Below are 112,070 nucleotides of genomic sequence, written 5' to 3'. Positions count from 1 at the left end.
TCAAGATCCTCAGAGGTGAGCGCACCAGAGTGGACAGGTTCATCTGCAGCACTGTTCAGGCTTGGCAGAAGCTGACCAGCGGCAACTTCATCAAACGGAATCGCTTCAATAGCGTCCTGAGCGGAAGGCAGGGCTGCATACTGGGTTGGCTGAAGGCCTTCACTATCACTGTCGCTGAGATAGTTATAGGTCAGCCGGGCAGCCTCCTTGGCTTTCAATCCAACGATCGTAATGACTGAACTTCCCATCTCACAGGCGTTCGGGTTGCGATCACAAAAGCCACCCAGATCCTGCACTGTAGACTGCGCAGCAAGGTAGACCTGAACGATCCCGATGGAAGGCGCGTCCTCATCACTTCCGGTCCCGATAGGGAGCAGAAGGAGAACAAGTCCAATCCAAAATGTAGTTCTAAGCAAAAAGAACATTGGCTTCGCCCAAAGGTTTCAATCACGCCGAAAAGGCCGGTAACTTTTACATAGTCGCTTAACTTATTGAAACCATAGGGTTTACTCTCAAATATAACATATATTGTTCTCGATAAAATTGAATCAAATTTTATTTAAATTGAGAACCTGCTGAGTTTTATGCGTATTTCTCGTCTACACAGACTTTGGGGAAGCTGAGATATAATTAACAGGCAGTAAATAAAATTTCTCGCTGGGGCAGTTAAGTTCACGCGAAGACAGAGAAACATGTCATTTGAAGTTCAACCTGTGCGGCTAATAAGCGTTTCTTTAAGCAAAACTTGATAGGAACAGAAGGACTGGAAAACCGAAACTCAGCCTAATTTAACCCAAGGTTTTATGATGGTTCTCGGTGGGCAGCGGCCTATTCAAAGTGGACTTGTAAAGAGGAGGGCGATATCTCTAACTCCTCAGGAATACACCAGCTAGAATTGGTAGTTGCTGACAATACTGGTAACACAAAAAAGCGTTGAAAGAGGTAGTGCTTAATGGTGGGGCGAAAGCCAAACGGCAAAAAAGCGAGAAAAGCTGCGGTTCCTGCGGGTGCAGCACAAGCTCAGCCAGATGGTGAGTACCAGATGCACGTGCACTACGATGAAGACGGCGTTTTTTATGAGAATGGTGAAGTTGACCATGCTGCCGTCGCGAATGCTGCCTCCAAAAAGTCGGCAGGCATGAGCAAGCTGTCAACACTCGTCCTTATGGCGTTTGTTGGTATGGCATCACTCATTGCAGTCAATGCCGCCTTCCTACAAGACACCAAGCACCCATCTCCAATCATGGCAACGCGCGTCTCCGAAAGTCAGTTGGACAGTTCAGAGCTCGTCAGAGCGACGCAGAGGTTGAAGCAACAGGAGCTTGTGGCTGAAGTTCAAAAAGAACTCCGCCGTCTCGGCGTATATCCCGGCAGTCTGGATGGTCAGTTCGGTCCGGCGACAGAACGCGCTGTGCGTGCCTACCAAAGACAACGCGCCATGAGCGAAACCGGTCAGGTGACCGAAGCTCTGCTTGCGCGCTTGACCATGGACTTTGATGCCTTCACTCCGTCCCCCAATGCGTCCGCTGCTGAAAGTGCCGAAATCCCTATTCCGCGCGCAAGTCCTGAGCAGATTCAGGCCCTAACGCAAGGTGGCTCTAATCTGACTCAGGTGTCTGGCCAGACCGATGTGATGACAGAGCGCATCAAGAAGCTTCAACAAACTCTGGCTGATTTGGGATACGGCCCGCTCACTATTGACGGTATTCCTGGCGGACAAACGTCTTCCGCAATCGCCGCTTTTCAGCGTGATAATGCGTTGAAAGTGGATGGCCAGATGAGTGAAGCCTTGTTCTCCAAGCTCGCCGCAGTCAGTGGCACGCGGATTTAAGCAGCAGTTTCAAGAAGAAAGACAATCTGATGCGAGTAACCTCTGAGTTCTGGGTCGCAGCCTACACGCGCCGTTGTTTTGCAGAAGGTGCGTTCGCTGGTGTTCGCCGCAAAGGGGCGCAGGAAGCTGGAGCCATCTTCATCATTGTCGATCGCTTGGATTCCACATATGACTTCTACGGTCCTGCGCCGCAGTCTTTCTTTGATGAAGAAAAGCCACTGGATCGGGAATTCGAATGCCTGATGGAAAAGGCATCCCGAGAGGATATTGAATCCAAGCTCACACGCGAAGAACGCATGGATCCTGACTTCTGGGTCGTTGAAGTGGAAGATAAGGAAGCACGCAGCTTCCTGTCACTACCGAAAGAGCCGGGGCCTGAGGATCTGTTCTCAGGCTTTTAGTGTTGCAAGCTCAGCATGATAATGAGAAGGCCGCGTCAAGGATGTGCCTTGCGCTTTAAGCTCGCGAACAACCGTCTCAGTTGCTTCAAAGATGCTGTGATAGCGTGGCTGACCAACCGTTCCACTCCAACTGCTGATGAGCTGTCGCGCAAGCTTTTTGTTCACGCCAATGGCAGCTTTTTGCAGATCTCTCATGCGATCAGTATCAACGAGTGTTCCCCAAAAACGTACAAGCAGCTGATCTAGCATACGGGAAGAAAATCCAAGCCCGACGAGCATAACTATAAATCCGTCAGGGTTCGTATGCGTACAGCACTGGTGCACCTGTTCCGGTGTGAGCCGACAAGTATGCGCAAGCTGGCCAACCATGCTGGTGTGCCCGTACTTCAATCCGCGTTGGCTCAACTCAAAGCACTCTTCTTCAGAGAGCGGCTCAATAACGTCTGTTGAAGCGTCAGGATCTGTCAGGCTCTCTTTCAGATCCGCGAAGGAGGAAATCGGTGCCCTTTCCAGAAAGAGGTCTACCAGATCATCCTGAGCTTCATCTGCAGGTGCTGCAGGGTGCAGAGGAGTAACTTTGCTCTTGGAATTGAGAGCAACGTACTCTCCGATCATCTGGTCATGGTCATTTGCAAGTGCTTTCATCACGGCCTCCGGAGCATGAGAGATCGGGCACAACAGGTGCGCTACCTTCAGTCGACTGGCCGCAGAGACCGATGACAGGTGCTGCAGCGCTAACTCTTCATACATATGAGAGCTTGCATGAGAATGGCCGGTTTGAGCAAAAGCCTCTGTTGCTGCAATTAAGAGTTGAGACCTGTCTTCCATGAGTGAAGGAACCTGTATACGCAAAACAATTGATTCATCGATGTTTTTCGCTTCCGCCAGAAATACGGGGCGGCGCATATGACATCGAACAGAATTACTAGCTAAATTTAGGGGCAAATGCTTTACAGCTCATTAACTGAAACTCCGCTTAACTGGAGGCTGGAAGAACCAAGAGATTGACCGGTAAATGTGCCAGAGGACAAACGATGGGTACACTTCATGATCTAGTCACCGAGCGCTCGCGAAGGCAGCCTTTGCAGATACGCCGCGCTTATGATCGACAGGCTTCATCTGCTCAGATCCATATCTTTCCCGGTGTCTATCAGATGCCGTCCGGACTGACCTGCCGCAAGCGGATGGGTACTATTCGTGTTGTAGAAGAACACTCGGAATACGAGAGGGACTAGCTTCTCACGTTTTTTGCCTGTATCTCCATTGCTGTTGGCAGTGGGAAATGAGTCATGGGCGAAATCGGGAAATCAGAATTGATGGGCAAGGGGGATAACTTTGCATATCTAATTCGTGATGCAGTTCGCTATGCAACACCAATGCGCCCCAAACGTGCCCTAGCGACCACTCTTCTGGTCCTGTCTTCAACCAGCCTGCTGCTGGGCGCATGTGCCAAACCTACGGGCGATTTTGGCCGGGCCAAACCCAATATCCTGCATGATCGTGTTGCTGAAGATCTGGGAATGCTCTACCGCTACTCCCAAAAGCAAGACGTCTCCAACCTCAATCTGACCGATCAGGAAAAAGAGCTGCGGGACCGTGGTTGGACACTTGTGGTACCACCGGCTTCTGAGGACTGGATTGGAGCGAACAAAGCACAGTTGCAGCGGCAGGGGTTTCTGAATGATCCATATGCTGCAGTCAATCCGGCCAACTATTACGTCTACCTGCGCTCAGATAAATACCGTTCCAGCGAGACACGTTATACCCGGTTAATCGATGACATGAAGTCTGATCAAAAGCTCTTGCTGCCGTTCTGCCAGATCGCGCGGCAGGTTCTTGTCAGCGACCATGAACGGCTGGAAGCTCTGAACCGCCAACAGGACGTCAATCCAGAGTTTGCAACGGGCGTAAAGGCGCGGGTACGCGAGAACAAGTCATTCGTGGACTGGGTCCTGCGCGCCACCGGACGACGCCTGCAAGCCTACCAGATCGCCATCAACGCGCTGGAAGTGGAAACCCCGTCAGCTCAGCAGATCTGGGACGCCAGCAAAGGCTACGAGCAGCTCCGCCGTACTTACGAAGAGCTGCCGTCCAAATGCTACGCGGAAGTCAAAGGGAAGCCGGAAAAGGTCGAGCGACCATCCCGCATTTTCTCCGGCTGGGGACTGGAACGAGCCGCACCGCAGAAATAACCTCGCGGTTAAACTCTCGGCAAGTCTGAACAGGTCGCAGAGCGCAATGCCTCTGAGATTTGCGGCAGATACGCATTGGAGGGCACAAACGCGCGGAACAGGGCAAAGCCCTTTAGCTCATTCGTCTCAACCACAATCATCTCCTCAAGATCCTCAGGTGGGTTCTCACGCAGGATAGAGAGCTGCTGCGGTGTCAGCACCAGCATGCGTACAGCCTCGCCCTCAGAGGTCTTGTCGTTGAGGCTGTAAGTCACCTGTCCTTTTTCGTTAAACAGGCCGAGAGACCAGAACGGAGAGGGGGCGTAGGTGCGGATGATCAGTGGGCCATTTTCAAGGGAATAACGGCAGATCGCATGGCGCATAGATGGATCAAGGTCCGGCAGTGGCTCACTGCGCGGCAGGATTGGCGGCAACATCTGGAAGCTGCGATCCGCGCCAAAATCACCAACACGTTCATAAGGGGAATGAGGAACGTAAGCGGGCACGCTCAGAACAATCGCCACATGGATTATCCCCGCAACAAGCAAGCCGCCAAAGCCCCACAAAATCCAGCGTGGGGAGATGTAAAGGTCCTGCAGCTTTTTCAGGAAGTCATTCATTTGCAGCTCACCAGTTCAACAGCAGGCATCACAGGAGCGCTCAAACCGGCACCCGTCGTATAGGGGATATCGTAGAGCCGCATGGCAAACACCAGCCCGTTATTCCCCCCGGTCGGCAACCAGTTGCCCGGACGTGCTTCAGGAGAAACCTGAATAGCAAACGCACCGGTGTGATCCGTCAGGATGCCATGACTGTGCAGGGATGCACGCCCCGCATCTGTCGCAAGCAGCTCCAGAGCATTGTTCAGCGCGGTGATCGTCCAGAGCCGTGTAGCAGGCACTCTGCCGGCAATTCTGTAGTTACACTGGGGGTCTAGCGCTCGTCCGCTGTCATCAAAAGCGGCGTAAAACGCAATGCCTTCACCGCTGCCAAGTGGAACACGGCCCGTCCGCGCAAAGATCGCCGTACTGTAAGGATCGCTGTCCACCGTGCCTGCATGCGGATGAGCAACCCACACGCCACTTTCCAGTGCGCTGAATGGAGAGCCACGGTTTAGAGAGAGATAAGCGCTGCCTATCCCCACAACCAGTGCGATGAGGATCGAGAATAAAAACGGCCCGAACGAGAAGAAGGGCGCTTTGTAAAGCAATGGCGAGATGTGAGGCCAAGGCTTTTGCCAGGAGGTTTCAGCATCATAAATCTGGGTGGTTTCCGGTTCAGGAACCGCCACCAAAGGCATGTGAGGGGTGTGTGTCATCGGGTATAAGTCACATCCGCCTGAGCGCCAGACCCCAGCTGAGCCTGCACGTTTGACTGAGAAATACTATTGAATGGAAGCGAACGCAGTCGTTCACCCAGCGCTTCCAGAACCTGCTGTGAAGTTCTGTTGAGCAGCTCCGGTGGGCCGGTCACTTCCACATCACTAAGACCATTGGCGGCAATAACGTCCTTGCCTTCAGGTGGCTCCACACCGGGCATAGCTTTCAGCTCCAGCCCCTGGTGCGCATACTTCATAAAGTTGCCCCAGGTCATAGCCGGAAGGCTGCCACCGGTCATGCGGCGGGTGGAGGAGAAGTCGTCGTTGCCAAACCAGACAGCGGCGGCCAGATTGCCTGTGTACCCCACAAACCACGCATCGCGGTAAGCCTGTGTGGTGCCGGTCTTGCCCGCAGCCGTAATCCCCTCCAGCTGTGCACGGCGGCCTGTGCCACGTTCCACCACGTTGACCAGCACATCATTCATCATGGCCACCTTCTCAAATGGCAGAATTCTAAGTGAAGGGCCTGCATCGCGGTCGTGATTGTAAAGCAGCTCGCCCTTGGAGTTACGCAGCTCCAGCACCGCGTAAGGGTCAACCTTCTTCCCGCCAGCTCCGAAGGACGCATATGAGCTTGCCATGTCCAGAACCGTCACTTCAGAAACGCCAAGCGGCATCGCACGGGTGATTTTCAGTTCGCTGTTGATGCCCATCATGTAAGCAGTGGTCGCAATTTTATCGCGCCCGATGGCCTGTGCCAGACGAACCGGGATGGTGTTGATGGACTTTGTGAGCGCCGTTTTCAGCGTCACTGGGCCAGCGTAACCGCGGGTATAATTGCGCGGACTCCAGCCGCCAATACTGATCGGACGATCGGGGACAACACTCTCGCTCTCATACCCGTTCAGGAACGCTGCCATGTAAACGAACGGCTTGAATGAAGAGCCCGGCTGGCGCAGCGCATCTGTTGCACGGTTGAACTGGCTTTCATCATAATCACGGCCACCTACCATGGCGCGAACGGCACCTTCAGTGGTGATAGCTGCCAGTGCCGCTTCTTCTACACCGTAACGATCACTGTACTGGCGTAAAATGCTTTCGATCTGGCTGACTGCTTCGCGCTGGAAGCCCGGATCAAGAGTGGTGCGAACGGAAATAACCCTGTCATTACTAAGCTCTGGGTACTGCGCAGCAAGGTCTTTCACTTCTTCAAACGCCCAGTCGAGGAAATGGTCCGGTGCCTGGCTCTTTGTCCGGTCAACGGGTTCTGCCGGGTTGCGGCGAGCGCCAATAACCTGTCCCTCGGTCATGAAGCCAGCCTGCACGATATTCGTCAGAACCTCATTGGCACGGGCACGGGCGGACGGCAGGTTTTTATGCGGAGCGTATTTGGACGGCGCCTTATAAAGCCCTGCAAGCATTGCAGCTTCTGCCAGAGAAATTTCGCGTACGTCCTTGCCGAAGTAAAACTCGGAAGCCGCTGCCACACCAAATGTCCCCGCGCCCATGTAAGCTCGGTCAAGGTACAGCTTGAGGATTTCTCGCTTCGTCAAGTTCATCTCAAGCCACAGGGCGAGATAAGCCTCTTTGATTTTGCGTTGTAATGTGCGTTCGTTTGAAAGGAACAGGTTTTTAGCGAGCTGCTGTGTAATTGACGAACCACCCTGCACAACAGAGCGGGCTTTCACGTTGGCAACCATGGCTCGGAAGGTACCAACGAAGTCAATTCCCAAGTGATCAAAAAACCGCCTGTCCTCGGTAGCAAGGGTGGCCTGGATCACGTGGTCGGGAATTTCGTCCAGCGGAATTTTATCGTTCAGCAAGATGCCGCGTTTGCCGAGTGGGTTTCCGAACCGATCAAAAAAGCTCACGGAGAAATCGGAGGTGGTTCTCCAGTCGGAGCGGTCGGTCGCCTTGAAGGCCGGTTGAGCGAAGGTCAGCACGATGAGGAAACCAAAGGCGCAGTAGGTCAGGCCTTCAGAAGCAAGGCCGGCGATGTATTTGGCTGGTCCGCGCAGCGAAAAGCGGCGCATGAAAGCGGAGTACTCGCGAAAGAAAACACCCAGAAACTGGGAGGTGTGCCACAAAGCAGAATCCAGCCAGGCATCGGTTGCAAGCATGCGCTGGGATAGATCCTGAAGGGTAAAAGAGCGCTCCTTACCCTTTTTTTTCACCTTTTCAGCAGAATTTTCCGTGACATTCTGCTTTTCGCTGTTATCAGAGTTCTCTTCCAAACTGATTACCCGTAGTACCGGTCACACCCCTGAATACGCAAGGGGGACAATGAACCAAACCGAAGAACTAAGCGCAGCGTATTTCCGAAATTTCGGAAAAGAAGACGCTTCAAAATGACCTACTCGCGATATTCCCATCGGAATTTTGCAATGAGAACGACATAAATGGTATCCGTAAACTCTGAGAGTCACCGCCCTTTCTGGCAGACCAAAACCCTTGATGAGATGACCCATGAAGAATGGGAAAGCCTCTGTGATGGATGTGGACGCTGCTGCCTGAACAAGCTGGAAGATTGGGACACTGGCGCAATCTACTGGACAAACGTCGCGTGCACTCTGCTTGATGGAACCACATGTAGGTGCAAAAACTATGAACGGCGCTTCGACACCGTGCCCGACTGCGTTCAGCTTTCGCCGGAAACTGTAAGAACTTTGAAATGGTTACCGCCAACATGCGCGTATCGTCTAATCCGTGAGGGCAGGGACCTGTACTGGTGGCATCCGCTTGTCTCCAAAGATCCGCAGAGCGTGCATGACGCTGGAATCTCCGTAAAAGACAAAACCATCAGCGAAGATGGAATGGAGCCAGAAGAGTTCGAAAATTATCTCGTCGACTGGCCTGATGAGGAATATACCAGAGACTGATCCTGCAAAATACGTTTATTTTCAATTACTTCTCCACAGGGGAGAAGCGGGAATAAGTCGAAATTCAAAAACTGTAAAGCCAGCGCAGGGCCACATTGCTCTGCGCTTTTTTAAGTGTCCCATCAAAGCCTTACAGCTTTCTTTATTCAAAGTTGAACAAATTCGATCCTAACGTGAAACGGGGATAAGTGTCCATGCCTCTTTGGGTGGCTTCTCTTAGGAATATAATCTTGACAGCGCACCGCTGTTTTGATAGGGTTTTGGCATGCTAGAGAAAGTGTGAGTGACGCCGACGAGGCCTCTTACAGCTTTCTGATCGCACGACATTTTAAAGTTCTGACCAGCTGCTCCTTGTTTCAACGGGCGGCTTTTTTTGTGCCTGATTACAGCGTATCGCCGAAAAGTGGATGCCGGTTTTCGGAGAACGATACGCGAGCTGATTTAAAGGAGGGGAGATGGCAGAGGAACAGGAACCTCAAGAGGATGAAGAACAGGCAGCGCGGCTGCGTGTGCCGTTAGAGGTCTGGCAGGTGGTCCGCCGCATGGTGGAAGAGGAGGCGATATCCATCGCTGATATCGCCCGCAAGACTGGCCTGCCAAGCAGCACCATCACCAGCAAGATCAGACGGGAAGGGTGGCTGCGCAAGTGGGAGCTGGCCCAGCAACTGGCCAGCTCCGGAACAGAAGAGCGCAAACGCCTGATTGCTCGTCTTTATACTGCCTTTGAGAAACAGGTGAGCGCGCTGGAGGCCAAGCTGAAAAAGCTCAGCGGAGATCCACAATCGGCAGCGGGTGAGATGGACGCCACCGCAAAGGCAATCACCAGCCTCGCCAAAACGCTGGATATGCTGATTGATTTGCAAGAGGCCCATGGTGCGGACAACACGGAAGAGGTGAGTGATGACCAGATGCGACAACAGCTTTCGCAGCGCATTGCAAGCTTGTGTGGCGCAGGGCAAACTTCATGAGTTCATCGCGTCGCTGAGCCAAGCTGAACTGAGCTTTCTTCAATATAACTGGCAGGTCTTTGCCCATGCCCATCAACGCCCACCAGAAGGCCACTGGGCCACATGGTTGCTCATGGGGGGGCGCGGTGCAGGCAAAACCAGAGCAGGGGTAGAATGGGTGCGAGGTAAGACTGCGGGCGAGCCATGGGCAGGTCCACCAGCTGGCAATATTGCACTTGTGGGACAAACCTATGCGGATGTGCGGGAGGTGATGATCGAAGGAATTTCCGGCCTGCTCGCCGTGCATCCACCCAACCAAAAGCCACAGTGGAACCCATCGCGCCGTCGTCTGGAATGGCCCAACGGTGCAATTGCGAGGGCCTTCTCCTCTGAGGATCCGGAGGCCCTACGCGGCCCACAGTTCGATGCGGCCTGGTGTGATGAAGCGGGCAAGTGGAGCAATGCAACAGAGACGTTCGACATGCTCCAGTTCGGCCTGCGCCTTGGCACGCAGCCGCAGCAGCTGGTGACCACAACGCCAAAATCCACTCCACTGCTGAAAATGCTGCTGCAGGATCAGCGAGTGGTGGTGACAAAAGCGGGCACCAAGTCCAACGCCGCCTTTCTGGCCGAAGCCTTCCTGCAACAAATGGCAGAGCGATACGGCGGTACCCGATTAGGCAGGCAGGAGCTGGATGGTGAGCTGATCGAAGACCGCGAAGACGCCTTGTTCGCCCGCAAATGGTTCGAGATGAACCGCGTCCGCCACGTACCAGAGCTCAAGCGCATCGTCGTTGCCATCGATCCGCCTGCTACATCAGGCAAATCGGCAGATGCCTGTGGCATCATCGCGGCAGGCATAACGGAAGCAGCTGAACTGTTCGTCCTGCGAGACAGAACCGCCCAGGGCCTGCGCCCCGCTGCATGGGCAGATCAGGCCATCCGGCTCTATCATGAGTTGGAAGCAGACTGCCTGCTGGCGGAGGTTAATCAGGGCGGGGAAATGGTACGCGAGGTGATCGAAGGCGTGGATGCCAGTGTGCCCGTCAAATCCGTCCACGCCACTAGAAGCAAACGCCGCAGGGCGGAACCCGTAGCGCTGCTGTATGAGCAGGGCCGCGTGCACCACTGCGGTGTGTTTCCGGAATTGGAAGATGAACTTGCAGATTTCGGTTCTGGTGGTTTGAGCAATGGAAAATCGCCGGACAGGCTCGATGCACTGGTCTGGGCGATCACGGAACTGAACCGCCGCCCCACAGGCAAACCACGCCTGCGCAATCTTTAAAAACATCAATAGCATCAAAGGTTAGCTCGCAAACTTGAATCTGTTTGTGAGGAATAAACCTGCGCGCACTGCTGAAATGCGGGCGCCGGTTTTCGGAACAAAGATCCGCGAGGCCAAAAGCTAAAGCAGTTTCTCAAGACAGGCTGAACAGTCAGCTGCTTATGCGATCTGATTACTTGAATCAAAACATTAAGTTAGAGCAAAAAGGACTCTGATCTCATGGGGTTACGCAGACTTCTTGAATCAGTTTTTTCACCAGCAGCGGAGCAGAAAGCATCACGGGCAAAGTCCGTGGCCTTCATGCGGTTTGGTGAAGGGGCCGTCTGGACCCCGCGCAACTATGAATCACTTATAAATCAAGGATATTTACGAAATACTATCGCCTACAGATGTGTCCGCCTCATTTCAGAAAGTGCAGCGAATATCTCGTTGACTATCAAGGCTGGCGATGAGGAACTGGAAACGCACCCTTTGATGGACCTGCTGAACCAGCCCACCCCCACACAAACACGGCGCTCGTTCCTGGAGGAGCTCTACGGCTTCCTGCTGGTCTCCGGCAATGCTTATGTGGAGGCCGTGTCGCTGGAAGGCGAACCGCGCGAGCTGCACGCCTTGCGGCCTGATCGCATGAAGGTGCTGGTGGATGATGCGGGCTGGGTGGAGGCCTACGAATATCAGGTGGCCGGTCGCAAAGTAGAGCTGCGCAAGGTAGCGGGCGATAAGGTTGAGCCTGTCCTGCACATCAAGCTCTTCAACCCACTTAACGATCACTACGGCTTTGCCCCCATCGAGGCGGCGCAGGTTGCGCTGGATATCCATAATGCCGCCGGTGATTGGAACAAGTCCTTGCTGGACAACGCCGCTTGCCCAACGGGCGCACTAGTCTATGGCGCAGGCGATGCCATGAACATGACCGACGACCAGTTCCACCGCCTCAAGGAAGAACTGGAAAGCTCTTATCAGGGTGCGCGCAATGCGGGCCGACCCATGTTGCTGGAAGGTGGGCTGGATTGGAAGCAGATGGGCATGTCACCAAAGGATATGGACTTCATCGAGCTGAAAAACGTGGCCGCCCGAGAGATCGCGCTGGCCTTCGGCGTGCCGCCCATGCTGCTTGGCATTCCGGGTGACAACACCTACGCCAATTATCAGGAGGCCAATCGTGCTTTCTGGCGGCTGACTGTGGTGCCACTCGCTGCCCGTGTTCTCTCTGAACTCTCCAACTGGCTTTCGGGAGCTTACAGTGAGCAGATCACCTTGGAGTTGGATCTGGATGCTGTCGAAGCATTGGCACAGGAACGCAAAGCACTGTGGGATCGCATCACCACCGCTGACTTCCTCAGCCGCGATGAAAAACGCACGGCCGTGGGCTACGGCGCGGAGGGCGCGGATGAGTGAGTTAATGACAGCACTCGCCGCAAAAGGAGATCTTGCCCATGTGGTGCTTGGTGCCTGGGCAGGCACGTCCACCTCCATGCTTCTATGGGCACTGAAACAGGTCATCCGGTTCAATCGCCGCTTTGAGGAGTTCATGTGCGAACTGGAAAAACTCAACCAACTGCTGCGCATGGATGTCTGAAACATACGCACAGAAAATGTTGAGCTGACATAAATGGTTTGAGGGAAGCTCTTGACTCAAAATGACAAAGCAGCTGCTGCACCGGAGGAGCGAAAGCAACAGCTCACCGAGCGGCGCACAGAACCGCCAGCACAAACCTTTGCCACCTTCACGCAGGCCCTTGCCGGAGCGCTGGCAGAACGTCGTGCGGCGAAGGCAGAAGGCATCAACAGGACTAACAAAAACAACAACTGATAGTTCACTAAAGGAGGCAAGCAATTTGAACACAGATCACCCCATCGCCATTGAGGGTTATGCCAGCCGGTTTGAGCTGAGCGATCAGGGCGGGGATGTTATGCGCAAAGGTGCATTTCACACCACCTTACAAAAACAAAAGCTCTCGGATGTGAAAATGCTCTGGCAGCATGACCCGGCACACCCCATCGGCAAGTGGCTGCATATTCAGGAAGACGGCATCGGCCTCTTTGTCAAAGGGCTGCTCTATCCAGGGATCGCACAGGGGAGACAGGCCATTGCCATGGTGCAGGCAGGTATTTTGGATGGGCTGTCCATTGGCTTCAAAACCCGCCGCGCCCAGCGCAACAGCAAAACCGGCAGACGGGATGTACTGGCAGTCGATCTCTGGGAGATCTCGCTGGTCACGTTCCCTCTGCTTCCATCTGCGCGGCTGACCGTCGTCTCCTGACGATCCTTTTATTCTGAACCGACGAACTGTGGTGTCCGTTTGGCTCCGCAGTTTTTTATTATCTAATTCAAGGAAAATAGTCCTATGAAAAGCACATGCAATCCAGCATTGGAAACCAAAGACTTCGCCAGAGAAGCTGCAGGAAAATCAGCGGAACCCATAATTTCCGGCTCCGCAACAGGGCAGTTTGCTTCTGCTATGGGGCGTTCTGACAGCTTCGATCAGCTCAATCATGCTTATTCTGAGTATACTCAGACAAATGACGTGCGTTTGGCCGAGCTGGAGCAAAAGTCCGGTTCAGACGTCCTGCTGGACGAAAAACTGGCCCGATTGGACGAGATCATCGATGGCCAGCTGCGCCATCTCAACGAACTTCAGCTGAAATCCCAGCGCCTGCCGCGATCTGCGCCGGATGCTGGTAGCAGTCCAACGGCGGAGGTAGAACACAAATCCGCCTTTGAAACCTATATGCGTGAGGGGCAGGAAAGCCGCCTGAAAACGCTGGAACAGAAAGCCATGTCCTCTGGCACAGCCGCTGATGGCGGGTATCTGGTGCCGGAGCAGCTGGAAACAGACATCCTGCGCCGCATCACAGCGCTATCGCCCATCCGCTCAATCGCCTCCAACCGCAAAATCTCCGGCTCCTCCTATCGCCGCCCCATCGTTTCTGCCAATCCAGATGCAGACTGGGAAGGCGAAACCGATGCCCGCAGCACGCCAACAAACGCCATGAAGTTCGAAATGCGGGAAGTGAAGATCTTTGAGCTGTCGACCCTTCCTGCCGTCACCCAGACCTTGCTGGATGATGCCGCCGTCAACATCGGCGAAATTCTGGCAGAAGAAGTGGAAACCGTCTTTGCGGAAAAAGAGTCTGCCGCCTTCATCAACGGCAATGGCACCAGCCAGCCGCAAGGCCTGCTCAAAGGCACCATCCATGGCTCACTGGATGACACCGGCCTTTCCATTGGCTCCATCAAGACCGGTGAGGCAGGTGCGTTTCCCTCCTCTAATGGCGGAGATCTGCTGATCTCGCTGATCTACGGCGTCAAAACCGCCATCCGCCGCAATGCCCGCTTCCTCTTCAACCGCAGAACGCAGGCCGCCATCCGTAAGCTGAAAGACGGGCAGGGTAACTACCTCTGGCAGCCACCAGCATCCGCCGGTGCTGATCCAAGCCTCATGGGCTTTCCGGTCACAGAGGCAGAACACATGCCAGATATGACAGCGGGCTCTGACCCTTATGCCATCGCGTTTGGTGACTTCCACCGCGGTTACATGGTGGTGGACCGTGTCGGCATCTCCGTACTGCGCGACCCATACACCAGCAAGCCGAACGTACTGTTTTACATCACCAAACGTGTCGGCGGCGGCATCATGGATTTTGATGCCTACAAACTGCTGAACTTCAGCGCCTAACCAGCTTCCATCACAATCAAGGAGGGGCCGCCGTGACGGCTATACTCACAGTGCCACCGGCTCTGGAGCCGGTTTCGCTCGCCCAGGCGCATGCGCAGCTCAGGGTGTCTCATACCCACGAGGACGATCTGATCGAACGTCTGATCAAAGCCGCGCGGGAACAGGTGGAGACACTCACACGGCGGGCTCTCATAGAACAGGAATGGCGGCTGCTGTTGGATGACTTGCCGCCAGACCGTCTGATCCGCCTGCCGGTCGCCCCGGTCGCGGAAGTTCTGCAGGTCTACACCTATGATAAGGAAGGCAACCAACATCAGGTGCCTGCCTCAGATTATCAGGTGGACTTGGCTGGAAACCCCGCCCGCCTGCGCTTCAAGGCAGGAGCGGTCGGACCACTTCGTGACCTCAATGGTATCGAGATTGATTTCAAGGCTGGTTACGGATCAACAGCAACGGCGGTTCCCGCGGGCCTGCAAACCGCAATCCTGATGCTGGTCGGCTTCTGGTATGAGCGACGCTCCATGCTGGAAGAAACCCGCCTCACAGGCCTCATGCCCCACGGCTTTGAGGCTGCTCTGTCTCCCTACAAGGTCCTCAGAATATGAGAGCAGCAGGCACACTCAACGAGCCTCTGCTGTTGCTCCGCCCCGAAACCACACATGGCACAGACGGCTCCGTCACCCGAAGTTATCAGCAAGTGGCCATGGTCTGGGGGCAGGTGGAGGCCTCTTCTGGCTCAGAGGCCACTACAGCAGGTCGCCTCGCCAGTTCCTATCCACTTACCATCACCCTCCGCCGCCGCACAGATGTGGCTGAGGGCTGGCGCATTGAGCGGGACGGGCAGAGCCTGAGAGTCAAAGCGATCCGTCCCAACTCAGAGCAAGATGCCTTCATACAAATCCTCTGTGAGCAGGAGGAGGGCGATGATGGGGGAGCTTGAATTCCGCAAAGCCCTGTTTCAGGCCATCCACGCCAAAGCATCGCTCAAACCTTATCTGGGTGATCCTCTACGTTTGTTTGATGGCGTGCCACGAGGTGCAACGTTGCCCTACGCCACGCTGGAAGCCGTCACCACACAGCTGCTGACAGGTCATCTGGATGAGGGCGGCAAGCTCACCGGTTCCATCGGCATCTATTCCCGCCATCCGGACCGTGCCCAGACCTTAGAGATCCTGCAGATCTTCAACGAGCTGCTCGAGGCAGGGATCATACCAGCAACAGGCACTGAAGCCGCAGGCCTGACTATGACCGAAACCAGCTGCCGCCGCCTGAGCGATGGCCGCACATGGTACGGACGCATCAAATTCTCCGTCCTGCTGCAGCAATCTGACTAAAGCCAACACCCGAAAGGAAAACAGATGGTCGCACAGGCCGGAAAAGACCTGCTGTTGAAACTCGACACAGCAGGCACAGGCACTTTTGAAAGCGTGGCGGGCCTGCGCTCGCGGCGTCTCGCCCTCAACGCAAACCCCATCGATATCACCGATGCAGAAAGCACAGGTCGTTGGCGGGAACTACTGGCAGGTGCCTCCACCCGACATGCATCGCTCTCTGGCAGTGGCTTGTTTCGCGACAAAGCTTCAGCAGAAAAAGTCCGCACCGCCTTCTTCGCCGGAGAACTGCGGGACTGGCAGATTGTCCTGCCCGGCTTCGGCACTCTGGAAGGTCCGTTCCACCTCTCTGCTCTGGAATACTCGGGCGACTACCGCTCCGAAGTCACCTTCGAGATCTCGCTGGAATCCGCCGGAGAACTCACCTTCACACCGCTGACCTGAGGTACACAATGCCATTGAAAACCTATAGCCGCGGCGTCAACCGCAGACGTGGCGAAATTCTCGCAGAACTCGGCGGCCAAAAACACATTCTGGTGCTCACTCTCGGCGCACTGGCAGAGCTGGAAGACACACTCAACTGCACCTCCCTGCAACAGCTGACCGAGCGTTTTTCAGAAGGGCACTTGAGCGCTGCCGATATCATCAAAGTGCTGGGAGCAGGTCTACGTGGTGGTGGGCTCATCATTGAGAATGAGGAAGTCGCCGAACTCTCCCATGAAGGCGGCGTAGCAGCCCTTGCCAAACTGGCTGGTGAGTTGCTCGTTGCCACGTTCTCCCCGCAGCAACCGCATGCCCCATCAAAGCCCGGTCAGTCGTGAAACAGGGCCGTATCACCGACACACTGCTGCCCTGGCATGAACTGCTGCACAAAGCCTGCCGTGAGCTGGGCTGGTCGTCACGTACATTCTGGCAGGCGACCCCAAAAGAGCTGCAAATGGCATTGAACCCACCAGGTCATCAGGACCCACACAACCTCTCTCGCACCACGCTGGATAGTCTGCTCCGCCAGTTCCCCGACGAACAGGAACCGCACCATCATGACTGATAGTTTCAACGAACCGCTGAACGTGGAAGATGCCCGCGAGCTGGAAGTGACCATGCAGGAGGTCAATTCACTGGCAAAAGAGTTCTCCTCCGAACTCAGCAAAGGCCTGCAAAGCGCTGTCACCTCAGGCAAGGACTTGCAATCCATCCTCTCGCAAGTCGCGCTGAACCTTTCTAGCTCCGCTCTCAATAATGCGCTCAAACCGCTGGAAGGCTTGCTGTCGGCTGGTATCTCATCTGCAATTGGCAGCGTCACACCGTTCGCAAAAGGTGGTGTCGTGTCCAGCCCCACAATGTTTGCAGCAAACGGCACAGGTCTGGGGGTGATGGGGGAGGCTGGCGCAGAAGCAATCCTGCCTTTGCAGCGCGGCAGTGATGGCCGGCTCGGTGTCGCCATGAACGCAGGCAGCAACCAGCCCAGCGTCACCATAAACGTGGCAACACAGGATGTGCGCAGCTTTGAAAGATCTCAGGGACAGATTGCGATGATAATGGCCCGCGCCACCGGACGGGGGCGACGCGGGCTATGACGTCGGCATTGAAGAGGAGGGACTCAAGGACCGACGTTGTTTTGCTACCGGACGGTGGTAGCAAACTTTTTGGAAAAAACCGTTGCTTTGCAAAGAGGGAGGAGCATGAACAACGGGCCTGCGCAAATCACGCAAACAACTTTCCCATGTCAAACCTATTAGATGCTTCGTTGGGGGGCAGCCTTGAGCCAAGTCAAACAGGAGGGGGAAATGCCACCAAGTTTTGTTGATGAATCATTCCCGCTTGGAATTTCCCTAGGGGCTTCTGTCAGAGTAGAAAAACGCAGTCAGGTCACACGGTTACTCAATGGCGCCGAAACGCGGAACGCCATCTGGAAGGGAACGCGACGGCATTTTGATGTGGGCACCGGCTTGCGAAGCGCAGCAGACCTGCACCGCGTCCTCTCCTTCTTCGAAAAAGTAGGTGGCCGTTTGTGTGGATTCAGATTCCGTGACCCTATGGACCATAAATCCTGTGCATTTGACGGAACACCCTCCGCAACCGACGTCACCCTCGGCACCGGCGATGGCACCACCGCAGCGTTCCAGCTAATCAAACAGGTGGGGGCTCCTGGCGTGGAATGGCAACGCAAGATCACGAAGCCAGTGGCCGGAACCCTCTCAGTCGCAGTGGCTGGCCAACTGAAAACTGTCGGCAGTGATGTCCTGCTCAATCCGCTGACAGGCATTCTTCAGTTTCAAGCCGGTCACATTCCCACCAACCATCAGGTGGTCACCGCAGGTTTCCTGTTCGATACACCCGCTCGATTTGAAAATGATCAGCTGGAAATCAACCTCCTGCACTTTGAGGCAGGGCAGGTGCCATCCATCCCGCTTGTCGAACTCCTCAGCTAACTCAATCTCACGAGTATCCTCATGTTCAACGCTGCTTTGAAAGAACACCTGAATGGTGAACGCACCACTGTGGCCTACTGCTGGCGACTAACAGCGCCTTCCGGCCTCAGCCTCGGCTTCACCACGCATGATCAACCCATCACGCTGCTCGGCAAAACATATGAGCCAGGGTTCGGGCTGGATGGGTCGCAGGCCATGGCCCAGTCAGATTTTCAGGCCGGACAGGAAGAAGCGCTGGGCTTTCTTTCCTCAGAGAGCCTGAGTGAAAAAGATCTACGCGCAGGCCTCTGGGACAATGCGGAGGTCGAGGTCTATCTGGTCAACTGGCAGAACTCGGAGCAACACCAGCTTCTAAGACGAGGCACGCTAGGCGAAGTCACGCGAGATACCAATGTCTTCCGCGCGGAGTTTCGCTCACTGGCCGCCAAGCTCTCAGAGTCCAAAGGTCGACAACTCTCCCACCAATGTCACGCAGATCTGGGAGATTCCAAATGCGGGATTGATCTGAACACTGCCACCTATACGAGGCAAGTGAGTATCATCGGCAAGGACACCGCCAATCGGTTGATCATCGAAGGAAATACCGACATCGCAGTAGGCTGGTGGTCTTTCGGCAAACTCGTGTTCCAAACCGGCGCTTACGCCAATCATCCTTTACGCATAGCCAATCACACCATTGAGCAGAGCAAACACAAGCTGACACTCTGGGCACCGCTGGTGCTAGAGCAAACCTATCCGGTGACGGCAAGCATCTCTGCGGGCTGTGACAAAGGCTGGGGCACGTGTCAGGCAAAGTTCCAAAATGGCGAAAACTTCCGTGGCTTCCCGCACATGCCGGGTAACGACTTCATCCTCAAAGGCCCTGAAACTCAATCCGCCGCCAACAATGGCGAAAAGCTGGTGGGGTGACATGCAGCAAAACCCGCAAGCACTCCTGCGAGAGGCCCACAGCTGGATCGGCACCCCCTACCAACATCAGGCCTCCCGCAAAGGCGCAGGCTGCGACTGCCTCGGCTTCATTCGCGGCCTCTACCGCCTCTTGCACGGCTCTGAACCAGCTGTTCCGGCGGACTATGCCCCGGAATGGGCAGAGCTAAAGGGAGAGGACCTGCTGCTCAAAGCTGCGCATCGATACCTCCATGAGGTGAAAGGCCCGCTACATCAGCCAAAACCCGCAGAGGTTATCGTGTTCCGCTGGGCTCCTCAAAGCCCATGCAAACACCTTGGTCTTATGAGCAGCAAAGACCACTTCCTCCACGCCTATGAAGCGGTCGGTGTGGTTGAAAGCCCTCTGGTGCCCATGTGGCGCAATAAGATCGCAGGGCGTTTTTCATTTTTCCCAATTGATTGATCCGGAAAGGACAAAGCCATGGCAACAATGGTGCTCTCAAATGTTGGTGCAGCCGTTGGCAGCGCACTCGGCGGCCCCATCGGTGCCATCGTGGGGCAGACGCTGGGTGCCGTGGGTGGTGCATGGATTGACCAGCAGATCTTCGGAGAAACGCGAGAGGTCTCCGTCGGCAAACTGGGTGATTTGCAACTGCAAACCGCAGCAGAAGGCGCCTCGCTGCCGTTTGTTTATGGCCGCGTCCGTGTCACCGGAAACATCACCTGGGCAACGCGTCTAGAAGAGGTGGTCTCCGAAGAAAAGCAGGGTGGCAAGTCAACTGGTTCTTCCACCACGGTCACCAGCCACAGCTACTTCGCCAACTTTGCTGTCGCCTTGTGCGAAGGCCCCATCACCTCTGTTCGCCGCGTATGGGCCAATGGCAAGCAGCTGGACACCTCTTCAATCAACATGCGCATCTATCTGGGAGCTGAAGACCAGCAGCCGGATCCGCTCATTGAAGCCAAGCAAGGCTCTGCACCAGCCTATAAAGGAACCGCCTATGTGGTGTTTGAGCGCTTGCCGCTGGCCGAGTTTGGCAATCGCATCCCGCAACTCTCTTTTGAGGTACTCCGCTCCATCGAGCCACTGGAGCAGCAGATCAAAGCCGTCACGCTCATCCCAGGTGCTGGCGAATTTGCCTATCATCCGCAGGAGATCATTGAAGAAATCTCCCCCGGCAACACACGCAGTGTGAACCGTCACGGCAAGGGTGAGGAAACTGACCTGGTCCGCTCGTTAGATGAGCTGCAGGCGCTGTGTCCCAATCTAAAAAGCGTGGCGCTGGTCGTCTCATGGTTCGGTGATGACCTGCGCGCCTCTCATTGCACCATTCAGCCCAAAGTAACCTACCAGACCACCCAGCACCTGCCCGAAAACTGGAGTGTCGCAGGCCTGAGCCGATCTGAAGTACCAGAAGTCTCCCGCATCAACGACAGACCAGCTTACGGTGGCACACCCTCAGACGCTTCTGTCACAGAAGCCATTAAGGAACTGAAGCGTCGGGGCCTCAAGGTCATGTTCTATCCGTTTATCATGATGGACATTCCCGAAGACAATCAACTGCCTGACCCCTATGGTGCAACCAGACAATCCAGCTACCCTTGGCGCGGACGTATTACTTCAGATATAGCAGCAGGCCAGTCTGGAACGCCTCAGGGCACAAGCGCCGTCACATCTCAGATAGACGCTTTCGTAGGCAACGGTAATGATTGGCGCTTTCACCGCTTCATCCTGCACTATGCCAATCTGGTGAAAGCAGCAGGTGGCGTGGAGGCCTTCCTTATCGGCTCAGAATTACGCGGCCTTACTCAATGTTGGGCAGGCGGCGGCTTATTCCCCTTCGTAGACCACTTGCAAGCACTGGCAACTGAAGTCCGGCAGATCATCGGTACCGAAACCAAACTCTCTTATGCTGCAGACTGGAGCGAGTACGCTGGCTACAGCCCCCAATCCGGCGACCTGCGTTTCCCTCTCGATCCTTTGTGGGGACATGCAGACATAGACTTTGTCGGCATCGACTACTACTTGCCACTCACGGATTTACGAAAAGAAGATAGCACTCAGTCCAGCTACGACCTGAGTGAAATGAGAGCAGGAATAGCTTCGGGCGAGTATTACGATTGGTACTACGCAAGCGATGAAGACCGTACTGCTAAAACCCGCAGTCTCATCACGGATGGCGCCCACAACAAGCCGTGGGTGTTCCGCCAGAAAGACCTGAAGAACTGGTGGCAAAACCAGCACTTCGAGCGCGCCGGAAACGCAGAGCAAGCCACGCCAACCCCATGGACACCACAGTCCAAACCGATCTGGTTCACAGAGCTTGGCTTTCCTGCCGTCGACAAAGGCACCAATCAGCCCAATGTTTTTGTTGATCCCAAATCCGCAGAAAGTGCTTTGCCGCATTTCTCCAACGGACAGCAGGATGATCTTGTCCAGCGCCGTGCTCAGGAAGCAAGCCTCAGCTATTGGGGTAATGACCACCCCGACTGGCCTCAGGGCGATAACCCAACCTCGAGCCTCTATGGAGGGAACATGGTAGAGGCCGACAACACCTTCCTCTGGACATGGGATGCTCGCCCGTATCCCGAGTTCCCAACCTATGCCGATATCTGGGCAGATGGTCAAAACTGGCAGCTCGGCCACTGGCTCACAGGTCGACTGGGAGCATTGTCTGCCTCTGGCCTCATCCGCGCCATGCGTGATGACTTCGGCCATACACAAGACCTCACTGAAATCGCAGAACTGGGAGAAACCATCGAAGGTCTGACCGTCTCCGGCCCCACTTCACTGCGATCTGCGCTAACACCCATCCTGCAACTGACTGGCGGCATCGCCGTCGATCGCGGCACCCATCTGGCTGTGCTCCCCAGATACGCGGCAACCGCACAAAACGGCAAACTGGGTCTTGGCGATCTTTTGGAGGCTGACGAAGGAGAAGAGGGCTACATCTCCATAAACCGCAACGATGGCAGCGATTTGCCCGCAGAACTGCGCTTGCGGGGGATGGATCCCAACAACGACTTCGAAGCTCTAGTGGTGACATCCCGCCGACTGGAAGGCATGGACCGCCGCACCTCAACCCTTCAGCTCCCCATCACCATGTCCTTGCCAGTGGCCCGAAAACTCGTCGAAAAGATGCACCAATTGCTCTGGCTGGATCGCGAAACCTTCCAGTTCAAACTCGCCTTAAACAACATGGACCTGAAACCGGGTGACATTATCGAGTTGCCCGTTGAGCTGTTGAAGGAAGACAACGCGGCAATCCAATGCCGCATCACCGAGATCTCCTCAGGCGCTCATATGGATGTGCAAGCCATTCGGCTCCTCGGGGAACCAACAGTCACCATCTCTTCCAGCCCAGACAACACCACACAGCCATCCTTTAACGACACCACCTCAGGCCCGCCGATTGTCCGCATATTGGACCTGCCGCGGTTCCATAGCGAAGGCCCCGATGACGGCAGCCCTGTCATTGCCATTTACAACGGCAACTGGCCCAGTGCTTATCAGGTCTACGCCTCCAGTTCAGGAGAAGAGTTCACGCCCCTGATGCAAGTCTCAGAGCCCGCCGTCATGGGCACATTGCAGGCATCTCTTGAAAGCGGCCCACTCTGGCGTTGGGATACCACCTCAGAAATCATCGTGAAACTCTATGGCGGGCAGATGCAGAGCCGCAAACTGCTGGATGTGCTGGCAGGAGCAAATGCCTGCGCGGTTCGCAAAGGTGATCAATGGGAGGTGATACAGTTCTGTAATGCAGAGCTGATCGCGCCCATGACCTACAAACTCAGCAAGCTGCTCAGAGGCCAGCTAGGCACTGAGCATCTTGTCGGGATAATAGCCCCCACCAATGCCGAGTTCATCCTGCTCAATCAATCCCTGCTCAAATTGCCATGGACCAGCGATAAGGCAGGTGTGGCGTTTTCATATCGTGTGGTTCCTGCTGGAAAGCCATTGGGCTTCAAATGGGCGGTGAAACTGAGTCACGAAGGCAGTCAAACCGCGCTGATGCCCTTCGCGCCAGTCCACCTCAAGGCGACCGTTCAGGAGAACGGCGATCTTGCTCTCAACTGGATTCGCAGAACAAGGTGGGAGGGGGACAGCTGGGCCACACCAGATATTCCGGTGCAAGAAGATAAACTGGCGTTTTCCCTTAAGATCTCGCACAAACCCGCAGGTGAAACGGATCTTGTTCTTTTGCAAACCTACGAAACCTCAACAGATCAGCTCGTTATTCCGAAAGCAGATCTGTTGCAGATGCTGGGGACTGGAACGCATGCTTTGACCTGCGAAGTTGCTCAAAAATCGACTAAATTCGGATTGGGGACAACTGCAGATTGCTTGGCAAGCGTAACACTTTAACAAGTGCTTTTACCGGATTATTTGCAAAGCAAGCCAAGAAACATCACAGACCCCAGAGAATCTGCTAGGTCTTTGTTTTGAAATAAATAACACCTCGTTCATGTGAGGTTCAGCCAGTGCCGGTTAGAAGACGCCTTATGAGACACCAACTCCACAACCTCTTATCTCGCTCATTGATGGCATTGGCTTTGGCGACAACGGTCTTCACCTGGTCTGCACCTGCGCAGGCAGCGTGTTTGTCCTCCAGCCAGACCCGGCAAGCCGTCGCCAGCGGTCAGGCGCGTCCGCTCGGCTCCTTGCGGGTCAACGGGCAGATCCTTTCAGCCAAGCTGTGTGAGCGAGGCGGTGGGTTGGTCTATGTGCTCTCCGTGCTCAACAACGGCAATGTCTCGCAAGTGACATTGGATGCACGAACAGGGCGCCGGTTGTAACTGCGCCGCGAAGAACTCTGGATAGAGATTTTTCTGCCCGAATTTGAACGAATTTAAACGGCGATATAGGCCTGAATGCTGGTGCGGGGTACCTCTTATGCGAATGTTGATCGTTGAAGATGATCGCGATTTGAACAGACAGCTATGCGAAGCACTGGAAGATGCTGGCTACGTTGTCGACAAAGCATATGACGGCGAGGAAGGTCATTTCCTCGGCGATACCGAACCTTATGACGCTGTCATTCTGGATCTTGGCCTGCCGCAGATGGATGGTCTCAGCGTACTGGAACGCTGGCGCAGGGACGGTCACTCCATGCCGGTCCTCATCCTCACAGCCCGTGATCGCTGGAGTGATAAGGTCGCTGGCATTGATGCAGGCGCTGATGATTACGTCGCCAAACCGTTCCATATGGAAGAAGTGCTGGCGCGGGTAAGGGCACTGGTCCGCCGCGCTGCTGGCCTCGCTTCCAACGAGATCTCAATCGGTGACATTGTTCTGGACACCAAAGCAGGCAAGGTGACGAAAAACGGCATGTCCGTGAAGCTCACCTCTCACGAGTTCCGCCTGCTCTCCTACCTCATGCACCACAAAGGTAGAGTGATCTCCAGAACCGAGTTGGTCGAGCATCTCTATGATCAGGACTTTGATCGCGACTCCAACACAATTGAAGTGTTTGTAGGCCGCCTGCGCAAGAAGTTTGGCAGCTCCTTGATCGAGACCGTGCGTGGTCTGGGCTACAGGTTACAGGAAGAAGATGCCTGATAAGCCCAGCCCAGACAGCAACCAGTCGCAAGCTTCCTTAAGTTGGAATGTGATCGGTTACATCCGCAAGAAACAGCAGGCGTCATTGGCATGGCGTCTGATTTTTGTTGCTGGCCTGTGGGCGCTGGTCAGTCTGGTTGTTGCCGGTGCCATCCTCGTTGCCTTGTTCCGTGAAGCTGGTGAAAAGGCGCTCGATGAACGCCTTGAAGTGCATATGACAGCAATCGTCAGTGCGCTTGCTGCCGACGAAGCACAGAAGTACTCCGCCCTGCGCCGCATTGGTGACCCACGCTTCTCTATGCCGCTCTCCGGTTGGTACTGGACGGTCCAGCGCAATGGCAAAGTTCTCTATGAGAGCGACTCGCTCTTTGGTGATACGCTCAGCTTAAAGCCCATGAACGGTGAGCTGGCGTTGACACGTAACATTATTGGCCCTGCTGGCCGAGAGCTGCGTGTACTGCAAAAACGCATCCAGTTTGGCGGACTTCAACCCGTCACAATCGCAGTGGCAGGCAGCACGAAAGAACTGGGTGAGAGCACTGCGTCCTTTGCTTGGCAGGCTGCGATCACCCTTGGCGTTCTGGGGCTTGGTCTTGTTGCAGCCATCTTCCTGCAGGTCCGCTTCGGTCTGCGTCCTTTGACCGAACTTCAGGAAAGTCTTGGCCGAGTGCGTCAGGGAAAAGAAGAGGAAGTTCAGGAAGATCTGCCAAAAGAGCTGAAACCGCTTGCCGTTGAACTTAATGCTTTGATCCATTCCAACCGGGAAGTCGTGGAACATTCCAGAACTCAGGTTGGAAATCTTGCTCATGCCCTGAAAACGCCTCTGTCTGTCATTACCAACGAAGCCCGAAGCTCAGATGAACCACTCGCTCTGAAGGTTTCCGAGCAGGCAGATATAATGAGGGGCCAAGTTCAGCACTATCTGGAAAAGGCACGTATGGCGGCACAGCGCCGTGTGATTGGTGTGTCCTGTGAAGCCGCTCCTGTGGTGACACGCATGGCACGGGCGATGGAGAAAATCCATCGTGACAAACAGCCAGAAATCACGGTCGATATGGATGAGACTCTGTTGTTCCGCGGTGAGCAGCAAGATCTGGAAGAAATCCTTGGGAATTTGTTGGATAACGCCTGCAAGTGGTGTGATAAAAAAGTGTCAGTGACGCTGAAAAACAACAATTCCTCTGCGTCACTTATCAGTCTGATCGTAGAAGATGATGGGCCGGGACTGGGTGCTGAAGAGAAAAAACGTGCGCTGCGCAGAGGTCAAAGACTGGATGAGACCGTACCGGGAACAGGTTTGGGTTTGTCCATAATTGTTGACATTGCAGGGATTTACGGTGGTTCGTTTGAACTGGGCGATAGTGATTTAGGCGGCTTGAAAGCAACGGTGATCTTGCCGTCTCTCACAATCTGAACTGATTTGGGGCAGGGGTTGCATCTGTTTCAAACAGTACTGATAGTAAGTGTAACTGTGTTTTAAGGGGTTGCTCCAAGGAAGTGTTTTCAAGCTAATGGCGCTGCTTTGGTTTGAGGCCTCTGCTGAGAGACCTTGGAAAGGACAAAAGTTCCTTTCTGCAAAACTGATAAGTCGCAGAAGCGACAATGAGGATGCATGTTGGTGCGAAACTGGAAAAAACTGATGGTCTTGCCTGTAGTCGTTAGCGGTTTAGCTGGCTGCGCTACATCTGACCATGTCACCAGCGCGAGTGCCGATGATTCCTCCTCATCCATCTTCGGCTTCTGGTCGTCTGATAGCGAGCAGAACGCAGCGGCCCATGCTGCAATTGACAGTGCCACGGAAGGTCAGCTGAAACAGCTACTCAGAAGTGGTGATCTGGACACCGTTTACAAAGCACAAAGCAAAGCCCTCAACGCATCCGATGCAGGCAACAAGGTAGTCTGGCGCAACCGATTCTCTGGCGCGCAGGGCACTGTGAAGTCCGGTCCAGTATATTACGTCAACGATCGTCGCTGCCGCGATTTCCAGCACACCATCGCTTACGATGAAAAAACGCAGGTAATCAAAGGCGCTGCGTGTAAAGATGGCGAACGCTGGGCTGCGCTCAACTAATCCAACTTCCCAAACCACATGTTTTAGCTGAAGGAAACGCATCTTTCGCATGCGGAAAGTCGCGCTTATCAAGATTTGATTAAGCAATTCCGCCGATAGTTTTGATCAACTAATACAATTTTAGCGGTTGTTGTCTGCTAGAGCGCGTTTCCGAAAAGCAAGTTCGTTTTGGAAGAAGAGGCGCTCAAACAAGAAACCAGAGCTCGTTAAGCGGATCTAGTGAGCTTTGAGGGATTGAGAGCCGGGCGTGTGTTTGTCCGGTCAGAGTAAAGCTGAGTACCAGAGAGATTTGGATGCACGAGGTCAACCATAAAGCATTGCAAATGGAGAAGGTGTTGAGCGCCTTGTCTCAGCCTGCTCTGCGAATGTTGGAACGGTCTGTCGAAGACTCGCTTCAATGCGGTAAATCTGTTCCCAACTCAGACCTCATGTTGCTCACCATTCGCCGATTGCTGGGTGAGGCCTCTTACATTCCCGAGCAAAAGCTGTCTCTTGATACGCCGCTAAAGCGCGCAATCCTAAGCCCGTTGCAACCGTTCCTGATCGTAACACCGCTCACCACGCCTCAACCGGGTCGCATCGATGCCTCTGTGATGGATACGCTCTGGGCTTACATGAGGCAGGAGTTGCTCTCCAGTGAGTTCAATGAAGCCGTCGCCGCTCTGGAAGAGCTGTGCCAGCATCAGGATCTGCCAGCCACGCACGAGACCATCCAAAAGGCAATCTCCACCTGCGCAGAAGGTTTGCGCTTAAGGCTGGTAGCAGCAGCTAAGAAAGAGCTGGAAACAGCGGATCAGGACATCCAGATCAAAACCAAGCTGCGCCGTAAGGTCGGCGGCCACGTCAACTTTGACTTCTTCCGTGATGCGCTGGTGATCCTTGAACGTGCACCTGCCTGGGAAAAGGTGATGGTCCGCACGCCGCCATTTGCTGAAGATATCCTGACCATGTCTTCGGGAAGTGATCTGAAGAACATGCGCGCCCATATCGAAGAGAACCGCAGCGAGGTGAACTACCTTGCCGCATTGGCGTTCCTTCGTCTCGATGAAGCCCCTGTAGAGCTGATGAAGCTTGCGCAGGCACTGGCCGCAGTACCAACACTGCGAGATGTCACGGGCACGCCCTACGCTGCCTTTGTTGAGTTTGCATTGTCATCACTGGAGCTGAGCGTGTCAGTTGTCGAGGGCTGGCGTTTGGAAGAGGAGGCCATCGTTGGCCTGCCTGAGGCCGCCAATGCCTGTCTACTGCACTTTGAAGAGCTGGAAGAACTGAAAGGCTTCGATGCTTGCGATCAGTGGCAACAGCGTGCGGTTCAGCTAAAGAATCGTTTATGCCGATTACTGCGTGATGAAATTCGCAACTTGCCATCTCTTTTGGAAGAAGCAATCGCCTCAGAAACCAAGCCTGATCTGGCCGATTTGCAAGGCGGTTTCCGTTTTGAGCAGATTCAGCGCTCCTATCACAAATGTTTGAGGGGATTAAAACTCGCCAAGTTAGCCTCACAATATGCAGGTGTGCTTGGGTTGAACGAGTTGCAGAGCTCAACCAGAGATCATGTCGAGCGCTTCATTGATCGCAATTCTGAGAAGCTATTGGCAGCTCCTAAAGAAGAGCAAAACGAGACCGAAAACCCTCCGAATTATGGCGAAATTTCGAGAAAATTGAGCCGTTTGATATCGATGAGCGAGATCTCATTGGAGCCGGAAGACACTGCGAACCTCATTCGCAGGCAGCGGACATACATGAAAGATGCGGCCTAACCCCTTAGTAGCGCCTGCGTCTTTTAGAAAATAAGTGCAACTTCATAGGTATTTTGTGGGTATATGGCTTGTGCGACTGCCCGTCGCAGGGGGGGAACTGTTGCCTTTCACATTTAGAACCTGTCTATTTAAGCCACTATGACATTCTGGTTAGTTCTCGCAATTTTGACGGCGGCGGTCGCATTGACCGTACTCGTTCCATTGGCTCGCTCTCCTAAGGTTCATCCTGATGAGCGCAATGATGAAGCTGTGTTTCGCGCCCAGCTCGAAGAAATACAAAAAGATCTCGAGCGCGGTGTCATCGCGCCGGACATGGCCGAAGCCGCCAAAATTGAAGTGTCGCGTCGCCTGTTGGCCGCACACAAGCAAAACGAGGGTGACGACCAGGAGGCTCCCTCCAAAATGCGCTTGCGCGCTGTGCAGCTGACAGCGGTTGTTCTGCTGCCGCTGGCCGCGCTAGGTATGTATTTACAATACGGTTCTCCGGAAATCCCTGATCAGCCACGGGCTGAGCGCCTAGCCGCGACAACCGGCGAGGCAGACCTTGAAGTTCTGATCGCAAGAACAGAAGATCACCTCAAAGAAAATCCTACAGACGGACAGGGCTGGGCGGTTATCGCGCCTGTTTACATGCGCACCAGCCAGTTTGACAAAGCACGTCGCGCTTATGCGCAGGCGCTGAGTCAGTTTCCTGAGAACCTCGACCTGATGGTAGGTTGGGCTGAAGCAAGCATCTTTGCAAATGAAGGTCAGGTTTCCGAAGAAGTTGAAAAGGTTTTGCGCCGGATCAATCTCGCCAAGCCTGAAATGTTGCAACCCTACTACTATCTGGCAATGGCTATGGGCCAGAAGGGTCAGATAAACGAAGCGCTGGCCGCCTGGAATGCACTACTGAAGACAGCAGATTCAAATGCTCCTTGGGTGGATGCTGCAAAGGCACAGCGTGACGAACTGATCGCAAGAGGCGCCGTAGTATCTGGTGAAGCAGAAACGATCCCGGCACTTGAGCAGCCAGCAGGACCTTCTGCTGAAGAAGTTGAAGCGGCTGCGCAGATGAGTGCAGAAGATCGCAATGAGATGATCAGCCAGATGGTTATACAGCTGGACGAACGCCTGAACGAAGAGGGCGGTTCTGTCTCCGAATGGGGACGACTGATACAGGCCCGCATTATTCTGGGTGAACAGGCAGAAGCTACAAAAGCGGTAGCTCGTGCCAAAGAGAACCTTAAGGATGATGCGAAAGCTCTGGAACAGATCGACCAGTTGGCCGCGAGTCTGAACTTGAGCCCTGCCGAATAAGGCAGGCAGCTACAGCATATCGCCGAAAAGCGGCTACCGGTTTTTGGAAAATGATATGCTAAACAAATAGTCAGCGCATCGAAAGATGCTCTGACGAGCTGCAAAACATGAACTGCCGAAAGGCACTACAGCGTATTCCCGAAAAGTGGGAACCGGTTTTCGGAAAAGAATACGTATCGTTGGCAACGTATCTACGGAACTGCGAGTATGACACGTAAACAGAAAAGACTCGGGCTTATTGGTCTTGCAGGATTGGTGCTGGGGTCGGCAGTCGGCTTGGTCCTTTATGGACTTTCCAGCAGCGTGACCTATTTCCAGAGTCCAAGTGACATCGCTGAACAGCAAGTTGCAGTTGGGCAGCGCATCCGTCTTGGTGGTCTGGTGGAAGATGACTCCGTTGACAAGAGCCGGGGTTCAGTCGTCCATTTCCGCGTAACTGACCAGGCCGAAGCTATTCCGGTTGCTTACAAAGGCATTCTGCCAGACTTGTTCCGCGAAGGGCAGGGCATCATCGCAGAAGGCTACATGGACGAGAAGGGTGTCTTTATTGCTGATACCGTTCTGGCCAAGCACGATGAAAGCTACATGCCGAAAGAGGTCTACGAGACCCTGAAGGAAGACGGCCACTGGATGGAAGAAGAGCAGGCTGCGGCTGAGCAGACTTCCAAAGTAAACTAAAAAACTACGAGAAACCGGCTCTGCCGAAAGAGCCGGTTATCCAGCGCCAAATGGATACTAGGATAACCTAATGATAATTGAACTTGGCCACTATGCGCTCATCCTGGCATTGGTCGTCGCGGCTGTTCAGTCGGTCTTTCCGGTGTGGGGTGCAGTTAAATCAGACCACCGTCTGATGGGTATGGCACCCGGCCTAGCCGTAATTATGTTCCTTTTGACTTGCGTTTCCTTTGGCGCATTGACTTGGGCGTACCTGACCTCCGACTTCTCGCTTCTGAACACCTATCAGAACTCCCACAGCGATAAGCCACTGATCTATAAGATCTCTGGCGTATGGGGCAACCACGAAGGTTCCATCCTTCTCTGGGTGCTTATTCTGGTGCTGTTCGGCGCATTGGTTGCAGTGTTCTCTAGCAACATCCCGCAGCGCCTGCGAGCAGCAACGCTCGGCGCGCAGGGCTGGGTATCCTTCGCATTCCTGCTATTCGTTATCGTCGCCTCCAACCCGTTCCAGCGCATCAGCCCGGCCCCGATGCAGGGCTCCGGCCTGAACCCAATGCTGCAGGACGTTGGTCTGGCGATCCACCCGCCAATCCTGTACGTGGGGTATGTGGGCTTCTCCATTGTCTTTGCGTTCGCAGCAGCTGCCCTTATCCTTGGCAAGCTTGATGCCGCTTGGGCGCGCTGGGTTCGTCCTTGGATCCTTGTAAGCTGGATCTTCCTGACCCTCGGCATCGCCATGGGCTCCTACTGGGCTTACTACGAACTCGGCTGGGGTGGCTGGTGGTTCTGGGATCCGGTCGAAAACGCATCCTTCATGCCATGGCTCACCGGCACCGCACTTTTGCACTCCGCAATCGTGATGGAACGTCGTGACGCACTGAAGGTCTGGACTGTGTTCCTTGCACTGTTGACATTCTCTTTGTCGCTGCTTGGCACCTTCCTCGTTCGTTCCGGTGTTCTGACCTCTGTACACGCATTCGCAGTTGATCCGGCCCGTGGTCTGTTCATCCTCGCGATCCTGCTGATCTTTGTGGGTGGGTCTCTCACTCTGTTCGCATGGCGCGCACCACTGCTGCGTCAGGGCGGCCTGTTTGCACCAATCAGCCGTGAGGGTTCTCTGGTCCTGAACAACCTGTTCCTCACCACAGCATGTGCGGCAGTCTTTGTGGGGACACTCTACCCACTCGTTCTGGAAGCGTTCTCCGGCGATAAGATCTCCGTAGGTGCGCCATTCTTCAACCTGACATTCGGCCCAATCATGATCCCGGTCCTGATCCTGATGCCTTTCGGTCAGCTTCTGGCTTGGAAGCGCGGTGATGCATGGGGGGTATCTCAGCGCCTGACCACCGCGTTTGTATTGTCCATACTTGCGACTGTCGGTCTGGTCTGGTTCATGGGTGCCAGCACAACAAGCATCATGACAGCCTTTGGCTTCGGTCTTGCGTTCTGGGCAATCTTCGGCTCGCTCTGGGAAATCGTTGACCGTTCGCAGCTGTTCAAAATCGGCCTTGGTCGTGCCATGTCCCGTATCAAGGGCTTCACGCCAACCGTCTGGTCTACAGTTCTGGGTCATGCTGGTCTTGGCGTTACTGTCCTTGGTATCGTCACAACATTGGCCTTTGAATCTGAGCACGTAGAAGTGATGCATCCAGGTGAAACGCTGGAGCAAAATGGCTACCATATCACCTATGAAAAGAGCTGGACCCAGGACGGACCAAACTATCAGGAACTCGTGTCCCGCTACACGCTCCGTAATGGTGATACCGTTGTCGGCGTGATGGAACCATCCAAGCGCGCTTATGTTGCCAGCGGTATGCCAATGAGTGAAACCTCTATCGCAACCTTCGGCTTCTCTCAGGTTTACTTCGCAACAGGTGACTCTGACGAGAACGGTGGTATTGTGACACGTATCTACTTCAAGCCTCTGATCACGCTGATCTGGATCGGCACTCTGATCATGTCGCTTGGTGGCTGTATCGCACTCTTTGATCGTCGCTTGCGTGTTGGTGCTCCGGTATCTGCCCGCAAACGCAAGGGCAAAGCTGGCGGCGTTGCAACAGCTGCAGCACCGGCGGAGTAATGACCATGAAGATGAAGTTCATACTGGTTTTAATCTCGTCCATTCTTTTGGGCACACCGGCTGCGTTCGCCGTAAACCCGGACGAAGTTCTCAAGGATCCCGTTCTGGAAGAACGTGCCCGCGAGATTTCCAAGGAAGTGCGTTGTGTGGTCTGTCAGAACCAGTCCATCGACGACTCCAACGCTCAGCTTGCAAAAGATCTGCGCCTGTTGGTGCGTGAGCGTCTGGTGGAAGGGGATACCAATAAGGAAGTCATGGACTACCTCGTAGCGCGCTACGGTGAGTTCGTGCTCCTCAAGCCACGCTTTGCATTCCACACCATATTCCTGTGGGGTGGTGGACCTCTTGCACTTCTGATTGGCGGCTTCTTCCTGTGGCGTGCAGCCAAAAAGAAAAAGTACGCACCACTCAAAACCGAGACAGCCGGCGTCAAGCCGCTGTCGGACGAAGAGCAGGCAGAGCTTGATAAGCTCATGTCCTCCAAATAAGACATTTCAGGCAAAGCCCCGCAAACCTCGTTTGTGGGGCTCACGCTTAATCACATCTTCTTGCAACCAGTTGAATTGTAAAGACGCGTGTAAGCGCGCACTAGATACCTGTCTTTTAATATATATTCTGAATGTGCCAGCTGCGCAGAAACGACAGGAACAGTTCAAATGGCAAACGATCCCATTAAATTGGAATTTGAAGGCTCTCAAGGAGCGCATCTCGCTGCGCGTCTGGATAAACCAGAGGGAGAGCCCAAGGCGTATGCTCTGTTCGCTCACTGCTTTACGTGTTCCAAAGATCTTTCAGCTGCCCGCCGCATCGCATCTGCTCTGACCAAAGACGGCATCGCTGTCCTGCGCTTCGATTTCACTGGCCTCGGCAACAGTGGTGGTGACTTTGCTTCCACTAACTTCTCGTCGAACCTTCAAGATCTCATCCTCGCAGCCAATTATCTGCGTGATCATTTTGAAGCGCCCAAACTGCTTGTTGGCCACTCTTTGGGTGGTGCGGCAGTGCTTGCCGCTGCCTCTGAAGTTCCTGAGGTCAAAGCTGTTGCGACCATCGGTGCACCAGCCTCTGCAGATCACGTCATTCATAACTTCGGCGCGTCTCTTGATGAGATTAAAGAGAAGGGCGAAGCAACCGTACAGCTTGGTGAACGCCCGTTTAAGATTAAACGCCAGTTTATCGAAGATCTTGAAGCTCAGGATGTCCGCTCGCGCGTTGCTGTCCTGAAGAAAGCGGTACTTGTTCTCCATTCCCCAATCGATGCCACCGTTGGTATTGAAAATGCAGCGCAGATCTTTGAAGCGGCTAAGCACCCAAAATCATTCATCTCTTTGGATGATGCTGACCATCTGCTCTTCAAATACAAAGATGCAGATTACGCAGCGCGCGTGATTGCGGCTTGGGCCAGCCGTTATATGAAGGACTAAGAATGTCCAGATGGGAAGGCCTATGAAGTTTTCCCATCATTACAGAAGATTAATGTAGCAGATAGGTGTTTGTAAGGTTCGCTCTGTCATAGTCATCCTCAACGAAATGCAAAAGCCCCGTTTCCCCCAGTTGGGCTGAGATTGACTAAATGGAGTTGAGCCAAATGAAGTTGACCAAGAACGCAAGTTCCAACGTTGTTTCCCTGTCTGCTGCAAAAACTACTTCCAAACGTCGTTCCCGTCTTCTCAATGGTACAATGGCACTCGCAATTGCTGGTGCAATGGTTGCTCCCCTGACACTCGTCCCGGCAACCTCTCAGGCTGAACCTGTACGTGTTGACGTGCCTGCCATGCCAAACTTTGTTGGTCTGGTAGAAGCCGTGCAGCCAACCGTTGTATCTGTTCGGGTTCGCTCCGAAGTAAAAGAACACGACCGTCTGAGCGGCATTCCTCCAATGTTCCGCGATATGCCGGATGACCACCCACTGCAGAAATTCTTCCGTGAGTTCGGCGGTAAAGGTGGTGAGCAAAAGAAAAAAGCTCCACCACGCAAGCGCTTCGACCAGTCTCAGGGCTCCGGCTTCTTCATCTCTGATGATGGCTATGTTGTAACCAACGAGCACGTGGTTGAAGGCGGTACTGAGTTCACCATCGTCACCAGTGAAGGTGATGAGTTGGAAGCAACTCTGGTCGGTGCCGACAAACGCTCAGATCTGGCTCTCCTGAAAGTGGAAAGCGAAGAAAAATTCGAATACGTCGCTTTTGCTGATGATGCGCCATTGGTTGGTTCATGGGTTGTTGCAGTTGGTAACCCGTTCGGCTTGGGCGGCACTGTGACTGCTGGTATCGTATCTGCTCGTGGCCGTGACATCGGCGCAGGCATCTACGATGACTTCCTCCAGATTGATGCATCTGTGAACCGCGGTAACTCCGGTGGTCCTGCATTTAACGTGAAGGGTGAAGTTGTTGGCGTGAACTCAGCGATTGTCTCTCCAAGTGGTGGTAACGTAGGTATCGCATTTGCGATCCCGGCACAGACCGCCAAAAAGATCATTTCTGATCTGAAGGAAGATGGCGCAGTGACCCGTGGTTGGCTTGGTGTTCAGATCCAGCCAGTCACCAAGGACATTGCTGAATCTCTCGGCCTCGACAACGAAAACGGCACACTGGTTGCTGAAGTGCAGGGTGATACACCTGCAAAAGCAGCAGGCTTCCAGGCTGGCGATATCATTCTGAAAGTGGATGGTGAAGAAGTGAATGGCCCACGTGAGCTGGCAAAAGTCATCGCAGGCTACTCACCAAACACCGAAGTTGAGATTGAGTACTGGCGTGATGGTGAAATTAACACCGCGACTGTAAAGCTCGGCACCATTCCGGAAGAAAAGCAGCAGGCTTCTGCCAAGCAGAGCGAAGATGCCAACACCGCACTGGTAGACAGCCTTGGTCTGGAACTCGCAACAGCTGAAGAAGCCGGTGTTGATGAAGAAGGCGTGGTTGTCACTAAGGTTGATCCGGATGGACCAGCTGCTGACAAAGGCCTCGCACCAGGCGCAATCATAACCGAAGTTGCCAACGTAAAAGTTCAGTCTCCAGCGGATGTTGCAGAGCAGGTTGAAAAAGCTCGTGAGCAAGGCCGCAAAGCAGTTCTGCTTCGTGTGACCCGCGGCGAGAACACTCTGTTCGTTGCGATCCCACTGGAAAAGGGTGACGAATAAGTCACCGACAAGAATGTGGATCACGGGAAACGCCCCCTCTCGTGATCCCTTATCGAAGCACTGAAAACTCTCACACGTGCCTCGATTGTTTGAGGGGCTGATAACAAGAGAAGCCCTCAACTTGATGTCAGCCCCCAAAACCAATGCTGGAAGAAAAGGCAGAGACCTGACCATCTGCCAACTTCACCTATAAAACTTATGCAAATGCTGATGGTTGCCCCCAACAGCATTTGCATTTTTTTATCGTTTCCCTTCATTGTGAGGAAAACGACCAATGCCTTGCTCTGGGAAATGAAAGAATGAGAATCTTGATTATTGAAGATGATCGGGAAGCAGCAGATTATCTGCTCAAAGCACTGAAAGAAGCAGGGCACTCACCTGATCACGCAGACAATGGCGAAGACGGACTTGAGCTGGCAATCTCCAACACATGGGATGTGCTCGTCGTCGACCGCATGCTGCCCAAACGCGATGGCCTGTCCATCATCGAAACACTTCGCGCCTCTGGCGATGAAACCCCGGTTTTGATCCTCTCTGCACTGTCACAGGTAGACGACCGCGTCACCGGACTGCGTGCTGGAGGAGATGATTATCTTCCCAAGCCCTACGCTTTTTCTGAGCTGCTCGCCCGTGTTGAAGTGCTGAGCCGCCGCAAAGCTGGCCCACAGGTGGAAACCAAATTGCAGGTATCCGATCTGGTGCTGGACCGTCTCGCACACTCCGTAACCCGCGCAGGGCAGGAGATCGTGCTACAGCCTCGCGAGTTCCGCCTGCTCGAATACCTTATGAAGCATGCCGGACAGGTGGTGACCCGTACCATGCTGCTCGAAAACGTCTGGGACTATCATTTTGATCCGCAGACCAATGTGATTGACGTTCACATCTCCAGACTGCGGTCCAAAATCGACAAAGGCTTCGATTTCCCGTTGCTTCATACTGTTCGTGGTGCAGGATATTCCATCCGTGACAGCTCTAACTAGGATCCTCTCAACCACAGCCTTCAAGCTGGCAGCTATTTATCTGACGTCGTTTACGGCGCTTTCTGTGTTCCTGTTCATCTTCATCTCGCAGAATACAGATGATCTGATGAACAAACAGGTCGTGCAAACAGTTGATGCTGAGATTCAGGGCCTTGCTGAGCAATACGCCCAAAACGGCATCAATGGCCTCGTGGTGGGCGTAGAGCGACGCGTCAGAAGCCCCAATTCCAATCTTTACCTCATTCTGGATTATTCCGGTAACGTCATCACCGGCAATATCGCCTACCTGCCTGAAAAGGTACTGTCGGAGTCAGACGGCAGAATTCAGTTTGTCAGCTACACGCCGCTTGGCCTTCCTGAAACGGATGAAAACAAAGCCAAGGCAATCGTGCGCATCTTCGAGTTGCCGGGTAACTTCAAGCTTTTGGTTGGGCGGGATCTTGAGGATCAGGTCCACCTGAAAAGTCTGCTCGGAGACGCTTTAACCCTCTGGCTCGTCGGCATGGTGGTGCTGGCTGGTATCACATGGTTCTTCCTTAACCGCCGTATCCTGAAACGTATCGACAACCTGTCCATGAGCTCCCGCCAGATCATGGAGGGTGACCTTGCTGGCCGTCTGGATGTAACTGGCAATGGCGATGAGTTTGACCGTCTGGCAAGCAACCTCAATGTGATGCTGGATCGAATTGAAGAGCTCATGAAGGGCCTGAAGGAAGTTTCCGACAACATTGCCCACGACCTCAAAACCCCTCTCACGCGCATGCGTGGTCGTGTTGAAGCTGCCTTGCGTCGCGACCTCAATGCAAAAGAGGGGCGTGAGTGTTTGGAGGATACTCTTGTTGAGACTGACGAGCTGATCAACACCTTCAATGCCCTTTTGCGTATCGCTCGTGTTGAAGCCGGTTCTACTGGTGCCCAACTGGAACCATTGCAGCTTAACACCATCGTCAATGACGTCTGTGAACTGTATGAGCCTGTTGCTGAAGATGATGGTGTTACCTTTTCTGTTTCAACAGAAGCTGAGCCAACCATCGAAGGTGACCGCGAGCTTTTAGCTCAGGCTTTGGCCAACCTGATTGAAAATGCCCTCAAATACGGTCGTCCAACCGAAGAGAATGTTAAACCCGCAATCAAAGTCGTACTGTCTGCAAACGATGAGCAAGCTATACTCAGCGTGGAAGATAACGGTGCAGGGATCGCAGAAGCCGATCGCGAGCGGGTGTGTAATCGGTTCGTCCGGCTCGACAGCTCTCGTCATGCACCGGGATCTGGACTTGGATTGTCACTTATCAAGGCGGTGGTAACTCTCCATCATGGAGAATTGCAGTTAACATCGGCTGGTTCAGTAGATGATTCTGGAAGTGATGAGCAATCAGGCCTGTGTGCCCGGATTGTTCTGCCTCTGACAAAGGGGCAAAGAGGTGAGGGAGAGGGCAACGAAGCATGGGACAAGGCTCAGAAGAAGAACGCCACCAGCTAAAAAGCAGCATTCTGAAGCGCGAACACAGAGAAGGTGCACTGGCCCCTTTATTTGAGCGCTTGGAACGCCAGTCCATTTGCGCAGATGATGATCTGGGCAACCGGCATCTGAAAGATTTGATTGAGAAGCTGGAACGCAAGGATCTCATTTCTGAGTTTGAACAGCTCTGTCAGGGTGCTCCGCATCTGCGCAGTTTCATCAAGGGCTTCATGGTCAACGCGCCTTTCCTGCGCGAAACCATGCTGCGTGATGTACAGCGCTTCCTGCGCATACTCAATACGCCACCAGAAGAGACCATCGCCATCCTCCTGCAGGATTGCTTGAATGCAAGACCTGAGAGCGAAGCCGAGCTCATGCAGTCCTTGCGGCTGGCAAAGCAGGAACTGGCTCTGACTGTTGCGCTCGCCGATATCGCAGGCGCCTGGCCGCTGGAGAACGTCACAGGCGCTCTCACCAAGTTCGCAGATGCATCCCTGACAGCTTGTTTGCGCTTCTGTTTGCGCGAGCTGGAGACACGCGGAAAGTTCATTCCGGTAGACCATGATGAGCCTGAAAAAGACGCAGGCTACTTCATCCTCGCCATGGGCAAGCACGGTGCGGGGGAGCTTAACTATTCCTCCGACATCGATCTGATCGTTCTCTATGATCCCGAGCGCAGTCGCCTGATCGGTGGAGCGGAGGCTCCAGTCGAGTTTGTTCGTATCACTCGCCGCATTGTAAAGCTCATGAATGAGCGTACTGGCGATGGTTATGTCTTCCGTACTGATCTCCGTCTACGTCCTGATCCAGGTGCCACACCACTGGCAATCTCTGTTCCTGCTGCGCTGGTTTATTATGAAAGCCTCGGTCAGAACTGGGAACGCGCGGCGCTCATCAAGGCAAGGCCATGCGCAGGTGATGTTGAAGCTGGCGAGATTTTCCTTGAGGAAATCCGTCCATTCGTCTGGCGCAAATATTTAGACTATGCCGCAATTTCAGACGTGCATTCAATTAAACGCCAGATCCACGCCCACAAAGGGTTCAGCAAGATCACCGTTGCCGGTCACAACGTGAAACTGGGTCGCGGTGGTATTCGTGAGGTTGAGTTCTTCGCCCAAACCCAGCAGCTCATTGCAGGTGGCCGAAACCCGCAGCTCCGGGATCGCCGCACGCTCATCACGCTAGAACGTTTGGCCGATTGTGGCTGGATTGATCAGTCCGCAGCTGAAGATATGGAAGCGGCCTATCGCTATCTGCGCGAAGTTGAGCACCGCATTCAGATGATCAACGACGAGCAAACCCACATCCTTCCGAAGGATGATGAGGCACTGGCGCGCGTCTATCATCTGATGGGTATACGTGGTCGCTCAGAGTTTGCAGATGAGATACGCAGTAAATTCGAGTTGGTGCAGAAGCATTACTCAGGTCTGTTTGAGCACGAGCCTGATCTCGCACTCAACCTCGGCAATCTGGTCTTTACCGGAGATGACGAAGACCCGAACACCCTTGAAACTCTGATGCAACTCGGCTTCCAGCGTCCGGTCGATGCCATCCGTACCATTCGTCAATGGCACTACGGCAGATATCCGGCAGTGCGAGCGCCAAAGGCTCGGGAACGCCTGACTGAGTTCACGCCCATCCTGCTGGATGCGTTGGCACGTACAGAGAATGCAGATCAGGCCTTGCTCACATTTGATGCCTTCCTTTCTAAGCTGCCCATGGGCGTTCAGCTCTTTGGTTTGCTCAAGTCAAATCCGCACCTGTTCAACCTGCTCACCATGGTCATGGGCAATGCGCCACGCATGGCGGAAATCGTCTCCAAACGTGTCCACGTTCTGGACGCGCTTTTGGACCCTGCCTTCTTCGGAGGAGCGCCTACGGCTGAACAGATCGAAAGCGCATTGGCTGTTACGCTTGATCAGGCGGGCTACTATGAAGAGGCACTGGATCGGGCCCGTATCTTCGTACAGGAGCAGCAGTTCCTGCTCGGTCTGCGTCTGATCACAGGCACAATTACAGCTGCAGAGTTGGGACAAGGCCTATCAACTCTTGCAGACGCCGTGTTATGTCAGCTGCTGCCACGCGTCCAACAAGAGCTGGAAGAGGCACACGGCAAAATTCCAGGTGCAGAACTGGCTCTGGTCGCTATGGGTAAGCTGGGCGGACAAGAGATCACCTGTGCATCTGATCTTGACTTGATCCTGCTCTACGACTTCCCTGAGGATGTGGTGCAAAGCGATGGCAAACGCCCTCTGGCTCCAAGTCAGTACTATAGCCGCCTCACACAGCGCCTCGTTTCCGCTCTGACAGCGCCAACAGCAGAAGGGGTCCTCTATGAGGTTGACTTCCGCTTGCGCCCATCCGGCAACTCAGGGCCGCTTGCAACGCGTTTTGTATCCTTCAAGGACTATCAGTCCAACGATGCCTGGACTTGGGAACACATGGCGCTCACACGCGCACGCGTCATCACCAGCTCCAGCCCTGAGTTCGCGATGCAGATCGACTGTGCAGTCTCTCAACTGTTGCAGGAGAAGCGAGATCTGAAAAAGCTGGCCACTGATGTTTGTGATATGCGTGCCCGTATCCAGAAGGAAAAGCCTGCCAAGAGCCCTTGGCAGATCAAAGGCATTCCTGGTGGTCTTATCGACATTGAGTTCATTGCCCAGTTCCTCCAACTGGCCCATGGTGTAGACCATCCGGAGATCCTTCAGACGCGAACGGAAGACGCTCTGCTCAAAGCACGCGACTTCGGAGTGCTCCATGAAGAAGATGCAGACACGCTCATTCCGGCACTGCGTAACTATGAGGATCTGACACAAATCCTCAAGCTGGCGCAGACAGGTCACTTCGATCCTAAAACAGCGCCGGGCGGATTGCTTGATCTTCTGGTGAATGCAGGGGGCGAGCCAGACTTCGAACGCCTGACCATCTACATGCAGGAGCAACAGATCATGGTCCGCAGAACCTTCGAGCACCTGATCGGCAAAGTCGAAGAAGCTGAGAAAACCAGCTGATCCTCCTACAACAAACAACAAAAAAGGCCGCTCAGGAAGCGGCCTTTTCTTTGATCTGTAGAATGAACTCTTAAGCTGCGTTCAGTTTGCTGATGCCGGAGAGGCGGCCCTTATCACGGCCCTTAGCTTTCAGAGGCAACTTGATGGTGACTTCGGTACCTTTGCCAACCTCGGAGTCGATTTCCATGTAACCGCCATGCAACTCGCTGAGGGAGCGGGCGATTGCGAGGCCAAGGCCAGATCCTTTGTGGGTCTTGGTGAACTGGTTCTCAACCTGAACAAATGGCTTGGCGAGGCGATCGATATCCTTCTTCGCAATGCCGATACCGTTATCGGTGATCTTGAGTTCAGCGAATGCGCCCACTTTGCGGGCAGAGACGCGAACCTCACCGTTCTCAGGCGTAAACTTCACAGAGTTAGCAAGCAGGTTGAGAAGGATCTGCTTCACAGCACGGCGGTCAGCCTGCAGATGCATGTGCGGCAAGTTCTCGTTCACAACCTTGATGTTCTTCTCTGCAGCAGTCGCAGAAATGATCCGTGCTGCATCCTGAACAATCTGCTGGATCTGAACATCTTCAACGGAAAGCTCAATCCGGCCTGCTTCAATCTTGGACATATCCAGAATGTCATTGATCACGTTCAGCAGGTAGTTACCGGAGGAGTGAATGTCCTTGCAGTATTCCTTGTACTTGTCAGAACCCAGATCACCGAACATGCCCTGATCCATAATCTCGGAGAAACCGATGATCGCATTCAAAGGCGTGCGCAGCTCATGGGAGATGTTTGCAAGGAACTCAGATTTCGCTTGGTTTGCGTCTTCTGCCCGGGTCTTCTCATCCGCGTATTTCTCGGTCAGCTCCACAAGTTGCTGAGCCTGAAGTTCAAGCTTCTGACGAGACTGGCGCAGGTCGGCAATGGTTGCCATGTGACCACGCTCGGACTCCAGCAGTTTTTCTTCCTTACGCTTCAGCTCGGTAATGTCGGTTCCAACGGAAACAAACCCACCGTCTTTGGTGCGGCGCTCAGAAACCTGAAGCCAGCGGCCGCCTTCCATTTCGACCTTGTAGGAGCTCTCCATATCGCTGTCGATATGGTCGCCCTCCTCAGGCTCAGAAATGATTGGCTGGCTTGCTGAAGACATAACGGTCGCATAAGGCGTGCCTGCCTGAACAACATGATCCGGCAGTTGGTGCAGCTTGCGATAGTTGGAGTTGCACATCACCAGATGATTGTCCGCATCCCACAGAACAAAAGCCTCAGAGATGTTTTCAATCGCATCTCGCAGACGCAAATCAGCGGTGCGGCTCTGTTCAGCGAGCATCTTCTGCTCAGTCACATCCATGCAGATCCCGATCAGGTGTGGTTCATTGGTACCAGCATCGGTCTGGACTTCAGCACGAACACGCAGCCAGACCCAGGAGCCATCGATGTGGCGCATACGCCATTGGCGGTCCACATTGCTCTTACCAGTGTCCAGAAGGCTCTTGGCAAGGTCATACAGATCCACATCATCAGGATGCGTCAGAGACTGGATCTCCGCAAAGCCCATGATGTCATTTCGAGGATCCATACCCAGCATCTCATAGAGCGAGGCGGACCAGAACACGCGGCCACGGGAAAGATCCCAGTCGAACAGGCCACAGCGACCACGGTTCAAAGCAGCATCTATGCGGGAGCGGGTTGCAGCATAAATGCCATCAGCTTGCTGCGCGCGGGTTGCCTGCGCAAAGTAGGCGTAGATAATCACCAGCAGCACCATGGAGGTGGCCACAAAGATCGTTACATTGGCCGAAAGCTCTGCGCGCCAGGAAGAGAAAATCGCGTCTTCCGGCTGCATGATTGCAACCATGCCAAGCTTATTGGGCAGATGATGGACAGTCGCGCGGGTCGCGTCCTTGGTGCCTTCGTTGATTGTCAAAACACCGGCGCGCTTGCCGAAGAAGGTCATTGGCTGAGTGTCACCAAGGAAACTGGTGATCTTCAGGCCTTCCATGTCTGGACGGGTAGGGGCGCTGGCAACGATGGTGCCGTTCGGATCTGTCAAAAGAATTTGGCGGCTCTGACTGGTGGCCCGAGGGGGCAGGGCTTCAGAAAGGGCACGCTGCAAAGCAGAAGTAAGGCCGACGCTGCCTTTCTCTTGCTCGGAAACATCAATGCTGGCGGTCAGGGCAGTTGCAATAAGGGTGAGATCGTCCTGAGCCTTCTGGCTCACGCTCTCATAATTGTATGCAATCTCAAGTCCGCGGAAAATGGCGGTGCAGGCAATGAACACGATACAGAGCGCTGGAATAATTCTGCGCATCATCGGTTCAGTTGTCAGGAGACGTTGGTAGGCCGGTTGGGCAAGCAACTTGATATGCCCGGTCAGAGCATCTTTTTTGCCAGTCCGTTTGGTCGAATTCAAGAGTCGTCGAGCGGTCGCGCCCCCCGCAAAGGCTCGTGCCATGAATGCCCCCATGTGTCAGATTCCGCCGCAAATAATCCGGGTTGCAATTCACCCGAATCACATTCATTTGAATCTATCCGAATCAACTTGTCCAGAGTCTCGACACAAAAAAATGGTTAACGGCAGCACTTTTTGCTGCCGTTAATTTTCATAGGACTCTCAGAGACTTCGCGAGAAGCAAAGTAGACTGTTTTAGTCTAGGCAAAGCTCAACTATTTCTTTCACATCAGTAGAGAGTTGCTGGTCTGCTGCAAGAATTCGCTTCAATGCGGCTTCTGCTTTTACTCTGCGTTCTGCATTCATATTCTTCCATGTGCCAAAGCTTTTGGCCATTCTGGAAGCAACCTGAGGGTTAGTCTTATCCAATTGCAACGTGATTTCAGCAAGATAGTCATATCCTGAACCATCCGCTGCGTGGAAACCTCTGGTATTACCACCCAGGAAGCCACCAATAAGCGCGTAGATGCGGTTTGGATTATCCCAAGAAAATGCAGGATGTTCGGTAAGAGTACGTATCGCTGCAATCGCGTCTTCGCTTGGTGCACGAGCAGCTATGCTCAGCCATTTGTCCATTGCCAGCGCAGTATCTTTGTGGCGCGCTTCAAATGCCTTCAGTGCGTCCTGAGCCCCGGCAAGCTGCCAGATGACGAGAACTGTCAACGCACCCATGCGATCTGTCATGTTATCTGCGTTGTCGAAATGAGCTTTCGTCAGTACCGCACTTTCCTCAGTCTGCGCAGCTCCAAGATACGACAAGCAACGCAGCTTTAGAGCACGCTTACCAGCGGAGAGGGCATCCGGGCTGAATGTGGCAGGCATCTCCATTGCATCATAAATGCGTTTGAAGGTGTCGTAGAGCCTCACACCAATCTCCTTGGAGAAGGCATCACGTGCTTTGCCAATCGCGTCAGTGTCGACTTCTTTGCCAATTTCCAGTGCAATGTCCTGCTCACTTGGCAGCATCAGACCAAAGCCGCGGAAGGCGTAATCGAGGTTTTCATCCTCAGCCATGTGACCCAGAGCTTCAATGAAGGCATCTTTGCCTGCTGGCTCTTCGCCGTTGGTTAGCTCGATCAACAGCTCTGTCATCAGTGTCTGAGTAGCCTGCCAACGATTGAACGGATCAATGTCGTGACGCATCAGGAAGATCTGATCTTCGCGGGAAAGGGTGCTTTCCAGCTTCACAGGCGCTGAAAACTCACGCAGCAAAGATGGAACAGGCTTGCTGCCGATACCATGGAAGACAACGGTTTGCTTGTCTTCTGTCAGATGCAACAGATCACCATCAACTTGTGCACCTTCAACGCTGGTGTAAGCAAGGTCATCCCCATTTGGCCCAACAAGACCGAAGCGGATTGGAATGAAGAATGGCTTCTTCTCATCCTGACCCGGAGTAGCTGCGGTGTTCTGTTCTAGATCCAGAGTAAAGGTCTTTGCAGCTTCATCATAAGAGCCGCTGGCCTTCACAAATGGGGTGCCGGACTGGTGATACCAGAGGCTGAAGTGAGACAGATCCAGCTTGTTTGCATCTTCAAAGCACTTGAGGAAGTCTTCGATGGTGGACGCATCCCCATCATGACGCTCGAAGTAAAGATCCATACCTTTTCGGAAGCCATCCGCACCCAGAATAGTCTTGATCATACGAACCAGCTCAGCGCCCTTGTCGTAAACGGTCGCTGTATAGAAGTTGTTGATCTCTTTATATTCTGTCGGGCGAACAGGGTGTGAAAGCGGGCCCTGATCCTCTGGGAACTGACGGGACTTCAGGCGGATCACGTCAGCAATACGCTTCACCGGACGGGAACGCTCATCCGAAGAAAACTCCTGATCACGGAAAACAGTCAGACCTTCTTTCAGACACAGCTGGAACCATTCACGGCAGGTGATGCGGTTACCGGTCCAGTTATGGAAGTACTCGTGCGCAACAACGGTCTCGATGCCTTCGTAATCCACGTCGGTCGCAGTGTCGCTGTCCGCCAGAATGTACTTATCGTTGAAGATATTGAGGCCCTTGTTCTCCATTGCGCCCATGTTGAACGCAGAAACGGCTACGATGTTGAACACATCCAGATCGTACTCGCGGCCAAACACCTTCTCGTCCCAGCGCATGGAGCGGATCAGGCTGTCCATAGACCAGTCCGTGCGATCCTCATTGCCTTTCTCAACATAGATGTTCAGATCAACAGGCGTGCCGGATGCTGTCGTGTACTTTTCTGAAGTACAGGCCAGATCACCTGCGACCAGAGCAAACAGATAGGCTGGCTTTGGATGCGGATCATGCCAAACGGCAAAGTGGCGATCTGTTCCTTCAATATCTCCAGCGTCCTGCGGATTGCCGTTACCAAGAAGGATTGGGTTGGTCGCCTTGTCAGCTTCAATGCGTGTGGTGAACACAGAAAGAACGTCGGGGCGATCATAATAGTAAGTGATCCGGCGGAAGCCTTCGGCCTCACACTGGGTGCAATAGATGCCCTGAGAAAGATAAAGACCTTCCAGCTTGGTGTTCGTTGTTGGATTGACCTTGGTCACCACTTCCAGTTTGAAGGTGTCTGCTGGCGGAGTGTGAACCACCAGCTTCGCCGGAGAAGCTTCATAAGCCTCTTCTGCCAGAACCGCTCCATCAATCGCGGCAGAAACAAGTGTGAGATCATCACCATCTAGCTCAAGTGGAGCACCAATCTCGGTGCCTTCGCGTCTCGAAAGGGTCAGTGTGGAGATAACTTCAGTCGCTTCTGGCTGAAGCTTGAAGATCAGAGAAACATTCTCAATGACGTAGGGTGTCTCTTTGTAGTCTTCCAATTTGATGAGCTGAGCAGTCTCAGATCGCATGCCTGTTCTCCCAAGAGGTGTTGAAGCAGCTTCTTCGCCTCTTGGCGCAGCGCTTCCAAATTTTTATGTAGATCGGCGGTACCTTTGAAAACGGTTCCGGTCAAATGCAGGAAATGAAAACCACATCACTTTTGCACCCAAAAATCAAATAGGCAAGCAGGTGGAAGGACTGGAACGAGTTCATGACAGATCCTCGTAAGCGCTATTCCAAAAAAACAGGTAGCACTGTGCTCCAGAAACAGATCTGCACAAAAGACTGAGGTTGCTTCCGTGACGGCTCCCCTGGAAAACATAAGAGTATTGGAACTAGCGCGCATCTTGGCAGGTCCATGGATTGGACAGACGCTCTCTGATCTGGGGGCAGATGTCATCAAGGTGGAAAGCCCGCGCGGCGACGATACCCGCACATGGGGGCCTCCGTTCATCGAGGAAGAGGGCGGCACAAAGAGCGCAGCCTACTTCCACGCTTGCAACCGCGGCAAGCGCTCCATCACGGCAGACTTCTCTAAATCAGAAGATCTTGAGCTGATTTATGATCTGGTGCGCCAGAGTGATGTACTGATCGAAAACTTTAAAGTTGGAGGCCTCGCCAAATATGGTCTCGATTATGTCAGCCTGAAAAAGATCAACCCGAAACTGATCTATTGCTCTGTAACCGGCTTTGGCCAGGATGGCCCCTATGCCCATCGTGCAGGATATGACTTCATGATCCAGGGCATGGGCGGCATTATGGATCTGACCGGTTCAAAAGGCGGCGAACCCCAAAAAGTTGGCGTGGCTTTTGCCGATATCTTCACTGGCCTTTATGGCGTCATCGGCATTCAGGCAGCCTTGCGCCGCCGGGACTTGACCGGAGAAGGTGAATGGATCGACATGGCTCTGCTGGATGCGCAAGTGGGTGTTCTTGCCAATCAGGCCATGAACTACCTGAGCAGCGGCAACATCCCGACCCGCATGGGCAATGCCCATCCAAACATTGTTCCCTATCAGGTTTTTGAGGTGAAGGATGGTCACCTTATCGTGGCTGTCGGCAACGACTCTCAATTTGCTAATTTCTGTAAGATTCTCGGAGAGCCTGCTCTGGCGGAGGATGAGCGTTACGCCACAAACCCGTCTCGCGTAAAGCATCGTGAAGAATTAACAGAAAAGCTTCAGGCGCTGGTGCTGACCTTCAACCGAGATGATCTCCTGTCTAAAATGGAAGAACGCGGCGTTCCGGCTGGCCCGATTAATACAGTTGCTGATGTTTTACAGGATCAGCAAATTGAACACCGCCAGATGAAGGTCAATCTACCAACATCCTCTAAGGATCAGGGCGAGCAAACCTATGTGCGCACACCAATTCAGTTTACTAATTCTAAGCTGAAACTGGAGAAGGGCGCACCAGCTCTCGATGAGCATAGAAATGAGATATTGAGAGAATTAGGCAAAGAAGCAGTAGAATAAAGACTAGCTACACCATGTGCAGGAAGGCAGTTTGACCCTCGGTCCGGGGAGTGGTTTAACGGGCTGACATTCCTCACACAGGTGGGTCACGGTTTGAAGCTTTGGAATAGGATCAGGCGTAAGGCAATCGGCATTCGGCGATGCTATTACAAGCTGTCATTGACGTGGTTGGTCAGTCTCACATTTGTGACCGTGGTAACACTGTGCGGCGGTATCGTGCTGTATATGTCCGTTCACACCAACCTCAAGAATACCCGAAGCCTCATCGAAAAAGCGTCGATCATGTCGACCGAGTCGATCAACAACGCACTGGCTGCTTACATGACGCCTGCGTTCTCCTCGGTTTATGCAATCAAGACATATGCTGAAGTGCAGCCAACCGCGCAGAGTGCGATTTTTCGCGCCCGCCAAACCTTTCGGGGAGTGCTGTTCGGGGTAAAGAGTGTTGAAGGCTTGGTGCTTTCGCTTCCAAATGAGACTGTTTGGGGCTTGAAGCACGCCAAAAACCGACAAGACCTGGTTTCGTTTCATCCAGAACAGTCTCTCTTTGAATTTTCCAGAATGCAGGCCATCGATGCGGAAACAGATGAAGATCCGTTCTGGGGCGATTTTTATGCTTCGGGAGAAGACCCATTTGCGACTGCGACAAGCGCAATTAGGTTTAATGGCGAAACTATTGGGTATGTTTCGGCGATCATAACGATGAAAGGGGTCGGCTCTGTTCTTGCCTCGCGCGATGAAGATGGCGTAGGCAATGATATAGACGCAGAAGACGTCACCCGGTTTATTCTGACAGACAAGAACCGCGTACTGGCTTATTCCTCTCCGACTAACGAGCTGCAGCAACATAATTTGTTGGCTTCGATCTCAGAGTTCGGTGATCCGGTGCTTGCAAAACTGGAAACCAGCAAAAAACAGCCGTTCAGTCAGCGCGCACGTCAACGTGGTGTGGAGCTCCACCTCATTTACGATGGTGAGGATATGTACGTCCTCGTCATGCAGAAACTGATCTCTCCTGATGGAGAAGTTTATTATGTGGGCGAGTATCAGCTGGCCAACTCTCGTTATGACGAGTTTACTCGCTTGATCAACTCAGTCTTCGCAGGCGTTGCAGTTGTGTTTTTATCCGCGCTCGTTGCAATTTTCTTTGCCCGCCGCCTTGCATCTCCACTGAAAGGCATTGCGGCACGTGCGCAAAAGTTTGGAGCACTGGAGTTCGAGCACTTGGACCCATTGCCACGCAGCCACATCCGTGAAGTGGACCAGATCACCTCTGCCATGAATGCAAGTACCAGTGGCTTGCAGGCCATGAGCCGGTACATACCCAAGTCCCTCTACGCAAAGCTGATGGCGCTTGGTATTGACCGCGCCGCGAAGGCGAAAGAAGCTGAACTGACAATCCTGTTTACGGATATTGAGGGCTTCACCTCCATTTCCGAACACAGAAGCGCAGGTGAAGTGGCAAGCTTGCTGAATAACCACTTCAAACTTCTCGTTTCTGCTGTCGAAGCTCATCAGGGTACCGTCGATAAGTTTGTCGGCGACGGCATGCTCGCATTCTGGGGCGCCCCTGATGAAATGGAAGACCACGCTCAGCGCGCCATCGCAGCAGCCGAAGACATGGCCCGAGCCATCCAGCAGGCCAATGAAGCAGCGCCGGAAAACGAAATACACGTGCGCATCGCTATTCATACCGGCCCGGTCATCGTTGGTAATGTGGGTGCGGTTGAACGCTGGAACTACACAATCGTTGGTGACGCAGTGAACGTTTGCAGCCGTCTTCAGAGCCTCGGCGGCACCATCTCTACCGTGAAGGGGGCATGTGTCGTTCTGAGCGGAGAGACCGTTGAAAAGGCGGGACATCCGGACAATGTGACCTATCGCGGCAGCCACGAAGTGCGGGGCCGTAAGGGCAAAGTCGAAGTCTGGCAGCTCAACTCCACCATATGCGACGAACAATAATTCCGGCATTGTCTTCTACTTTAATTTAAGTGTGCTCCGAAACCCAACCTCATTGAAAGAAAGCCCTGTTCTAGTGTGAGAGCCGGGAAAGACCTTTCTCGCGCACGCAGCAGCTGGTCAATGAGGAAGGGACGCACGTGAACCTGCTTGACGTCAAAGGGTTGTCGGTAGAGTTTCGTGGAGACGAGGGGCGTCACGATGTTGTCCGCGATGTATCCTTCAACGTTCCGGAAAATAAATGCGTTGCGCTTGTTGGCGAGTCTGGTTCTGGTAAGACCGTCATCTCCAGAGCGGTTATGGGCATTCTCCCGGCCAAATCTCGCATCACTGCAGGCCAGATCCTCTTTCGCGACAACCGCAAAAATGGCGACTTCGTAGACATCGCAAAGCTCCCACCCGCTGGGCCCGCCATGCGTGCCATCCGCGGCGACCAGATTGCAATGATCTTTCAGGAACCCATGGTCTCGCTCTCCCCGCTACATACCATCGGAGATCAGATCGCAGAAGCTGCCAAACTGCATCGCTTTGTGGGCAGCAAAGAAGCGCTTGAACTGACCAAAGACATGCTGCGACTGGTCCATTTCCCAGAACCAGAACGTGCAATCCGTACATACCCATTCGAACTGTCCGGCGGCTTGCGTCAACGTGCTCTGATCGCCATGGCCCTTATATGTCGCCCATCACTTCTCATAGCAGACGAACCAACCACAGCTCTGGACGTCACCATTCAGGCAGAGATACTGAAACTGATCAAAGAGGTGCAGGCCGAGCTGAACATGACACTGCTCATGATCACCCACGACTTTGGTGTGGTCACCAATATGGCCGATGAAGTGGTCGTGGTCTATAACGGCGAGATCATGGAAAAGGGCAGTGTTGAAGACCTCTTTCTCACGCCCCAACACCCATACCTGAAAGCGCTCCTGAACGCCGTTCCGTCTCTTTCCATGGAGCCTGAAGAGCGCCTGGTCCCAATCCGACCAATCAAACCAAGAACACACCCCTCGGACCTGCATCCACATCCCGTCGGCAAAGCGCATGCTTTTCGTGGAACCTCTCTGATCGAACTGGAAGGCGTCAGCAAAACCTTCACGTTCAAAAACCTGCGCGGAAAGAAACGCAGAGGTATGACCACCGCGCTCGACAATGTCTCGCTAACTGTGCGCAGAGGCGAATGCCTTGGCATAGTGGGAGAGTCGGGCTCAGGAAAAACAACTGCATCGCTGGCTATGCTGCGTGCATTTCCACTCACACGAGGCAAGATCACCTACACAACGGAAGAAGGTCCGCGTGACATTCAGGGGTTCAACGAAAAAGAACTCTTCCAATACCGCAAACGCGCGCAGATCATCTTTCAGGATCCATTTTCTTCTCTCAATCCAAGACGCACCCTCAACGAAATCCTGCAGGAGCCTCTCGTCATCCACCGCATGGGCGACAGCCTCAGTCAGGCAGCCCGTATTCGGGAACTGATTGATCTGGTGGGCCTGTCTCCCAGATACCTGCGCCGCTACCCGCATTCCTTCTCCGGTGGTCAGCGACAACGTATTGGCATCGCCAGAGCGTTGGCCCTGAACCCGGAGTTCCTGATCTGTGATGAACCAACCTCCGCACTTGACGTGTCCGTTCAGGCGCAAATCCTGAACCTCCTCAAGGATCTGAAGGACGAACTCGGCCTCACTTACGTGTTCGTGAGCCATAACCTCGCGGTGGTTGATTACATTTCAGATCGCGTGGCCGTTATGTGTAAGGGCAAAGTGGTAGAAGTCGGTCCGACACGCCAAATCATAGACAACCCAATTCATCCTTATACAAAAGCACTTCTCAAGGCGGTGCCGGAACCCTCTCTGGATCACAAACTGGACTTCGGATCACTGGAAGGAACAAGCAGCTCCGATCCAACCCAATGGCCAGCTCCATATCGTATGCGCTACACAACAGTGCCATATCTGGTGGAGATGGAAACAGACCACTGGGTGTGTGCCCCTGGTATGGAAGCCATGCGTGACATCGTGGGACTGGGAGGCAGTCACATATGATCATCCGACGCTTCCTGAATGCATCGCTTGTCCTCGCAGCCCTCGCGTTCCCATCAGTCTCATCTGCCTTGGTTCTGAAAGAAACGCCCGGCATCCCTCCGGGCTTACCTCCTGTTGTCGACCGAGTGCCCAAAGAGCCGCTCGTAACCTATCCGGAAGACATGGGGCGTGTCATTGGTGTGCAGGGGGGCTCTCTGCATACACTGATTTCACGCCCCAAGGATGTCCGCCTCATCAACGTATGGGGGTATGCGCGCCTGGTCGGCTACAACGAAAACCTCGAGCTCAATCCGGATATTCTGGAAAGTGTCGACAATCACTACGACAAAGTCTTCACGCTGCACCTTCGGGAAGGACACAAATGGTCCGATGGCAGCTCATTTACGGCAGAAGATTTTCGCTTCTGGTTTGAAGACGTGGCCCTCAATGACGAACTCAATCCTATCGGTCTGCCAGGTTTTATGCTGGTGGATGGGGAGGGGCCAGAATTCACGGTGATCGATGAAACCGCCGTTCGCTTTGAATGGCATGCGCCAAACCCACTGTTTCTGCAAGAACTTGCAAAGGCGCGCCCGCCATTCATCTATCGGCCCGCCGCGTATATGAAGCAGTTCCATGAGAAGTATGGAAACCCTGAATTCATCCGCCAGATCGCCCGCATAGAAAAAGTCCGTGGCTGGGCGCCTCTGTTTAATCGCATGGACGATATGTACGGCGCCTCCAATCCGCACATCCCCACATTGCAGCCCTGGGTACCGCGCACAGCCTCAGGTGAACGCCGGGCTGTGATGGAGCGCAATCCCTTCTTCCACCGTGTTGATAATGCTGGCCAGCAACTGCCCTACATCAACCGTATCATCATGGATGTGGTGGACGGTAAACTCATCCCTGCAAAGACATTGGCAGGTGAGAGTGACCTGCAGGCGCGCGGCTTGGGCTTCTCCGATATCTCAGTACTAAAACGCGGCGAGCAAACACAGGACTATGACACTCGTCTCTGGCTCAACTCCAAAGGCTCTGAAATCTCAATCCTGCCCAATCTGAGCGTCAAAGACCCTGTTTGGCGAAAACTCATGCAGGATCGCCGGTTCCGCCACGCTCTCTCTTTGGGCATAGACCGTGAGCTCATCAACAAGGTGCTTTATTTCGGCTTAGGTCGTGCCGGCAATGACACCGTGCTCAACATCTCTCCGCTTTTCCAACCTGACTTCCAGACCGCATGGGCCGAGTTTAATCCTGACCTTGCAAACCAACTGCTCGATGATATCGGCCTGACCGACAGGCGAGGAGACGGTGTTCGCCTTTTGGAAGATGGGCGCCCATTGCAGCTCATTATCGAGATCACTGGTGAGAGTTCCGAGCAGGATGATGCTTTGGAGTTGGTTGCCGAAACATGGCAAGAGATTGGTGTCTCCGCTTTCATCCGTCCTAGCCAACGCGATACAATCCGCGCTCGCGCTCTATCAGGTGCTCTGATGATGTCTGTCTGGTCGGGTTTTGAAAATGGCGTCCCGACGGCTGACATGCCTCCCGTAGACTACGCTCCGACACGAGAGGATTTTCTCTCTTGGGCACCATGGGGCAACTACTATGAGAGTGATGGTCATGCAGGTGTCAGACCAGACTGGCCACCTGCCATCCGGCTGATCGAACTCTTTGATCAATGGCTCGTCAGCAGCAGCTTTGAAGAGCGGGATATGATCTGGGAGCAGATCCTTCAGATTCATGCGGACGAAACCATTCACATCGGTCTGGTCAACGGTGTTCGGCATCCGGTTGTTGTGAAGGGCCTGCTCAATGTTCCAGAGATGGGCATCTATGGGTGGGATCCGGGTGCTCAGTTCGGCATTCATCGCATGGATCTCTTCTTCTTCAAAGACTTACTGCCGGATGAAGACAGCTGAAAAAATAAACCTCCGATGTAAGCTTAAGCGCCCGCTAATGGGGCTTCTCAAACCTGATTAGATTTTCTCAGAGAAAGCCAAGAGTGCTCCTTTACACTTCACCCACGAGTGGTGTGAGAGAAGAAAGGGAAGCGGGTGCTCAATTACATCCTGCGGCGGCTTTTGGTGATGATACCAACGCTTGCCGCCATCAGTTTCCTCATCTTCTTCATCATTGAGCTGCCGGAAGGAGATTACATCTCCAACCAAATTTCCATGCTGCGATCAACCGGAGAGAGCGCCTCCATCGGCAGACTGGAATTTCTCCGCAAAGAGTTCGCCTTAGACCGCCCCTTTGTCGAGCGCTACGGCATATGGGTCGGCCTCTGGCCTGGACCCAATGGGTTCGATGGGCTCATTCAGGGCAACTGGGGCTGGTCCTTTGAGTATGATCAGCCGGTGGGGGAGGTTGTTGGCCCAACATTACCGCTTACAATTGCTCTCAATCTTGCAACTATCCTCTTTATCTACTGCGTTGCTTTTCCAATCGGCATCTATTCGGCAACACACCAATACTCCGTTGGCGACTACTCCTTCACCCTCATCGGATATCTCGGCCTTGCCACACCCAACTTCCTGCTTGCTCTCGTGCTCATGTATTTGGCCAACAGCTGGTTTGGCCTGACTGTTGGCGGCATCATGGAAGAGCGTTACATCGGCGAACCCATGAGCGGTGGCAAAGCCCTTTCCATTGTTGCTCACCTTGTCGTGCCGGTAATCGTCATCGGCACATCCGGCACAGCAGCCATGATCCGCCGTTTGCGTGCAAACCTACTCGATGAGCTTTTCAAACAGTACGTCACGACGGCGCGTTCCAAAGGCATGCGAGAAAGCAAGCTCCTTGTTAAGTACCCACTCCGTGTAGCCCTCAATCCATTCATCGCAGATATAGGCAACCTGATCCCGTCGCTGGTCTCGGGCTCTGTGATCGTTTCCGTTGTTCTGAACTTGCCAACAGTTGGTCCGGTTCTTTTGGGCGCGTTGCAATCGCAGGATCAGTTCCTTGCTGGGTTTATCCTGCTCTTTGTCTCCATCCTCACACTCATCGGCATGCTGGTCTCTGATGTCCTGCTTGGTTATCTCGACCCTCGCATCCGCCTCGGCAAGGAGGGTGTCAGACAATGAACCAGGGAGATCGCGGAGAAGACAAAGTAGAGCACTACGTCAATCCTAAGGGCTTCGATCCCAAAGAAGTGGAGATCCTGACCAGAGAGCAGGAACGCTACTATCAGGCTCCCCAATGGAAGATCATCTGGTGGAAGTTCCGCAAGCACAAGCTGGCTGTCGCGTCAGCCATTGTGCTCTTCTTCTTTTATCTCTGCGTGCCTTTTGCAGAAATCATTGCCCCGTACCCGGTTGCCAAACGAAATGTAGACTTCCTCTTCGCACCACCTCAGGCCATCCATCTGTTCCATGAGGGCAAACTTGTTGGTCCCTTCGTTTACGGGCTGAACCCTTCTGTCGATCTTGAGAACCTGAAGTGGGTCTACGAAACCGACACCACCAAAGTACAGAAACTTCGCTTCTTTTGTGAGGGAGAGCCTTATAAGTTCTGGGGCCTGTTCCCTGCTAAGTTTCACGTTGTCTGCCCTGCAAAAGACGGCACTCTCTTCATCGCTGGTACAGACAGGTTAGGGAGGGATCAGTACTCCGGCCTTGTCTATGGAGCACGGCTATCTCTCACCATCGGCCTTGTTGGTGTGAGCATATCGATGGTGCTGGGAGTGTTGCTGGGGGGGCTTGCCGGATTCTTTGGTGGTTGGATCGACAGCTCAATCCAACGCGTCATCGAGATCATGCGGTCACTCCCCGAACTCCCCCTCTGGATGGCGTTATCGGCTGCACTTCCCATCACGTGGTCGCCTGTCTGGATTTACTTCGGCCTGACAGTCATCTTGGGTCTGCTGGATTGGCCGGGGCTAGCCCGTGCTGTTAGATCCAAACTGCTTTCTTTACGGGAGGAAGAGTACGCTAAAGCAGCAGCTCTCATGGGTGCCAGTCCAAGCCGCATCATCGTCAAACACTTGCTCCCCGGCTTCACCAGCCACCTGGTCGCATCGGCAACTCTGTCTGTGCCCGCCATGATATTGGGGGAAACAGCATTGTCCTTCCTCAATCTGGGCCTCAGGCGCCCTGCCGTTTCTTGGGGTGTTCTGCTCAATGAAGCCCAGAATATCTCGGTGGTCACCATATATCCGTGGTTGATGGCGCCGGTTATTCCAATCATCATCGTGGTGCTTGCATTTAACTTCATGGGGGATGGGCTACGCGACGCGGCGGACCCATACAAGTAGCTGGAGCCTCGGGTGTCATGGAAGAGCAATCAGAGGACTGGGACCGCCAGTACAAAGAAGGCCGCTGGCATTTTCTCAATGACATCAAAGAAGCGGCCCGCTACGGCATTCTCTCCGCATGGCTGAGCCAGACTAAAGCGACACAAACCGTACTGGACGTAGGCTGCGGTGAAGCAATCTTGTATCACTATCTCAAAGCTGCAGGCCTGCAACACTATTGTGGTGTCGACCTGTCTGAAACCGCATTGAGCAAAGCCGAAGTGAACCCAGATGAGGCACAGCTGGTTCAATCTGATCTGGAAAGTTTCTCTCTCAACACCGGACAAAAGTTTACGGCGATTGTCTTCAATGAAGTGCTTTATTTCTGCGAAGATCCGGAGCAACAGCTCAAGCGATATGCGGAGTTTTTGGAGCCCGATGGTGTCATCGCAATATCCATGTACACACCCGCCCGCGAAAAGTCCGGTGCGCACAAATCACTCCAAAAGGTCTGGACTGAAACAGACAAGGCCACGCACTGGCAAGTGCTGGATGATTTAGAGCTGAACTCCCGCTCAAAGAACGTCGGTTGGAAGCTCCGCCTCGTTAAACCTGTCCGCTCGACTGGCTGAAGTCGCGCTTCGCTTCTTCGAGTGACTCCTGAGAACTGAGCCATACTGCTGCGGCGTGGGCGGAAGTTATCTTGAAATACACCTCCAAAAACTCAGAACACCCTTCGCCATGATCCAGATGGTGGGTCAGCAAGCCAATAGGCTCACTCGCATTCGTCCGCCGCCGGCAGAGCTGAAGGTCCAACCGCTTCCGCGCTGCGTCCCAACCAATAAAGCGTTTGTTCTTTTTCCATTTGATGATGTCCAAGTGGCTTTGCAGGCGCGGCAATCGGAAATGGTTGATCCATGTAAAGGCTGAGAGGCCATAATCACCTTGTTGCTGCAATAGTTGCACGGCGCGTGGAGCAATCCTGTTCCAAGGCGGTACAAACAGCGGCACAAAGCGCTCAGCAAACAAGCTTTGCAGGACCTCTTTGCCCTCTAGAAGTTCCTTCTCCATTTCCAAGGCAGTCCGCCGCCAACCAAACTCACTGGCTTTTTCACCACGAGATTTATCCTGATAGTTCTTATGCTGCCATCCGTGATGAAGCACCTGAACAGTGTGTGTATCCGCCAGGCGCTGGGCCAAAGCCTCTGTCGCAAACCTCGGGATAACTGCAAGCGAAAGCGGAATAGTGAACCGCTCAGAAAAGTCAATCAACTCATCCAGTTCTGACGTAGGCGAAACCGCATCATCATCGCGCCACCAAAACCTGACAGTGCGCCCACGCTCTGCAAACCAATCCAGATGCTGAATGAGTGCCTGCTCAAAAATCTCCTGATCCCTGTCGGTAGCTTTATCTTTTGTGGGGGTGAGCTCAACAGTGAGAGCAGGGCTAGAGGTCACGAGAAACATTCCTTTCCCAGATGATCCCAACTGTACTGTCTAAAGCCGTCTCCATACCAAGATCAGCAGCAAGTATCTGCGCTGAAATCTCTGCACCATTTAGCGCTACATGCAGATCAGGGGCAGGAAGACCAAGCGCTTTCTGAGCTGCTTGAGCCAACGTGTTTGGACTGAGAACCTTCTCTGGCACGGCCACTGCCCTGCGATGCTTCATCAGGCTGATGGCACGCTGTGTCTGTTCTGTCTCCGCTTCCTGCGCAAAGGGAACCAGCACAGACGGAATGCCTGCGCGCAGGATATCGACCACCGTGTTGTAGCCAGCTTGCGAAATGGAGAGTTTGGCGTTCTTCAAAAGAGCAGGGAAGTCCTTACGCGCCCGCTCAATGATCAGCTCAGAGGACGAATGCCGTGAAAGCTGATGAAACTCTGCCTCGGGAATGTCATGTCCAACCAGCACCCGCCACTTAGGTGTGGTGTTTGGGGGCATGTGGTTGGGAGCTGAAAGCGCAGCCCGCAGCAAAGCAGAGCCAACAGCACCGCCGCCGCAGGAAACAATCACCTCATCAGTTCCATCCGCTGAAGTCGCCTCTGTCGAACGATCATCGCTAATGTAACCCGTGTACCGAACATGTGAGCTGACCCGATAAGCAAAGGGGAAGCTGTCGCCCAGTGTGATAAGCTGCGGATCAGAGTGGACAAGAATGCGGTCGTAAAAGGCCGTTGCCTGCGAGGCCATCCACTCTTCCTTCCAAGCCTCATCCTTACGCACCAGAATATCGCGGACTGAGCAGACCACCCACGGCGGAGACGACTTGGTGCCAGCACATTCCAGAAGCCGGGTCATCTCAGCAGCAAACATACGCCTGCCAAACGGGTAGGTCTCAGTGATCAGTAGATCAAAATGCTCAGAGGAAAAGGCCGAGAGTGTTGCCGCAATACGCTTCTCCCACCACGCTTCATCGATTGGATTGTCATGCTCGTCCAGCAGCACATCAAATTTGGCACTTGCCGCACGAACTGCAGGCAGCTGCACCACAGACAGTCCACCACAGTCCAGAGTCGCAGGAATGCGGTTACCAGTGGCGAGCGTCACAGCAATACCTTGACGGACCAGTGCTTTTGCCAGCGCAACAGCCCGCACAATATGACCTGAGCCAAGTAGGTGCTGAACATGAATGAAGGCTTTCATCATCGGCCTCCGTGCACTCTCCGCTTAAACTGGTGATGTTCAAGAGCCGCATGGAGAACTTTGTCCAACCCTCTGGCTCCAGCTTCCAGACTGTGGTTCTTGTGAATGTTCTCTATGGCGGCAAGCCCCATGTTCTCACGTTTATGCGGGTTTTTGATGAGAGACATCAGGTTCTGCGCCAATGCCGAGGCATCCCCTTCATCAGAAAGCAGGCCGCTGGTGCCTTCCTCTACGATGTCAGGAACCCCAAACACCCGTCCACCCACCACAGGCAAGCCGCAGGACTGGGCTTCCAGAAACACAAAACCAAAGGCTTCACGAATGGCGGGCCAGACAAACACGTCGTGAGAGCGATAAAGCCGTGGCATTTCCTGCCATGGGATCAAACCAACAAACTCTGTGCGTTCCGGATCAAACAGCGGCTCAATCTCACCGCGGGCAGGGCCATCTCCAGCGATTGTCAGTCGCCATGGCAGATCTGCAATCTGCTTCAATGCAGCCGCCAGCACCATGTAAGAAAACTGCTTGTCCCCCTCACGCATCATGCCGGCGCAGAGCAAGCGTATCTTCCCGTCCGCAGAGCCTTTGGTAACGCTGTGGCTGACTTCGAACTTCGCAGTCTCTAGAAAGGGCGGAAGCACTGTCAGAACATCATCATTCAACACCTCTTTCAGACATTGAGCATCTGCGTTGGTGAGTGCAACAACCTGATTAGCCTGCGCTAGGGCAGCATCGGCTGCATTAAACCCAAGCGCCCAGTTGCCGGCCTGCCGTTTCGGTGCGCGGCTCGCCTCCACCACCACATAAGAAATGTTGAACTTGGCGCAAAGGTAAGGGCCAATCCAGTCTGGAGCTTTGTGATAGAGATGATAGGTGAGAAACACATCCGGCACATCACCACGCTCAATCCAGCGTTCCGCGATTACCTTGGCTTCAGCGATCGCAAGCTCTTTCACTTCCCGCGTAACATCTTCGCCGCCCTCTGCCCGCCAACTGCGGAAAGTAGACGCCACATCTACCTCATGCCCTGCCAGCTGTAATGCCCGCACAATCAGACGACCCATGGTCCGGTCCCCCGAAGGCACAGGATGGTCGATTGGTTTCATGGGAGCGGTAAAGGCAACTTTCATGAGCAAGGCTCCAGGCTTCTCGAAAACTGTTCTTCCAGAAAATCCAGACCGGGCGAGGCGCTGAAACGATCATGCACACTTCGAAACGCGTTACTGCCAAGGCGCTCGCGCTCTGCGGGTTGTGTGATCAGTGAGAGAAGTGCTTCCGAAAGGGAGGGCACATCTTCTGGAGGGCACAACACGCCGGTTTGCCCGCTCTCGATGATTTCAGGCAGCGCTGACACCTCAGTCGAGACACAAGGCAGCGACATAGCTTGTGCCTCCATCACCACATTAGGCAATCCGTCCCGATCTCCTGATTTGGAGACACGGCAAGCGAGAGCAAAAATGTCTGCCTTTTTCATCTGGTCCAAAACCCGTGCCCGAGGTTGTGGGCCGAGCCATGAAATCCGGTCATCCAGACCAAGCTGTTTGCCAAGGTCCTCTAACGATTGAGACAACTCACCTCCACCAACATGAGTGAAGTGCCAGTTCAACGCCTTGGGCAACTCACTGAATGCACGCAGCAAGATATCGTAGCCCTTCTTGTCCACCAGACGCCCCACGGAAATGATTTGAACACTGTCTTTTCCTGTTCCGTCTCGCAGGGTGGCAGGACGCGGAGCCTCAGGAAATCCGCAAAAATCTAGACCATGATAAACAAGGCTGATCTTGTCAGGCTCCGCGCAAAGAGATTGCAGGTAAGCAAGGTTAGCTTTGGTGCAGGTCACACCCCAGGCGGCATCCGCCAGCTTAGTCTCAAGCTCCCATCGCTCAGTAGTCCAGATGTCTTTCGCATGGGCGGAAAACGACCACTTGCGGCCAGAAAGCATGGCTGCGTACCGGGCAACTGTGCAGGGGCTGTGAAGGTAATGCGTGTGTATCCAGATGACGTCAGAGGGTAACTCATGAGCCATCACACAAGCTTGCCCCCAACGGCGAAACCGTTCCGCATTCCTCTTGTGTTTCAGGTCGTGCTCAAAGCAAGCTCTGGCGGCAGCATAAGTCGGCTGCGTCTTTGCCCAGTCCATAGCGCGCTTCACGCGTGGAGGATCGTCTTTCAGATACTCAGTCAGATAGAGCACATCTGCCGTAATCTTCTCATGCACGTCATGCACATAAGGATCATACGGGTGACGTAAAGCGACAATGAGTTGCTCCACACCTTGCTCCTGCAAGCCATAGATCTCCTGCGCAATAAACGTTTCAGAAAGACGCGGATACCCTTTAACCACGACTGCAATACGACCTTTCTCCATCGCTACCCCGTCTTGCAAGTCAGTTTAGGATCAGCAGAAACATTCAATCGTTGCATCAAGGCCTGATCACTCATGCCAAGAATTTCAGCGGTTCTGAGATTGATCACATCAAGCCCGCCCAAGTAATTCTCTGAATGGGCGTGAGATGGTGGGGCAATAAACGGAAGATTGGCGAGTGCCTTTACCATCAGCTCTACACTTGGGTAGGAGTCGATGGGCAGCATCTGCGCAAGGCCAAGCCGCTGGGCCTGCTCCGCACGAATGGCTTGTTCTCTGCGAGGCACAACACGCGGAACCAGCAAGGCCGGATTGTCGAAGGAAAGGACCTCACAGAAAGTGTTGTAACCGCCCATGCCAATCACAGCTGTTGCATTGGCCATGTAAGGCTCAATCTCTGGTGTGAAGCGCAGGATCTCAACATCGCGCAGATGCGAAGCACGAGTTGTAAAAGCCTCCACATCCGCCTTGCTCATGAATGGGCCAAGCACAATGAGAGCAGGGAAGAGTGGACGCAACCGGGCTTCATAAGCACGCATCACCCAATCCACCAGCTCAACGCCATCTCCGCCACCACCGGGCGTCACCAGCACATAAGGCGCACCATCAAACGGGGCTGTGAAATCCTGAGCTGAACTTGGCATTGACCGGCGCAGATAGCCGGTAAACAGCGTCTTTTGCATCACAGACTGGTCAAAGCCAAGTCCATCCAGCGGGTTGTTCATAACGGATGGGCCGTAAACCCAGATCTCGTCATAAAGATCATTGAGGGCAGGGTAGGCCCGTTTGCGTAGCCATTCTTCCTTCAGCACCAACGGATCATCCATCACATCGCGAAGGCCCAGCACCAAGCGCGTCTTCTGCCCTTTCAGGTACTGAAGCGTAGGCAGAACCTCGCTGCGCAGTCCAAGAGGCTCTTTGTCGACAATGAAGATATCCGGCTTAAACACCTTTGCAGTGTGCTCGATGATTGATGAGCGGATTGCGATCGTCTCATTGATGTCCAGTTGCAGCGAAAGGGAGGTGTACTCCCCGCTACGCAGTTTGATCACTCCGGGTATGCGGACGAAATCAACTCGGGAGCGAAACTCGAAACTACCAATTATAGGGGAGCCGGAAAGGATGAGGACGGACATTTCCGGGAAGGAGCCAACCAGAGATTGAGCGATTGTCCGGCATCGCCGCAGGTGGCCAAGGCCAAAGGTGTCGTGGCTGTAAATCAGAATTTTTGGCGTCATTACCGTCATGCGCTTCTTATTCCATCTGCTGCGCACAAACCTCAGCGTCAGATCATAGAAGTGGGGGAGGACCACCAGACAACAGCAAAACCAGTCCATCCGCTGATAGCGTCAGAACAGAACCCCAAAATCCAAGGGATGAAGAGGGTTTTGTGCCGTTTTTTTAAGATCTTGAAGCGTAAAGTTCCCTTGCGTCAGTTGAAGTGTAAATCGCATCGCCTCAGTTTGGGTTAGCCTGGCCTGAGCTTAATCGGAGTGGACATGGAAAAATCGCTTTTCCAATTCATCTGGAAGAACTCGGCCCGCTATCAAGTGGCGATTCTTCTAGTCACCTTATTGTCCTATCCGGTCAGTTACATCCTGCTGGATCTGCCTAAGACAATTACCAATGAAGCAATTCAGGGTAGCAATTTCCCGGTAGAGTTTTGGGGTGTCCAACTCGGGCAAATCGAGTACCTGGCGGTGCTTTGTATTTTGTTCTTGGTTCTTGTTGTCGTTAGCAACTGCATCAAACTCTACCTCAATATCTACAAGGGTAGACTGGGCGAGAGGATGCTACGCCAGTTGCGGTTTGAGCTGTTTCAGCGCGTACTCCGCTTCCGCCTGCCTCACTTTAAGAAGGTCAGCTCCGGCGAGATCATACCAATGATTACCGCTGAGGTCGAGGATGTAGGTGGTTTTGTTGGCGAGGCCTTTGCCCTGCCAGCCTATCAGGGCGGCATGTTGGTGGTGCAGGTTGGCTTCATTTTCATGCAGGATCCACTGCTCGGTCTGGCAGCTATTTCGCTATATCCGGTGCAGGGCTACATCATTCCCAAATTGCAGCAAAAGGTCGTGCGACTGTCGCGCCAACGCGTGAAGAATGTGCGCGTGATTGCGGATAAGGTTGGCGAGAGTATCTCCGGTATTTCAGAGATCCATAGCAATGACACCTCGGCCTGGCATTCTGCGGACCTATCTGATCGGCTCTACCGCAACTTCCGCATTCGCTTCGATATCTACAATCGCAAGTATTTCATCAAGTTCGTCAATAACTTCATGAACCAGCTGACGCCGTTCTTCTTCTACTTCATCGGCGGTTATCTGGTCATCAAAGGCCAACTCAGCATAGGCGCGCTGATTGCTGTGATCGCAGCCTACAAAGATCTGGCGGGCCCATGGAAAGAGCTGTTGGCGTACTATCAGATGACCGCAGACGTTTCAGTCAAATACCAGACCGTTGTTGAGAACTTCGATCCACCAGATCTATACGATAAGCAACGCCTCTTGGAAGATGAAACGCTTCCGCTATCCGGTCCGCTCACGCTCGATAAGCTTGGCCTTTCAGGTGCAGGAACAGGGCAGGAGGTTCATGGTGTTTCACTTATTGTTGAACCCGGTAAACCTCTGGCTGTCACAGGCATAGATGGGTCAGGACGGGCCGAGCTGCTGCAAATGGCAGCGGGCTTGCTCAGTCCAACCTCTGGCTCGGTCAGTGTCAATCAAACCAGTTTTGAGAACCTGTCGGAATCCACGCTGGGCCGGCAAATCGCCTATGTGGGTGGGCACCTTCATGTCTGGACGGGGACTATTCGCGACAACCTGTTTTACGGCCTGCGCCACAGACCGCAAGAGACCATCGACTACGAAGGCAGTGACCTGAAGAAGCGCCAGCGCCAATTACGAGAAGCGGAGATGACGCTCAATCCCTTCTTTGATCTCAAGGCGCGCTGGGAAGACTTTGAGCAGGCAAACGCCAGCTCCATGCAAGAGCTGGAGGAGAGAGCCCTCGAACTCTGCAAAGTCGCAGGTTTCTCGCGAGATCTCTATCTTTTAGGCGTGGAAACGGTCATTGATCAGCGTTACTGCGAGGAAGTGAACTGCGAACTGGTGCCAAACCTGCTCGCCGCCCGAAAAGCCTTTTGCGAGAAGATTAAGGGGGATGCGCGACTACAAAATCTGGTTGAGTTCTGGGATCCGGAAAAGTTCAACATGTCGGCCAATCTGGCGCAGAACCTGTTCTTTGCCAGCCCCAAAGAACACTTTATGACCATCGAGCATGTCCCGACCGATCCGCAGATCTCAGCCTTCCTCAAACAAACCGGCTTTGATGTGCTTCTTAGCGACATCGGCCTCAAAATCGCAACGACCATGGTGGAACTGTTTGCAGATGTCAGTGCAGACAGTGACCTGTTAAACAGATACTCCTTCATCAGCCGCGAAGATCTGCCAGAATTTGGTCGTATTGTGAATGAACAGAAAGGTGGCCAGCGCAGAAGACTGAAGGATGTCGACAGAGCGCGCCTCATCGCCCTTGCACTCAAACTCATCCCCGCCAAGCACCGTCTTGGTGTTTTGGATGATGAGATGCGGGACAAGATCGTCGCCGCCCGCGCTCAGTTTATTGAGAGTGTAGGCAAGGACAACGAGCGCTTCGAGTTCTTTGATCCGGAAACATACCTGACCACGCTCAGTATTGAAGACAATCTGGTCTTTGGTCATGCAAGGCTGGACCGCCGCGATGCGCGCCAGAAAATCCAGCAGGTTCTGCAGGAACTGGTCCGGGAGCGCGATCTCATTGTCCCGATCCGCCGCGCTGCCTTCGATTATCACGTGGGAGTGGCCGGTGCGAAGCTGTCTTCACACCAGCGTAGGTTGATATGTCTGGTCCGCGCATTGTTGAAAAACGCTCATATATATATTCTGGACGAGACAGCAAACAGCGCCAGTGCGACCGACAAAGAGCTGCGCACAGACCTTAAAAAGCTGATGTCAGATAAAATTTTCATGTTTGGAGTAAGTAATGAGACCGTCGCTGAGGAGTTTGAAACGGCGGTTCACCTAGAAAATGGGAGGGTTATCGAGAGATAGTCTTGGGAACTATGGTGAAACAAAGGCGAGATGGTGTGAGCTGTAACACAGATTGCTGGATTGAGTTCAGCTATGCTCATCAAGTTATTGGGAGGGAAATGTGACTATAGATGCTGAAGTCCAAGCTTTGAGCCGCGTCCCTCTCTTTGAAGGACTGGAACCGAGTAAACTTCGTCTCCTCGCGTTCATTAGTGATCGCATGGAGTTTCAGGAAGGGGAACATTTGTGCCATCAGGGAGATGATGGCGACAGTGCATTTGTTGTCCTTTCTGGTGAAGTTGCTGTGTTTGTTGATGAAAATGAGGTTGCGCGGGTCGGACAATATGCCATCATTGGTGAAATTGCGATTTTGTGTGATGTACCAAGAACTGCCACTCTGCAGTCGGTTGGAACAACACATATCCTCGCAATATCTAAGGATGACTTTCTGAAACTCATCGCGGAGTTCCCGAAAGTCTCATTGGAAATCATGCGTGTGTTGGCGTTGCGATTGGAAAAGACGACCAGAGAACTAGCGCAGGCTCGGCCTGCGTCCACTTGAAAGGCCAGATTACTTGAACGAGTTTTCTCTTAAAATTTGGGGTGTTCGCGGTTCAACAGCTGCTGCTGGTCCCGAAACTCTTAGATACGGCGGAGAAACAACCTGCTTTGAAATACGGGCGGGGGACGTTCTGTTGATGGTCGACTGTGGGTCTGGTGCACGCAATCTGGGCAAGGAAATGATGAGAGGCCCACATCGCGACATCGACCTTCTCTTCACACATACTCATCTGGACCACATCTGTGGTCTGCCCTTCTTTGAGCCTGCCTACGATCCAAACTTCCGCATCCGGCTGACGGCAGGCCATTTCAGTGATCCCTGCGACCTGAAGGATATCATCTGCCGGATCATGTCCCCCCCTATTTTCCCGGTAGGAGCCAACACGTTATCTGCTGTTTCCTTTAAAAGTTTCAATGCAGGTGACACCCTGAAGAAAGACAATGGCCTGATAATCAAAACAGTTGCGCTAAACCATCCGGGCGGAGCCTGTGGCTACCGGATGGAGTACAATGGTAAGGCCATGTGCATCATCACAGATCACGAAATGGGGAGCGCTCATCACGACGCTGCTGTCCTAGATTTTATCCGTGATGCTGATGTTGTGATCCAGGATGGGATGTACACCTCAGCTGAATACCCTAAATATAAGGGTTGGGGACATTCCACATGGGAGCATGTGGTCGGAATATGCCAGCGCGCCAACGTGAAAACGCCCGTGATCTTTCATCACGATCCGCGGCGCACGGATGATGAACTGGACGAAATCGGTTTGGCCGCTCAACAGATGCATCCACGAGCTATCGTGGCCTCTGAGGGGATGGTCTTCAAACCATAAAGTTCACGCACCCGTCGCTCGCTGTTGATCTGATGAAATTGCGAGCAAACCAGCAACGCCAACGAAATGGTGTGACGGGAGGAAAGTGTGGCAGTTGGAAGTGGTCCAGAAAACTCCGATCCCTCAAAAAAACGCGGATCTGACAAAAAAACGAATGTGGACTTGAGCGAGAAATTCCACGGCATTTCCTACAAGAAAAAAGCTGAACCCTCCCTCTACCAGCAGATAAAACGCGGCGTCTTGGGACCCAAAGCCCCGGAAGGGGATCTCCCACTGCGTGTCCGCCGCGAAGTTGCCCGCCAGGAAGCAGCATCCGAGCGCCTCATTGGTATCGTCCAGCTTGGCGTTATCATCTTCTTTGCGATCCTCTATGCGCTTGCCCCTCGCGCAGAAGGCACAATGGGCTTCAACTTTGTCCCTATCGCCTTTTCCTGCTACTTGGTCTTTACCCTCATCCGAATTTACGTCTCCTTCAAAACCATTCTGCCGGTCTGGTATCTGGTCCTCTCTATTATGGCAGACGTGGCGCTTCTGGTTGGGCTGATTTTCTCCTTCCATATCCAGTATGCCCAGCACCCGACCTTCTACCTCAAGGCCCCAACCTTGATGTACCTGTTCCTCTTTATCGCCTTGAGAGCATTACGTTTTGACCCAAGATACGTGATCCTCACCGGTGTCTTCGGAGCGCTGGGGTGGCTCGGATTGGTGTTCTACGCCCTCACTTATCAAGGCGGTTCAACGCTCATAACCCGCAACTACATTGAGTATCTCACAGGCGAAGCTGTACTCATCGGAGCTGAGCTGGATAAGCTGATCATCATCCTCTCGGTGACGGCATTGCTCGCTCTGTCCATCTTCAGAGCCCGCCGAACCTTCTTTTCCGCAATTCGCCAGAAGAATGCGGTGAAAGATTTGAGCCGCTTCTTCACCCCGGAAGTGGCCAGTTCCATTGTGGAATCTGAAAGCAGACTCAAAGCTGGTACCGGTGAAATCAGAGATGTGGCCGTCTTGCTGGTCGATATCAGATCCTTCACCAAAACCGCTGCAAAGCTGCCTCCTGAAACCACCATGCGCGTGCTCAGCCTTTACCAAAAGAAGGCAGCCAAAGCGATTTTGGGTGAGGGAGGCAAGATCGATAAGTTCCTCGGTGACGGTATCCTCGCCACCTTTGGCGCCGTCTCGGATACAGAAACTTACGCAGCAGATGCGCTTCGTGCAGGTGTTGAGCTAGCCCACATTCTGGAAGAAGAAAGTGCTGATCTGGAAGCCGCAGGCTGGCCAATGAAGTTTGAAATCGGTGTTGGCGTGGCAGCAGGCCCGGTCAGTGTTGGTATTGTCGGGGTACGGGACCGTTTGGAGTTCACAGTGATTGGAGATGCCGTGAACCGCGCAGCGAAGTTGGAGGCTGCCAACAAAGTGCAAGGCACACGGTTCCTGACGGACGGAGCGACTTATTCCATGGCCCTACGACAAGGGTATAAGGGAAATATGCTAGATTTAAAGTCCGAGTGTGTTGCAGGAATCACCGGAAAAGTAGACCTTGTGGCTTTGGCATGAGAACGATTTTCTCATGCCGACCCGCATAACAGCATTTTGCAGCTTTCAAAGAATTTTGGCGGGAGCTTTGAAAGACGCGGGGCAAACAAAATGAATCGGGATGGGATTCCATGCAACTTAACAATGAAATTGCAGCCGTAGTAACTGGCGGCTCATCAGGTCTTGGCGCGGCAACCGCACGGAAATTGGCCAGCCACGGCGTGAAAGTAACTCTTTTTGACGTGAACGAAGAAGCTGGTAATGCACTTGCACAGGAAATCGGTGCTCAGTTTGTAAAAGTTGACGTCACCAGCGATGACAGCGTGAAAGCAGGTCTGGATGCAGCTGAAGCAGCGCACGGCCCAACGCGCATCCTCGTCAACTGCGCAGGTATCGCACCAGTTGCCAAAACCACGTCTCGTGGTGAACCGCACCCAATGGACATGTTCCAGACGGTCATCAACGTGAACCTGGTTGGCACGTTCCGCTGTACATCGTTTGCTGCAACACGCATGGCAAACCTTGACCCGCTCACAGAAGATGGTGAGCGCGGTGTGGTCATCTCCACCGCATCTGTCGCAGCGTTTGATGGTCAGATCGGTCAGGCAGCTTACGCCGCGTCCAAAGGCGGTATTGCAGCTCTGACACTGCCTGTTGCTCGTGACCTGTCCAAATCCGGCATCCGCGTAATGACCATTGCGCCGGGCATCTTTGAAACCCCAATGCTGCGCGGCCTTTCTCAGGAAGTGCAGGATTCTCTCGGTCAGCAGGTTCCATTCCCATCCCGTCTGGGTCGTGGTGATGAGTATGCACAGCTGGTTGAAGCTATCTGCACCAACCCAATGCTGAACGGCGAAACTATCCGTCTGGATGGCGCGATCCGCATGGCTCCGCGTTAAGTTTTTATGGCCTGGGAGCGCTCAGCTCTCAGGCCAGCTTTTGTCCTTGAAGACAAAACCTACCTATAAGGTCTAATCCTAAGGTCGACTAAGTGCTTAGGTACACGCTCGTGCAGTGATATCTTAGTCCTGCTAAGTTCGTCAGATTGTAATTACAGATCTGATTCCTCGAGACCTTCATGGCGACCTATACCAGCTCCACCCCGCAGCAGTTTTTTGGCAAGCTTCCTGAGCAGACGGATGTTCTGATCATTGGCGGCGGCGTTATCGGCACCTGTACAGCCTACTGGCTGGCGAAAAAGGGTGTGAACGTGACCCTCTGCGAAAAAGGCCGCGTTGCAGGCGAGCAGTCCAGCCGTAACTGGGGCTGGGTACGCCAACAGGGCAGGGATGCTGCTGAGCTTCCAATTTCCATGGAAAGCAATCGGCTCTGGCAGCAACTGATGAAGGAAACCGGTGAGGATCTCGGTTTCCGCCAGCACGGTGTCTACTATCTGGCTGAGAAAGAAGAAGAACTCAAAGGCTACGAGAGTTTTTTGGAACTCGCCAAACAGCACCAGCTCGATACGCGGTTGCTGAGCAAAGATGAAATCTACGCTGAAATTCCGGGCAAACCAGGTAAATGGATTGGCGGTATGGTCACCCCAAGTGATGGTCGTGCTGAACCTTGGGTCGCCGTACCTGCCATCGGGCGAGCTGCCGAGCGTAACGGCGCTGTTATCGTTGAGGACTGCGCAGTCAGAACACTGGAGTTTGAAGGTGGCAAGCTGACCGGTGCTGTGACGGAGAAGGGAACAATCAAAGCAGACCGAGTGTTGATTGCAGCAGGTGCATGGTCATCACTCTTCGCGCAAAACCTCGGCGTGTCCATGCCGCAGCTGTGCGTACGTGCAACTGTGGCAGCGACCAAAGCAGCGCCCGATCTCTTCAATGGCGATGCTGCAGACGGCACATTTGCATTCCGCAAAAGAGTAGATGGGGGCTATACCCTTGCAGTGAGTGACATCCATGATCACTACATCGGTAAGGATTCCTTCCGCCACCTCTTCAAATGGCTTCCTGCAATCAAAGCATCTTTCAAAGGCATCACCTTTGGCATGAACGCGCCGAAGAACTATCCGGATGCCTGGAGCCACAAACGCCGTTGGACAGGAGATGAAATCACGCCGTTCGAAACCTGCCGTGTCCTGAATCCCGATCCTAGTCCAAGAGCTTTGAAGCGTATTCAGGAGCGTCTGGTCGATCGCTTCCCGCAGCTTAAAGATCTGCAGCTGGAAGAAAGTTGGGCTGGAATGATTGATGCTATGCCAGACTTTGTCCCAATCATGGATGAAGTGCCTACGCAACAAGGTGTCTTTATCGCAACCGGATTCTCCGGCCATGGCTTTGGTATCGGACCTGCAGCAGGCCGCGTCATGGCGGATATGTTGATGGGTAAACCAGCAGGGTATGACCTGACCCGCTTCCGTTACTCCCGTTTCTCCGATGGCTCCAAGATTGAGCTCGGACCGTTTATCTAAGTTTCTTGAGTTAGTGACGTGATTTATTCAGAAAAGACACCGCAGCAGTTCCATGATGAGCAGCCGCAGGAAACAGACGTGCTTATCATCGGTGGAGGCATCATTGGTGTCTGCACTGCCTACTATCTCGCAAAGAAAGGCGTCAGTGTTACCCTCTGCGAAAAGGGCCGCGTAGCGGGTGAGCAGTCCAGCCGCAACTGGGGCTGGATCCGCCAGCAAGGCCGGGATGAGCCAGAAATTCCTCTTTCCATCGAAGCGCGCCGCCTCTGGGCAGAGCTGAGCAAAGAAACTGGCGAAGATCTTGGCTACAGCACAACGGGCGTCTACTACCTTGCTGAAAAGCATGAGGACCTGGAGAACTTCGAGAAGTTCGTCCAGCTAGGCAGGAAGTACGATCTCGACACCTGCATGATTTCAAGAGCACAGGTCCACGAAGACATCAAAGGCAAAGAAGGTCGCTGGATTGGTGGAATGCACACCGCCACTGATGGCCGGGCTGAACCCGGACAAGCGACACTGGGCATCGCCAAAGCCGCGCAACGCCTCGGAGCTGTCATCTGCGAAAACACAGCGGTCCGCACGCTGGTGAAGTCCGGGGGCAACGTTGTTGGTGCTGTAACAGAGCAAGGCGAGATCAAAGCAGGACAGGTGATATTGGCCGGTGGGGCGTGGTCCTCTCTGTTTGCAGCCAACGCAGGCATTAAGCTGCCACAGCTCTCTGTAGAGCTGACAGTGGCTGCAACCGAAGCGGTGCCGGATGTCTTCCCTGCCAATGCTTCTGACAACACCTTCGCCATGCGCCGCCGTCAGGATGGCGGTTACACGCTGGCTCTCAAGAACAACCAGACCCACCACATCGGCTTGGATTCCTTCCGCTTTCTGAAACAGTGGCTGCCAAACATGGCGGAGAACTTGAAGGGCACCAGCATCAAACCATGGTCACCGAAAAACTATCCGGACCACTGGATGCAAAAGCGCCGTTGGAACGGAGCTGATACAACACCATTTGAAGCCATGCGTGTCCTGAACTCCATGCCGGATCAAAAGGAACTCGCGGCGCTGACACATGCCCTCGCAGACCGGTTCCCGCAGCTCAAAGGAACCAAGCTCCAATCAGCTTGGGGCGGCCTGATTGACGCAATGCCCGACTTCCTGCCTGTGATTGATCAGGCACCTGCTCAGGAAAACCTGCACATTGTAACGGGCTTTTCTGGTCACGGATTTGGAATCGGTCCATCCATAGGGCGGCTTATGGCAGACGTGCTCACAGGAAAACTGGCGGGGCACGATCTCTCCAGTTTTGCCTTTAACCGCTTCTAAAACCAGGAAGACTTGAGGCGCCGGCAGACGACACCCGAGAAATGCTCAAGCGAACAGAAGGGGAGAGGCGTACCGGCGGGTACTCTTTTTCTCTTTAGTGGTGTAAGCTGAAGAAAAGTTGCCAAATTAGTCCGATAAAACTAACTATACCGCAACGCGTAGATAACATTTCGCCAGATTGGGGTTTTCAATGCCAAACTATCGTTCACGCACATCCACACACGGCCGCAACATGGCAGGCGCCAGAGGTCTGTGGCGTGCAACCGGTGTTAAGGAAGGTGACTTCGGCAAGCCGATTATTGCTGTCGTAAACTCCTTCACGCAGTTCGTGCCTGGCCACGTGCATTTGAAAGACCTCGGTCAGCTTGTCGCTCGTGAAATCGAACAGGCCGGCGGCATCGCAAAAGAGTTCAACACCATCGCTGTCGACGACGGCATCGCGATGGGCCACGACGGCATGCTCTATTCGCTGCCATCTCGTGAACTGATCGCCGACTCCGTAGAGTACATGGTCAACGCACACTGCGCTGATGCCATGGTCTGTATCTCCAACTGTGACAAGATCACCCCGGGCATGCTGATGGCGTCTTTGCGTCTCAACATCCCAACCGTGTTTGTGTCCGGTGGACCGATGGAAGCGGGCAAAGTAACGCTCGCAAACGGTGAAAAACGCAAAGTTGACCTTGTCGACGCAATGATCGCCGCAGCCGATGACAGTGTTTCTGACAGCGATGTTCAGAGCATCGAGCGCAGCGCATGCCCGACTTGTGGGTCCTGTTCAGGCATGTTCACCGCGAACTCCATGAACTGTCTGACCGAAGCTCTGGGTCTGTCCCTGCCGGGCAACGGATCTACGCTTGCAACACACGCAGACCGTAAACGTCTGTTCATCGAAGCAGGTCATCTGATCGTGGATCTGGCCAAGCGCTATTACGAACAGAACGACGAAAACGCTCTGCCGCGCAACATTGCAAACTTCAAAGCCTTTGAAAACGCAATGACAATGGACATCGCCATGGGTGGCTCCACCAACACCGTTCTGCACCTGCTGGCTGCTGCTCAGGAAGGTGAAATAGACTTCACCATGGACGACATCGATCGCTTGTCCCGCCAGGTGCCAGTCCTCTGTAAAGTCGCTCCTTCCGTTGAAAATGTTCATATGGAAGACGTCCACCGCGCAGGCGGTATCCTCGGCATTCTGGGTGAACTCGACCGCGCAGGCCTAATCGATACCTCCGTGAAGTCGGTTCACGCGAAAGATATGGCCGAAGCTCTGGAGCGCTGGGACATCAAACGCACCGACAGCGCTAGCGTGCGCGAATTCTTCTCCGCAGCGCCGGGCGGCGTTCCAACGCAGGTCGCGTTCTCTCAAAGCTCTCGCTATGAAGAAGGCGTTGATGATGATCGCGAAAACGGCGTCATCCGCTCCAAAGAGCACGCTTATTCTCAAGACGGCGGTCTGGCTGTTCTCTTCGGCAACCTTGCTGAAGACGGCTGTATCGTTAAAACCGCAGGCGTAGATGAGAGCATCCTCAAGTTCTCCGGTCCAGCCCGCATCTTTGAATCTCAAGATTCAGCTGTAAGCGCGATCCTGACCGGCAAGGTGAAAGAGGGTGACATCGTTCTCATTCGCTACGAAGGTCCACGCGGTGGTCCGGGCATGCAGGAAATGCTGTACCCAACCAGTTACCTCAAGTCCAAAGGCCTCGGCAAAGCGTGCGCGCTAGTTACCGATGGCCGCTTCTCTGGTGGTTCTTCTGGCCTGTCCATCGGCCACGTATCTCCGGAAGCGGCAGAAGGCGGCAACATCGGTCTGCTGGAAGAAGGCGATATGATCGATATCGACATTCCAAACCGCAAGATCGAAATGCGTGTTTCTGATGAAGAACTTGCATCTCGCCGTACAGCAATGGAAGCCAAAGGCAAAGACGCTTGGAAGCCAGCTGAAAAGCGTACCCGTAAGGTCTCTACCGCGCTGAAAGCATACGCTGCTATGACAACCAGCGCAGCAAAAGGCGCGGTCCGCAAGGTCGACTAAGCGTAAAGCAGATCTGAATTATCAAAGCCCCGTGGAGTTCTGCTCCACGGGGCTTTTTCTTTAAGCTCAAAATTCGAGCGCTTAGTTCGGAGCGTTCACGTACCGCAGGTAAGGCAGAACGGTTTTAACAGCACCAAACTTGCTCTCAGCATCCTCTGTAGTGACGGCTGGTGGTACGATGACATCCTCACCAACGGTCCAGTCAGCAGGTGTTGCAACGCCTTTGGCGGACATTTGAAGCCCATCCAAAGCGCGAAGGATTTCTGCGAAGTTACGGCCAACTGTCATCGGATAGGTCATCATCAGCTTGACCTGCTTGTCAGGCCCGATGATGAAAACAGAGCGTACAGTAGCTGAATCTGCAGGTGTACGACCATCGGGTAGAACGTACTCTGCAGGCAACATGTCAAAGGCCTTTGCCATCTCAAGCCCCGCATCCGCAACGATCGCGAAATCAGGTTTGCTGCCGCCAACGGCCTCAATGTCGACTTTCCACTTCTTGTGGTCCTCAACACCGTCAACGGAAACACCAAGAACCTTGGTATTTCGTTTGGCCCATTCGTCACCCAACTGGGCAACTGCGCCAAACTCCGTGGTGCAAACCGGGGTGAAGTCCTTGGGGTGAGAGAAAATGATCGCCCAGCTGTCACCGACCCAATCGTGCAGATTGATCTCTCCATGATCAGTAGGAACGGTCAAATTAGGGATCGTATCGTTTATGCGCAAAACCATGACTTGTCCTCTTCTGATATGGCATCTGGACTGAGATAAGACCGCAATATGCCTTTTTTCGGCCCGCCACTATCTTCCTTCAGATTAGTTTTCCGCGAAACAATAGAGGCAAACTACAAGAGCAGGCCATCATTGAGTTTTGGCAGAAGGCCTCCTAGTTTGACAACTTGCGGATGAAAATCTAAGGCAGTCTATGGCTTGCAAAGGCATTGGATAGGCTAAACCAATGAAATCGCCGCTCAACAGGAGATGAGAATGATCACGCCAGTGGTGAAAATGATCAAAGTGAACTGCACCCCGGAAAAGGCATTTGAGGTTTTCACTGGTGACTTTAGCAAATGGTGGCCGACCCAAACTCATTCAGTCACAGCAATGAGCGGCGGAGAGCTGCCAGATGTCTTCTGCGAGCAAAAAGAAGGCGGCAAACTCTATGAAATTGCCGGTGATGGTACACGTCATGATTGGGGCACCATCAAGCTCTTTCAACCACCTAAAGCGCTTTCAGTTCTATGGCACATCAACAATCCTGAGAGTATGGCAACCTGCGTTGACGTAACTTTTGAGAAGGATGGTGAGGGGACAAAAGTGGTCTTGAGCCACCATGACTGGGAGAAGCTCGGCGAAATCGGCTCGACAATGCGTGAAAGCTACAACAACGGCTGGGTGAGCGTGTTTGAACATCATTTCAAAGACGCGTGCAACGCAAGCGCTGAGTAATATGTAAAACCTCGCTGTCATCTCCAGCGAGGTTCTCTTTTAGTGACTATCCCCGCCAGCTCAACAATGCTTTTTCAGCTTTCCCGATCAACCAGCTCACGCAGAGCCCCAGAACGGAAAGCATAGCCACGCCGACGATCAGCTGGTCAGTCGCAAACAAAGATCCTGCCATCAGTACGTAGGCACCAATGCCATACTCGGCACCGATCATTTCTGCCGCCACCAACAGGATGATAGCGATGCTGGCAGAGATACGCGCGCCCGAGAGGATTGCGGGCAAGGCTCCCGGCAATATGATTTTCCTGACAATAGAAAGCCAGCTCATCCCAAAGGACTGCCCCATACGGATCAACCCACGCTCCACATTATCAACGCCGCCATAGGTCGCGATAACAGTGGGGAAGAAGGTGCCAAACAGGATCGTTGCGACCTTGGAACCCTCGCCAATGCCGAACCAGATGATGAAAAGCGGCAGCAAAGCGATCTTTGGAATGGGAAAGAAAGCTGATGTGAGCGGCAGCAAGCTGGCTCGTGCCAGTGAAAACAACCCAATCAGCAAACCAACCAGAATACCGAGCGCTGTTCCAATGCTCCACCCAAAAACCAGACGGTAAAGGCTGGTGCTCACATGCTTCCAAAGCAGTCCGGAGTGATAGAGATCCATAAACGCCTGAAAGGCTTCAGAAGGTGCTGGCAACACCAGATTGCTGATCAAGCCAGTGCGGGAACCAAACTCCCAGAACAGCACCAGCGCGAGAAACACGAAGGGCGCAACAAAGCGGATAGGCCGCGGTTTGAAGCCACCACCGCGAAACGGAACTTTTCTGCGATTTATCTGATCAGACATCAGCAAGCTCCCTGTCTGCTGCCAGAGCTTCTTCGCGCATCATGTGCCAGAGTTGCTGCTGAACATCTTCCAGCTCTGCTGCCCGCTCGCGCCGCTGTTCCAGTGGCATGCCAATCTGAACCACCTCACGCACCTTTCCGGGGCGGCGCGAGAGCACGATCACCTTGTGTCCGAGACGCACCGCTTCAGCCAGATTGTGGGTCACATAACAAGCCGAGAACTTCTCCCGCGCCCACAAATCAACCAGATCGTCCATCAGCAGTTCTCGTGTCTGGCTATCCAGAGCTGATAGCGGCTCGTCCATCAGTAAAAAAGCCGGGCGTACGGCAAGGGCTCGTGCAATGGCCACACGCTGCTTCATCCCGCCAGAGAGCTGGCGAGGAAGGGCATCATGAAACTCAGAAAGGTTGGTGCGTGCAAGCACATCGGTGATGATAGCTTCACACTCCTTCTTCGGCAGCTTGTGATCCTCAAGCACAAGAGAGATGTTGCCTGCCACAGTACGCCATGGCAGCAATGCGAAATCCTGAAAGATATAGGTGAGGGGATTGAGAGAGCCTTCAGGTACTTGCCCGGCAATGTAGGCAGCGCCTTGGCTCGGTTCTTCAAGCCCACCCATTAAGCGCAGCAGGGTCGATTTACCACAGCCCGAAGGACCAATGATCACGGCGATTTCACCGGGCTCAAAAGTCAGATTGATGTCTTGGAGCACCTCTACAGAACCGTAGGAATGCCTAAGATTTTCGATGGAAATTTGCATGTAATCCAACCGGATTATGGGGAAGGGGTATTGCCCGATAACGGCCAATACCCGTGTTGGATTAGAAGGTTTCGACGAACTTCGCGTCAACCAGCTTGTCGAGTGTTACGCCAGCTGGCACGAGCTTTTCGCTCTTGAACCAGTTGAGCTGATCTTCAACACTCGCCATGTTCAAGGCAGCACCTTCATTCAGACGCATCGCACCGTTGCGAATGGAAGGTGCAGCTTTCTCATATGGACGATCTGCATAAACGTACTTGTGAATAAGCTTCACCATGTCCTCTGCAGCAGCATCACCTGCGGATTTATCAACCAGAGCCGCATTGAAATCTGCCGCGCCCTTGGAGTAAGCGCCAAGGAAGGTTTTAACCAGCTCAGGATTGTTACTGGTGTTTTTCGTGGAGGTGAAAACTGTGGTCACCTGGTAGTTCGGCACATAGTCAGACACCTTACCGATCACTTCCACCTGAGGAGACTTTGCCAAGCCTTTGGCAATGTGCGGAACGATGGACCATGCATCGATCTGACCGCTCTTTAGCGCACCAATCACAGCCCCAACCTTCTGTAGAGGGCGGATTTTGATGTCTTTGCGGTCAAATCCTTCCTTGTCAGCAATCTTGTGCGCCATGTAGTGGAAGGAAGAACCGGCAGTGGTCACACCAAAGCTTTTGCCCTTCAGGTCTGCAGGTGTTTTCAGGCCAGCATCATACGCAGCTTTGGAAGCAAGGATCATCTGGCCATCAATGCCATCTTCTTCCTGCAGCGCCCCACCAATCACCTTCACAGCACCCTTGTCTGCAAGGCTGATCAGACCACCGGAAATTGCAGTAAGACCAAAATCAACGTCGCCAGATGCAATCGCAAGCGCCATTGGCTGCGCGGCCTGGAAGAACTTGAATTCCACGTCCAGACCGGCGTCTTTGAAGTAACCTTTTTCAAATGCAACAAAATTTGCGGCATGAGAAGTAAAGCGCAGGGCGCCAACGGTGATCTTCTCTTCTGCTGATGCTGTGGTCGCTAACGTTCCGGTCAGAACTGCTGCGCCCATCAAAACGCCGCTTAAAATACCGCGTACTTTCATCTCTATCCTCTTAAGTGAACGGTGAGAGAAAACTCTCGTCAATCAAAGCGTTTCCCGAAAAGTGGCAATCTGTCTTCGGGCAGTAACACGCAGGAATAAATCAAATGCAGCTGTCTGATCTTTATGAGAGACAACCGCGTCAACCAGTTCAATCGTGCATAGATTAATCATATAACGCAACCCGGCACACCTGAGACTTGCAATATTCTCAATCTGAATAGGTTCACACTCGCAACTCTGCGCATTTATATGCTGCAAATTCGAGAAGACTTAGCCAAAGATGCTTCTAGGTTTCTTTCCGATAAATCATCTGCACAAAACTCTAGTAAAAAGGCCAGAAGTGATTACTCATCTCCGGCCTCAGAATGAGTCCAATTGATGAACTCAATTTGATCTGCGATCAGCTTCAACCCTTTGTAAGAAGCTTGGTCATCACATTCTCGATGATCTGATGGCCACCATCCTGATCCAGAGACATGATGGATTCTGGGTGAAACTGAACAGCGCCAATAGGTTCACTCTTATGTTCGATCGCCATAATCACACCGTCTTTGGTCTCTGAAGTCACCTCAAAGCACTCCGGCAGCACATCACGCTTAGCAAACAGTGAGTGGTAACGGCCAACCGTCACAGGAGAACTCAGGCCATCAAACAGCACGGAGTTGTGCGTGAAGGAGACAAGAGATGGCTTGCCGTGGACCGGTACATCCAACTGATCCAGCTCACCACCAAACGCTTCTGTCAGCGCTTGAAGGCCAAGACACACACCAAAGATCGGCAGTTTACGAGCACGTGCCCGTTCAATGGTTGCCGTGCAATCAAAGTCCTTCGGTGAGCCCGGACCAGGGGAGAGAACCACCAGATCCGGATTAACCCGATCAAACACCTCATCCAGTACCGGACTACGATAGGTCACAACCTCAGCGCCAGTCTGACGGAAGTAGTTCGCAAGCGTATGAACGAAACTGTCTTCATGATCCACGAGCAGGATCTTTTTGCCCTTACCCGGCTTGGCTTTGACCACTTCCTCTTCAGATTTCAATGCAAGACCAGCTTCACGAACCGCAGCAATCATTGCTGATGCTTTCAGTTCGGTCTCGGCCTCTTCATCCTCAGGAATGCTATCGTAAAGCAGTGTTGCACCTGCGCGGATCTGAGCGATACCATCTTTGATGCGCACGGTGCGCAGGGTTAGACCGGTGTTCATATCACCGTTAAACAACACAGCACCGATGGCGCCCCCATACCAAGCACGTGGGCTCTTCTCATGATCCTCGATAAACTGCATAGCCCACCGTTTCGGCGCACCAGTCACGGTCACAGCCCATGTGTGGGAGAGGAAAGCATCCAGAGCATCCTTGCCATCAAGCAGGGTGCCTTCAATGTGGTCCACCGTATGGATCAGGCGGGAGTACATCTCGATCTGACGACGTCCGATAACACGAACGGACTCAGGCACACAGATACGGCTCTTATCGTTGCGATCCACGTCAGAGCACATGGTCAGCTCTGCTTCATCCTTGGTGGAGTTCAGCAGTTTGCGGATCTGCGCTTCATCCTCAATCGCATTTTTACCACGACGGATGGTGCCTGAAATCGGACAGGTCTCAACGCGGCGACCGCCGGTAACACGCACATACATTTCGGGTGATGCACCAACGAGGTACTCAGCATTGCCTAAGTTGATGAAGAACGAATAGGGGGATGGATTGATCTGCTGCAAACGTCGGGAAACAGCGGATGGAGGGTTGTTGCAAGGCTCGTAAAAGACCTGCCCCGGAACAGTCTCAAACAGATCACCGCGTTTGAAATAGTCAACCGCAGAACGCACCAGATCAGCGTACTCACCCGGCTCGTGATCACCACGGCGCGGTGTTTCAGTCGCTGGCTTATACGGAGTTTCCTCGCCATCACGCGGCAGACCATCCGTGGTCTTGGCGTTGAACTCAAAATCGTATTCCAGCACGTGAGCTTTGCGGCCATAGTGGTCAACGATCAGGATTTCATCCGGTAGAAACAGCACCATATCCCGCTGGTCATCAGGACGCTGCAGTTTTTGATTAATCGGCTCAAACTGGAAGGTCAGATCATAGCCAAACGCACCATAAAGGCCGAGCTGATCATCATCACAGGAAAATAGATCAACCAGCGTGCGAACAACTGAGAAGGTCGACGGTTGACGGGAACGTTCTTCCTCAGAAAAAGCACGGTCCGGTGTCTTTACGGTCAGATCGATACGGTACTCATCCGCAGAAAACTCTGTGATATCTTCATGGCCTTCCAGAGCACCAGTAACAGCTGGCATAAGCACGCAGCCACGTTCATTCAGGGCCTGAATGGTGATCTTGCGGTCATTGGACTCGATCAGCAGCGGCGGATTGGCCAGAGCCATATCCCAGCGCGTATAACGGCCCGGATATTCGTAGGATGAGGAGAGAACTGCACCGCGCTGGCGATCCAGTCTATCCATCCATTCGCTTGTACCAGCGGCATAATCAGCATTGCGGCTTTTGCGGCGGATGATAACGCCGCCTTTGCTCTTATAAGTCCGTTCTGCCGTGATCGGCATGGTCAATCCTCCGGGTCGTGCACACCAGTTTCCGATGTTTGCGAGGCGGTAGATACAACAAAGCCGCCTGCAGGGAATGCGGCGGCTTGGAAATTACAGGTCTTCAAGACATGCGTGATCAGCCACCGTCACCGGCGCCACCACCACAGCATGTTTTGAGCTTGCATAGTCATCATGCGATTTTCATAACCTAAGGAGCGAATAGGTGCAACTCCTGAAACAAAATTGCACCCACCAATAAGCAAAAGGCCACTTCAACCCATTGTGAAGTGGCCTCGTTTAGTCGCTACGAACAAGCGTGTTTGATCAGGCGATCAAGGAAGGCGTTGCATTTGTCGAGCTCGGATTTCTTGATGAACTCGTCTGGTTTGTGAGCCTGCTCAATGCTGCCCGGGCCGCAAACGACGGTAGGGATATCGAGGATGTTCTGGATGAGGCCAGCTTCTGTTCCATAAGCGACTTTGGCGTGATCATTGCGACCTGCCAGCTTCTTCGCCAAAACAGTCACGTCTGCTTCAACCTCAGTATCTAATCCCGGGATCTCTGAGAATGGAATGAACTCGATGTTGGCCTCAGGATAGACTTTGCGCATTTCCGGCAGTAACTCTTCGAAGGCGTAGCGCTCAACTTCGCCCATGCAAGCCTTGGTGCTCTCAGAAGGCAACATGCGGAACTCAAAGATCACTTCACAATGCTCTGGCACGATGTTGAGAGCAGTACCGCCTTTGATGACGCCTGTATGGGCCGTGGAGAAGGGCAGGTCATAAAGCGCGTCGCTTGGGCCGGCAGCTAATTTACGTGCTATCTCTTCCAGCTTTGTCACTAGGCGGGCGCCGTAGTGAACCGCATTCACGCCGTGAGGGGCAAGGGAAGAGTGACAGGAAAGGCCAGTAAATACTGCGCGGTAAGATGACTTGGATTTGTGCGCAACAACCACCTGCATTTCAGTTGGCTCACCAACAAAGCAAGCCTCAGCCTTGAAGTCATCACCGGCCAGCTTGTGCAGAATAGGCTGCACACCGATACACCCAACTTCCTCATCATAAGAGAACATTAGATGGAATGGCTTCTTCAGCGGTGCTTTTAGCATGTCCGGCACTTTAGCCAGAGAGCACGCAACAAAGCCCTTCATGTCACAGGAGCCGCGGCCATAAAGTAGACCCTCCTGCTCACGAAGAATGAATGGGTCAGTGGTCCAGTCCTGACCTGCGACCGGCACAACGTCTGTATGGCCTGAAAGAACGTAGCCATCCGTTCCATCACCACCGATCGTCGCAAATAAGCTTGCTTTCTCGCCAGTCTCATCTGGCAGAGTGAAAGAAGAGACCCCCAGATCAGACAGATACTCTTCGATCCACTTGATCAGGGGGAGATTTGTTTTTGCGCTGACCGTGTCAAAGCTAACCAGCTTTGCAAGGACTTCTTGGCTTGTCATTGTCATGGAAATTTCTTTCGGGAAATCAGAATCGTGAGAACCGACTATAGAAAGAGAAATCCATAAGGAAAAGTACGTTTACGAGCTTTCGTTGACCTGCCCTTGCGTTGTTTCGCCTTTACCCCACAGCCAGGCGGCTCCGCGAACACCAGAACTATCGCCGTGTTTGGCCTTGCGGATATCAAAATCATAACCGTCGGAGAAAATGTAAGGACGCATAGCTGCAGGAAGGTCCTTGTAGATCTCTTCTACGTTGGACATGCCACCAGCCAGCACAAAGCAATCTGGATCCAGTATGTTGGCAGCCATCGCCAAGGCGCGGCCCAATCGGCTCACATAACGCTGAAAAGTGCCCATAGCAGCTTCATCACCAGAGCGCATCAACTCAATGATCTCAAGGCCTTTTAAGGCTTTGCCCGTGGCATTTTCATAGTCCCACTGAAAGCCTGTGCCGGAGCAGAGTAAATCGATAGTACCATGGTGTCCGGTCCAGTTCAGTGGTCCCGGAAACTCACTTTCCTGCATCCATGGAACGGTCACGTTGCCCCATTCGCCGCCAATACCGTTGGCTCCTTTATGCGGGCGGCCATTGATGGCAATGCCAGATCCGCAGCCAGTGCCGATGATCACGCCATGGACAACTCCGCAGCCCGCACCCGCGCCATCGATGGCTTCAGACACTGCCATACAGTTGGCATCGTTTTGAATGCGCACTTCACGGCCAAGAGCATCACGTAAATCTTTGTCGAGCGGCTTGCCATTCATCCATGTTGAGTTGGCGTTCTTGACCAATCCTGTGCTTGGAGAGATGGAGCCCGGAATCCCGATACCGACGGTGCCGGTCTCTCCGGTAGCCGCTTCAACATCCGCAACAAGTCCAACAACAGCCTCTACGCAGCCTTGGTAATCATTCTTGGGTGTTGGAACACGCTTGCGAAACAGTTCTGCACCTTCGTTAGAAAGTGCCAGCGCTTCAATTTTGGTGCCACCCCAGTCAAGTCCAATTCGCATGTTCCAATCATTCCCCCGTTACATGCATATGAGGCCATGGCCTCTGCATTTATTGTTGTTCTCTGGTTTAGTCGCGTCGCTGGGGCATTTCAAATGCGCCCGCGTCGTCCCCATCCAGAGCATCCAGTTGTTTGCCGTAGCATTTAAATTTTCGCAGTATCTCTTTCATCTCGGTTGGAGAAAGAGGCGCAGGTTCTCCCAGAACCAGTGCAGAAAGATATTGATCAGCCAGTGCTTCCACTTCACCAGCGAGCCCAAATGCCTTGTTTAATGAAGGGCCATAAGCGATCTGTCCGTGATGAGCCAGCAAACAGGCTCGGCGATCTTCCAAAGCTGCAATCATCGCATCTGACAGTGCTTTAGTGCCAAAGGTGGCATAGTCCGCACATTTGATTTCATCTCCACCTGCCACAGCGACCATGTAATGAAACGCGGGTATGCCCCGGTTGTGGGTTGAAAGTGCAGTCGCACGCGGTGAATGGCTATGCACCACTGCCTTCGCAGCTTCATAAGTGCGGTAGATATCCAAATGCATGCGCCATTCGGAAGAGGGCAAATAATCTCCGTAATAGCCACCTTCCAGATCCATGAAGACGATCTTCTCCACCTCCAGGTCCTCATAGGGAAGACCAGAAGGAGTTATCAGCATACCGTTGTTGTACCGTGCGCTGACATTGCCAGAGGTGCCATGTGTCAAACCAGTGCTTTGCAAAGCACGTGCCGTCTCAATGATTTCTCGGCGAAGCTGGTTTTCAGCAATTGTCATTACACCTCTCCAGTGTGCTGCGGCCAAAACGTGAGCAAGGCTAGTGGCAACGGTTCGTCTTAGGCAATAGCGCTCAATGCGTATCCTTGTTCTCTTCTTCTCGACGCCTGCGCAAGGCCTCATTTAGGTCAGGTGCAGCAGAAACAAGGATACGTGTATACGGATGCTTTGGGTTGGAGAAGACCTCTCCGGTTGGTCCTTCCTCAACGATCCGGCCAGCATTCATCACAATCACGCGGTCTGTAATAGCTTGTACAACAGATAGATCGTGCGAGATGAACAGGTAAGCCATCCCCAGACGATCTCGCAGATCAGCAAACAGATCGAGGATCTGCGCGCGGATTGAAACATCCAGCGCTGAGACCGGTTCATCAGCCACAATCAGGCTTGGATTGGTCACCAACGCACGCGCAATAGCAATACGTTGTCGTTGCCCCCCTGAAAACTCATGAGGATATTTGTTTGCATCAGCTGAAGTAAGACCAACGCTCTCCAATACTTCGTGGACCCGTTTCCGGCGCTGTGCGCGAGACAGCTCCTTACGCATCAAATGCAATGGCTCGCCCACTGTGCGTTCAACGGTATGTCGTGGGTCAAAGCTGCCGTACGGATCCTGAAACACGGCCTGAATCCCAAGCTGAAGATCTTGCCGGTCTTTGCGAGAAACAGAATAGGGGTCTTGTCCCAGAAACTGAATGTGCCCGCCATCAGGTGGCGTGAGGCCTAATATAGTGCGGGCCAATGTGGACTTGCCACACCCACTCTCGCCCACCAGCCCCATACTCTGACGGGGCGCCACATGGAAGGACACATGCTGAACTGCACGGTGCCATTGCCGACGCGTGAAGAAGCTGGCGCGCGGAAGTGGATATTCGCGCAGCACATTACTCACCTTCAACAGCGGTTGTGTCACCTCATCGACTGGCTCTTGCCGCGGAACTGGTACATGGTTTGAAGCTTCAAACAGTTTCTTAGAATATGGGTGAGTGAGATTGTCGAACAGCTCGCAAGTTGGGCCGCGTTCAACAATCACACCATCCTTCATGATCGCCACATTGTCCGCCATATCCGCAACAACAGCCAGATCATGTGAAATGAGCAGCATTGCCATCTGCTCTTTCTTCACGATGTCCTTGAGCAATGTCAGGATCTGTGCCTGAACGGTCACGTCCAGTGCAGTTGTCGGCTCATCGGCAATAAGAACTTTTGGTTTGCAGGCAATCGCAATAGCGATGACCACACGCTGGCGCTGACCACCAGAGAGCTGGTGCGGAAAGCGATCTATCAGTCCGTATTCAAGGCCAAGGCCAACACGTTCCAGAACGTCAACGGTCTGCTCCATCGCTTCTTTGCGGGAAAGACCAAGGTGCCAGCGCAATCCTTCTGACACTTGCTCACCAATAGTGCGCGTCGGATTAAGAGCTGTCAGAGGTTCCTGAAACACCATGGAGATGTCTTTGCCGCGAATGTGGGTCATCTCAGCATCACTGGCGCACGTGAGGTTCTTGCCCTCAAACATCAGCTCACCGATCTGATTAGCACCTTCTGGTAGCAGCTGCATTGCCGAAAGCGCACTCATGGACTTGCCTGAGCCACTTTCTCCTACAAGGCCAAGAATTTTGCCTTGCTCAAGTGAGAAGCTCACATTGCGCAGGATCGCCTTGTCGCCAATGGAAACGCAAAGGTCCGTCGCGGAAAAGACAGAAGTCATGCCACTCTCCTCCGCATTTTGGGATCCAGCAGATCGCGTAGGCCATCACCCAGCAGGTTGAAGCCAAGCACAGAGAAGATAATTGCAAAGCCCGGATAAAGCGCCAGTTGTGGTGCAAACGCGACCATGGTCTGCGCCTCATAAAGCATGCGACCCCAACTTGCCATCGGCGGCTGCGTGCCCAGACCAAGGTAAGAAAGCCCGGCTTCCGACAAAATTGCTAGCGACAGCTGAATGGTCGCCTGCACAATCAGCAGATTAGCGATATTCGGAATAACGTGCTCCAGCGTGATCAAGAACGAGTTCTTGCCAGAAAGCCGGGCAGCAAGTAAAAACTCACGGCCTGAAAGGGATAGAGCACCACCTCTGGCCACACGTGCGAACACCGGAATATTGAAGATGCCAATCGCGATCACAGCGTTGATCGTACCTGGTCCAAAAATAGAGGTGATCAGCACGGCGGAGAGCAGGGAAGGGAACGCAAAGATCAGGTCATTGGTGCGCATCACCAGTTCTTCCAGCAAACCTTTGCGTGCTGCTGCAAGCAGTCCCAGCGGAACACCGATCAGCATGCCAATACCAACGGCAATCAACGCCACAATGATGGAAGTGCGCGCACCCACCATCAGCATCGAAAAGATATCGCGGCCATACTGATCTGTTCCGAACCAGAACTCAGAGCCCATTGGTTTCAAGCGGTTGGCAACGTTCAGAACATCGATTGCATAAGGCGTCCAGAAGATGGAGAGCACACCAGCTATCAATATAACGATGGCAAGGAAGGCACCAATCAAGAAGGAGCGGCTATGCAGGGCCTTCCTCCAGATGGAGATTTCATCATAGGTAGCAAGCGACGGGTAGCTTGGAAGTTCCTGATTCATACTCGTCGCCTCAATCTTGGATCAATGGCTGCATAGGCGATGTCGACGAGAAACGTCACGAAGATGGTCAGAGCAACAAGCAGCATCACGCTGCTTTTTACGACAATGAGATCGCGCTGAGTGATGCCTTGGAAAATCAGACGTCCAAGTCCTGGCAGGTAGAACAGGTTCTCAATGATAACAGTACCCGCAATCAGGAAGGAGAACTGAAGGCCAAGAATGGTCAGCACCGGAATAAGGGCATTTCGCACACCATGGTGCCAAAGCGTGGCTTTGTTGGAAAGACCTTTAGCGCGTGCGGTGCGGATATAGTCCTCATGCAGTACATCCAGCAGAGCAGAACGCATCACACGGGCCAGAATGCTGGCCTGCGGCAAGGCCAAAGCCACAACAGGCAGGATCAGCGCTTGTAATGAGCCAAAGAAGCTCACCTCCCAACCGGGGAAGCCGCCCGATGGCAACACACGAAGCACAATCGCGAATACGTAAACTAAAAGAATAGCGATCCAGAAGTTCGGGATCGCAATACCAATCTGCGCGACAGACATGATGCCCGTATCAATGACCTTGCCATGATACCGTGCTGAATAAACGCCGATTGGGATTGCGATGATTGTAGAAAGGATCAGAGCGCCGGTGGCCAGCGGAAGGCTGATCTGAATACGCTCACCGATGAGTTCTGCAACTGGAACGGAATAGGTATAGCTGATCCCAAAATCGCCCTGCAGCATGCCGAACAACCAGTTGACATAACGGGTAGAGACAGGTGCGTTCAGACCCAGTTCGGCACGCAGCGCTGCCAGCGTGTCGGGCTGTGCGTTCAGCCCAAGCATCACTTCTGCCGGATCACCGGGAATAACCTCAAGCACAACGAAGATTACGAGGCTTGCGGCCAATAGAGTTGTCAGTAAGCCTATGAGGCGAAGGAACGCGAACCAGAGCATTCGACAAATCCGCAAAACCAATCAAACTTGCGTCGCACAAGCAAATTGTACAATGAGAGAAAAGGGTTACCCCTAGAGTAACTATCGGTTTGAAATCGCTTAAACCAATTGGTCTGGAATAGCAATTGAGAAGGGCCGCGATTACGGTTGCAGCCGCAGCCCTGTGCAAATATCTACGTGTATTTGCTAGGTGATTTTAGTTATTTGCCCAGTGAACCTGCGACAGGTCATTGCCCGGTGTCGGAGAGTTGCGCCAAAGCCCCTTCACATTGGCATTCCAAACACCAGACTTCGCCAGCTGGAACAGATATACATTCACCGCATCGTCAGAGATGATCTGCTGAGCCTGTTTCAAAAGCTCATAACGCTTCTCTTCATCAACTGTCACATTCAGCTCTTCAATCACGTTCTTGAAGGCGTCACTGTTGTAGTTGAAGTAGTACTTCTCCCGCGCATAGATACCAATATCCATTGGCTCAACGTGAGAGACGATGGTGAAGTCGTAGTTGGTCTCTTTAAATACCTCAGAAAGCCACTGCGCCCATTCAACCGGAATGATCTTCAGGTCAATGCCAACTTTCTTCAGATCTGATGCAATCAATTCACCGCCACGGCGGGCATAGGTTGGTGGTGGCAATTTCAGTGTCGCACTGAAGCCATCAGCGTAACCGGCCTTGGCAAGCAGCTCTTTCGCCTTTGCTGGATCGTAAGGATAAAGTCCCGTCAGATCGTTATAGGCAGGGTGGTGCGGCGCAAAGTGTGTGCCGATTGGAGTGCCCAGACCGAACATTGCTCCGTCAATCAGCGCCTGCTTGTTAATCGCATGAGAAATAGCCTGACGGACCAGCTTGTTCTTAAGCGGGCCACGAGTGTTGTTCATCGCTAGAATGGTTTCACCTTCAGTGGTCCCAATCGCAACTTCAAAACGTGGATCAGCTTCAAACTGAGCAATGGTTTCTGGTGCAGAGAAGGTTGGAAACGCATCAAGGTCACCGGAGATCATCGCAGCAAAAGCAGCGTTGGGATCAGAGATAAAACGGAACGATGCTTTATCCAACTTAGGCTGATCACCCCAATAACCATCAAAGCGGGAAATGCGGATTTCCTGCCCCTTCATCCAGCGATCGAACTTGAATGGTCCGGTGCCAATCGGTTTCGTTTTGTTGCTCTCAGCTGATTTAGGAGAAACGATAACGGCGTCACCCCAAGCCAGATTATAAGCAAGATTGCCACTTGGCGTGGTGAGTTTGATATCAACGGTTTCCGGATCAACCACCACCACTTCACTAATCGCTGCAAACAAAGGCTTCTGGGCATTCACGCTGCCTTCCGCCCGTGCGCGATCGATGGAAAACTTGACATCCTCAGCTGAAAACGGTGTTCCGTCATGGAAGACAACACCCTTTTGCAGGTGGAAGCGATAGGTCATTCCATCTTCGCTCACATCCCAGGATTTGGCGAGAGAAGGCTGAACGCTACCATCCGGCCCGATACGTGTCAGACCCTGAAAGATGTTTTGATAAACCACTTCATCAATCGCAGCAGCTGCGCCTGCAGTCGCGTCAAGATGAGGAGGTTCAAGTACCATTCCCAAAGACAGGGATGATTTGGCTTCAGCAGAACCGTGCGCACCTGTAAGTGCTGCAAGGACGAGGGCCGCGCCTCCAGCAAGGCAAAGCAGCCGACTTTTTAATGACTTTGCATGCATTCCATTCCGTCCCTTATACTTTAAGAGTGCACGTGATCAGACTGTGTTCTTGTTATTGGGCTTGCATCAGGCTCTGTTAGAAGAGAGTACGCCGCCAGTGCCATTACTTTTGCGCTGTCTACGAGATCCTCAATTCCAACAAATTCGTCCGGCCTGTGCGCCATCTCAAGTTTGCCTGGGCCATACGCAATACAATCGTGCAAATGGCCAAGCCGTGTTATGTGCTTCTGATCATATGTCCCCGGAGAGACCACATATGACGCATCCTTTTGAAGCACGTCTTTAATTCCGTCTGCGACTGCGCGCGCGACTGGGGAGTCTTTGTCGGCCATCACAGGGAGAACTTCAAGGAGATCCTTAAGTTCATATTCGAAATTTCTACGTGTTTTACGCAGATTTTCTAATATTTCAACTATCTCTTGTTTCACGTCCTCCAAAGGCTCTTCAATCAAGAAGCGACGATCCAGTACGATGCGGCAGCTATCCGCAACACAAGGGGAGGGAAGACCGTCATGTCCTTCATCCTGCCCGCCATGTAACGAATTGATATTTAACGTTGATGATCGGGCGCCGGGAGGAATAACCGGCATTTGTGTTTGTTTTTTGCTGAGCGCAGGGTAAAGCTCGTCTTCAAGCACATTCAAAAACGCCCCCATGTGACGAATTGCGCTGTCTCCCAAGAACGGCATTGAGCCGTGGGCAATGGAGCCGCGAGTCTCGATCTCACTCCACCAGACCCCTCTGTGTCCAAGACAGACCTGATCCTTATGCAGTGGTTCCGGGATGATCACATGATCAACGCGAGGCTTGGAAAAATATCCGTGTCTGGCAAGATAAGCCACGCCGCCAAGCCCACCAGACTCTTCATCAACGGTGCCTGAGATCTCAATCGCACCGCAAAACTCGGGGAAACACTCAATCAGAGTTTCTGCCGCAATAATGGAAGAAGCCAAACCGCCCTTCATATCGCAGGCTCCACGCCCAAAGACCTTTCCGTCTTTGACAACCCCGGCAAATGGATCAACCGTCCAGCCATATCCAACTTCAACCACATCAATGTGTGAGTTGAAATGAACGCAAGGCCCGGGGCCGCGTCCCTCATAGCGACAGATGACATTGATACGCGGATAGCGATCAGAGTCGCCAGGGGTGCTTTCACCTCTGACATACTCAACCTGGAAGCCTTTGCGCCTCAAGCGTTCCCCAATGAACTCGGCACAGGGGCGATAAGCCTCTCCGGGAGGATTGATAGTTGGAAACGCAATCAGATCCCGTGTCAGAGCCACAAGCTCCTCTACTTTGCTCTCGACAGATTGCCTGAGTTCATCCCGCATTGTCCCCCCAATCAAATGCTTAAATGAATTAACGAATATCGTGACCCGTCCCAAATCGACTGAATACCCCTGAAAAGTACTAGGTAAGTTGACGATAAAGAGACTGGTAAAATGCCTTAATTACTTTTCGAGAGAATGTGTGGAACACTGAAACTCCACGTGTTTTGAGGGTTTTTGCCTGCACCTTCTGAGTTTACGAATAGTCTACTCGTTTGTTTGAAAGTGATCCTAAAAATATGACTGGCAATAGCATGAGCAAAATCACACCTGTGATTCTGTCGGGTGGGTTTGGATCTCGCCTCTGGCCTCTGTCCCGTAGAGAAAGGCCAAAACAATTCTTGCCAATCTTTTCAGGACAAAGCCTCTTTCAAAAGACATGTGAACGAGTGAGTTCCGAGCAATTCCGCGCGCCTCTGGTCATTTCCAATCAGGATCATCGCTTTCTGATCGGCGAGCAAATGGCAGAACTCGGTATTGAGCCTCAGGCCATCGTGCTGGAGCCATGCGGACGCAACACCGCTGCACCAGCGGCTCTTGCAGCTCTTATGGCGCTACAGACAGATGAAAACGCCATCGTATTGCTGCTGCCGTCAGATCATCTGGTCGCAGATGACAAAGAGTTTCTATGCGCTGTAGACGCAGCGCAGACTGCTGCTGATGCCGGGCAGATCGTGACCTTTGGTATTGAACCAAGCGAACCCAACACCGGCTACGGCTACATCAAGCTATGCGAGGGCAGTGAGTCTGTCCGCAAGGTCGATGCCTTTGTCGAAAAGCCGGACCAGGCGACCGCAGAGGAGTTCCTCAAAGACGGCAACTACCTTTGGAACGCCGGCATCTTCATGTACTCAGCTGCTGCCATGCGCGATGCTTTCCAAAAGCACGCCCCTGATATCTGGGAGCAGGTGGCCAAGGCCTCTGAGAATGCAAGGCACGATCTGGACTTCCTGAGATTGGAAGAAGAAGCCTTCGCACAGGTGCGCAACATCTCCTTTGACTATGCGATCATGGAAAATGAAGAGAATGTTGCCTGCGTTCCCACTGATCCGGGGTGGAGTGATCTGGGTTCTTGGCCTGCAATCTGGGAGTCCATGGCAAAGAATGATGAGGGTAACTCCGCTTTGGGCGACGCGATCTTCGAACAGTCCAAAAATTGCCTCGTTTATTCTGAAGATGCCCTCGTCAGCGTTGTCGGCTTGGAAGATGTCATGGTCGTCAACACCAAGGACGCACTCCTCGTCGCCGCAAAAGATAAGGCGCAGGACGTGAAGAAGGTGGTGGAACAATTGGACAAGGCAAACCGGCCTGAAACTGTTCAACACCGCCGCGTTTATCGCCCATGGGGATGGAGCGAGCGTATCTCAGAAGGCGAGCGCTTTCGTGTGCAGTCCATGATGATCGAACCTGGCAAAGGCCTGACACTGCAGCGCCACATCCACCGTGCAGAGCACTGGGTTGTTGTGAGTGGAACGCTGGAAGTGACCATTGATGGGAAAGATGAGCTGATTTCAGAAAATCAGTCTGTCTTTGTCCCGCTTGGAGCAAGGCACAAACTACAAAATCCGGGAAAAATCCCGGTTCGCATGATCGAAGTCCAGTCCGGCGCATACATCGCCGAGGATGATATCCTGCGAGTATAACGTGAATTTGAAAACCGTTTGGTGGGTAACGAAACACATTCAAACGGAGTTTGATAAAAGCGTCACGTCTCTGCACTACCAGTGATCTGATGCTTACCTAGGAGAAAATATGTCAGTTAAACCGGTTTCAAAGCTAACGCCGAACACCTTGGCCTATGAAACGACACCGTTGGTCAAGCCAACCGGTTTTCGCGAGTACGATGCGCGCTGGCTCTTTGAAGAAGAGATCAACCTGAAGGGCATTCAGGCGCTGGGCGAGGGGCTCGGAACTCTCATTCATGAACTTGGTGTTCGCCCTGAGATCGTAACCGGTCATGACTTTCGCGGTTACTCTGCCTCAATCAAAATGGCCTTGATCACTGGTCTCATGTCAGCTGGCATCAAGGTGCATGACATTGGCCTCGCCATGTCTCCAATGGCTTACTACGCTCAGTTTGATCTGGATGTCCCATGCGTGGCGATGGTCACAGCCTCCCACAACGACAACGGCTGGACCGGCGTAAAAATGGGCGCAAACCGTCCGCTGACCTTTGGTCCGGAAGAAATGGGTCGCCTGAAGGAGATCGTTCTGGAAGGCAAAAGTGATCTGCGTGGTGGTGGTTCCTATGAGTATCACCCGGATCTGGCAGACCGCTACATTGCGGATCTGACGGAACGCGAGAAGCTGAAACGCCCGATCAAAGCGGTCGTGGCATGTGGTAACGGCACAGCAGGTGCATTCGCACCTCGTATTCTTGAAGCGCTGGGTGTGGATGTTATTCCACTGGACTGCGAGCTGGATCATACCTTCCCGAACTACAACCCGAATCCGGAAGATATGAAGATGCTTCATGCGATCCGCGACAAGGTGCTGGAAACCGGCGCTGAAGTTGGTCTGGGCTTTGACGGTGATGGTGACCGCTGCGGTGTGGTTGATAACGAAGGTGAAGAGATCTTCGCAGATAAAGTCGGCGTCATGCTCGCCCGCGATATCTCCGCGTTACATCCGGAAACTCAGTTCGTTGTGGATGTGAAGTCAACCGGTCTCTACCACACGGACCCGGTCCTCAAGGCCAATGGTGCGAAGACTGACTACTTCAAAACCGGTCACTCTTACATCAAACGCCGCGTGACTGAGCTTGGTGCGATCGCTGGCTTCGAAAAGTCCGGCCACTATTTCTTCAACCCACCAATTGGCCGTGGGTATGATGATGGTGTTGTCTCTGCAGTTGCTGTTCTGGACATGATGGACCGCAACCCGGATAAGACCATGGCTGATCTGCGCCGTGACCTGCCAAAGACCTGGGGCTCCCCAACCATGGCAGCAAAATGCGCAGATGAGATCAAGTACGATGTGGTTGATCGTGTTGTTGAGCGCTTCAAGTCTATGAAGGCGGAAGGCGCGAAAGTATCCGGTCATGACATTGATGACCTCATCACCGTAAACGGCGTTCGTGTTGTTTGTGATGACGGCACCTGGGGCCTTGTTCGCGCATCCTCCAACAAACCTGAACTGGTTGTTGTGGTGGAAAGCCCAGTTTCTGAAGAGCGCCTGCACGAGATGTTCAAAGCAATGGATTCAGTCCTGCGCGAAAATCCAGAGGTTGGTGACTACAACCAGACACTTGCTGAACTGGCCTAACGCCTAAACAGAATAAAGACGCTAAAAACGCCGGCCTTATGGGGCCGGCGTTTTTGTTATGGGACTACTTGCACAAGGGGTGGGAGATGGCTAGTAGCCTGCAAAGTAAAGCAGATCGACAATGTACTTGCGCACCGCTGGGCCATGCGGTTTCGGCAATCCAATGATCGCATCATAAAGGCGGATCTCACTGTCACAGAGTTGCTTATCTGTTGGGTCCGCAGCAAAAATACGGCTCAGTGACTCCATCGGATACACTTTCACAAGCGCGTCAAAAGCTGCGTTCACCGGAAGATACAAGTCCGTATCGGTGGGCTTATCTGTTGCCTGCCCAATCACACGGATTTTCTTCTTCAATGGCTCTGCCGGGTAATGAATGACAAGCCCGTCATCCTTGGCTTTCACTTGCGCATCTGCAAGTAGGCGGAAGAGAACCAGCCCTTCTTTGGTGCTTTCGCTTTCCACCTCTGTGTAGCTGTCCAGAAACGCGCCAGTCGACCCGGAAAAGACCTGCGCACAAATCAGCTCACCCTTGCTTTTGTTCAGCTTCAAGGTGAGGGCACGCTTGGCTTTCAGGACCTCGATGATTTTATCGTCATCAGCATACTTCAGAAGTGGCCGATACACCTGCAGGGCACGATAGAGCAAGTCATGCAAACTCTTGGCCAACACCCGCTCATCAGAGCCTGATTGAATCTCTTTCTCAATTTGACTCTGCAGGTCTTTGTAAAGACTCGGAAAATCTCCCTTGATCACGGGCAGAGAGGGAATGTCCGCGATAAGCGTATCCAGCACTTTGGGCTGGTCCTTACCATCGGCAGCCTGGCTTTCCTGCGTCAGATATCCGCCAAAATCAAAATAAAGCAAGGTTGCCACGATAGTGACAACAACCAAAGGAACGCCAACGTACTCCGCAAGCTTACCAATCATCTCATTTTGCCTTCAAGTTACAGTCAGGAGGGTATGCCGACTGTATATTATAAATTATCAAAAATGACAATTTATAATTTTAATGGCTTGAAACCGACTCTAAATCAGTGTGTTACAGGTGGTTTCTAAAGAGATCCTTCTCTTGCTTTACCAGATCACTGATGAAATCCGAGACAGCTTTGATACGGCGCAGGTGTCGTGCGCTTTCATGGGTCACAAGATAGTAACTGCGCGAGATACGTCGTTCAGGCAGCACAGGCACGAAGTCATCATTTCCATCCGCAATAAACCCGTGAAGGATGCCGATCCCGCTGCCAGCGCGTACGGCTTCCGTCTGCCCAAGAGCACTGGCGCACTCTAGACGTGACTGCCACTCCTTGGAGAACTCAGCGGAGTAGTTGAGAGAGGAGGCAAAGATCAGATCGTCCACATATCCAATCAGGCGATGCTGCTTCAGCTCTTCTTCGGTCTGTGGCAGGCCATAGCGATCAGCATAGGTACGGGAGGCATAAAGGCCCAGAGAGTAATCCGTCAGTTTTCGGCTGACTAAACGCCCATGTTCTGGCTGGCCCACTGTCACGGCCAGATCTGCCTCTCGCTTTGAAAGGGAGAAAGCCCTGTGGAGTGGAACCAACTGCAGTGTCAGATCGGGATAACGTTCATTGAGAGCCCCAAGGCGTGGCGCCAGAAACGCAACTCCAAAGCCATCAGGTGCACCAATACGCACCGCACCGGAAAGCTCCACATCCGTCCCGCCGATTTCAGCGCGAGCAGAAAGCATCTCCGTTTCCATGCTCTCAGCAAACTCAAAGAACCGCTCACCTTCACTGGTCAAGGCGCAGCCTGTGGTTCGGCGATCAATCAGTTTAGCCTGCAATGCCGCCTCAAGTGCAGAGAGGCGGCGGGCCACGGTTGCATGGTTAAGACCTAGCCTTTGAGCAGCTCCCAAAATTTGTCCGGAGCGTGCCACAGCAAGAAACACTCTTGCATCATCCCAGTTCATGATTTTTGATTGCTCCCATTCCAAGTGCTGCGCAGTTTGTTCTTTAATTTTTGCACAACGGTTTCGAATATTATCTCATTGATATGCGAAAAATATAGTTCATGCTAGGGGCATAAAGAAATTCGCTCGCAGACCTGTAAAACGCATGCGTTTGCGGGCCGCAAGAATAGACCTGGAGAGGGAGGACCTCATGGAAGAGATCGGTCATTTCATCAATGGACAGCGCGTTGCAGGCAAGTCTGGCCGCGCAGCTGACGTTTTCAACCCAGCAACCGGTGAAGTTACAGCAAAAGTTGCTCTGGCAACCACAGCTGAACTGCAGGAAGCAGTAGCTATCGCTGAAAAAGCGCAGGTAGGCTGGGCAAAAACCAACCCACAGCGCCGCGCTCGCGTAATGATGAAGTTCGTATCTCTGCTTCATCGCGACATGGACAAGCTGGCATCCAAGCTGTCCGCAGAACACGGCAAAACCTTCCCTGATGCGAAGGGCGACGTGATCCGTGGTCTCGAAGTTGCAGAATTCTGCATCGGCGCACCGCACATGATGAAGGGTGAGTTCACCGAAGGCGCTGGTCCTGGCATCGACATGTACTCCATGCGCCAGCCACTGGGCGTTGTTGCGGGTATCACTCCATTCAACTTCCCTGCAATGATCCCGATGTGGAAGTTCTGTGTTGCGATCGCAGCTGGTAACTCCTTCATCCTCAAGCCATCCGAGCGTAACCCTTCCGTGCCTATGATGCTCGCTGAGCTGATGCAGGAAGCTGGTCTGCCAGACGGCGTTCTGAACGTTGTAAACGGCGACAAAGAATCTGTAGACGCAATCCTCGATGACCCGATCATCCAGGCTGTTGGCTTCGTTGGTTCCACCGCGATTGCTGAATACGTGTACACCCGCGGTACAGCTTCCGGTAAGCGCGTACAGTGCTTCGGCGGCGCGAAAAACCACATGCTCATCATGCCAGACGCTGATCTGGATCAGGCTGCTGACGCTCTGGTTGGTGCAGGCTTCGGTGCTGCTGGCGAACGCTGCATGGCGATCTCCGTTGCTGTTCCAGTTGGTCAGGAAACTGCAGACCGTCTCATCGAGAAGCTCATCCCACGCGTTGAAGCCCTCAAGGTTGGTCCTTACACCGCTGGCGACGACGTAGACTTCGGTCCAGTCATCACCCCACAGGCACGTGACCGTATCCTCGGTCTGGTGAACTCCGGCGTAGAGCAGGGCGCTAAGCTTGTTGTAGACGGTCGTGACTTCAAACTGCAGGGCTATGAAAACGGTAACTTCGTTGGTCCTTGCCTGTTCGACAACGCAACCAAAGACATGGACATCTACAAAGAAGAAATCTTTGGTCCGGTTCTGACAGTTGTTCGCGCAGAAAACTACGAAGAAGCTCTGAGCCTGCCAATGGATCACGAGTACGGCAACGGCACTGCAATCTTCACCCGTGACGGTGACACTGCACGTGACTTCGCAAGCCGCATCAACATCGGCATGGTCGGCATCAACGTGCCAATCCCTGTGCCGCTCGCTTACCACACCTTCGGCGGTTGGAAGCGTTCTGGCTTCGGCGATCTGAACCAGCACGGCCCAGACGGCTTCAAGTTCTACACCCGCACCAAGACAGTGACATCCCGCTGGCCTTCAGGTGTTAAAGAAGGTGCAGAATTCTCTATCCCAACAATGGGCTAAGCCTTCGGGACATAGATTTGGAAAAGGCGCTCTTCAGAGCGCCTTTTTTCATTCATGACTGCCAAGAGGGTAGGCGCAGGGCGCAGCCCCCACAGCCCGGCAGGGCTCGTAGTAAGCGATTTTGCTGGTGCTGCCATCATCCCACGTCAACTGAACAGCCAGGGCTTGCACAGTCCCACCAGGAAACTCGATGATGTAAGGCTGATGAATGCTTTGAGCTTCCACGCGGAAGGGATACTCCGGATCACAATCAGGAATGGGGAAGCTCTCATCGAGATCTTTGGAATCGATGGAATACTTAATTTCCTTCAGTCTGCAGCGCAGCGACATGATCGGCGCGAAGTTGACAATCTGCTTGCCATCCAGCGTCTGAAACGTGATCCAGCCCTGTGGTTGCAGGTCCTCCGCCATCGTCTGGAAAATCTCCAGCGGCGGAATCACATCACTGCGCTCGGCGGTAAAACCTTGCTTCTCGGAGGCAATGGATGCGGAGGTAAGGCCCAGGCCCCAAATTGCCGTCAGGAAAAGACGGCTAAAAGAGCGAAACATGGCAGGTTCTCTCCTTTTTGTTGTTATTCAGCAATATCAATTCGTTAGTTCGATGTAGGCTGAGATGTACAAGAGAACCCGGGGACCCTAGCGGAAAGCAGTTAATATTCCCGAAAATTCGGGAATCCATGAGCCATTTTGATTTTTATCGTGGCAGCTCTTCGGTAAAACCCCGTAAACCTCGGCAAAAGCAAGGCGCTTTGAGGCTCCTTAGATCTCTCCATGCGCGCACCTGTGCGCTTATGTCCCATACTAAATGGGGGGTCTTCGCCTCTGAGTTTATTGCGATTTATTAAAAAACTGGAGTAATTCTAACGAGCATGTTGCAGTGGAACACCGGACGGGTCGATTCCTTTGCGCAAGCAAGTCTAGGCAATTGAAGAGTTTTTTCGGAAATTGCTGATTAGAGTTACAGGCAGATGCCCCGGCTAAGAGGGAACCGGACAAGCGGAATGACTGAAAACCTAGCAGATGTAACAGAGCTATCCGATGCTGAAGTTGCGGAGGCAAATGCCACCGCCAAGAAACGTGGACGCAAAAAGTCCGCGGGTCAGATCTGGCTTCAGGAAGCGGTTCGCCCGGAAATGAAACTGGTGAAGCGCGGCGCATTGTTGCAAGGCCTCTCGGAACTCCTTTGGATTCCGCAGGCTGCACTTTTGGCTCTGGCAATTGCTGGCCTGATTGATCCACACGGACCAGGCCTCGATCCATTTTATGCAACAGCCTCCATTCTTATCCTGTCCGCCATCCGCCATGTGCTGAAGGTGAAGGGCGGCGAGATTGCTGTTCGCGCAGCCTCTAAGGCGCGCCACAGACTGGAAACCAGTCTGCTGAGCAATCTGACCAACCTGTCCCCGGCGACAGAACTTCCAGCAAGCGGGAAGGTGGCCTCCATTGCTGTCGACCATATTCAGGCCATTGGGCCTTACCTTGGTCGGTTCCTCCCTATTCAGGCACGCTTATCACTTGTTCCGCTGCTTTTGGTCGCCTCAGTTGCCTATGTCAGCTGGTTTGCAGCGCTTTGTCTGTTGGTGTTTGGGCCTCTGGTCCCGGTCTTCATGGCAATCGTTGGTATCCGCGCCAAGAAAGCCAGTGACCAACAGCTCGGTGTTCTCGCCGATATGGGGGGCCTTCTTCTTGACCGCCTCAGAGGCATGGAAACCTTACGCCTCTTCGGCGCGGTTAAGCGCTCTGAAGACGACATCCGCAAGCTGGGTGGTGACTTCCGCACCTCCACCATGCGCGTTCTGCGTATCGCCTTTCTTTCCAGCACTGCACTGGAACTGTTCAGCGCTGCGGCCATCGCTATCACAGCGATCTATGTTGGCTACTCTTTGCTCGGCGACTGGAACTTCGGCACATATGGTTCGCCGCTGACACTGGCTGGCGGCCTGTTTGTGCTGATGATCGTTCCTGAGTACTTCGCACCGCTCCGCGCCTTTGCAGCAGCCTATCATGACCGCGCAGCAGGCATTGCAGCAGCAGATCACATTGTTGAACTGCAAAAGCAGCTGGAAAAAGACGGTCTGGAAGATATCGTCGGAACAGGTCTTGATGTTGTGCCGCTGCCGGAAACTGGCGCGCTGACAATCAGAAGCCTCAGTGTTTCTCGCGACCACCGCACGATCCTATCAGACGTCAATCTGTCTCTGGGAGAACCGGAGCTGGTCGTCGTCAAAGGCCCAAGTGGTACCGGCAAATCCACCCTGATGGACTGCATTCTCGGCTTCCTTCCAGCAGATCAGGGCCAGATCGCATATGGCGGCTTACCGCTGACCTCTTATGGCCTGACCAACTGGCAACAAGCCATCTCAGTCCTTTCTCAAAATCCAGAGCTGTTCCACGGCTCCTTGCGTGCAAACCTGCATCGCGCGGACAAGTCCGCTGATGATGCAACGCTGACCCAAGCTCTGAAGCTGGCAGCCGTTGAGGAACTGCTCATCAAGATCCCGGATGGTCTGTCTGGTCAGATAGGTGAAGATGGCAAAGGCCTGTCTTTGGGCGAACGTCGCCGTTTCGCACTAGCGCGCGCAGCTCTGCGCAAAGACGCAAGATTGATCATCGCAGATGAACCAACAGCTGATCTGGACGGTGCCACTGCGCAGAAAGTGGTCGCCGCGCTGAAGAAGCTGGCGCACAACAAACCGGTTCTGGTCGCAACCCATGACCCGCGTGTCGTTGGGTCTGCTGATCGCGTGCTGACCCTGAAAGAAGGCGTGCTGGTTGAAGTGAATGAGCGTGAAGGAGAAGAGCAATGAGATCATCCCTTCGCATCATCTGGCTCCTGCAAAAAGAAGAGCCTTTAGCATTCTGGGGCGGCTTGTTTCTGGCCTTCCTTCCAGCTGCCGCTGGCATAGCCCTGTTGGCCGTCTCTGGTTACTTCATCACCGCAACGGCCATCGCAGGCCTGTCTGCTGGCGCGATTGCCTTTAACAGTGCCGCAGCAAGTCACATTCGCTGGTATGCTGCCATTCGCATCTTTGGGCGTTATCTGGAACGGGTGATTACCCACGATGCTACCTTCCGCTTTCTGGCAAACCTGCGCTCCGGCGTGTTCCGTGGCCTTGTCGCCCGCGAAAGCAACGGTACTTTAAGCCAGCGCTCTGCAACCGCACTCTCCCGCGTGGTGAGTGACGTGGATCAGCTTGATGGCCTGTTCCTGCGTCTGGTGGTTCCGCTTGCTTCTGCAACCATTATCACTGGTCTGACACTCGTCATCCTCTGGCAGTACTCCCCAATGGCGTCCATCGCTCTGGGTGCGGTACAAGCAGCAGGTCTGACTGTTCTGGCAAAGTCTGGTGGTCATCGCCAGAAAGCGCATGCCCGCAGGCTCAATGCAGCCCGCGATGCTCTGCGCGTTCGCGTCTCAGATCTGGTGCGCGGTCGTCGTGATCTCTCTGTTTTCGGTGGTCTGGAACAACAGCGTCAGGCAGCTCTGAAGGCTGTCAACCAGCTGGATGATGCGCAAGAGCAGAACGAACTGACCGACATGCGCAATCAGGCCGTTGTCAGCACCATGAGTCAGGTGATGGTGGCTGTGACCTTCCTGTTCGCAGCCTACTCCTACCAGCAAGGCCAGATGGAGCTGAAGCATATCGCTCTGTTTGCCTTCGTAGCTCTAGCCCTGCCAGAACTACTCATCTCCATCGCCAACAGTGCTGGCAGCTGGAGCAAGATGTCCGGTGCAGCCGATCGTGTTCGCTCTTTGCTCACAGTGGGGCAGGACAGTGAAGCTTTGCAAACAGCGCGCAGCAACTCTGAAACACCTGTATTTGAAGCGGGTAAGGATGCGCTGAGCCTCAAGGATATCCAGTTCGCCTATACTTCAAAAGCAACTGCTATTCTGGACAATGTTGACCTGGCTCTGCCAACTGGCAGCCGTACTGTGGTCATTGGCCCAAGCGGTGCTGGCAAATCCACTCTGGCAGCCATCGTGGCGCGCCTGCAAACGCCTCAGAACGGCTCTATCCAGATCGGCGGTGTTGAACTGAGCTGTCTGGCAGAAGACAAACTTCGCGCAACCCTGACTGTCGTCGGTCAGCGCACGCAGATCTTCCACAGCACCATCGCAGAGAACCTGCGCGTGGCCCGCGAAGACGCAACAGATGCTGAGCTCTGGGAAGCTCTGGCTCATGCTGGTTTGAAAGAGCTGGTGGAAGGCCGTCAAGAAAAGCTGGAAACCCGTCTGGGTGAAGGTGGTCTAGGCCTGTCTGGTGGTGAAGGTCGCCGTCTGGCGCTCGCCCGTGCATACCTACGCAACCCAGAAATCTGGATCGCGGACGAGCTGACCGAAGGTCTCGATCATGCGACTGCTGACAAAGTGCTAGCTTCCTTCCGCGCCATGACACGTGGCAAGACCGTCCTCATGGTCTCCCACCGCGCCAGTGAGCTGGAAGGCGCAGACCGCGTGCTGATGCTGGATGAGGGCAAGCTGGCTGAAGTTGCGTTGCCACTCTCTGATGAAATCAAAGGTCGCCTCCGCGACGATTAAAACAAACGCACTGGTGACGCCTGACGTTGCCAGTGCTTAGCCGCCGCATTCACGAAGCAGTGCGCCGATAAAAATCCATCTTCACACCACCTGCCGTATGCCCGGACTTGATGTGCTTTAGCGCGCGTACCTGTGCGCCGTCCTCAAACAACTTCTTGCCCTTGCCCAGGATCACAGGGAAGGTCAGAAGCCGGAACTCATCAATCAGATCATGCTCCAGAAGCTGCTGAATAAGCCTCCAGCTTCCATGCACTTGCAGCAGTGGCCCGTCCATCGCTTTCAAAGCACCAATCACCTCAGGCAGATCTCCATGGACGCGCCGTGTGTTGACCCATCCCAGATCATCCTGCTGAGACGTCACCACATACTTCTGAGCTGAGTTGATCGCTTGTGTCGCAGGATCATCAGGATCTGCCGTTTGCCAGAAGGCTGCAAACAGATCGTAAGTTTTGCGCCCGTAAAGGAAATCGTAGGGCAGGGACATGGCCTCAGCTTTTACAAGCTCCATCACCTCCATCCAATAGGGCTGGGCCCATCCGCCTAGATCAAAACCATCAGAGCGATCCTCATCAGGATGGCTCGGCGCCTGCATGACACCATCAACGCTTTGGAAGGTCAGAATTGCAAGATCACGCATGACGTCTGGTCTCCGGGGCCATCTGAAGTGAGCTGAATATGCAAGTCGCCCATGGTGAAACTAAGAAGGACGACGGAAGTTGAAACGTGCCTTTTAAAATCTATGCATAATACAGGGCGCGTCACGCCTTGCATCGATACCTGTAAAAAAGCGCAGCCCCAGATCTGAGGCCGCGCTCTAATTTACACACGGATCACGAGGATCAATCAGCCTTAGGCGGCCATCTGATTGCCCGGTGTTTCATGATCTGTGTCACCGTTGTTGTACAGGCTACCGAAGCGGTTGGAGAGGAAGTCATGCAGGTTGATGCTTTCCTGCTTCACGAAACCCTTCGCGTTCAGCTTACCTTCCATCATCAGATCCAGAGTGGCACAGATGCTGGCAGCGGTGGTGATCTGAATACCGCTCCAGTGCTTGCCCATGATCTCACGGTCATTGACCACATGAGAGTAGGACTTCTGCTGGAAACGGCCATCCTTCATACCGGTGGCAGTGATGAAGATGAGAACGCGGTCCTGCATGGTCACAGGAATGGAATCTTCCATCACTTCCTTCAGCAGCTCGCGCTTGTTGATGAAGCCCAGATCCTTCAGCAGCAACTCCATGATGTCACGATGACCTGGGTAGCGGATGGAAAGGTAACGCAGGCTCTGCACTTTGTCCTTCAGCGTCTCAGACAATGAGCCCAGACCGCCGGAGGTGTTGAACGCCTCATAATCAACGCCATCAAGGGAGAAGTGCTGCAGGCCGGCCAGAGCAGGCACCTTGGTCAGCTCGCCATTTTCAATAGCAAGACATGGGTTGCAGTACTCGTTGATCAGGCCATCGGTGGACCATGTCAGATTGTACTTCAGCTTGTTGGTTGGATAACGGGGCAGGGCGCCCACGCGCAGATGCAGGTCTTCAAGACTGTCAAACTGCTTTACCAGATCATAACCGGCAATGGAAACGAAACCGGGAGCGAGGCCGCATTGCGGAGCAAACGCCTTATTGGCGCCTTCTGCAATCTTCTCCACTTCTGCAGTGCTGGCCACATCTTCGGTCAGGTCAAGATAATGACAGTCTGCATCTTTCGCGGCCTGCGCGATCACCGGTGTCAGGAAAAACGGTGCAGCGGAAATAACTGCATCGCATCCTTTAAGAGCTTCCGTGAGTTTTCCCAGATCACTCACGTCCAGTGCTTCTGTTGTCACATGCGGCACGTCCAACGCTCCCAGCGCTTCCACACTCTGGTCCAGCATTTTGATCTGATAGTCACCTGAACCTTGCAACAGTGCAGCGATCATCCCACCGATCTTACCTGCACCCACAACAGCAACATGATGTCGGCTCATAAGCCCCTCCAAGCTTGTTTCGATTGACCAAGAGTCTACGTGAAAACACTGCCGGAGTTTACGGGGCAACTTGCCGAAATGACGTTTTATATCGTTGAAGTAACGGCGATTATGTCATATTGACATTAAAAAAGTAAAAATGACGATCTAAGCGTGTAAGGCGCACACGATTCGCCCCGGTGAAAATACGCAGCTGAGGCCATTTAAATCACCTGAGCAAAATATACGAATGCACAAGAGCTCTTACTTCTCAATGCTATAGGTGTTTTGAGGCATGAATGGACGCTGCCGTTCAAACTTTTTCGTCAGCACGATCGAAGAACGTGTGCGTTCTACACCCGGGATAGCGGCAATCTCATCGAGCACCGCATCCAGCTCTTCCAGTCGATCCGGCTCCACAATGAGGCAGAGATCAAACTCACCGGAGATAGTCAGGCAGCTGCGAATTTCAGGATAGGACTCCAGCTGGGCAATCAACTCGCGAGAACGTTGTTGAGCCACAGAAAGCATCACAAGGGCTTGAACACGCTTCTGATCCTGCTCATCTCCAAGGATGGCTGTGTAGCCGATAATGATCCCTTTGCGCTCAAGGCGGGCAATACGCTCCTGAACGGTGGAGCGGGCAACGTCCAGACGCCGCGCAATTGAAGAAACCGGTTCCCGGGCATTGCCCTGCAAAATGGCAATCAGCTTACGGTCCAGCTCATCCTTAATCTCGGCCATACAATGTCCTTCAAATTTTTGCGGCAATATAACAGCAATATCGTCAATTTGGCAGTACGATCAGGCAAAACTAACAGCTTACGACGCGATCTGCCGACAAAGCCTTTGAGATCAAAGGATAAACCCATATCTGATCTTCAGGTTTTCCCAAGGCTGCAGAAATCCCAAAAACCCCGTTGCGCTCCAAAATATGTGACGTTATAAAGTAACAAATTTGAATGTAATACTATAACGGATGGTTGTGGCACGTATGAAGCATCTCCTGAGTTCAATGAGTATTCTTGGCCTTCTCGCAGGAAGCGTCTCCTTCCCAGCGCTGGCACAGGCCGAGGTCAAAGTGGTGGCGTCCATCAAGCCGATCCACTCTCTTGTGGCAAGCGTGATGAAAGGCGTAGGCACGCCTGATCTGGTCGTCGAAGGGGCAGGGTCTCCGCACACGTACAGCTTGCGTCCGTCAACAGCACGCAAGATTGCAAATGCCGACGTCGTGTTCTGGGTCGGCCCGCAGATGGAAAGTTTCCTTGAAACCCCGCTTGAGAACCTTGCAAACGATGCAACCATCGTAACGCTGAAAGATTCCCACGGTCTGACGCTTCTGAACTTCCGTGAAGGTGGCAACTTCGAAGGTCACGATCACGATGACCATGCGGGCGAAACTGCTGAAGAGCATGCAGCACACGCCGGCGAAACTGCTGAAGAGCATGCAGCACACGCCGGTGAAACAGCGGAAGAACATGCAGCACACGCCGGTGAAACTGCGGAAGAACATGCAGCACACGCCGACGAAGCGCATGAAGAGCACGCTGATCACGATCATGAGAAGCATGAAGAGCATGCCGATCATGACCATGAGAAGCACGAAGAGCATGCTGAACATGACCACGAGAAGCATGAAGAGCATGCTGAGCATGACCACGAGAAGCATGAAGAACATGCTGATCATGAAAAGCATGAGGAACATGCTGAACATGCAGGTCATGACCACGGCGCAGAAGCTTTCGACATGCATATCTGGCTGTCTCCAGCCAATGCAATTGCCATGCTGCATGAGATTGAAGAAACTCTCTCCAAGGCCGACCCTGCAAACGCTGCCAAGTATGCAGCCAATGCAAAAGCAGAAGCTGAGGAGATTTCCAAGGTTTCTGATGCTCTGAAAGCGGATCTCAAAGACTATCAGAGCAAACCGTTCGTGGTGTTCCACGATGCTTACCGCTACTTCGAAGAGGCTTACAACCTCAACGCTGTTGGCTCCGTGACTGTCAGCCCGGAAGTGCTGCCAGGTGCAAAACGCCTGACTGAAGTGCGCGCAAAGCTGGAAAATCTGGGCGTGAGCTGCGTCTTCTCTGAGGCTCAGTTCAACCCAAGAATGGTTGCAGTTCTGAAAGAGGGCACTGGCGTAAACTCTGCTGAGATCGATCCTCTGGGATCCACACTGGACTCCGGTCCGCAGCTTTACACAGAGTTGCTGAAGCAGATGGGCTCCGCGTTCAACACCTGCCTCTCTGGCAACTCATAGGTTTTGAAATAACAAGAATAACAGGCAGACAGGCGGCTCCATATCAATATGGCTGCCTGTTTCGCTCACCCCCAAACTGGGCCATGGGCTATAAACGTGCTCCCGAAAATCTTCTACCAGTTTTCATCAAGGGCCTGCGAGACGATCAGGTGCAAAGACGGGAGTGATCTCCCTCTGGGGGATTACATCGCACCTTCTTCTTCCAGCCTGTGGCTCCATCTTTCCAGAATACCTTCCAGCGCCTCCCGGTCTTGCGGGTCCAGCACCTTCAGCATCTCCGCTTCCAGCGCAAAGTGCTTGGCAGCCGCTTCTTCCACCAGCTCGCGACCTTTGTCTGTCAGGTGGATCATCAGCGCACGGCGATCTTCTGGGTTAGGATTGCGGCACACCAGACCCAGCTTCTCCAGCTTGTCCAGTCGGCTGGTCATGGTGCCAGACGTCAGCATGCTGGATTTGGTAAGTTCGGTCGGGCGCAGCGCATAAGGCTCGCCGCTGCGGCGCAAGGTAGCCAGAACATCAAAGTCACCCGTCGCCAGACCAAACTTGGCAAAGTTGGCCGAAAGGTCCTTGTTGATCTGCATGTTGATCCGCATCATCCGCGCCAGCACATACATCGGGCTGGCATCAACCTCAGGATACTCGCTCTTCCACTGGCGCACGACGCGTGCAACGTGATCACTCATGGTTACTCTCAATAATCTGGCTTGCAGCAATACAAAGGTATATTGCAGAGGAATTACTTGATATCAAGATACTTGACGGTTCTGCGTAGATATCCTAAGCATCATGTGAATTAGTTTGAAATCAAAATAATTGAGGTCGAGATATTATGCTCGTTCAGCTGCGCACAGCGCTCACCCCCGCCATCTGGGGCACCACCTACGCTGTCACCACGCTGCTTCTGCCATCAGAAGACCCGGTCTGGATGGTCGTCTACCGCTTGCTACCCGCCGGCCTGCTGCTTCTTGCCTTTGCACCCGGAGTGCTGAAAGGCCAATGGGTGAAGCGGGCCATGATCATTGGCCTGACCAACCTATCCATGATCTTCTTCGTGTTCATCGCCGCCTTCCGCCTCCCAAGCGGCATGGCCGGAACACTCATGGCAACGCTGCCTCTGCAGATCATCTTCTACATCTGGATACTCGACGGCAAAACGCCGGTCGCACGCCAGATGTTTGCCTCGCTCATTGGCCTGTTTGGCGTCGGCATGTTGCTGCTGGGAGCAGTGGAACTGGACTGGATCGGCATCGGCGCTGCACTCGCGGCCTGTTTGAGCACCTTCACCGGCGTGTATTTGAGCGGGAAGTGGGGCAGGCCGGATGTCAGCATGGTGACGTATACCGGCTGGCACGTGACCCTCGGCGGCCTTTATGCTGTACCAATCGCGCTTGTGCTGGAAGGCGCAGCTCCAGTACCGGACCTGAACATGGCACTGGCGTTCTTCTGGATCGGTATTTTAGGGATGGGCTGGGCCTCTGTGAACTGGCTCAATGGTATCGTCCAACTCAACCCAACAACCATCGGCTTCTTGTCACTGGTCAACCCGGTCTCAGCAGTGCTCTGCGGTCAGTTACTAGTAGGAGAAGAGTTTGGCTGGCGCCAGTGGACTGGCATTGTTATCGTGCTGGGAAGTATCGTCTACGCCCTGAAGACCCCAAGCAGAGCAAAGGTTGCAACACAAACGAAAGATGCGGCAGCAACCAGCTAGAGTGCGTTCCGTTTGATTGAATTTAATCAAACGACAAGAATTCGCTCAAAGTAAAGAAGTTAGAGTATGAGACGTGAACGCAAATGAGCGCAACATGCTCTAAAGCGTTTTCCCGAAAGTCGGGTTCGGTTTTCGGGAAACAAGACGCATCAGCGTAAAAAGGAAAGATTAGCGTAGGTAAGCGATGTAAGCGTCCTGCGCTTTTTGCATGGCCTCAACCTTGTCGTTGACGTCACCTTTGCACACAACACCGTTGTGATGCAGTTCCCACCGCCATGGCTTACGGTGCGTATCGCCATCTTCGCGATGCACGCGCATGCTCATTTCAGTACTAAGAACGCCCGTACCCACGCTGTGATCAGGGACATTTCTCCAAAGCTGACGCCACTGAAACTTCTTGGACATAGTAATTTAGCACCCGATGTTCTTCCTATGTTCTCATTGTGAAATGATTCCATTAAAATTCTCCTAACGGATGTTAAGGATTGGCCCCGCAACCACGCAGAAACAGCCCAAACACGCGGTTTGGGCTGCCCAATTTTCATGAAATTTTCTGTTCTCAAACGGCCTGTTTTATAGAACAAAGCCTCTGGATACAGGCGCCTTTATCTGGAAGGCTTAGGTGCCTGCACCTTACCATCCGGCATCACTTTACCCTTCGAGCCACCTTCCAGATCGAAGCGATAAGCATCTCTGTTCACCGCATCGTCTTCGGCAGTTTCCAGCTTGGTCTCAAGCTGGTCGACAACCGTTTCGCTGGAGATCTCAAAACCTTTGCCTTTGATCGGCTCAGAGAATGGTTCTGTATAAAGATCAGAACCCCACTGCGGCTTCAGGCCGTGGTTGGCAGCACCCAGATTAACCTCAACGGCAGAGTGGTGCTCATCACCAACCAGATATCCGGTGGCCAGCCAGCGTCCAAGTTCCTTCACCTGGTTATCAGCATTCGGACCTTCCAGACCCAGCTCTTTCATCACACCCTTACCAAGCAAGCGAATGCCTGTGAGGAAGCGATCTGTGGTGCCGGACGGACCTGCCACCGTTGGCTTGTTGTGCATCTCGGCATCCTTGGCAAAGCCAGTGCCGTCTTTCACATCCCAGACGGAGAAGCCGGGCTGATGCTCAACAATCACCTTGTCGTCAGGCATATCGCCGCCTTTGACAGGCTTGCCTTCCTTGAACTGATAATCCTCACGGTCATGACGGTTGCGCGGATTGGTTCTTGCGAAGTTCTCCTCGCGCTCTGTCAGGCGTTTGTTTGCTTTAAGATCAGCAGCTGATGCCCAGGCACCATCACCGCCTTTTTTGCTGCGCTCACGATACTTGCGCTGGTTGGCCGTCAGGCTTTGTCCGGCAAGCGCGTCGTTTTGCGGAACCGGTCCATCAACTTGCTCAGAACCGGGCACTTCGCCATAAAGCTCTGGATGCTCAGAGGCGTTCTGCTTGTTCTCATTCCGATAAGTGTAAAGCTTCAGCTCATCTGGATCAGCGTCGGATCTCGCATTCCGCGGACGACCGAACTTGAAGCTCTTCAGGTACTCAATATCGATGATGTCCTTCATCTTCTCCTGAAGTTCAGGAGAGTTGTAAATTTTCTCCATGGCCTGCCGGAAAGCAGGGGAGTTGGACAGATCGAAATAAGCGGTGCCTTTTTCGCGGATCGTAATATCGTTGTCTTCCTTGCCCTTCTTGGCACTGTCGACAATCTTGGTGAAACCACCGGCACCCAGCTGTCCCACAACACCATATTTCGGGTTATCACCCGTATAAGCGTTCATGGCATCCAACGTGCCTTTCAGCTCATCATCCCCTTCAAGGCGCGTGAACACGGTCACGATGCTCTTGATCAGGCTGTCAGCTGTCTTGTGAGCGGCTTTACTTTCAGAGGCGATCTGTGCAATCGACGCTTCAACGGCCTTGTTGTCGGCAACGGTGAGCTTGTCGTCTTTGGGGACGCTGGCTAGAATCTGCGCAGCCTGCTGCACATCATCAGGAAATTTGATGCTCAGCTCCTGGAAAACGCGTTTCGCCCAGCTCAGCTCGTCTTGATTTCCTGATCCCTCAGGTTGTTGTTGTGCTCCACCCAGCATAGACACACTCCTCAGAAAGATGACCATACGACTTCATCTCTGAACAATGTCGGGGGCGCATTGCATGGGCTTTAAAATAATCGATAAAATGTCTCGTGGCGTGTTCACAAAGTTCACGATGGTTATGCCAGCATTGTCATGTTGACGCCGGTTTGATTAAAACTCGGCCCACCACCGTTTATAAGAGGTTCTCCAGCACCTTCCGCAAAGCACAAGGCGCAAGAGAACCATTTAGGCTTTAACCGTGAGAAACAGCCATTTGCCGCTGTAGGCTTAACGGATGACGGTCTCTCACGATCTTGTTATTGCGCAAAATACTGCGGAGCTGACTTTAGGTAAGACCCATAGGCCTGCGCATTGGGGTAAGAGAACTGCTCAGCCAGCGGATTGCTGCGCTTGCGCTTGGCCGCTCCAATGTCCTGCAGTAACTCATCAAAGTGCTTGAAGTGGAACGGAGCAGAACACAGTCCGCCATAAACCTGCGCAGCAGGCCGATCATCCCGTCGCCAGTCCAGCATCTCATCAATGTTCTGACGCATCTGCGTATCGGATGGTTGGTTAGCCAGTTGCCCATCTGCATACCGCACCAGCCAGTTGGCGATCATCTCGGCAGAAAGAACCGTACAGAAGCTGGAATTGAAGCCCACAAATCCCATTTCTGGCAGGTCAGGGTTCACAGAAAGACGGTAAGTGCGATATTGCCCGTCATCTTCAATCAGCTTGTTACGATACTCCTCTGCCAGATACGGAATGCCCAGTTTCCAACCAACGGCCAGCACGGACACGTCGCAGCCAACCTTATCGCCTGTCGTCAACACTGCCTGATCACCCTCATAATGATCAATGGTGCCCTGAACCGGCTTGATCTTGCCGCTTTTGAAGCCCTCAAACAGACCGGGTGTAACGATGGGAATAGAGCAGGAGATGTCCTTCTCAATAGGTACCTTCGGCACCATATCCCACTTCTTCAGCCCCAACTGAAGCTTCAACAGCATCTCAAGCCCGCGGAAGTTCGCCCAGATAAACGGCTTGGCCAGCGCAGCCATAGCCTTTTGCAGCGGGTTTCGGCCCCAGCTGTTGAACTGCAGCTCCTGTGCCCGCATGTAAAGCAAACGCTTGAAGTTGATGCCGCCCACAAAGTAGGGCACCCGCCACACGGGCTCACGATACACCAGTGTTACCTGAGAAGCTCCATTCTGCGCTGCGTTCACCGCCACATCAGTCGCTGATTTGGAGCCACCCAAAACGACCACCCGTTTGCCTTGAGCGCGGGAAGGATCTGTGTAGTCGGAGGAGTGCATCACCGCACCGCCCTGCGCCTCAAACGCCTCCTGTCCAGGATGACTGATGATGTTCTTCTCAGAAAACTGGCCCGTTGAAATAACAACAAAGTCAAAGTCTTCCTTACGAACCTTACCAGCCGCATCCAGCGTCAGCGTCCATCCCGGTTGGCCATCCTCTCGCCGGTCCATGGAAAGCACGGAGGTGTTCAGCTGGAACAACCGATGCAGCTTGTGCTTACGGGCGTAGGAATGCAGGTAGGCATGCACCTGCGGTCCTTTAGGCCATTCCGGATACTCATCAGGCATGGGCAGATCCGTATAGCAATACAGATCTTTTGGAGACTGGGTCTGCACCCCCGGATAGGATCTGGAAAGCTCCCAAACCCCACCGAAATCATGCGTGCGCTCATACCCGAACACCCGGTGCCCACGCTCGTCAAAGGCTTTCGCAGCCGCAAGACCGCTCACGCCGCCGCCAATGACAGCAACTTTCTTCTTCTTCACCATGTCAGCCACCCTTATTCAGCAGGTGGCGGAAGGAAGTCGACTTCATGAAGGGCAGAGATGCGCACAAGCTCTTCCGGATCTGTCACGCCGTCCAAAGCCTCAAACAGATCATAGAGCTTGCGGGAAGGGGCCACACCGAACACGCAGGTCGCTTCATCGCCGGAGCGGTTGAAGATCCCGTGCGCAATTCCGCGTGGCATTCTGATCGTATCTCCCGGGCTGGCTTTGTGGCAGGCCTCTCCAAACTCCACCTCAAGCTCACCCGTAAGCACCGTGATCCACTCATCCTGTGTCGGATGAATATGCGGCGGCACAAATGTCTCGTCCGGTATGGCCGCATGCCAGATAAACACGTTTTCAGTCAGCACTTTAGGTGTGTATGTATGGCCAACAACATTCCAGCTGGTGTTGTCATTAAT

95 protein-coding genes and 1 pseudogene are annotated in these 112,070 nt (G+C 53.4%); 60 read left to right on the top strand and 36 right to left on the bottom strand.

The annotated features are described in order from the left end of the window. A partial coding sequence (locus tag PJE062_RS26540) for a DUF5330 domain-containing protein (protein ID WP_050773917.1) occupies positions 1–425 on the bottom strand: 425 nt, incomplete at its 3' end. 527 nt (positions 426–952) lie between these two features. On the opposite strand from PJE062_RS26540, the gene PJE062_RS12875 reads away from it, so the two are divergent. Beyond that, positions 953–1,831 carry a peptidoglycan-binding protein gene (locus tag PJE062_RS12875; protein WP_008549993.1) on the top strand — a complete coding sequence of 293 codons (879 nt, stop codon included), beginning with the start codon at positions 953–955 and terminating at the stop codon, positions 1,829–1,831. A gap of 29 nt (positions 1,832–1,860) precedes the next feature. Further along, complete coding sequence (locus PJE062_RS12870) at positions 1,861–2,232, top strand: DUF1491 family protein (RefSeq protein ID WP_083416537.1); 372 nt, start codon at positions 1,861–1,863, stop codon at positions 2,230–2,232. Here PJE062_RS12870 and PJE062_RS12865 read toward each other — a convergent pair. Next, positions 2,221–2,877 carry a hypothetical protein gene (locus PJE062_RS12865; RefSeq protein ID WP_208982296.1) on the bottom strand — a complete coding sequence of 219 codons (657 nt, stop codon included), beginning with the start codon at positions 2,875–2,877 and terminating at the stop codon, positions 2,221–2,223. The genes PJE062_RS12870 and PJE062_RS12865 overlap by 12 nt on opposite strands. A 389-nt stretch (positions 2,878–3,266) precedes the next feature. On the opposite strand from PJE062_RS12865, the gene PJE062_RS26370 reads away from it, so the two are divergent. After that, on the top strand, positions 3,267–3,467 hold the full coding sequence (locus PJE062_RS26370; protein ID WP_157039162.1) for a hypothetical protein: 201 nt from the start codon (positions 3,267–3,269) through the stop codon (positions 3,465–3,467). A 54-nt stretch (positions 3,468–3,521) separates the two neighbouring features. Beyond that, the gene (locus tag PJE062_RS12860; protein ID WP_008549611.1) at positions 3,522–4,424 is read left to right on the top strand and encodes a hypothetical protein; all 903 of its coding nucleotides are present in this window, start codon (positions 3,522–3,524) and stop codon (positions 4,422–4,424) included. A gap of 8 nt (positions 4,425–4,432) precedes the next feature. Here the strand turns inward: PJE062_RS12860 and PJE062_RS12855 are convergent, their stop codons facing one another. From PJE062_RS12855 to PJE062_RS12845, 3 genes are read right to left on the bottom strand one after another with little or no spacing between them, the layout of a single operon-like run. Then, positions 4,433–5,023 carry an N- anchored protein gene (locus PJE062_RS12855; RefSeq protein ID WP_008549767.1) on the bottom strand — a complete coding sequence of 197 codons (591 nt, stop codon included), beginning with the start codon at positions 5,021–5,023 and terminating at the stop codon, positions 4,433–4,435. Continuing rightward, positions 5,020–5,721 carry a DUF1214 domain-containing protein gene (locus PJE062_RS12850; RefSeq protein ID WP_008549504.1) on the bottom strand — a complete coding sequence of 234 codons (702 nt, stop codon included), beginning with the start codon at positions 5,719–5,721 and terminating at the stop codon, positions 5,020–5,022. Before PJE062_RS12850 ends, PJE062_RS12855 begins: the two co-directional genes overlap by 4 nt. Next, on the bottom strand, positions 5,718–7,955 hold the full coding sequence (locus PJE062_RS12845; RefSeq protein ID WP_008549630.1) for a transglycosylase domain-containing protein: 2,238 nt from the start codon (positions 7,953–7,955) through the stop codon (positions 5,718–5,720). The genes PJE062_RS12850 and PJE062_RS12845 overlap by 4 nt, the downstream gene beginning before the upstream one ends. A 165-nt stretch (positions 7,956–8,120) precedes the next feature. On the opposite strand from PJE062_RS12845, the gene PJE062_RS12840 reads away from it, so the two are divergent. From PJE062_RS12840 to PJE062_RS12680, 33 genes and pseudogenes are all read left to right on the top strand, one after another. After that, positions 8,121–8,600: a YcgN family cysteine cluster protein gene (locus tag PJE062_RS12840; protein ID WP_008549935.1), complete on the top strand. Its 480-nt coding sequence runs from the start codon at positions 8,121–8,123 to the stop codon at positions 8,598–8,600. A gap of 455 nt (positions 8,601–9,055) precedes the next feature. Further along, positions 9,056–9,568: a hypothetical protein gene (locus tag PJE062_RS12835; protein ID WP_008549484.1), complete on the top strand. Its 513-nt coding sequence runs from the start codon at positions 9,056–9,058 to the stop codon at positions 9,566–9,568. Then, positions 9,546–10,832 (top strand): DNA-packaging protein, encoded by a 1,287-nt coding sequence (locus tag PJE062_RS12830; protein ID WP_008549752.1) that lies wholly within the window; start codon positions 9,546–9,548, stop codon positions 10,830–10,832. Before PJE062_RS12835 ends, PJE062_RS12830 begins: the two co-directional genes overlap by 23 nt. A gap of 219 nt (positions 10,833–11,051) precedes the next feature. Further along, positions 11,052–12,230 (top strand): phage portal protein, encoded by a 1,179-nt coding sequence (locus PJE062_RS12825; protein WP_008549848.1) that lies wholly within the window; start codon positions 11,052–11,054, stop codon positions 12,228–12,230. Further along, a complete protein-coding gene (locus PJE062_RS12820; protein ID WP_008549698.1) occupies positions 12,223–12,411 on the top strand; it encodes a hypothetical protein in 189 nt (62 codons plus the stop codon). The genes PJE062_RS12825 and PJE062_RS12820 overlap by 8 nt, the downstream gene beginning before the upstream one ends. A 51-nt stretch (positions 12,412–12,462) precedes the next feature. Further along, positions 12,463–12,645, top strand: a complete 183-nt coding sequence (locus PJE062_RS12815) for a hypothetical protein (RefSeq protein WP_008549941.1) — start codon at positions 12,463–12,465, stop codon at positions 12,643–12,645. Positions 12,646–12,670: 25 nt separating this feature from the next. After that, positions 12,671–13,096 (top strand): HK97 family phage prohead protease, encoded by a 426-nt coding sequence (locus PJE062_RS12810; protein WP_008549761.1) that lies wholly within the window; start codon positions 12,671–12,673, stop codon positions 13,094–13,096. An 84-nt stretch (positions 13,097–13,180) separates the two neighbouring features. Then, the gene (locus PJE062_RS12805) at positions 13,181–14,512 is read left to right on the top strand and encodes a phage major capsid protein (RefSeq protein ID WP_008550027.1); all 1,332 of its coding nucleotides are present in this window, start codon (positions 13,181–13,183) and stop codon (positions 14,510–14,512) included. A gap of 32 nt (positions 14,513–14,544) precedes the next feature. After that, the gene (locus PJE062_RS12800) at positions 14,545–15,117 is read left to right on the top strand and encodes a head-tail connector protein (RefSeq protein WP_037036861.1); all 573 of its coding nucleotides are present in this window, start codon (positions 14,545–14,547) and stop codon (positions 15,115–15,117) included. Next, positions 15,114–15,452, top strand: coding sequence for a phage head closure protein (locus PJE062_RS12795; protein ID WP_037036858.1), 339 nt, complete (start codon positions 15,114–15,116; stop codon positions 15,450–15,452). The genes PJE062_RS12800 and PJE062_RS12795 overlap by 4 nt, the downstream gene beginning before the upstream one ends. Further along, a complete protein-coding gene (locus PJE062_RS12790) occupies positions 15,439–15,846 on the top strand; it encodes a DUF3168 domain-containing protein (RefSeq protein ID WP_008549857.1) in 408 nt (135 codons plus the stop codon). Before PJE062_RS12795 ends, PJE062_RS12790 begins: the two co-directional genes overlap by 14 nt. 24 nt (positions 15,847–15,870) lie before the next feature. Beyond that, entirely contained in the window at positions 15,871–16,287 is a 417-nt protein-coding gene (locus PJE062_RS12785) for a phage major tail protein, TP901-1 family (RefSeq protein WP_008549955.1), read from the top strand. An 8-nt stretch (positions 16,288–16,295) separates the two neighbouring features. Continuing rightward, positions 16,296–16,664, top strand: coding sequence for a gene transfer agent family protein (locus PJE062_RS12780; RefSeq protein WP_037036853.1), 369 nt, complete (start codon positions 16,296–16,298; stop codon positions 16,662–16,664). Further along, on the top strand, positions 16,661–16,891 hold the full coding sequence (locus tag PJE062_RS12775; RefSeq protein ID WP_037036848.1) for a phage tail assembly chaperone: 231 nt from the start codon (positions 16,661–16,663) through the stop codon (positions 16,889–16,891). The genes PJE062_RS12780 and PJE062_RS12775 overlap by 4 nt, the downstream gene beginning before the upstream one ends. After that, entirely contained in the window at positions 16,884–17,420 is a 537-nt protein-coding gene (locus PJE062_RS12770) for a phage tail tape measure protein (protein ID WP_008550057.1), read from the top strand. Before PJE062_RS12775 ends, PJE062_RS12770 begins: the two co-directional genes overlap by 8 nt. A 210-nt stretch (positions 17,421–17,630) precedes the next feature. Beyond that, positions 17,631–18,275, top strand: a complete 645-nt coding sequence (locus PJE062_RS12765; protein ID WP_008549747.1) for a DUF2460 domain-containing protein — start codon at positions 17,631–17,633, stop codon at positions 18,273–18,275. 21 nt (positions 18,276–18,296) lie between these two features. Next, positions 18,297–19,184, top strand: a complete 888-nt coding sequence (locus PJE062_RS12760; protein ID WP_008549849.1) for a DUF2163 domain-containing protein — start codon at positions 18,297–18,299, stop codon at positions 19,182–19,184. Between the two features lies 1 nt (position 19,185). After that, complete coding sequence (locus PJE062_RS12755; protein WP_008549636.1) at positions 19,186–19,626, top strand: peptidase P60; 441 nt, start codon at positions 19,186–19,188, stop codon at positions 19,624–19,626. An 18-nt stretch (positions 19,627–19,644) separates the two neighbouring features. Continuing rightward, positions 19,645–23,529, top strand: a complete 3,885-nt coding sequence (locus tag PJE062_RS12750) for a glycoside hydrolase TIM-barrel-like domain-containing protein (protein WP_008549683.1) — start codon at positions 19,645–19,647, stop codon at positions 23,527–23,529. A gap of 137 nt (positions 23,530–23,666) precedes the next feature. After that, entirely contained in the window at positions 23,667–23,960 is a 294-nt protein-coding gene (locus PJE062_RS12745) for a PepSY domain-containing protein (protein WP_208982294.1), read from the top strand. A gap of 97 nt (positions 23,961–24,057) precedes the next feature. Further along, complete coding sequence (locus PJE062_RS12740) at positions 24,058–24,723, top strand: response regulator transcription factor (RefSeq protein ID WP_037036840.1); 666 nt, start codon at positions 24,058–24,060, stop codon at positions 24,721–24,723. After that, entirely contained in the window at positions 24,716–26,137 is a 1,422-nt protein-coding gene (locus tag PJE062_RS12735) for an ATP-binding protein (protein WP_208982293.1), read from the top strand. The genes PJE062_RS12740 and PJE062_RS12735 overlap by 8 nt, the downstream gene beginning before the upstream one ends. Before the next feature lie 225 nt (positions 26,138–26,362). Continuing rightward, positions 26,363–26,794: an RT0821/Lpp0805 family surface protein gene (locus PJE062_RS12730; protein WP_208608712.1), complete on the top strand. Its 432-nt coding sequence runs from the start codon at positions 26,363–26,365 to the stop codon at positions 26,792–26,794. A 293-nt stretch (positions 26,795–27,087) separates the two neighbouring features. Then, positions 27,088–28,554: a hypothetical protein gene (locus tag PJE062_RS12725; protein ID WP_008549861.1), complete on the top strand. Its 1,467-nt coding sequence runs from the start codon at positions 27,088–27,090 to the stop codon at positions 28,552–28,554. Between the two features lie 138 nt (positions 28,555–28,692). Beyond that, a complete protein-coding gene (gene ccmI, locus PJE062_RS12720; RefSeq protein WP_008549910.1) occupies positions 28,693–29,853 on the top strand; it encodes a c-type cytochrome biogenesis protein CcmI in 1,161 nt (386 codons plus the stop codon). Positions 29,854–30,060: 207 nt separating this feature from the next. Continuing rightward, positions 30,061–30,531 (top strand): cytochrome c maturation protein CcmE, encoded by a 471-nt coding sequence (ccmE, locus tag PJE062_RS12715; protein ID WP_083416531.1) that lies wholly within the window; start codon positions 30,061–30,063, stop codon positions 30,529–30,531. Between the two features lie 70 nt (positions 30,532–30,601). After that, a complete protein-coding gene (locus PJE062_RS12710) occupies positions 30,602–32,614 on the top strand; it encodes a heme lyase CcmF/NrfE family subunit (protein WP_008549659.1) in 2,013 nt (670 codons plus the stop codon). A gap of 5 nt (positions 32,615–32,619) precedes the next feature. Then, complete coding sequence (locus PJE062_RS12705) at positions 32,620–33,102, top strand: cytochrome c-type biogenesis protein (protein WP_008549674.1); 483 nt, start codon at positions 32,620–32,622, stop codon at positions 33,100–33,102. Positions 33,103–33,270: 168 nt separating this feature from the next. Next, positions 33,271–34,029, top strand: a pseudogene (locus tag PJE062_RS12700) (alpha/beta hydrolase family protein); the annotation flags it as partial. A 173-nt stretch (positions 34,030–34,202) separates the two neighbouring features. Next, positions 34,203–35,753, top strand: coding sequence for a Do family serine endopeptidase (locus tag PJE062_RS12695; protein ID WP_008550000.1), 1,551 nt, complete (start codon positions 34,203–34,205; stop codon positions 35,751–35,753). A gap of 299 nt (positions 35,754–36,052) precedes the next feature. Further along, complete coding sequence (locus tag PJE062_RS12690; protein WP_050773914.1) at positions 36,053–36,733, top strand: response regulator transcription factor; 681 nt, start codon at positions 36,053–36,055, stop codon at positions 36,731–36,733. Next, positions 36,717–38,213 (top strand): HAMP domain-containing sensor histidine kinase, encoded by a 1,497-nt coding sequence (locus PJE062_RS12685; protein WP_008549838.1) that lies wholly within the window; start codon positions 36,717–36,719, stop codon positions 38,211–38,213. Before PJE062_RS12690 ends, PJE062_RS12685 begins: the two co-directional genes overlap by 17 nt. Further along, positions 38,177–41,206 (top strand): bifunctional [glutamine synthetase] adenylyltransferase/[glutamine synthetase]-adenylyl-L-tyrosine phosphorylase, encoded by a 3,030-nt coding sequence (locus PJE062_RS12680; RefSeq protein ID WP_008549514.1) that lies wholly within the window; start codon positions 38,177–38,179, stop codon positions 41,204–41,206. The genes PJE062_RS12685 and PJE062_RS12680 overlap by 37 nt, the downstream gene beginning before the upstream one ends. Before the next feature lie 70 nt (positions 41,207–41,276). On the opposite strand, the gene PJE062_RS12675 is transcribed toward PJE062_RS12680, so the two are convergent. After that, positions 41,277–43,652: a PAS domain-containing sensor histidine kinase gene (locus tag PJE062_RS12675; protein WP_050773913.1), complete on the bottom strand. Its 2,376-nt coding sequence runs from the start codon at positions 43,650–43,652 to the stop codon at positions 41,277–41,279. A gap of 192 nt (positions 43,653–43,844) precedes the next feature. After that, the gene (gene pepN, locus PJE062_RS12670; RefSeq protein WP_008549978.1) at positions 43,845–46,481 is read right to left on the bottom strand and encodes an aminopeptidase N; all 2,637 of its coding nucleotides are present in this window, start codon (positions 46,479–46,481) and stop codon (positions 43,845–43,847) included. Positions 46,482–46,751: 270 nt separating this feature from the next. On the opposite strand from pepN, the gene PJE062_RS12665 reads away from it, so the two are divergent. From PJE062_RS12665 to PJE062_RS12635, 7 genes are all read left to right on the top strand, one after another. After that, complete coding sequence (locus tag PJE062_RS12665) at positions 46,752–47,927, top strand: CaiB/BaiF CoA-transferase family protein (protein WP_008550066.1); 1,176 nt, start codon at positions 46,752–46,754, stop codon at positions 47,925–47,927. A 186-nt stretch (positions 47,928–48,113) separates the two neighbouring features. Continuing rightward, entirely contained in the window at positions 48,114–49,889 is a 1,776-nt protein-coding gene (locus PJE062_RS12660) for an adenylate/guanylate cyclase domain-containing protein (RefSeq protein WP_008549888.1), read from the top strand. Between the two features lie 137 nt (positions 49,890–50,026). Continuing rightward, complete coding sequence (locus PJE062_RS12655) at positions 50,027–51,928, top strand: ABC transporter ATP-binding protein (protein ID WP_037036832.1); 1,902 nt, start codon at positions 50,027–50,029, stop codon at positions 51,926–51,928. After that, positions 51,925–53,832 (top strand): ABC transporter substrate-binding protein, encoded by a 1,908-nt coding sequence (locus PJE062_RS12650; RefSeq protein ID WP_008550043.1) that lies wholly within the window; start codon positions 51,925–51,927, stop codon positions 53,830–53,832. The genes PJE062_RS12655 and PJE062_RS12650 overlap by 4 nt, the downstream gene beginning before the upstream one ends. A 135-nt stretch (positions 53,833–53,967) precedes the next feature. Then, positions 53,968–54,996 carry an ABC transporter permease gene (locus tag PJE062_RS12645; protein ID WP_008549905.1) on the top strand — a complete coding sequence of 343 codons (1,029 nt, stop codon included), beginning with the start codon at positions 53,968–53,970 and terminating at the stop codon, positions 54,994–54,996. Continuing rightward, positions 54,993–56,165 (top strand): ABC transporter permease, encoded by a 1,173-nt coding sequence (locus PJE062_RS12640; protein WP_008549787.1) that lies wholly within the window; start codon positions 54,993–54,995, stop codon positions 56,163–56,165. The genes PJE062_RS12645 and PJE062_RS12640 overlap by 4 nt, the downstream gene beginning before the upstream one ends. A gap of 17 nt (positions 56,166–56,182) precedes the next feature. After that, complete coding sequence (locus PJE062_RS12635) at positions 56,183–56,776, top strand: trans-aconitate 2-methyltransferase (protein WP_008549625.1); 594 nt, start codon at positions 56,183–56,185, stop codon at positions 56,774–56,776. On the opposite strand, the gene PJE062_RS12630 is transcribed toward PJE062_RS12635, so the two are convergent. The 5 genes from PJE062_RS12630 to PJE062_RS12610 are packed head-to-tail and all read right to left on the bottom strand — an operon-like array spanning position 56,751 to position 62,403. Beyond that, positions 56,751–57,611, bottom strand: coding sequence for a polysaccharide deacetylase family protein (locus PJE062_RS12630; protein WP_247643121.1), 861 nt, complete (start codon positions 57,609–57,611; stop codon positions 56,751–56,753). The genes PJE062_RS12635 and PJE062_RS12630 overlap by 26 nt on opposite strands. Then, positions 57,592–58,791: a glycosyltransferase family protein gene (locus tag PJE062_RS12625; RefSeq protein ID WP_008549489.1), complete on the bottom strand. Its 1,200-nt coding sequence runs from the start codon at positions 58,789–58,791 to the stop codon at positions 57,592–57,594. The genes PJE062_RS12630 and PJE062_RS12625 overlap by 20 nt, the downstream gene beginning before the upstream one ends. Beyond that, positions 58,791–59,921, bottom strand: coding sequence for a glycosyltransferase family 4 protein (locus tag PJE062_RS12620; protein WP_008549818.1), 1,131 nt, complete (start codon positions 59,919–59,921; stop codon positions 58,791–58,793). The genes PJE062_RS12625 and PJE062_RS12620 overlap by 1 nt, the downstream gene beginning before the upstream one ends. Next, entirely contained in the window at positions 59,918–61,159 is a 1,242-nt protein-coding gene (locus tag PJE062_RS12615) for a glycosyltransferase family 4 protein (protein ID WP_008550035.1), read from the bottom strand. Before PJE062_RS12615 ends, PJE062_RS12620 begins: the two co-directional genes overlap by 4 nt. A 2-nt stretch (positions 61,160–61,161) precedes the next feature. Continuing rightward, positions 61,162–62,403 (bottom strand): glycosyltransferase family protein, encoded by a 1,242-nt coding sequence (locus PJE062_RS12610; RefSeq protein ID WP_050773912.1) that lies wholly within the window; start codon positions 62,401–62,403, stop codon positions 61,162–61,164. A 252-nt stretch (positions 62,404–62,655) separates the two neighbouring features. On the opposite strand from PJE062_RS12610, the gene PJE062_RS12605 reads away from it, so the two are divergent. The 8 genes from PJE062_RS12605 to ilvD all read left to right on the top strand — a co-directional run bounded on the left by PJE062_RS12605 (position 62,656) and on the right by ilvD (position 73,933). Next, positions 62,656–65,244 carry an ABC transporter ATP-binding protein/permease gene (locus tag PJE062_RS12605; RefSeq protein ID WP_008549938.1) on the top strand — a complete coding sequence of 863 codons (2,589 nt, stop codon included), beginning with the start codon at positions 62,656–62,658 and terminating at the stop codon, positions 65,242–65,244. Positions 65,245–65,344: 100 nt separating this feature from the next. Next, positions 65,345–65,785: a Crp/Fnr family transcriptional regulator gene (locus PJE062_RS12600; protein ID WP_208982292.1), complete on the top strand. Its 441-nt coding sequence runs from the start codon at positions 65,345–65,347 to the stop codon at positions 65,783–65,785. A 13-nt stretch (positions 65,786–65,798) separates the two neighbouring features. Further along, positions 65,799–66,620 (top strand): MBL fold metallo-hydrolase, encoded by an 822-nt coding sequence (locus PJE062_RS12595; protein ID WP_008550062.1) that lies wholly within the window; start codon positions 65,799–65,801, stop codon positions 66,618–66,620. A gap of 87 nt (positions 66,621–66,707) precedes the next feature. Continuing rightward, positions 66,708–68,177, top strand: coding sequence for an adenylate/guanylate cyclase domain-containing protein (locus tag PJE062_RS12590; protein ID WP_008549859.1), 1,470 nt, complete (start codon positions 66,708–66,710; stop codon positions 68,175–68,177). Positions 68,178–68,287: 110 nt separating this feature from the next. Next, complete coding sequence (locus PJE062_RS12585) at positions 68,288–69,055, top strand: SDR family NAD(P)-dependent oxidoreductase (RefSeq protein WP_008549579.1); 768 nt, start codon at positions 68,288–68,290, stop codon at positions 69,053–69,055. Between the two features lie 179 nt (positions 69,056–69,234). After that, positions 69,235–70,575 (top strand): FAD-binding oxidoreductase, encoded by a 1,341-nt coding sequence (locus tag PJE062_RS12580; protein WP_008549793.1) that lies wholly within the window; start codon positions 69,235–69,237, stop codon positions 70,573–70,575. Positions 70,576–70,593: 18 nt separating this feature from the next. Then, the gene (locus PJE062_RS12575; protein WP_008549928.1) at positions 70,594–71,895 is read left to right on the top strand and encodes an FAD-binding oxidoreductase; all 1,302 of its coding nucleotides are present in this window, start codon (positions 70,594–70,596) and stop codon (positions 71,893–71,895) included. A gap of 190 nt (positions 71,896–72,085) precedes the next feature. Beyond that, on the top strand, positions 72,086–73,933 hold the full coding sequence (ilvD, locus tag PJE062_RS12570) for a dihydroxy-acid dehydratase (RefSeq protein WP_008549549.1): 1,848 nt from the start codon (positions 72,086–72,088) through the stop codon (positions 73,931–73,933). 81 nt (positions 73,934–74,014) lie between these two features. On the opposite strand, the gene PJE062_RS12565 is transcribed toward ilvD, so the two are convergent. Next, the gene (locus PJE062_RS12565; RefSeq protein ID WP_008550095.1) at positions 74,015–74,665 is read right to left on the bottom strand and encodes a peroxiredoxin; all 651 of its coding nucleotides are present in this window, start codon (positions 74,663–74,665) and stop codon (positions 74,015–74,017) included. Between the two features lie 255 nt (positions 74,666–74,920). Here PJE062_RS12565 and PJE062_RS12560 point away from each other — a divergent pair, with 255 nt between their 5' ends. Continuing rightward, a complete protein-coding gene (locus PJE062_RS12560; RefSeq protein ID WP_008549778.1) occupies positions 74,921–75,382 on the top strand; it encodes an SRPBCC family protein in 462 nt (153 codons plus the stop codon). A 46-nt stretch (positions 75,383–75,428) separates the two neighbouring features. Here the strand turns inward: PJE062_RS12560 and PJE062_RS12555 are convergent, their stop codons facing one another. The 12 genes from PJE062_RS12555 to PJE062_RS12500 all read right to left on the bottom strand — a co-directional run bounded on the left by PJE062_RS12555 (position 75,429) and on the right by PJE062_RS12500 (position 90,429). Further along, entirely contained in the window at positions 75,429–76,229 is an 801-nt protein-coding gene (locus tag PJE062_RS12555) for an ABC transporter permease (protein ID WP_008549522.1), read from the bottom strand. Continuing rightward, positions 76,222–76,989 carry an ABC transporter ATP-binding protein gene (locus tag PJE062_RS12550; RefSeq protein WP_008549506.1) on the bottom strand — a complete coding sequence of 256 codons (768 nt, stop codon included), beginning with the start codon at positions 76,987–76,989 and terminating at the stop codon, positions 76,222–76,224. Before PJE062_RS12550 ends, PJE062_RS12555 begins: the two co-directional genes overlap by 8 nt. A 61-nt stretch (positions 76,990–77,050) precedes the next feature. Next, positions 77,051–78,070 carry an ABC transporter substrate-binding protein gene (locus PJE062_RS12545; protein ID WP_008549979.1) on the bottom strand — a complete coding sequence of 340 codons (1,020 nt, stop codon included), beginning with the start codon at positions 78,068–78,070 and terminating at the stop codon, positions 77,051–77,053. A 406-nt stretch (positions 78,071–78,476) separates the two neighbouring features. Then, the gene (locus PJE062_RS12540; RefSeq protein WP_008550056.1) at positions 78,477–80,639 is read right to left on the bottom strand and encodes an anthranilate synthase; all 2,163 of its coding nucleotides are present in this window, start codon (positions 80,637–80,639) and stop codon (positions 78,477–78,479) included. A 286-nt stretch (positions 80,640–80,925) separates the two neighbouring features. After that, positions 80,926–82,080, bottom strand: a complete 1,155-nt coding sequence (gene argE / locus PJE062_RS12535) for an acetylornithine deacetylase (protein ID WP_008550055.1) — start codon at positions 82,078–82,080, stop codon at positions 80,926–80,928. A 72-nt stretch (positions 82,081–82,152) separates the two neighbouring features. After that, the gene (locus tag PJE062_RS12530; protein ID WP_008549602.1) at positions 82,153–83,085 is read right to left on the bottom strand and encodes an ROK family protein; all 933 of its coding nucleotides are present in this window, start codon (positions 83,083–83,085) and stop codon (positions 82,153–82,155) included. A gap of 67 nt (positions 83,086–83,152) precedes the next feature. Then, on the bottom strand, positions 83,153–83,851 hold the full coding sequence (locus tag PJE062_RS12525; RefSeq protein WP_008550040.1) for a class II aldolase/adducin family protein: 699 nt from the start codon (positions 83,849–83,851) through the stop codon (positions 83,153–83,155). Positions 83,852–83,924: 73 nt separating this feature from the next. Continuing rightward, positions 83,925–85,562, bottom strand: coding sequence for an ABC transporter ATP-binding protein (locus tag PJE062_RS12520; RefSeq protein WP_008549949.1), 1,638 nt, complete (start codon positions 85,560–85,562; stop codon positions 83,925–83,927). Then, complete coding sequence (locus PJE062_RS12515) at positions 85,559–86,443, bottom strand: ABC transporter permease (RefSeq protein ID WP_008549753.1); 885 nt, start codon at positions 86,441–86,443, stop codon at positions 85,559–85,561. Before PJE062_RS12515 ends, PJE062_RS12520 begins: the two co-directional genes overlap by 4 nt. Continuing rightward, positions 86,440–87,387 carry an ABC transporter permease gene (locus PJE062_RS12510; protein WP_008550042.1) on the bottom strand — a complete coding sequence of 316 codons (948 nt, stop codon included), beginning with the start codon at positions 87,385–87,387 and terminating at the stop codon, positions 86,440–86,442. The genes PJE062_RS12515 and PJE062_RS12510 overlap by 4 nt, the downstream gene beginning before the upstream one ends. Before the next feature lie 196 nt (positions 87,388–87,583). Beyond that, positions 87,584–89,095 (bottom strand): ABC transporter substrate-binding protein, encoded by a 1,512-nt coding sequence (locus PJE062_RS12505; protein WP_008549534.1) that lies wholly within the window; start codon positions 89,093–89,095, stop codon positions 87,584–87,586. 20 nt (positions 89,096–89,115) lie between these two features. Then, positions 89,116–90,429, bottom strand: a complete 1,314-nt coding sequence (locus PJE062_RS12500; RefSeq protein WP_008549953.1) for an acetylornithine deacetylase/succinyl-diaminopimelate desuccinylase family protein — start codon at positions 90,427–90,429, stop codon at positions 89,116–89,118. Between the two features lie 236 nt (positions 90,430–90,665). On the opposite strand from PJE062_RS12500, the gene PJE062_RS12495 reads away from it, so the two are divergent. Further along, positions 90,666–92,069 carry a mannose-1-phosphate guanylyltransferase/mannose-6-phosphate isomerase gene (locus PJE062_RS12495; RefSeq protein ID WP_208982291.1) on the top strand — a complete coding sequence of 468 codons (1,404 nt, stop codon included), beginning with the start codon at positions 90,666–90,668 and terminating at the stop codon, positions 92,067–92,069. A 109-nt stretch (positions 92,070–92,178) separates the two neighbouring features. After that, complete coding sequence (locus PJE062_RS12490) at positions 92,179–93,690, top strand: phosphomannomutase/phosphoglucomutase (RefSeq protein ID WP_008549646.1); 1,512 nt, start codon at positions 92,179–92,181, stop codon at positions 93,688–93,690. A 90-nt stretch (positions 93,691–93,780) separates the two neighbouring features. Here PJE062_RS12490 and PJE062_RS12485 read toward each other — a convergent pair whose 3' ends face one another. Then, on the bottom strand, positions 93,781–94,620 hold the full coding sequence (locus PJE062_RS12485) for a hypothetical protein (RefSeq protein WP_008549660.1): 840 nt from the start codon (positions 94,618–94,620) through the stop codon (positions 93,781–93,783). Between the two features lie 112 nt (positions 94,621–94,732). Then, positions 94,733–95,623, bottom strand: a complete 891-nt coding sequence (locus tag PJE062_RS12480) for a LysR family transcriptional regulator (RefSeq protein ID WP_008550093.1) — start codon at positions 95,621–95,623, stop codon at positions 94,733–94,735. A gap of 190 nt (positions 95,624–95,813) precedes the next feature. Here PJE062_RS12480 and PJE062_RS12475 point away from each other — a divergent pair, with 190 nt between their 5' ends. After that, complete coding sequence (locus PJE062_RS12475; protein WP_008549559.1) at positions 95,814–97,313, top strand: CoA-acylating methylmalonate-semialdehyde dehydrogenase; 1,500 nt, start codon at positions 95,814–95,816, stop codon at positions 97,311–97,313. Positions 97,314–97,361: 48 nt separating this feature from the next. Here the strand turns inward: PJE062_RS12475 and PJE062_RS12470 are convergent, their stop codons facing one another. Continuing rightward, positions 97,362–97,862 (bottom strand): hypothetical protein, encoded by a 501-nt coding sequence (locus tag PJE062_RS12470; RefSeq protein ID WP_008549717.1) that lies wholly within the window; start codon positions 97,860–97,862, stop codon positions 97,362–97,364. A 452-nt stretch (positions 97,863–98,314) separates the two neighbouring features. On the opposite strand from PJE062_RS12470, the gene cydD reads away from it, so the two are divergent. Together cydD and cydC are read left to right on the top strand one after the other, a co-directional pair. Next, the gene (gene cydD, locus PJE062_RS12465) at positions 98,315–100,120 is read left to right on the top strand and encodes a thiol reductant ABC exporter subunit CydD (RefSeq protein WP_008549570.1); all 1,806 of its coding nucleotides are present in this window, start codon (positions 98,315–98,317) and stop codon (positions 100,118–100,120) included. After that, complete coding sequence (gene cydC, locus PJE062_RS12460; protein WP_008550001.1) at positions 100,117–101,853, top strand: thiol reductant ABC exporter subunit CydC; 1,737 nt, start codon at positions 100,117–100,119, stop codon at positions 101,851–101,853. Before cydD ends, cydC begins: the two co-directional genes overlap by 4 nt. 49 nt (positions 101,854–101,902) lie before the next feature. Here cydC and PJE062_RS12455 read toward each other — a convergent pair whose 3' ends face one another. From PJE062_RS12455 to PJE062_RS12445, 3 genes are all read right to left on the bottom strand, one after another. Continuing rightward, the gene (locus PJE062_RS12455) at positions 101,903–102,490 is read right to left on the bottom strand and encodes a dihydrofolate reductase family protein (protein WP_008550059.1); all 588 of its coding nucleotides are present in this window, start codon (positions 102,488–102,490) and stop codon (positions 101,903–101,905) included. A 212-nt stretch (positions 102,491–102,702) separates the two neighbouring features. Further along, the gene (locus PJE062_RS12450; protein WP_008549672.1) at positions 102,703–103,824 is read right to left on the bottom strand and encodes a saccharopine dehydrogenase family protein; all 1,122 of its coding nucleotides are present in this window, start codon (positions 103,822–103,824) and stop codon (positions 102,703–102,705) included. 243 nt (positions 103,825–104,067) lie between these two features. Further along, complete coding sequence (locus PJE062_RS12445; RefSeq protein WP_008549632.1) at positions 104,068–104,547, bottom strand: Lrp/AsnC family transcriptional regulator; 480 nt, start codon at positions 104,545–104,547, stop codon at positions 104,068–104,070. Positions 104,548–104,797: 250 nt separating this feature from the next. Between PJE062_RS12445 and PJE062_RS12440 the strand changes: the two genes are divergently transcribed. Next, positions 104,798–106,063 (top strand): zinc ABC transporter substrate-binding protein, encoded by a 1,266-nt coding sequence (locus PJE062_RS12440; RefSeq protein WP_008549496.1) that lies wholly within the window; start codon positions 104,798–104,800, stop codon positions 106,061–106,063. Between the two features lie 182 nt (positions 106,064–106,245). On the opposite strand, the gene PJE062_RS12435 is transcribed toward PJE062_RS12440, so the two are convergent. Beyond that, the gene (locus tag PJE062_RS12435) at positions 106,246–106,746 is read right to left on the bottom strand and encodes a MarR family winged helix-turn-helix transcriptional regulator (protein WP_008549743.1); all 501 of its coding nucleotides are present in this window, start codon (positions 106,744–106,746) and stop codon (positions 106,246–106,248) included. 146 nt (positions 106,747–106,892) lie between these two features. On the opposite strand from PJE062_RS12435, the gene PJE062_RS12430 reads away from it, so the two are divergent. Further along, positions 106,893–107,771 (top strand): DMT family transporter, encoded by an 879-nt coding sequence (locus tag PJE062_RS12430; RefSeq protein WP_008549516.1) that lies wholly within the window; start codon positions 106,893–106,895, stop codon positions 107,769–107,771. Between the two features lie 168 nt (positions 107,772–107,939). On the opposite strand, the gene PJE062_RS12425 is transcribed toward PJE062_RS12430, so the two are convergent. From PJE062_RS12425 to PJE062_RS12410, 4 genes are all read right to left on the bottom strand, one after another. Next, the gene (locus tag PJE062_RS12425) at positions 107,940–108,176 is read right to left on the bottom strand and encodes a hypothetical protein (RefSeq protein WP_008549615.1); all 237 of its coding nucleotides are present in this window, start codon (positions 108,174–108,176) and stop codon (positions 107,940–107,942) included. A 200-nt stretch (positions 108,177–108,376) separates the two neighbouring features. After that, positions 108,377–109,861 carry a hypothetical protein gene (locus PJE062_RS12420; RefSeq protein ID WP_008550081.1) on the bottom strand — a complete coding sequence of 495 codons (1,485 nt, stop codon included), beginning with the start codon at positions 109,859–109,861 and terminating at the stop codon, positions 108,377–108,379. A 302-nt stretch (positions 109,862–110,163) separates the two neighbouring features. Further along, positions 110,164–111,651, bottom strand: a complete 1,488-nt coding sequence (locus tag PJE062_RS12415; RefSeq protein ID WP_008549875.1) for an NAD(P)/FAD-dependent oxidoreductase — start codon at positions 111,649–111,651, stop codon at positions 110,164–110,166. Positions 111,652–111,662: 11 nt separating this feature from the next. Beyond that, on the bottom strand, positions 111,663–112,070 hold the full coding sequence (locus PJE062_RS12410) for a cupin domain-containing protein (protein ID WP_083793246.1): 408 nt from the start codon (positions 112,068–112,070) through the stop codon (positions 111,663–111,665).

The sequence above is a fragment of the Pseudovibrio sp. JE062 genome (assembly GCF_000156235.1).
GTDB lineage: Bacteria > Pseudomonadota > Alphaproteobacteria > Rhizobiales > Stappiaceae > Pseudovibrio.
The sequence above is the reverse complement of the archived record's forward strand: the minus strand, read 5'-3'. Positions and strand labels throughout refer to the sequence as shown.

Bases quoted from the DNA above. Each gene is read 5' to 3' on its own strand.
- PJE062_RS12875 (WP_008549993.1), top strand. From the start codon at position 953: ATGGTGGGGCGAAAGCCAAACGGCAAAAAAGCGAGAAAAGCTGCGGTT.
- PJE062_RS12870 (WP_083416537.1), top strand. From the start codon at position 1,861: ATGCGAGTAACCTCTGAGTTCTGGGTCGCAGCCTACACGCGCCGTTGT.
- PJE062_RS12865 (WP_208982296.1), bottom strand. From the start codon at position 2,877: ATGAAAGCACTTGCAAATGACCATGACCAGATGATCGGAGAGTACGTT.
- PJE062_RS26370 (WP_157039162.1), top strand. From the start codon at position 3,267: ATGGGTACACTTCATGATCTAGTCACCGAGCGCTCGCGAAGGCAGCCT.
- PJE062_RS12860 (WP_008549611.1), top strand. From the start codon at position 3,522: ATGGGCGAAATCGGGAAATCAGAATTGATGGGCAAGGGGGATAACTTT.
- PJE062_RS12855 (WP_008549767.1), bottom strand. From the start codon at position 5,023: ATGAATGACTTCCTGAAAAAGCTGCAGGACCTTTACATCTCCCCACGC.
- PJE062_RS12850 (WP_008549504.1), bottom strand. From the start codon at position 5,721: ATGACACACACCCCTCACATGCCTTTGGTGGCGGTTCCTGAACCGGAA.
- PJE062_RS12840 (WP_008549935.1), top strand. From the start codon at position 8,121: ATGGTATCCGTAAACTCTGAGAGTCACCGCCCTTTCTGGCAGACCAAA.
- PJE062_RS12835 (WP_008549484.1), top strand. From the start codon at position 9,056: ATGGCAGAGGAACAGGAACCTCAAGAGGATGAAGAACAGGCAGCGCGG.
- PJE062_RS12825 (WP_008549848.1), top strand. From the start codon at position 11,052: ATGGGGTTACGCAGACTTCTTGAATCAGTTTTTTCACCAGCAGCGGAG.
- PJE062_RS12820 (WP_008549698.1), top strand. From the start codon at position 12,223: ATGAGTGAGTTAATGACAGCACTCGCCGCAAAAGGAGATCTTGCCCAT.
- PJE062_RS12805 (WP_008550027.1), top strand. From the start codon at position 13,181: ATGAAAAGCACATGCAATCCAGCATTGGAAACCAAAGACTTCGCCAGA.
- PJE062_RS12795 (WP_037036858.1), top strand. From the start codon at position 15,114: ATGAGAGCAGCAGGCACACTCAACGAGCCTCTGCTGTTGCTCCGCCCC.
- PJE062_RS12790 (WP_008549857.1), top strand. From the start codon at position 15,439: ATGGGGGAGCTTGAATTCCGCAAAGCCCTGTTTCAGGCCATCCACGCC.
- PJE062_RS12785 (WP_008549955.1), top strand. From the start codon at position 15,871: ATGGTCGCACAGGCCGGAAAAGACCTGCTGTTGAAACTCGACACAGCA.
- PJE062_RS12780 (WP_037036853.1), top strand. From the start codon at position 16,296: ATGCCATTGAAAACCTATAGCCGCGGCGTCAACCGCAGACGTGGCGAA.
- PJE062_RS12770 (WP_008550057.1), top strand. From the start codon at position 16,884: ATGACTGATAGTTTCAACGAACCGCTGAACGTGGAAGATGCCCGCGAG.
- PJE062_RS12765 (WP_008549747.1), top strand. From the start codon at position 17,631: ATGCCACCAAGTTTTGTTGATGAATCATTCCCGCTTGGAATTTCCCTA.
- PJE062_RS12760 (WP_008549849.1), top strand. From the start codon at position 18,297: ATGTTCAACGCTGCTTTGAAAGAACACCTGAATGGTGAACGCACCACT.
- PJE062_RS12755 (WP_008549636.1), top strand. From the start codon at position 19,186: ATGCAGCAAAACCCGCAAGCACTCCTGCGAGAGGCCCACAGCTGGATC.
- PJE062_RS12750 (WP_008549683.1), top strand. From the start codon at position 19,645: ATGGCAACAATGGTGCTCTCAAATGTTGGTGCAGCCGTTGGCAGCGCA.
- PJE062_RS12745 (WP_208982294.1), top strand. From the start codon at position 23,667: ATGAGACACCAACTCCACAACCTCTTATCTCGCTCATTGATGGCATTG.
- PJE062_RS12740 (WP_037036840.1), top strand. From the start codon at position 24,058: ATGCGAATGTTGATCGTTGAAGATGATCGCGATTTGAACAGACAGCTA.
- PJE062_RS12735 (WP_208982293.1), top strand. From the start codon at position 24,716: ATGCCTGATAAGCCCAGCCCAGACAGCAACCAGTCGCAAGCTTCCTTA.
- PJE062_RS12730 (WP_208608712.1), top strand. From the start codon at position 26,363: ATGGTCTTGCCTGTAGTCGTTAGCGGTTTAGCTGGCTGCGCTACATCT.
- PJE062_RS12725 (WP_008549861.1), top strand. From the start codon at position 27,088: ATGCACGAGGTCAACCATAAAGCATTGCAAATGGAGAAGGTGTTGAGC.
- ccmI (WP_008549910.1), top strand. From the start codon at position 28,693: ATGACATTCTGGTTAGTTCTCGCAATTTTGACGGCGGCGGTCGCATTG.
- ccmE (WP_083416531.1), top strand. From the start codon at position 30,061: ATGACACGTAAACAGAAAAGACTCGGGCTTATTGGTCTTGCAGGATTG.
- PJE062_RS12710 (WP_008549659.1), top strand. From the start codon at position 30,602: ATGATAATTGAACTTGGCCACTATGCGCTCATCCTGGCATTGGTCGTC.
- PJE062_RS12705 (WP_008549674.1), top strand. From the start codon at position 32,620: ATGAAGATGAAGTTCATACTGGTTTTAATCTCGTCCATTCTTTTGGGC.
- PJE062_RS12695 (WP_008550000.1), top strand. From the start codon at position 34,203: ATGAAGTTGACCAAGAACGCAAGTTCCAACGTTGTTTCCCTGTCTGCT.
- PJE062_RS12690 (WP_050773914.1), top strand. From the start codon at position 36,053: ATGAGAATCTTGATTATTGAAGATGATCGGGAAGCAGCAGATTATCTG.
- PJE062_RS12680 (WP_008549514.1), top strand. From the start codon at position 38,177: ATGGGACAAGGCTCAGAAGAAGAACGCCACCAGCTAAAAAGCAGCATT.
- PJE062_RS12675 (WP_050773913.1), bottom strand. From the start codon at position 43,652: ATGGCACGAGCCTTTGCGGGGGGCGCGACCGCTCGACGACTCTTGAAT.
- pepN (WP_008549978.1), bottom strand. From the start codon at position 46,481: ATGCGATCTGAGACTGCTCAGCTCATCAAATTGGAAGACTACAAAGAG.
- PJE062_RS12650 (WP_008550043.1), top strand. From the start codon at position 51,925: ATGATCATCCGACGCTTCCTGAATGCATCGCTTGTCCTCGCAGCCCTC.
- PJE062_RS12640 (WP_008549787.1), top strand. From the start codon at position 54,993: ATGAACCAGGGAGATCGCGGAGAAGACAAAGTAGAGCACTACGTCAAT.
- PJE062_RS12635 (WP_008549625.1), top strand. From the start codon at position 56,183: ATGGAAGAGCAATCAGAGGACTGGGACCGCCAGTACAAAGAAGGCCGC.
- PJE062_RS12630 (WP_247643121.1), bottom strand. From the start codon at position 57,611: ATGTTTCTCGTGACCTCTAGCCCTGCTCTCACTGTTGAGCTCACCCCC.
- PJE062_RS12625 (WP_008549489.1), bottom strand. From the start codon at position 58,791: ATGAAAGCCTTCATTCATGTTCAGCACCTACTTGGCTCAGGTCATATT.
- PJE062_RS12620 (WP_008549818.1), bottom strand. From the start codon at position 59,921: ATGAAAGTTGCCTTTACCGCTCCCATGAAACCAATCGACCATCCTGTG.
- PJE062_RS12615 (WP_008550035.1), bottom strand. From the start codon at position 61,159: ATGGAGAAAGGTCGTATTGCAGTCGTGGTTAAAGGGTATCCGCGTCTT.
- PJE062_RS12610 (WP_050773912.1), bottom strand. From the start codon at position 62,403: ATGACGGTAATGACGCCAAAAATTCTGATTTACAGCCACGACACCTTT.
- PJE062_RS12605 (WP_008549938.1), top strand. From the start codon at position 62,656: ATGGAAAAATCGCTTTTCCAATTCATCTGGAAGAACTCGGCCCGCTAT.
- PJE062_RS12585 (WP_008549579.1), top strand. From the start codon at position 68,288: ATGCAACTTAACAATGAAATTGCAGCCGTAGTAACTGGCGGCTCATCA.
- PJE062_RS12580 (WP_008549793.1), top strand. From the start codon at position 69,235: ATGGCGACCTATACCAGCTCCACCCCGCAGCAGTTTTTTGGCAAGCTT.
- ilvD (WP_008549549.1), top strand. From the start codon at position 72,086: ATGCCAAACTATCGTTCACGCACATCCACACACGGCCGCAACATGGCA.
- PJE062_RS12565 (WP_008550095.1), bottom strand. From the start codon at position 74,665: ATGGTTTTGCGCATAAACGATACGATCCCTAATTTGACCGTTCCTACT.
- PJE062_RS12560 (WP_008549778.1), top strand. From the start codon at position 74,921: ATGATCACGCCAGTGGTGAAAATGATCAAAGTGAACTGCACCCCGGAA.
- PJE062_RS12555 (WP_008549522.1), bottom strand. From the start codon at position 76,229: ATGTCTGATCAGATAAATCGCAGAAAAGTTCCGTTTCGCGGTGGTGGC.
- PJE062_RS12550 (WP_008549506.1), bottom strand. From the start codon at position 76,989: ATGCAAATTTCCATCGAAAATCTTAGGCATTCCTACGGTTCTGTAGAG.
- PJE062_RS12545 (WP_008549979.1), bottom strand. From the start codon at position 78,070: ATGAAAGTACGCGGTATTTTAAGCGGCGTTTTGATGGGCGCAGCAGTT.
- PJE062_RS12540 (WP_008550056.1), bottom strand. From the start codon at position 80,639: ATGCCGATCACGGCAGAACGGACTTATAAGAGCAAAGGCGGCGTTATC.
- argE (WP_008550055.1), bottom strand. From the start codon at position 82,080: ATGACAATGACAAGCCAAGAAGTCCTTGCAAAGCTGGTTAGCTTTGAC.
- PJE062_RS12530 (WP_008549602.1), bottom strand. From the start codon at position 83,085: ATGCGAATTGGACTTGACTGGGGTGGCACCAAAATTGAAGCGCTGGCA.
- PJE062_RS12525 (WP_008550040.1), bottom strand. From the start codon at position 83,851: ATGACAATTGCTGAAAACCAGCTTCGCCGAGAAATCATTGAGACGGCA.
- PJE062_RS12520 (WP_008549949.1), bottom strand. From the start codon at position 85,562: ATGACTTCTGTCTTTTCCGCGACGGACCTTTGCGTTTCCATTGGCGAC.
- PJE062_RS12515 (WP_008549753.1), bottom strand. From the start codon at position 86,443: ATGAATCAGGAACTTCCAAGCTACCCGTCGCTTGCTACCTATGATGAA.
- PJE062_RS12510 (WP_008550042.1), bottom strand. From the start codon at position 87,387: ATGCTCTGGTTCGCGTTCCTTCGCCTCATAGGCTTACTGACAACTCTA.
- PJE062_RS12505 (WP_008549534.1), bottom strand. From the start codon at position 89,095: ATGCATGCAAAGTCATTAAAAAGTCGGCTGCTTTGCCTTGCTGGAGGC.
- PJE062_RS12500 (WP_008549953.1), bottom strand. From the start codon at position 90,429: ATGCGGGATGAACTCAGGCAATCTGTCGAGAGCAAAGTAGAGGAGCTT.
- PJE062_RS12495 (WP_208982291.1), top strand. From the start codon at position 90,666: ATGACTGGCAATAGCATGAGCAAAATCACACCTGTGATTCTGTCGGGT.
- PJE062_RS12490 (WP_008549646.1), top strand. From the start codon at position 92,179: ATGTCAGTTAAACCGGTTTCAAAGCTAACGCCGAACACCTTGGCCTAT.
- PJE062_RS12485 (WP_008549660.1), bottom strand. From the start codon at position 94,620: ATGATTGGTAAGCTTGCGGAGTACGTTGGCGTTCCTTTGGTTGTTGTC.
- PJE062_RS12480 (WP_008550093.1), bottom strand. From the start codon at position 95,623: ATGAACTGGGATGATGCAAGAGTGTTTCTTGCTGTGGCACGCTCCGGA.
- PJE062_RS12475 (WP_008549559.1), top strand. From the start codon at position 95,814: ATGGAAGAGATCGGTCATTTCATCAATGGACAGCGCGTTGCAGGCAAG.
- PJE062_RS12470 (WP_008549717.1), bottom strand. From the start codon at position 97,862: ATGTTTCGCTCTTTTAGCCGTCTTTTCCTGACGGCAATTTGGGGCCTG.
- cydD (WP_008549570.1), top strand. From the start codon at position 98,315: ATGACTGAAAACCTAGCAGATGTAACAGAGCTATCCGATGCTGAAGTT.
- cydC (WP_008550001.1), top strand. From the start codon at position 100,117: ATGAGATCATCCCTTCGCATCATCTGGCTCCTGCAAAAAGAAGAGCCT.
- PJE062_RS12455 (WP_008550059.1), bottom strand. From the start codon at position 102,490: ATGCGTGATCTTGCAATTCTGACCTTCCAAAGCGTTGATGGTGTCATG.
- PJE062_RS12450 (WP_008549672.1), bottom strand. From the start codon at position 103,824: ATGAGCCGACATCATGTTGCTGTTGTGGGTGCAGGTAAGATCGGTGGG.
- PJE062_RS12445 (WP_008549632.1), bottom strand. From the start codon at position 104,547: ATGGCCGAGATTAAGGATGAGCTGGACCGTAAGCTGATTGCCATTTTG.
- PJE062_RS12440 (WP_008549496.1), top strand. From the start codon at position 104,798: ATGAAGCATCTCCTGAGTTCAATGAGTATTCTTGGCCTTCTCGCAGGA.
- PJE062_RS12435 (WP_008549743.1), bottom strand. From the start codon at position 106,746: ATGAGTGATCACGTTGCACGCGTCGTGCGCCAGTGGAAGAGCGAGTAT.
- PJE062_RS12430 (WP_008549516.1), top strand. From the start codon at position 106,893: ATGCTCGTTCAGCTGCGCACAGCGCTCACCCCCGCCATCTGGGGCACC.
- PJE062_RS12425 (WP_008549615.1), bottom strand. From the start codon at position 108,176: ATGTCCAAGAAGTTTCAGTGGCGTCAGCTTTGGAGAAATGTCCCTGAT.
- PJE062_RS12420 (WP_008550081.1), bottom strand. From the start codon at position 109,861: ATGCTGGGTGGAGCACAACAACAACCTGAGGGATCAGGAAATCAAGAC.
- PJE062_RS12415 (WP_008549875.1), bottom strand. From the start codon at position 111,651: ATGGTGAAGAAGAAGAAAGTTGCTGTCATTGGCGGCGGCGTGAGCGGT.